This is a genomic window from Bradyrhizobium sp. USDA 4452 (genome assembly GCF_054063575.1).
In genome coordinates this window covers 5,800,344-5,914,458 of record NZ_JBSSGK010000001.1, presented here as the reverse complement: position 1 = coordinate 5,914,458, position 114,115 = coordinate 5,800,344, and the positions used below count along the sequence as shown (strand labels likewise).

Here is a 114,115-nt window from a genome sequence, read left to right as displayed (position 1 = left end):
CCTCGCCGAGCTGGCGCATGGCTGCCGTCATCGAAGTCACCGTTTTGGCGATACGCTGGCCGAACAGGAGTGCGGTGAGCCCCACAAGAACCGTTGAAAGTCCGATCACCCAGATGAGCGTCTGCCGGATCTCTTCAGCACGGCCTTCAGCAACCTGCGAACGCGCCCCGGCAGCGGCCATGATCTTCACCAGCGCCGGACGGACACGGTCGTAGATCTGTCCAAGATCGACCACCTGGTCGTTCAGCGCTTGCTGCGTGACCATGAACGCAACGAAACTTGACTTGTATGCGCGGATCAGTTCGAGGATCTGGGATTTCGCCTCCTCTGGCAGGTTGGCCTGAGCAAGCGCGGTTTCGAATATCGCCTCCTGATCGACCAGTTGATCGCCATATTTGTCCTCGCCGCGCAGGATGAAATCCTTCTCGTGCCGGCGCATCATTAACATCAAGGTGGTCAGGCCCGGCTGGTTCAGCTCCTTCAGCCGCTGCTCGACGTCGTGAACGGCATTGCGCAGCTTGCCCTGAAATCCCTCATTCTCATTGAAGCCGAGATTGCGTTGGGCGGAGACAACGTTATGAAACCGCGTTGCATACAGACCAATCACCGAGCGCAGGGACGTCACCTGCTTGAGCGGGTCGTCATCCGGTAACATCGTCACAAATGTTTCAACGTAACCGAGATCTGCGAGCTGCCGTTCATAACTCTCGGCATGGCTCTTGATCAAGACATCACTTGGTTTGCGGAGGAAGTCGTTTGCGATTTGTCGCGACTCCAGGACGCTTTGTGACAGAGATGCGACATGATCCTTGAATTTGGTGCTGTCGTTTGATTCGCTTTGAACAAGGCGCGCGTAATTCAGAGCGCCGGCGCAGATCATGCCGGTGACAAGAACCCCTGAAATTCCAAGCAGTGCCATTTGGCTGCGCAACCCGATGCGGAAACGCCTCGATGGCCTGCCGTTGCTCGTCACAACTTCGCTCATGTTACCCCTTGAAAGAGTTGGTGCTCCGGTGGCCGCATTGGTGAACACGGCGCCGACACGCGTTGGTCAGTATTGGCTAGACGGGAGTTGTTGACCTGGTTCGTTCGGTCGATGATTGTCCGGCTCAATAGGTCAGATTGATTTCGAAAAGCTGAACTCGCACCGTACGTTCTGATCGACGTGAACGACGAGCTCTCCGGCGACTGCAACATCATGCCCACGATAAGCCAATCATCGACCTTCTTTGCAGAAAAGATGCGAGCGTGACGCGAAGTTCGCCGATAAGCGGCACGACACATCGATAGCGTCATGATTCGGACGCGTACTATTCTGACAACAACAAAACGATCGCCCGCTGGCTCGATGCTTCCGCAGCCAATCACTTCGGAAAATCACCTTCCGCGAGTACCGACGCGCGTCATTGGCATCCCGGCCACGATGCACTCTATTCATTGCTCGGAGACTTACGCGAAGCACTGCACTCCCCGGGGAATCTCAGCCTTGTACTAGCAGCCGGAACAAACGACGGGCCACAGGATTCGTCGTATTCGGAGTCTATTGCAATGCTGATGATCAGTGAACGAAGGCCGATAACACGGACGCTGCGCGGATGGGCGATCCACGTTCTCCAGGAAGTAGGCGCCATCCGCGAGTGTGAGGAGCACGGTTGGATGCAGGACCGCACCGACCCGCATGCGCGAGAGCGGGTCGACCCGCGACCTGGCGCATGCCGACCCCGGAGCAGATGGAAAAGCTGGCCGCCGAGGCAGCCCGCAGGCCAACACCTTCCGCTGCGGCTCCGGATGCACCGCTTCCGGCCGAATACTGGGACTCGGTGCTCAAAGATCCTCGCGCCGGCGCGACCGCAACCGAGATCCGGCAGCGACGTCTTTCCGACGTTCAGCGCCACGTCCTCCGCGTGACCTGCCGCCGCTGCGAGCGAATAGTCGAAATCCAGACGGCCGATGCAGTCCGATTGTATGGCCGCAGCGCGGCCTGGAAGGACGTCGCGCAGCGGCTGCTCGACAACACCTGCCAGCAGCGCACCGGCAGGCATGAAGAAGACGGGTGCTGGCCAGCGTTCGAGACGCCGTAGTCGCTCTGGATTTGCCGATCCGATCTCTTTGCGCCTGGATGTCCGGATGGCCCCAAAGTATCACCCTACGCCCCTGTCGGGCGGCGATCGCAAGGCTCTAGCAAAAGAGCTCGGCAAGGCGCGGGCGATGGCGAGCATCCTGGCCACCCAATCGGCGGAGATGCGGGCCAAAGGCGAGGCAATGATCCAGCAAGCCGACAGGCTGCTTTGCGAAAGCTGGAACGAGCGGATGTGGAGTGACGGCGAACCGATCGATCCGTCGCCGACCATCGACCAGGCCGTGAACGGAGGCTTCCCCTGGCTGGAGATCAGGTGCGCGCGCTGCAAGACGCCGAGCGACGTGGACCTCGCGACGATTAAGCACCCGCCCACCACCTTCGTGCACGATCTCGCCAGCCGACTGCGCTGCCGGAAATGCGCCAAGGTGGGCCGGCGTCCATCCGCGACTCTGCTACAGTTGACGTGGCAGCCGCGCCACTCTCGAACCGAATCCTGACTCATGTGCAATCTTTATTCGATCACGACCAACCAAGCCGCGATCAGCGCGCTGTTCCGCGTCGTGAACCGATACGTTGGCAACCTGGCGCCGATGCCCGGCGTGTTTCCCGACTACAAAGCACCGATCGTGCGCAACGGGGTCGAGGGCCGCGAACTCGCTACGGCGCGATGGGGGATGCCATCGTCATCAAAGGCGCTGATGGACGCCACGAAGAAGCGAGCCGAGAAGCTACAGGCCAAGGGCAAGACGGTCGATTTCAAGGAATTGCTCAGAATGGAGCCGGATGGCGGGACAACCAACATCCGCAATGTAAAGAGCAAACACTGGGCGCGCTGGCTCGGCCCCGAGCATCGCTGCATAGTGCCGTTCAACTCGTTCAGCGAGTTCAACAAGCCTGAGGGCGGCGATATCTGGTTCGCGCTCGACGAGACTCGCCCCCTCGCCTGCTTCGCCGGCATCTGGACCAACTGGACGTCCGTCCGGAAGGTCAAGGAAGGCGAGACGACCAACGATCTCTACGCGTTCCTCACGACGGAGCCGAACGCCGAGGTCAGCGCCATCCACCCCAAGGCGATGCCGGTCATTCTGACAACGCCGGAAGAAGTCGAGACCTGGATGACTGCTCCTCCGGACGAAGTCTTGAACCTGCAGCGGCCGCTTCCGTACGGATCGCTCAGGATCGTCGCCCGCGGCGTTAAGGAAGACCCGGCCGGGCAGACAACGTAACCGACGAGGACGACGACCAGGCAGAGCCCTCGGCGCGCCAACGCAAGATCAACGCTCGCCACCAATAGCGGATCGACGCGCGGTACGTCGAGTAGCGAAGCAATCGATAATCTCGCGGGTTCTAAATTCATCTGCATCCGCGAGCGGTGAATGGGAATAGATCGCCATCTCACTTCCGACTAAAGCGAGAAGCTGCTGAACATCGATCTAATCTCCTCGTCGGAGACGTCTGGTTCTTCTTCGGAGGGATCAAACCCGCCGTATTGCGCGCTGGAGTGTCGTATTCGACCTTCGAAGATGGCCTGTCTTCGGTATTCGATGTCGCGAGCGGCACGATCATCCTTGCACTGGAATTTGATCATGAGTGCATTGAGGTCCTTCTCGAAGTCATCGAGTTCGTCTGGGTTGTCGATATCTCCCAAAGTTTCATCGATATGATCAATAAACTCCTTCAGCGCCATTTGAACGTTTGCTGTCGCGTCGGATGGCGACGTACCAAAATCCCAAAGCGTGCCCGCCGCTGCGTCGAGATCCTCCAGAGTCATGTATCCACCCCAATAGCCCAACAAGCGACCCGTCGCCTGCGATACCGCGTCGCGGACTTCCTGCATCTGCTGCCCAGGCAACGCCGACGACGGCGCCTTCTCAAGCAAAGACCTGCACAAATCCGCATCGTCTTGCTCCAAATCGGCATCACGCAGATCGTCCGCCGCCGCGGACACTTGCGGGAGCAAGGCCGCACCCCGCAACAAATCAAAGGATTCAAGTATTAATGCCAGTCGCTTGAGCGAGTTTCCCGTGTTGCTTTGGACCATGCGCGACATTGCCGCCGCCCACACGGACGGAAAATCAGGAAATGCACGCTCGGGCGCTCGGCGATACAAGCTCCAGCATTGCTTCAGTTCGGTATAATCAGACAGTACGCCTACCGCCGCAGGCAGAAACCGATCTTCTGCAACGGCTCGATCCAGAAAATCTCTCACCCCAGGATTGGAGAATCGAACCTTGCGGTCCTGTATCGCTAGCACCGAACCCTCAAGTTCTTTGAGGGCACCCCGAAAAGCGGCAGGCCGCTCCGCCGCAGGAAGGGTTCCGCCCATCGCGACGTATATCCGCCCAAAAGTCTGCTCCAAATCCGAGAAATTGATCAGAGGTTCGTTGAAGTACAGCGCCAACATCAGCGTGCGAGCTTCTCGCGCAAGCTGTGTCCGGTAAGGCCGCTCCCAGAGCTCCGATGGATTGTCGAGAACGGACTGAATGACGGTTCTGGTCGGCTTCCTCGCGATAGCGAGATAATCGGGCGATGTGAGGAGATCGATGAGGCGTGGATTGAAATTGCGATGGTCGATGATCTTAAGGAAGAAATCCTGACCCAACATCACTTTTAGGTCTGCCTTACTCATTTCTGAGAAATAGAGATGATTGTACAACATCTTTGCTCTGACAGACCTGGTGTAGCGGCCGACGTCAAGAACGAACTCGCTGGAATTGATCGCCGACTCCGCGAGTCGGCCGGAAACGGCCTGAGCTTGCCTCAGGATGTAGTTTCTCGTCGTCAAAACGAAGCGGAGGTTGTCGTGCGACCGCACTTTCTGCAGGAAAGGAGGAAAGCGCTGATCGGTGCTTCGCACAAGGTCGCTCGAGAGCGCCACTTGCCCCAGAAAATCGTCGAAAAATATGAGTCGCTTCGTCTCGTCGAGAGGCAACTCGAACGCCTCCCGAATGTCGTCTATCACGGAGATGTTCCATCCCTGCTCGGCATGGAGCCATACCAACATTCGTGCCAGGGTCGTTTTGCCCACACCGGGCTCGCCGGAAATAATCAGAGACCCTGCTCGCGCCAGGATCGCTTCGGCAGCCGGAACGCTTTCGTTGTGGACGAACTTTTGCGTCATCTTTTTGATGAGCGCCATTTCTGTCTCGGTACGATTATAGACGCCGCTATGCAAAATCCTTTCGAGCACCGCCGAGCTCGCTAGCCATAGCTTGAAATGCCTGTGTTCGATCTGCCGATGGCGGCCCAGCAGGTTGTTGAGATCTCCCGAACCGAGGACATCGGCATCGATTAACGGGGCCGAGGGCATGGCTGCCCTTATCTTTGACTTCTGAGACAAGGACAGCGGCATCGACGTAGCTAAAAGATAGCGACGTGGACGAAGCTTGGCTATTTTGACGTCTTCTGCGATGCAGGCGCGAATAAGGGATGGGAAGGTGCTGCCGACGAAATGCTTGGCCTGAACAATGGCACGACCGTCGCCGCTCGCGAATCTGAAGTCGACGCCCTGATCCTTTCCAGGCTTGAAGCTTTCAAATCTGACACCAAGCTCGGCCTGCAGTAGGTCGCGCACAAGTTCCTCGAAATCCAGCGGTGAGAGGGTCCTAAAGTCGTACACGAACGATCCAATCTGTTGAAAGAAAAGTGTTTCAACGAAGCTGAGCCAATCGGGATAGAGAGCTAGCGAATTAACATCAACGCGAATATATGCTTGCCTCTACTTTTGCGCGATAACCTTGACCTGATGCGAGAGCAGCATCGCAGAGGAGAGCGACCTTGACCAACTCCTCGCTCCAACGCCTCTATCCTTGAGGAATGATGAAAGGTGAGTCTCCCACGTACCGCCCACCGCGGCGCATCATCGAGGCGGTCATGTTTGACCCGCCGATCGGCCCGATGTCGGCGCGCGAACTCCTGTCCTTGTCCGAAGATGCATGGGGCACCCTCCGGGATCGGCTAACGGACGGCGCCCGTGGCCGCCAGGACGGGTTAACGGCTAAATGCCTGCGCTGCGAAAGCCCCGTCTTTATCCAGACGAGAAAGCAGGGCGAGCGCCGGCTTCCCTATTTTGTGCACTACAGGGGCGGCGATCCTAGCTGTCCATGGCACCACGGCACCTCACTTTCGATCGACGAGGCCCGAGCAGCCCAGTACCAGGGCCAGCAGGAATCCCGTACCCATCGGATGCTCTGCGAACAGATCGACGAACTCGCCAAGGCCGATGTCCGTTATGTCCGGAGTACCGTGGCGCAGTACCTACCGCCAACAGAGAATAGCTTTGGCAGGTATCCCGACGTGTATATCGAATGGCTAGGCCTCGGACCGTTTGCGATCGAAATCCAGCTCTCCAATACGTTCCAAACGGAAATCTCCGCCCGCTGCCACCATTATGAGCGCGAAGGGATCAACCTGATCTGGGTGCTTTATGGGGTCGATCCGACGACCGACGATATCCCGCAAAGCTTTCGCGACGTTATCCGCCGGCATCGCGGCAATGCATTTGTCTTGGACCACGAAGCGATCCAGGCATCCCACGATCAAAAGACGATTGTCCTGAAATGCTATTTGAAGGACGGTGAGGGCGCGTACAGGTCTCCGAAACTGGTTCGGATCGACGCGCTGACGTTTCGTGGGAAAGCTCTTCCTTACCTCGAAGACCGGATAACGGCCAATCTTAAACAGGAGATCAGCGCTCAAAGAGCGTCCTGGTTCAAGGCGCTAGAGCCTTGCCGCGACAACTGGGAAAGGACTATCGTCCGTGCACCAGCGGTAAAAGATGCGATCGCGGCCTTAAGCCATCGCTTTGGCGCCATCTCCTCGTATGGTCCCGGCGAAGCAGAAGAGATCGCCGTGGTCCGTCTGATCGCAATCGTCTTTACCGTTATATCGGCCGCTAACGGGCAATTCCGGAACTATGCAACACGGCACGACAATATCCGCGCCATGCTCAACACGCTCTTGAATAGCGTGGAGGAGATACAGCGCTATGCTCTGTTGATCGAATTCCTTCTCAGCCATAGTAATCAACACGGCCTCATGAGCGGCAAGGTTGGCGAACATATCGAGCGTGCAAAGGCGGCGGCGGAAGGTAATCTCTGTCTCGAGGGTGAACCCGAATGGCAGATTTTGGCTCATCTCGTGCCAGAGGTGTTCGATCGCATCACTCGCGAAGAGATGGTTTATTTGGATGAACTACCGACTTGGGCCTCTATCGTGACGTAAAGGCCGTGGCCTGGATCTCGGCTGCGTCTCAAGGTAAGCCGCCTCTCCCGCCTGACCTCGACGGCGTCTCTCGACTCAGCTCTTCTGAGGCCATCGCGAGTCGCTCGGAAATTCGGTTGCCGGGTCTTCCAAGACATAGTCAGGAAGCGCGTCGAACTGCTCTTTGGGCAGTCTCAACATCTGCTCGCGGATTTCTCTCGCGGTCTTGTCCAACTGCGGACCTAGATAGTGCTCGATAATCAGCTCACAATGGCGCGACAATTCCGTCAGCGTTTGAGTGTTGGGAACGTTCCGCCTCGCCAGCATAGCAGCCAGGAGGCCGCTCGGGCGCTTACCGAATGATGCGTCTTCTACGAGATTGATGCCGGCATAAGACCGTTCCAGCCTCAGATCTGCGTGAGCGATATGGCTGTTTCGTAACTCCATGCACCACAGATGAAGTTCTTTCTGCGGCGCAAGCCCGCCCTTGAAAATATCCTGAGACAAGCGTGTTCGCATGTTCGAGTTGAAGCATTTTGCATAGGCAACGATACCAGCCTCAAAGTAGGCCCTCTTGTCGAAGTCCTGTGGGTTGGTCTTGATACTTTCAAACGTAACTGTTCCACCGGCACGCAGACGAGGATGTGCAGCGCTCAGATTCTGCTCGAAGTTCGGAAATAACTCGCCGGTCGCCAGTTCTGCATTTTCAGACAGTTCAGCCGCACGCGCGAATACGTAACAAGAGAACTCGAGATCCGTTTTGATGAGTGCGTACCCACCGAACTGCTTTCCGATCTTGCTCGTCAGTTTTTTCATCGCAGATCCCCTTGCCAGGATCAGCCTAACACAAGATCGCGCGAAGCGGCGCTAGCGGCCCGGGCGTGTTACGCGGTTTCGGCGCGGATGTGATGGAATTTGTCTTGACTGAGTCTGAACCCACGACTGAGAAATCGGAGGAGCCTGGCATCCTGCTTGTCAATGTCCGCTGGCCGATCAAGCGGTCCGGCAAACAATTGGACGGCATTTCGGCGGAAGCAGGCCGAGCCGGCGAGTCTGGACACGCCTTGCGGCATGTAAACTTTAACAAGCGTGGTGTCCGCGCATTCCTCAAGGGCATATTGCAGGCCGAATGAAACATTGACGATACCAAGGAACGCCAGTCCGTTCTTTTGCATGAGACTTCTTGCTCCACCGGCATCGAACCCTGGAGGACGAGTGCTCGGCCCAACGCCAAGTCAGCGGGCTTCCGTACTCCCCGAGGCACGAGGCCCCTTGGTCAGCGTGTCGCCGCCGATTCGGCTCCAGCCGAATAGCTGAACCTCAGACAATGGTTCTGGAAAAATAAACACGTTCCTTGACAACCAGACCTGCTGCTTCTCAGGATTACTACCTTTCCGAGCAAAGATTCGATTCGGCGTTTCGAGACATCTTGCTCGCCCCCCGACCCCGGCCAACAGGTGTTCGTTGGAAGAAGCATATCAACGCAGCCCATCGATAATGCCGAGGCAAATTTTGCCTCGCGCAGAACTTCAGAAATTTGCGAGATGCCCATGACTCCCTCTGCGACTACTATTGCCGAGCAGCCGCCCGGGGGCGATGAGCAGCGGATCCTGCTTTCCCTCGACGCGTTGATCAGATCGATCGGTGTGCGTCGCGGCATGTCCTTGGCCCTATTTCTGGGTGCTGGAGCGTCGACCAGTTCCGGGCTGCCTTCGGCCCAGATGTGTATCTGGGAATGGAAGCGCCAGATCTTTCTGACGAATAACCCCGGTCTAGAAGAGCAGTTTTCGGAGCTATCGCTCGATGGTGTGCGTCGCCGCATCCAGAGTTGGTTCGACAAGCAAGGTGGATATCCAACTGAAAACTCGCCCGAGGAGTACAGCTTCTATATTGACCGTTGCTTCCCTATCGAAGCGGATCGGCGCGCCTATTTTCAAGAGCTAGTGCGCAGTGCGACCCCACATATCGGATATCGTCTACTTTGCCACTTAGCCGAGGCGGATATCGTTCGCTCGGTATGGTCCCCCAATTTTGACGGTTTGTCCGCTCGGGCGGCAGCAAATTTCAAGCTTGCGCCGATTGAGGTCAGCATCGACTCGCAAAACCGCGTCGATCGAATCCCGGCAAAGGGCGAGCTTCTTTGCGTGTCGATGCACGGCGACTACCGGTACGACAAGCTGAAGAACACTTCGAACGAGCTTCAACAACAGGAAGCCGCGCTACGCTCCGCCCTAGTCGCGGAACTTCAAAACACATCTGTCATCGTATCGGGGTACAGCGGGCGTGACCAATCACTGATGGATGCGTTTCGGGACGCTTACGGTCAATCGGGCAACGGTGTCCTTTACTGGTGCGGCTTTGGAGATGCGGAGTGCCCTCCTCACATCGAAAGCTTAATCCAATATGCCCGAGCCCACGGAAGGCAGGCGTACTTCGTCCCTGCCATGGGCTTCGACGACTTACTCACCCGGTTGGGACTTCATTGTCTCAAAGGCGAGTCTCGTCAAATCGCTCTTAACGCGATGGAAGCCGCCGCGGGGCAAGACAGGCTTACCCGTCTGCCGTTTGCACTACCTAAGCATCGGGCTACCACGCTAATCAAAAGCAATGCTTACGCGGTAGAGTGCCCGTCAGAGGTCCTGCGGTTTGACCTTAAAGTTTGGCCCAAGGACCACGTGTGGTCGGCGCTGCGCGAGATCACGGCTGATAAATCTATCATCGCCGTTCCGTTCAAAGGAAAACTCTTTGCGCTCGGGCAAATTGACGAAATCAAGGATGCGTTCGGTCCCAATATTAAAGGACCGATTGAAAGAACCCCTGTAGGCCCCAATGACCTGGCCTACGACGATGGCGCGATGATTTCGCTTATGCGCGAAGCGCTGACGAAATCGATGTCCGAATCGGTAGCGCTGCCCGCGGACGGGCGGCACGAGATCTGGAAAAAAGAACCGCGAACCGATCAGCGTCGGTGCCCCATCGGATATGTTGCTCACGATTCAGTACATCTTTATCTGCGCCGGGTCGCTGGAACGCAATATTTAGTCCTCATGCCGACGATTAAGGTGCTCACAAAGGATGGGCAGTCCGCTGCACGAGAAGTCGCCAATCCAGTCAAACTCGCAATCCTCGGCTATCAGCACAATAAGCAGTTCAATCAAACCGTCATGGAATGGCGAAAGCGGCTTCTTCCGACGGCGCCTGAAACAGTCTATGAGTTCCCACGCAATTGCGGCTCCAGCTTTCGATTCAAGATTCGCCGTTCACCTGTTTTTGGAGAGATCGGACTGCCAAAGGGTGGGAAAATCACGCCAACCCCGGATGCCTTACAGCCGCTCGTCAAGTACACCGGGATCGAAGTGGACGAACCCGAGTTGGTTTTCTCCAATAAGTCAGGAACCGGTCTCATCCGCTCGCCGCATCCGGTGCGCGGCCTAGCTCAGAACCGTCCATTTGATTACTCATTGACGGCTCAAGGTTTCTTTACAGGGCTGCGACTGGGCATCATATGTGCTTCAGCCGAATCAAGAGGCCTCCATTCGTATCTCCAAAATGCAAACCGGGTACTCTCCCCGAGTCAAAACGAAAAAGACTACCTCGTCGATTATCCCGGTTTCCCGACGGCCTACGGTCTGCCTTTACAGATCCCACAGCCGGATGGAAAAGGATGGTTTTTTTGCCCAGAGCCGACTAGCTCTGATCCTGAGACAAGCGCGATCGAGATCGCGTCGCACATCACAAAGGGGATCGAGGCGTTGCAGTCCACTTACGCCCCTCACGTCGTGATGATCTTATATCCCTCGCGTTGGAGCGACTTCCGCGGATATCGCACTGAAGTCGAGCGGTTCGACGTCCATGATTTCGTGAAAGCGTTCTGCGTACAACGAGGCATCGCTTCACAGTTTTTCGATGAGGACACTTTTGCCGACGATTATCAATGTCGGGTCTGGTGGTGGCTCTCGCTTGCGCTCTACGTGAAATCCATGCGGACGCCGTGGGTTTTGAATAGTCTTGCCGATAATACGGCCTTCGTTGGCCTCGGATTTAGCGTCGACCCGACTGCCGAACGAGGCAAGCACGTCGTCTTGGGGTGCAGCCACATCTACAGCGGCAAAGGCGAAGGGCTTCAGTACAGGCTCTCGAAGATCGAAGATCCAATTTTCTATGGCAAGAATCCGTTTATGTCGAAAGAAGATGCCCGGCGTACGGGCGAGACCATTCGGCAACTCTTCTTCGACGCCCGACTGAAGCTTCCAGAGCGAGTCGTCTTACATAAACGAACGAACTTCACGGCCGACGAGCGCGAAGGACTGGCCGAAGGGCTCAGTGGTGTAAAACACCTCGATATGGTCGAGATCCAGATTGATAGCGCCCTGCGGTATGTCGCATCGGTTCCCGACGGCAAAGGCAGCTTCGATGACGACAATTACCCCGTGCGGCGCGGAACTGTCATGAAGGTTGATGACTTCTCGGCTTTGCTCTGGGTACATGGAGCGACGACCGCGTTACATCCACGCTTCAAATACTTTCAAGGTAAGCGGCGCATCCCCGCACCGCTCAGTATTCGCCGCCATGCTGGACAGAGCGAGCTGCGCCAGCTCGCCGAGGAAATTATGGGCCTTTCGAAAATGAATTGGAATACGTTTGACCTTTATACCAAACTGCCTGCGACTCTTCACTCTTCGAATGAGATTGCCCGCATTGGTTCCCTGCTGCAAAGATTCGGCACCGCATCTTATGACTATCGGCTTTTCATTTGAAAACAATCATTCGCGCCTTTCCTGAGGTGGATGCCATCCATGACTATCAGTGGCTTTGTCCGAAGCATCACAAGCGCGTTCATGTTCTTTTGGGTGGCTCGCTGCTCGAAACCCGCGATCTGTCGTTCCTCGACTGCATTCGCGACCAGGATGCCGCGGAGTGGGTTGCGATCGAGGACTCGACCCGCAAGGGAGTCGATCTTTGCTGCGAGGCGCTTGGACGGACGCCTGGCGAAACCGTCCGACGAAGATACGATCCGCCCTATGCGTGGTTCATGCTTCGGCACTACGCCGCGATGTTTCCGGCAGAGGACTGGAGACGATTGGCGGCGTAGACTGCGGACGAATCATGAAACGATGCTTCCTGCACGGCCATGGCGCGTGCCAAGGCAAGATTTCCGGCGAACATTATATTTCGCGCACCGTTCTTGACGCGATCGGCGGCGGCGGCGCCGTTCATGTTGGAGGGCTTACGTGGCAGCCGCCGGATACAGTTCAGACCATCGGGATCAACGCGCTTGTCTCAAAGGTCTTGTGTGAAAAGCACAACGCCGGACTGAGCCAACTGGACAAGGCGGCCGGCAGATTGTTTCGCGCGATCGACGGCATTGACAAGCGTCCGGCAGCTACACGCCCTCTGACGCAGGTCGACGGCAATCTGATCGAACGATGGTTTTTGAAACTCTACTACGGCCTCGCGGCGGCTAAAGGAAACGGCGCGACTATTCCGGACACACTGCTGCGTCTGTTGACTGGCGAGCCGTGGCCCGAAGGATGGGGATTGTACGTTCCCTTTCCGGCCGGGCCTCTCACGCTCGCAACGGAGTTTTACTACGAGGCGCTGAACGCCCCGACAGGTGAAATCAGGGGCATCAAGCTTCGCGTCGCGGGCGTCCACTTTAACCTTTTGCTGGGGCGGCCCGACAATCCGGCCGCGTGGGGATTGCATCGACCCCGCGGATTGGTCTTCAACAACGGCTCCTACGAAAAGCGCATCGAACTCTTATGGCCCGTCGTGAACAACCGGGCTGTCATCTATACGCGGACAGGTCAGAGCAGCGAGCGTCCGCCACAATGGGCCGGCTGGCGCGAAACCAGCCTATAGAAATCTACGATTCAAACGCTCTACCCGTAGAGAACCTTCCTGAGCGACTCGACGAGCGCGACCCGCTTTTCTTTTGAGAGCTTGTCGAGATTTTGCTGTCGCCATCGCACGGCCGGCAATTTTGCTGCTTCCGGCATGCCGAGCAGTTTCCAATCCGGTTCACCGCGCTCAAACGACAGCAGGAACTTGCGATGTTCGTCCGGCATGTTGCCGACGATTTCCTTAACGAGTCCCGCGCGCGCCGCGATCAGTTCCTCGCGCGCGACGGCCTCTTCCGTCATGCCTTCGAAGCCATGAAGAAACTCGTCCGAGATATCCTTTTGCTTCGAGGACAGGACTTCGAACATCGGCCGATCATGGCTGAGCAGATAGACAACGAATGCCTTTCGAAGGGCGTCGTCGATCCCCTCGTTCGCCAGAAGGTCTTTGACATCGAACAGATCGCGGGGATGCTGGCGATCGAGAGCGGCGACGATCTTACCGGCATAGAGGTCGGCGAAGGACACGACAGGCATCTCCGCGAAGCCGAACTCGGCTTCGACGGAATCGGACACGGCGCGTGACTCGGGTTCATAGACGCATCCCCGCAAGACGGGCGTGACTTCTATCTTGGTCTGAACACCGCCTTGCCTGACGAGCAGGCGGACGATGGCGCCTTCCGCCACCGAGGTAATGACCTTGGCGTCCGGCATGGCTTTTTTGATTCGTTCGATGATCCGTTTCATCGCGGCATCGACGGCGGCCAGGGATTCCGCGCGCGGCGCCACCGGAACATAAGTCAGATCGATATCGACCGATAGACGCGGCATGTCGCGAATGAAGAGATTGATCGCGGTGCCGCCCTTCAGGGCAAAACACTTCTCCTCGGCAATGAGCGGCAGAAGCCGAACGAGCAGCGCGACCTGCTTGCGATAGGTTTCAGAGAACGCCATTCAGGTCCTCCGGCACGGTGATCTGATAGGCCTGGTTGAATTTGCCGCCCTTCACCAGGAGGCGCTTCCCGGCCCCGAGATCGAAGTCATCCTTCTTCAAAGCCTTGAGCCATGACGGCGCGTGACGGTCGGCAAAAAAGAAGAACAGCCGTTTGACCTTCACGCTTGTGCAATCCAGCAGCAGCCTTTTCAGCCGGCGCGGACTGAGGCTCGTAAGCCCCTGCATCAGCATATCGACCTGATGAAACGTCTCGTGCACTGGCAACTCGTCCAGCAATTCGAGCAAGGCGCGTTCGGGAGTCGAGAGGACAAGCTTCCAATCCCACTGGCTGAGCGGGAATTCGGTCAGCGTGAGATTGATATCGCTCTTATTGGCTGCCGAGACATTCGCCAGCTTCTTCAGTTCGGACTCGACCAGAAGATCACCGAAGAGACGGCGATCATTGTGGTAATGGAAATGAGAACCTGGGACGACCTTGTTCAACCAGCCCGGAGGGGATTTGGGGCCGTAGAGGTGAACGACCTGCTCTTTTCGGGAAAGGTAGTGGGCATAACCGAGTAGTTCGAGCGCGGTACGCCCCCCTACGACCAAAGGACTCTCTAGATACGTCTGGAGCGACACGACAAGTTGCTGCCAGGTCGGCGAACCGCGAGGCCGGCGATAGACGCCGCGCGCGGGCTGGGTCAGCCAGCCAGCATTCACATAGTGATTGAGCAACTGCCGCGAATAGCCGTGGCGCTTAAGCCATGAGGCATCCACCAGGATTCCTTCCGGAAGCTGCTTCTCCAGGCGGTTTAGCGGTCTGTCCTTTTGTCCAACCATATTTGACAATATACCACTTTTATAAACCGATTTCCAGTTTAAAAAAGTTCATATATGTCAAATGCTAATAGACAAACCCGGCCCGCTGCAAACCGCTAGAGGCTCGGCTGGACGCCATAATCGTTCTTGGCCTAGCCTCGACTGCAAATGACCTCGCCCTTGTCCCCATTGCCCGGCACGGCACTCGCCGGCTCCTGGCGCATGCATAACGCGACGCAGAGTCGGCGGACGGGCGGCTTGCAGCCTTTGCGATTTTGGGCCGACCGTCGGCAAACACCATCGCTCTTATCGGAACAGGTTTCTACTTACAGCCCAAAGGGGGCTTTGCGACGGCAGCGCATGTCGCCATGGAAGCGGAGCGTCTGTTAGCCGAAGCTCCGGATTCTGTCGGCATAGCGCACACGCTGGAGGACGGCCGAAGCGTGTTTCTTCCTATCTGGAAGTTCTTCACCCACAAGACCGCCGACGTCGCGTTTGGCATTCCACATTACGAGATAGTCAACGATTCCGCGGGAACCACCCTTCGCACGAAAGTGCTCTCCTTTACATCTCAAGCACCGAGCATTGGCTCTTCAATAAGCACCTGGGCTTACCCCTTGCATCAGGTGAGCGATGACGGATCGGGTGGCCAAGTCCTCCAGCTTCAGCCGGATTTCTACGATGGAATCCTGCATGAGCTTTACGAGGAGCGCGGCCCATCAGTTAAACTCAAACCGCCCTACTATCGAACAAGCATCAATCTTCACGGCGGCGCGAGCGGCGGTCCGGTATTCAACACGGCTGGAAATGTATTTGGCGTTGCGTCTTGCAGCTATGATGGCGCGACCGATATCGCCTTCGTAACGCCAGCCACAGCACTCTTCGAGATCGACATTCCCGAACATATAACCGATGGCGCCCAAACAGGGCCGACCGTGACCCTTGGAGAGCTGGCGGCACGGGGACAGATCGCAATGATGGAAGGGCTCTCACCGCCCGGATAGAAGCGCACCCGAATAACAGCTTCCGCGAAGATTGGCTTAGTCGCGTGGATTCTTGTCTCGACGGCGCCACGCTTCAAGAAACTCGCGGATCGCTGCGCCGTCATCGTCCGTTCCGTTGCGCGCATCCAGCTCCTCAACGCGGGATCTGAAAGCCACCAGATCAAGAACCTTATCGAGAGAATCGACACCCGCCCGGGTATGACGCTTGGCTACAATGTCACCCAGACCGGACATGCCCATACCTTGGTTCCACGAATAGGTCGTGAACGCCCGCGCGAAGGTGACGATGGCTGCATCATTTTTGAATTGCTCCGCAGTCCACGCTTTGACCTCCGCGCCGTCGTCTTTCGCAAGGTCGCGCCAGTCGAATAGCAGTCGCGCCAATCGCCTGGCCTTCAGCAATTCGCCGGATTGGCTCGCTGCCCGTATGCGGCTGAGTGTCAAAGCTTCAAGGGCAACGGCGTCTGCTTCCGTGGTGAGGCAATTTGATTCAGGTTCGGCCGCCCTGTCGTTGACCGGATAGTAATCGCGATAGGCGGAGCTGGAAAAATCGGCGAGCCAAGCTAGCCCAGCCTTAGAACAAGCCTCAACAAAAATGGGGGAACGCGTTGCTAGATCGAAGCGCTCCAAGGTCACTCGCCGCAGCAGCCAATGAATGCGGAGCACATTGTCGGCGACCGAAAAGGCCTTCGCCCGATCCGCCGGAACATCGACTTCGTCCCCAAGCTCGAAGATGGCAGTCAAAAATGGACCAACATCTTTGTCGGCGACCTCGCCAGCATGGATAGTCATTTCGTCCAGTAAGAGCTGGGCCTTCGTGGTCCCATCTTTGCGCGCGACGGACAGAGCCGATCGAAGGGTAGCTTGCACGAAAGCAGCGTCGGATGCCCTGGCGATAATGGTTTTTATCTCCTCCCGAGGAAGAACGTCGTCTCCCACGGAGAAGCGGAAATAAGAACCGAAATGCTCTTTCGTGCATACGCGGCGCTCGCGCACCCATTCGCTGTCCGAACCCTCACCGTAATGAAGGTTATTCCAGACGCTTTCGAGACGCGGAAAAAGCCGCATCAGCACTCGTCGCAAGCGCGCGCGGTCGATCTCCTTTACCGAACCGAGCAGCAGGGTATCGATCTCACTCGCTCTACCCCGTCCGTCTCCCGTGCCTCGCGGCGCCAAACCGCAGAGTTCGCCCTTGTTTGCGCGAATGGCACGGTAGACTTCGCCCCGAAGAAGCCGCAGCGTTTCGAGCGCGACAAAGTCCGCAAGATCGACCTCGCTGCCGACGGCAGCCCAAGTGACGGCCAGCGCATTCATCAGACGAATGAGATCGCGCGGCGTGCGGATTTCCGGCGCGATGATTTCGTAGAACACATTCATAAAGCGCTTGAGCTGCTCCTCAGGAGGAGAGCCGCATAGGGCGCCGATCTGGCGCAGCAGTTCCTGATTGAGATCGGCGGCTTGCGGTAACGGAAGGTCAAAGCCCGCCTGAATGATCTTTTCGAGATAATGCGGCCCCTCTGAAGGAAACCGCTCCGAAACGATCCCCTCGGCAAGCTCGCGATCGAAGACAAGCAGGTAGATGACGTTCGGCAAACGGCCCACTGACTTCACGAGACGAAAGATCAGAAGAGCCTCGTCCGGCGACAGGCGGTCGATATCGTCGATTACGATGAGGAAGCGCTTCTTCTGGGCCCCAGAGCGGCAGTCAACTCGGCATGAAGTTTTTCAACCGTATCCTCGGTATGAATCAGATCGGCGAGCCACCCGAGGCCCGCTTCGGCGGCCTTGCCGGCTCCCTTGTATCCCGCAAGATCAGCAGCAGCACCGACGAGCGCGCCAGTTCGCAGCAACTGAGCCCCGATCTTTGGCAGAGCTTTCTTGAAGCGATCGCCAAGCGATGGGCCGAGGCCCGCGTAAAATTCGCGAAAGAACGCCAGCGCCAAGGCCTCCTCGCCACGAAACCACCAGCAGGCGAAGTTCACGATGGCGATTTCGTCGGCGGCAACGGCGTCTTTCAAATGATGCAGGATGAGATTTACGGCACTGCTTTTGCCTGATCCCCAAGGACCATTGAGCGCGATCACCGTGCCTTCCGGCGCTTTGATCTTGCGAATGGATACCGCAAGCGCCTGCGCAAAGGGATCGATACCGAATCTGTCTTCAGCGGGCTCTTTGATCGGCGCATCGTTAGGCGATTGGTTGAATTGGGACATATTCACCGCGAGCATGAATAAGCGCCCACCAGGGCGCTCAACGGGCGTTCGGCCGCGATCGGATGAGTACTGCGCGACTCGATACAGGCAGCATTATAGGTCGCCTGGGACGGTCCGTTTCCAGCCCGTTATCAACCATGACAGAGAGCCAATTAGGCGATCGGATAACTGAATTTGTATGGTGGAGTTCGCCAACGTTCGTTGGCGCTTATTCAACGGATATTCGACGACTTTTCGAGACAAGTTGTAAGTCGTTGAAATTTCTGGCGCTCCCTAGGGGAATCGAACCCCTGTTTCAGCCTTGAGAGAGCATTGGCGTCATCAATCTCAAATTGACGAATGCTCCAGGCACGTGAATTTCGGTTGCACTTAAGCGAGCTAACGCTCTTGTGGTAGCTATCTGGTAGCTAAGACAATCCGGCAGCCTTCGATGTTTTCTGTAAAGGCTTGATTTTGCTGGTACAGTTGGGTGGGCTCGAACCACCGACCTCCTGTTCCACAGACAGGCGCTCTAACCAACTGAGCTACAACTGCATCATGACGCACGGCCCCGCAAAAAGGGGGCGGCGATTTCGGGCGGAAACTAGGTGCAACGCCCGCCTTTGGCAAGGCCGTAACGCGCTGATTTCCGCTCTTATCTCGGACCGCTTGACAGCCCTTGTCCAGCAAAAAGGCCCGGACCGCCAAGGCCCGGGCCTTTCGCTAGCTCGTATGGACCGCGATCAGGCGGCCGGCTGCTGGTAGAACTTCGAGGCGCTGGCCTTGATCGGCTCGGCGGTCTCGCTGGCGACCTTCTGGCCGAGCTCGGCCAGTTCCTTGGCCTGCGCGGTGTAGGTCTCGAATTGCTTGCGGGCGTGCGAGGTCCACAGCTCGACCGCTTCGGTCGGCGACTTCACACTGAACAGCTCCTGGGCAAAGTCGAGCGAGGAGGAGGTGTTGGCCTTGAAGAACTCGATCAGCTTGGCCGAATACGCGGTAGCGCCCTTGTTCATCGAGCTGAACACGGCCTCGACCGTCGAGTTGTGGGTCTCGGCAGCGTCCTTGAACTTGGCGTAGCTGTCGCGGGCCTGCAGCACGCCCTTTTCGGCGAACGCGCGCACCTGTTCGGGAACCTCGAACGGGATGATCGAGGCGGAAAACGGATCGGACGGGTTGGTCATACGTGTAATCCTTCGCAACGGGTGAGTAGATGTGACCATTGCGAACGTCCCGGAGCCCATCAGGCCGGGAGCGCTGAAATGGATCACGCTGCCTTGATTCACGGGAGTGCCCTTCGTCGGGCGCGCCTAACAAACACCCATATCATGTCAATTTTGTGCAACGCAACGTACGATCGCGTGCAACGCCACATTTTTTATGGGGCGGAATATGGGGTTACCGCGCCCGACCGGGGTTGGGCTGCCACACTTCGTCAGTTCGTCATCAGCCTCTCAGCTGTTGGCAGCTCTCAGCTCTTGGGCTTGACCGCATCCATTGCGGCGCGGCTGACGGCCTGGCCCATTTCGCTGGCCTGCTCGGCGAGCGAGCGCATCTGGCCCTGCACATAGTCGCTGTGCAGCCGCATGACCTCGGTGAGGTCCTTGGCCTTGAGCAGCGACTGGGCGTAGTCCAGCGACGACTGGACGTTCTTCTCGGCGTAGCCGAGCGCCTTGGCGGACAGCTCCTTGGCACCGGCGCGCATCGTGGCGTTGCGCTCCTCGATCTTGCCGGCGGTGTCCCGCGCGTTGGTCACGAATTGCTCGAAAGCCTTGCGCGCCTGATCGAAGCTCGCTTCCGCCATCGAGCGCATGTCCTTCGGGATTTCGAACTTGGGGATCTCGAAATGGTCACGCCCGTTGTCGCTCATGGTCGCTCTCCCTCGCTTGGTGATCGCCCCCGCCGGTTGGCCCTGCGGGCGCGCGGCAGGATATATCTCGGCACTGCAAATGCAGGTGTGACGCGGTGCCCTCCAGTTCCGCATCACACTGCCGCAGTGTTCTCTGCCCGACAACGCTAATCGGCTGTGGATCGTTCGGCCAAGTTAACGTTATCCCGGCTTTGCCCGATACAGGCTGGCCGCGGACATGGACCTACGGTACCCCAGTTGCGATACTAACCTTCTGTTAAGGCTGTCGTCCTGCGGCTGCCGTCGCCCCGGCAGCTTAAGGAAGAAGCCAAACCATGCGGTCAAATCTTGCGTGATGAGTGACGCGGAATTCCAGATCCAGGCGCTCGGCGATGTGAGGCTGGCGGACCATGCGACAAGCGGCCTGCCGGCATGGCTGTGGGCGGCCGACGGTGCACGGATTCTGTGGGCCAATCCGGTCGGCGCGCAGGTATTCGGTGCCGCCAATGGCGCCGACCTGGCGAAGCGCGTCTTCGGCCCGGCCGATCCGCATCGCCGCCAGGTCGCGCGGCTCGGCTACCGTCTCGACGCAGGCGGCGCGGTGCGGCTGGAGCGGCTGCGCGGGTTTGGCGCGGCGCCCGGCATGCTCGCGACCTGCGGCTGCAGGCGCATCGACTTGCCCGACGGCAGCCACGGCATCCTGATGACCGCGCTCAATGCCTCGGGCCGAAACATGCCGCTTGCCGAGCGCTTGCTGCGGCTGGTGCAATGCTTGCCGCGTCCGGCAGCCGCCTTCACCGGCGACGGACTGCTGGTGGCAACCAACGAGGCGGCGCGTGTGCTGCCCGGCCTGCACGATCTCACCGAAGCCGGCCTCGATGCTGCGCGCAACGAGGCGCTGGCGCGGGGCCGCGCTGCGGCCGATGTCGCGATCGGCCGCGTCGTGCTGCAGCGGATCGGCCGTGGCGCCGATCGCGCGCTGATTGCGCTGATCAAGCCGGCGGCGCATCTCGCCGCCAAGCCGGCCGCGCCGATCGTGCCGGGGCCGGCTCAGCCGAAGACAGCTGCACCGGAAGTGCCGGCACACGCAGTTGCGTCGCAAGAGGCCGCGGCCGTGGAGCCAGCACCCGCCGCCGTCGAACCGCCGACGGCGCATGAAGAAGTTCCCGCGCCGGCCAGCGAAGCGCAAGCCACCTTCACGCTGTTCGATGCGCTGGACCCGCAGTTGGAAGAGCGCGGCGCGATCGAGCCGATCGTCGGCACGGCCGAATCCGAGCCTGTGCACGCCGCTCCGTCTCCCGGGCCGGAAGAGACGCAGGCGGCGACCGCGCCCGTCGAGAGCTTGGCATTCGACACCACGCCTGACGAAAGCCCCGCCGTCGAGGAGCCACTATCGGAAGCGCTGATCGACATGCCTGCTGAAGTGCAGGTCGACGCGCCTGCGCACCTTGCTCCACCGCTCGCGTCGGCAGAGCTGACGCTTTTCGAGCCAGCACCGGTCGAGACCACGCCTCCCGACACCACGCCCGACGAAGCTGCCGCGGTCGAGGAACCGCTTTCGGAAGCCATGATCGAGGCGCCCGCTGAGGCGCTGGTCGAAACGCCCGCAGCGGAGCCCGCGCCCGATCTTGAAGAGACCGCACACGCGCCCGTTTCGGAGACACCGGCGCCGCCGGCCGATCCCGTGCCGTCGCCCTATGCGATCGCGGATGCACCGGCTCCGCCGCCTGCCGCCGAGCAGGAGCCCGCGACACTGGCGCCGGTGCCGCCGCCATCCTGGCTCGACGAACCGTGGCCGGTGCGGCGGCACCCGCTGCGCTTCATGTGGCAGATGGACCATGAGGGCCGCTTCTCGCTCGGCTCCGACGAGTTCACCCGCCTGATCGGCCTGCAGACCGCGGCAGGCTTCGGCCGGCTCTGGAGCGACATCGCCGACAGCTTCGGCCTCGATCCCGAGGGCCGCGTGCTCAAGGCATTCGCGAGCCACGACACCTGGAGCGGCATCACGCTGCACTGGCCGGTCGACGGCGGCGGCCGGCTGCCGGTCGAACTGTCCGGCCTGCCGGTGTTCGATCGTTCCAGGAATTTCGCCGGCTACCGCGGTTTTGGTGTGTGTCGTGATCTCGATGGCCTTGCGCGACTCGCCGCATTGCGCCGCTATGAGTTCTTCAGCGGCGCAATCGCGCCGAAATCGCTGTCGGCCGATGCCGCGCCTGTGCCGCGCACCGCTGCGCCGCCCGGGCCCGCCGCGCCGCCACAAGACAATCCTCCGCCGCACGCGGAGCCGCCGCCCGACATGACTGCAGCACCACCCGAGGAATTGACCGAGCCGAGCGCAGCAGAGACTTCACACCAAGCCGATCCGGATCACGCCGTGGAAACGCACGAGGAAGCGCAGGAGGCGCGTCACGACACACCGCAGAATGTGGTGCCGTTCCGACTTGCCGGCGACAACCGGCCGCCATCGCTGACGCCGGTCGAGAACAACGCCTTCAACGAACTCGCGCGCCAATTGTCGGCGCGGCTCGAGAACGAGGCCGGCCTCACCGCGACGACGAACGGGAGCGCTACCACGGAGGCGGTCGCCGCAGCGCTGCCCGTGGGCGAGCCGCCGCAGCAGGCGGAGGCGCCGCCGCACCGAGAGACCGCAGCCCAACTCGAGACGCCGGCCGACGCACCGAAGGCCGGCTGGCTCGCCGCGACGGAACCCGCACCGCGCGGAGAATCCCGCCGCGACCGCGCGCTGCTCGATCTGGTGCCGGTCGGCATCCTGATCTACCGGCTCGACCGCCTGCTCTATGCCAACCACGCCTTCCTCGCCCGCATGGGCTATGACAGCCTGCACGCGCTGGAAGCCGCCGGCGGGCTCGATGCGCTCTATGTCGAGCCCGGCGTCTCGCAGGCAAGCAGCAGTTCCGGCACCGGCACGCCGGTGACGATCTCCGCGAACCAGAACCCGGACAACGGCGCGCAGTCGGTGTCCGCGGAGGCGCGGCTGCACACCATCACCTGGGACGACGATTCCGCGCTGGCGCTGATCTTCTCGCGCACGCTCGACGAGGACGCCGCGGTCGCGGCCGCCCTCTCCGATCGCGATCCCGAGCCGCTAGCTGCCGCGGAGCCGGTGCAGGCGCCGCCACCGCAGGCCGGCCAGGCCGATGCCGAGGAGTTAGGTGCGATCCTCGACACCGCGGCCGAGGGCATCATCATGTTCGATGCCGAGGGCAACATCCACTCCTGCAACCGCAGCGCGGAAGCACTGTTCGGCTATGACGGCGACGAGTTCATCACGCATAATCTCGCCGACCTGTTCGCGCCGGAAAGCCAGCGCGGCATCTTCGACTATCTTGCGAGCGTGAAATCGGCCGGCGTCGCCAGCCTGCTCGATCACGGCCGCGAAACGCTCGGCCGCGTCCGCCAGGGCGGCGTCATCCCGCTCTCGGTGACGATGGGCCGCACCCGCGCCGACGGCCCGAATTTCTTTGCCGTGTTCCGCGATCTGTCGCAGACCAAAAAGAGCGAGGGCGAATTGCGCGAGGCGCGGCGGCTCGCCGAACGCGCAGCAAACGCCAAGACCGACATGCTGGCGCGGATCAGCCACGAGCTGCGCACGCCGCTCAACGCCATCATCGGCTTTGCCGAGGTGATGATCGGCGAACGCTTCGGCGCCCTCGGCAACGAGCGCTATGCCGAATACATGAAGGACATCCGCGCCTCCGGCGAGCGGGTGATCGCCATCGTCAACGACCTGCTCGACCTGTCGCGGATCGAGACCGGCAAGCTCGACCTCGCCTTCACCAGCCAGAACCTCAACGAGATGGTGGAGAGCTGCGTCGCGGTGATGCAGCCGCAGGCCAACCGCGAGCGCATCATCATCCGCACCTCGCTCGCGCACACCCTGCCGCCGGTGGTCGCCGACGCCCGCGCGTTGCGCCAGATCACGCTGAACCTGATCGGCAACTCGATCCATCTCGCCAATGCCGGCGGCCAGGTGATCGTCTCGACCGCGCTGTCGGATTTCGGCGAGGTGATGCTGCGGGTGCGCGACACCGGCCAGAGCCTCAACGACAACGAGGTCGCCGCCGCACTGGAGCCCTTCCGCGCGCCGACGCCATCCGATCAGGCCGGCTCCGGCGGCGTCAGCCTGTCGCTGACCAAGGCGCTGGTCGAGGCCAACCGCGCCAAATTCCAGATCCGCACCGGCGGCCGCACCGGCACCCTGATCGAGATCGTGTTCTCGCATGCTGCGGCGAGGGCGTAAGCGGCGAAAACACAACGTCTTAGCGCACGTGCGGCGACTCTTCCTCATCGATGCTGGTGAGGACGCACAGGCGGAAGGGTTCCCTCCTCCCTTGCGGGGGAGGGTTAGGGAGAAGGGTCCTACACGGCACGCACTTTCCATTTCCAGAACGACGGGATCGAATTGCGAGAACGAGGCTTTCCTCGATCATCCTTCCCGGGGCTACCCCTCTCCCCACCCTCTGCCGCAAGGGGAGAGGGAGCCTGACTAACGTGCTCACCTTACGTTGTTCTAAAGCGCGATGAGATTGAGTTGAATCGTCATCGCGCTTTAGCTCCTTGTTTAAGCATGATCTTTTCGGAAAACCGTTTCACACTTTTCCGGATCATGCTCTAGCGGCGCATATCTACGCACTGCGAAAATCCGTCGCGCTTGCCTCGCGAGGCACGGCATAAATCTTGCTGCAATTTCGATTGTTTGAAATTCATTATCTTGCGAACCCAGCCCGCTTTCCCGGGCATCTGGATCTGGCGGATGCGCTGTCTCGTCGTCGCCGACTTGCACTATTCATTGCCGCAGTTCGACTGGCTGCTGGCGGCCGCTCCGCAATTCGATCTGGTGATCTTCGCCGGCGATGCACTCAACCTCGGCTCGGCGGTCGATTACCGCGCCCAGATCGTCGTCGTGACGAAATACCTCGCGCGGCTCGCCGGCCTCACGCGCGTGATCTTCTGCTCGGGCAATCATGACCTCGACGAGCGCAACGCGGAGGGCGAGAAGGTCGCGCGATGGGTGGCCGCGGTCAGGGAGTTCGGCATCGCCTGCGACGGTGACAATCTGACCATCGGCGACACGCTGTTCACGGTGTGCCCGTGGTGGGACGGCCCGATGGTCAAGGCGCGGATCGACGACCAGCTGCGCGAGGCGGCCGCCATCCCGCACCGCCGCTGGGTCTGGGTGCATCATGCCCCGCCGGCGGATTCGCCGATCAGTTGGGGCGGCAAGCGCTTCTTCGGCGACGTCGAGCTGTTGCACTGGATCGAGCGTCACCATCCGGCGATGGTGATCTCGGGCCATGTGCATCAATCGCCGTTCATCCCGAACGGCTCGTGGTTCGACCGGATCGGCACCACCTGGGTGTTCAATACCGGGCTGCAGCCCGGCCGGCCGCCGGTCTACATCGTGCTCGATCTCACCCAGGAGAAGGCGTTCTGGCTAGGCGCCGGCGACGCCCAGATCGTCGATCTCAACGCCCCCCTGCACCGGCCGGCAACGCCGCTCAGCGAGGCGCCGGACTGGCTCACATCCTTGGATCGGATTGCCGATCCGAGCCTGGCGCGACCTGCGTCGGCGGCAGGTTGATCATGTTTTGCAGCACTTCGCTGACCATCGCCAGATGGGTGCCGTGATCGGCATATTGATGCATCAGGTCGGCAAGATAGGTCGTGGCGACATGCAGCCGCTGCGCCAGCAATTGCGCGATCAGCAGCGCCACCGCGGGCTGCTCCCGCAGGAACGACGCCGCATCGTCGAACTCGTACAGCACGCAGTCGGACGCCGCGCGCACCTTCGCGCTGTGCGGCTTGTCGAGCAGAACGCTCATCTCGCCGAACACCGCGCCGGGCTCGTCGATCACGGCGACCAGATTGTCGCCCTTCACGACTTCCACCTTGCCCTCGAGCAGCACGAACAGGTGACCCGTCTTGCCGCCCTCCGCGATGAACTCCGTGCCGGCCGGCAGACTGCGCCTGCTGCCGCCGGTGCAGTGCTCAAGGATCGCTCGCATGCTGTTTCATCTCCGTCTGCAGCCAGACTAGGCGGAGATGCGGCGGAGGTGAACGGGATTGGCCGGGCGGTGTGCCCAAATTGTCGGCAGCGCGGCGAGGGATGAGCGTGCTGCGAGCCTCAACTCACGTCGCACTCTCTCCTCCACCTCCAGTTAGGGACGCTCCGGCGGATGGGTTCCCTCCCCCCTTTGCGGGGCAGGGTTAGGGAGAGGGTGCCACACGGCAAACTCTCTCCATTTGCAGCGCGATACGAGCGCGATTGCGAGCGCAGCGCTCTCGTCAATCATCTCGCCCGGGGCTCACCCCTCTCCCCACCCTCCCCCGCAAGGGGGAAGGGAGCCTGAGAGTGTGCTCACCTCACAGGAAAGCGCGAGCCAGTGCACGCTCGCACTCCATGACGTGCCGCCCTACTGCTTGATCTCCACCGTCTGGCGCTTGCCGGCGGCGATCGAGAACGGCTTTTCCGCCTTCTGGCCGTCGGCATAGATGGCGACCGCGACGTAGTCGCCGGCGCTGAGCGCAACGTTGGCGGCCGCGTCATAGCTCACCGAGACGCGCTTGCGCTCGTCGTTGATGTCGCGCTCGGCACCCAGGATGTCGATCTCCTGGGCACCGTCGGCCTTGATCCCGACCACGCCGGCGTTGAGGTTGACGGTGATCCGGGTCGGCGCGCCGGACTTCACCTCCGCGCGCGCCGTACCCTTGGCCTCGCCGACCGTCACCATCACCTCGTAGCTGCCGCCGGGCAGATCGAACTTGGATTCGGCGTCGTATTCCTGCGCGACCTTCTCGCCCTCGTCACCATCGGCTTTCGCCGGCTGATGCACGGCAACCACGAGGTCCTTCTCGACCTTCGGGCCGCCTTCGGCATAGGTGGTGGTGACGATCAGCTTGCCGACATCGAGGGTGAGCTGGACGTTGCTGGAGTCACCGGCGGCGACCGAAAACGGCTTGCTGGTCTTCGACTGCCCCTTGGTCAGGGTCAGCGTATAATTGCCGGCGGCGAGCACGAAACGCGGCACCGCGTCGTATTCCTGCGCGACCAGCCTGCCGCCCTTGTCGGAGACCTGCCAGACCACGTCGTCGACCTTGGCCGCGCCGCCGGCGACCGCGCCTTCGCTGGTGACGTAGCCAGCATCGAGGATGACATCCAGTATCGCGAGCTTTCCCGTCTCGACCTTGAGCGGAAACTCGCGCTTGACCTGCCGGTAGCTCACTTCCACGATGTAGTCGCCGGGCGCGATGTTGTCGGCGAACGGCGCGCCGTAGAAGGTGTTGACATGCCCACCCTTCTCGTCACCGGCGCGCTTGTAGATGCCCCAGTTGACGTCCTCGTCGCTGATCGGATCGAGCCCTTCGGCGAGCCGCGCCACACCGCGGAGATTCTTGCCGAGATACGGATCGGCGGCCACGGGCTTCGGCGGCGCCTCGCTGGCGACTTTGGTGCCTTGCGTCGCCGCCACCGCCTTGGTCAGCGCGCCGGTCAGGCTCGCGGCGTTGCCGGCATCGAGATAGACGCCGCCGGTCGCGCGCGCGATGCATTGCAGCTGGCTCTTCGCCGCGGGATCGGCGACGTCGAGGCCGATGACATGGGCGGTGAAGCCGATGCCGGCCTTCTTCAGCTCGGCCGCGGCCGCGCACGGGTCCGGCGCGCAGGTCTCGATCCCGTCGGAGACCAGGATCACGTTGGCCTTGTTCTCGGTCGAGTGCAGCGCCTCGGCAGCGGCACGCAGCGAATCCGAGATCGGCGTCTTGCCCTTCGGATTGATGCCGTCGATCGCGGCCTTGATCCGTGCGGAATCGAACTTGCTGAGCGGCACCATCAGCTCGATGTCCTTGCAGTCACCCTTCGAGCGATGGCCATAGACCATCACACCGAGACGATCGGCGGGATTCCATTTCGACAGGATCGCATCGACCGCCTGCCTTGCAGCGGAGATCTTGCTCTGCCCGTCGACCAGGCCCCACATCGAGCCGGACGCATCGAGCACGAGAATGGTGTCGGTCCCCTGCGCCTGCGCGCCTTGAGGTGACAGCAACGCCAGGCCAAGCGACAGCAGGCCGGCAACGAACGAACGGCGAAGAAACCTAGTCACGGATCGATCCTCGATGATGGAAACAATCGGAGGGCAAAGACGACTACGACGACGCGGCGTCCTGACACTTGGACTATTGCGACAAGTGTTTGGACTGACGCGACACGCAGATGACAATTGGATTGTCTTCACATCTGCGATCATGACGGTTTGACGCGTTTTCTTCACGCGAATCGGTGCCCGCTTCGCTTGACGGCGTCCTAATCGACGCCGCGGCGCGCCGCATCGAGCGCACCACCCAGCAGCTCGAGCGCCTTGACGCGCCGTCGCCGTGCAAGGCGCTCCTCGCCGACCTCGCGTTCATGCTCGCCGGCGATGAAGGCCTGGATGTCCGGCAATGGACGAATGACACCGCGGCTGCCCCACTGGCCATCCGGTATCTCGGTCGGAAACACCCAGACCTGCGGCGCAACGTCCTCGAACGAACCGCCGTCGGCGCGCACCACGGCATCGGTCACGTCCTTTACCAACGCCGCGCGCGAGGCCTCGGTGTACTGCCCCTCGGGCACCGTTGGCACGATGCGATAGCGCGGCGACGGCGACGGTGCGCCCGCCACGTAAACCGCGGCCGGCCGATGCAGGAACACGACGGTGACGCCTTTCGCCACCTTGTTGGCCGGGTCGAAGCCCTCGTGGCCGATCAGGATATCGCCGAGCTCCTTGATCAGCCGCGCCTCCGCGTCCGGCTCCAGGGCTCCTTCGGGAATGGTGACGTCGATCATCGGCATTGAGGGCCTCCTGTTGTTGCAACACGAGGTCTATCGGCAAGACACTCCCCGCAGCAGTGGCAGTATCGCCATTCTCGAGGCAAATTCGGACACGGCTCGTCAGCTCGCAGGCGCCGTGCGCGCGGCACGCGCAAACCGGCGCTGGTAGTCACGGGGCGAAAGCCCGGTCTCGCGCTTGAACAGGCGGCGAAAGGTCGACAGGTCGTTGTAGCCGACCCGCGCGCTGACGGCGTCGAGCTTCAGCCGCCTGGATTCGATCAGGCGCTTGGCTACGTCGACGCGCAGCGCCTGCAAATATTGCAGCGGCGCCTCGCCGACCGCGAGCTTGAAGCGGCGGTTCAAGGTACGCTCGCTGACCGACAGGTCGCGGGCCAGCCTCGCGAGGCTGAAGCCCCGCTGCAGCGACTTCTCCATCAGGCTCTGCGCCCGCGCCACCAGCGCATCGGAATGCTGCGTGTCGTGCGTGCGGCTGGCATAGGACGCCTGCGAGACGCGATTGCGGTCGATCAGCATCAGCTTGCCGGTCTCGGCAGCCAGATCGGCGCTGGCGAATTTCTCGACCAGCCGAAGCGCAAGATTGAGCGAAGTGGTCACCGCGCCCGAGCAGACGATCCGGTTCTGCTCGGTGAGGATCTCGGCGACGCGCAAATCCACCGCCGGATAGCGCATCGCGAAGGTCCGCCCCTTCGCCCAATGGGTGGTCGCGACCCTGCCGTCGAGCAGCCCTGCTTCGGCGAGGATGAAGCTGCCGGTGCAATAAGATGCGAGCAGGGTGCCGCGCTCATGCTGCCGCCGCAGCGCGGCGAGCAACGGCTCGACCGTATCGAGCCGCGCGAAGAAGCGCTCGATATCGCCGACGAACGGCCCGGGGATCACCACCGCATCCGCCGCAGACCGCGCGCTGATCGCTCCTTCGACGCCGATGATCTGGCCGGACGCGGTTTGCACCGGCCGGCCACTCAGCGACTCGATGCGCCAGCGCAGCTGTGACGGCTTGCCGTTACGGCCCGGCGGCCGCTGCGCCGCCACCGAATTGGCGGCCGTGAAGACATCGACGATCCCCGCAACGCCCGAAGCGAGGATGCCGTCATAGACCCAAATCCGGATGAGTGACATGGCCGTGTCCGATCTTGCACAAAGTGGGGCAATTCTGCCATTGGCGGGCGGAACACGGCAAGCAGCCGGCAGCGAGCTGCCGAAAGTGCCAGGCGATGACACCGCATGGTGTGACAACTTGAATCGAGAACCATTCTCATCGTCGTCCTCGCGAAAGCCAGGAGGACGACGGTGGTTGTGGCCGCTTACCGCCGCCTCACATCTCCCGCGCAAATCGGCGAAAGCCCGGCGCGCCGGTCAGCGCTTCGAATGCGGCGTCGCGCTTCTCCTCGGCGAAGGCAAAGCCCGGCCTTGGCGTAGCAGCGCTCGGCCGGATCGTTGCCGATCAGGAACGAGATCGAGGCCCGCGAATAGCCGGCAGCCTTGCCGTCGGCGAGCGCACGGCCGATCAGCGCCTGCACCAGACCGCCGCCGCGATAGGATCCGAGGTTTGCGACGTGCTCGATCAGCCAGTCGCCCTCGCCGCCTTGAACCCAGCAATTGCGGGCATAGCCGCCGCGCGCGACGATGCCATCGGCATCCACGCCGGTCTCGGCGGCGACCTCCTCGATCGCTGCGCGTGCGGCGACGACCGTCCCGGATGCGGGCATCGCGCATAGGCCGGCAGCCGGCACGCCGTCGACCTCAGCGATCAGGAAATGGGCGACATGGTACCAGGAGCGCACCCGCGCCACGGCGAGCCGCGCCATGAACGCGAGGCATTCATCCTCCGGCCGGTCGAGCGCGATGTCGAACCAGCCGCGCGGCAACGGGCCGCGCTGCGCCGCCAGCACGACGCGGGCAATGAAGCCGGCGTCGTCGGATCGTGCGGGACGGATCGAGGATCGTCCCGCATCACCCATCTCAGGTGTTCTTCAGCGCGACGCGGAATTCCGCCTCGGTCTTGGCCTTGACCTCGTCGAGCGTGACGCCGTCGGCGAGTTCGATCAGCGCCATGCCGTCCTTGCCGTGCTTGTCGATGGTGAATACCGCCAGATCCGTGACGACCATGTCGACCACGCGCTCGCCGGTCAGCGGCAGGTTGCACTGCTTGAGCAGCTTCGGCCCGTCCTTGGCGGAATGCTCCATCACGACGACGACGCGCTTGACGCCGGCGACGAGGTCCATGGCGCCGCCCATGCCCTTCACCATCTTGCCGGGAATCATCCAGTTGGCGAGGTCGCCGTTCTGCGCCACCTGCATGGCGCCGAGGATCGACAGGTCGATATGGCCGCCGCGCACCATGCCGAAGGAATCGGCCGAGGAGAAATAGCTGGTCGAAGGCAGCTCGCTCACGGTCTGCTTGCCGGCGTTGATGAGATCGGCGTCGACCTCGTCCTCGTAGGGGAACGGGCCCATGCCGAGCATGCCGTTCTCGCTCTGCAGGCTGACGTCGATACCCTCGGGGATGTAGTTCGAAACCAGCGTCGGGATGCCGATGCCGAGATTGACGTAATAGCCGTCGCGCAACTCCTTGGCGGCGCGGGCAGCCATCTGTTCACGGGTCCAGGCCATGAGGCTCTCCTGAAAAGGTGTGATTTAAGCAGCGGGCCGCGGACGGGTGTTGCGGAACTCGATCCGCTTCTTGCCGGTCCCGACCTCGATGATGCGTTTGACGAAGATGCCGGGTGTGTGGATGTGGTCCGGGTCGATCTCGCCGGCCGGCACCAGGTGCTCGACCTCGGCGACGGTGACCTTCGCGGCGGTCGCCATCATCGGGTTAAAGTTGCGCGCGGTCTTGCGGTAGACCAGGTTGCCGGCGGTGTCGCCCTTCCAGGCGTGCACGATGGCGAGGTCGGCAAACAGGCCGCGTTCCATGATGTACTTCTCGCCGTCGAACTCCTTCACTTCCTTGCCTTCGGCGATCAGCGTGCCGACGCCCGTTTTTGTGTAGAAGGCCGGGATTCCGGCGCCGCCGGCGCGGATGCGCTCGGCCAGCGTGCCCTGCGGGTTGAACTCGAGCTCGAGTTCGCCGGCGAGGTATTGCTGGGCGAACAGCTTGTTCTCGCCGACATAGGACGAGATCATCTTCTTGATCTGGCGCGTCTCCAGGAGCCGGCTGAGGCCGATGCCGTCGACGCCGGCGTTGTTGGAGACGACGGTGAGGCCCTTGACGCCGGAATCGCGGATCGCGTCCGACAGGGTCTCGGCGATGCCGCAGAGGCCGAAGCCGCCCGACATGATCATGATGTTGTCCTTGAGGAGACCATCGAGTGCCGATTTGGCGTCGGGATAAACCTTGTTCATGCAGCGAATACCTGATGGAGGGCGCGAAACGGCTGTGTCAAAGCGGATTATTAGGCGAAATCTTCGCAATGCGTCAATCGCGGCCCGGTGCGGCGACGGGCGGCGGCCTGCAACATCAACATGGCCTTGAAAGCGTCAAGAAAACCCTTCAAGTTGCGTGGGTTGGCAGGGCCTCCGGCGAGAGCCCGCTGTGCTCGACAACGACCCGACAAACCTCAACCGACCCGGATATGTCATTGACGATGGCCCAAGGAATTAAGCGCCTCGGGATGCCGATCGCGGCGCTTTTCGGCCTGGCGGTGGTCGGGCTGGTCGGAACGTCGTGGTTCCTCAACCGGGACGCGCTGCGGAGCGCGGTGGAGGCGCAGATCCGCGCGGTGACCGGGCTCGAGCTCGTCGTCAATGGCCCGATCGACGTTTCGGTGTTTCCGGGCAGCTATGTCTCCTTTCATGATGTCGGGCTGAAGGGCGCCGACACCACGGACCCGGCCTTGCAGGTCGACGTGCTGACCGCGAACCTGCGCCTGCTGCCGCTGTTGCTGCGGCGGTTCGAGATTGCCGACGTCATGATGCTCCGCCCGCATATCCATGTGGTTCGCGACAGCGCCGGCGAGAGCAACTGGACGCCGTTCGTCGAGACCATCGCCAAGGCGATGACGCCCGGCGCCGAGAACCAGGTGTCGTTCTCGGAGATCAGGATCCAGGACGGCGAGCTGAATTATGAGGACGGCACCAACCACATTTCCGAACAACTCGGCGATATCGACCTGTCGCTGGCCTGGCCCTCGATCTCGCGCTCGTTTGCCGCAACCGGCCAGTTCGACTGGCGCGGCGAACGCGTCGACGGCTCGATCAGCGCCAGCGATTTCGTCGCGCTGCTGTCGGGCGATCGCTCCGGCCTCAAGGCGCGGCTGGCCAGCGCGCCGCTGAAGGTTGCGTTCGACGGAACCGTCGCCAACCGCACCAGCCTGATGATGGAAGGCACCGCCACCATGGACTCGCCGTCGCTGCGCAACGCGCTGCGTTGGATGGGACAGGCGCCGCCCGGCGGCGGCGGCGGCTTCGGCCGCTTCGCACTGAAGGCCCGCGCCAATGTGGTCGGCGGCTCGGTGGCGCTCACCAATGTCAATGTCGAGCTCGACGGCAATGTCGCCGAAGGCGTGATGACTTACGCCAATAACGGCCGGCAGACGCTGCAAGCGACGCTGGCCGCCGGCAATCTCGATTTCACGCCTTACATCTCGACGTTCCGCCTCCTGGCCAGCGGCCAGCGCGACTGGAACAGGCAGCTGTTCGACCTCTCCTCGCTGTCGTCGACCGATCTCGACATGCGCCTGTCGGCCGCCAAGGTGACGGTCGGCCCGTCCAAGCTCGGCCGCACCGCGTTCGGCGCCAATCTGCGGGGCGGCGCGCTCGCGCTCAGCGTCGGCGAGGCGCAGATGTATGGCGGCATCGCCAAGGGTTCGTTCGCGATCGCGCGCTCGGATGCGGTCGCCGACGTCAGGGCGCAATTCCAGTTCACCGATGTCGATCTGCAGGCCTGCGCCAGCGAACTGTTCGGCATCAACAAGTTGTCCGGCCGCGGCAACCTCAACGTCTCGCTGACGGCCTCCGGCTCGAGCCCGTTCGGGCTCGCGTCGTCGCTCGACGGCACCGCGACGCTGAACGGACACGACGGCGCGATCGCCGGCTTCAATGTCGAACAATTGCTGCGGCGGCTGGAGAAGCGGCCGCTGTCCGGCGGCGGCAATTTCCGCTCCGGCTCGACACCCTACGACAATCTCAGCGTCTCGGTGAAATTCGCCGATGGCGTCGCGACCGCCGACGACATCCATGTCGAGAGCCCCGCGGCGAAGATCACGCTGACCGGCACCGCCTCGGTGCCGTCGCGCGAATACGATCTCAAGGGCGTCGCCAGCCTGAACTCGGCGGCCGGCGGCGGCAATGGTTTCGATCTGCCCTTCGTGATTCAGGGCCCGTGGGACGATCCGCTGATCTTCCCCGATCCGGAAAGCCTGATCCGCCGCTCGCCGGCATCTGCGCCGCTGCTCGACGCGGTGAAGGATCGCAAGACCCGCGACGCGGTGCGCTCGGTAATCGAGCGCTTCACCGGCGGCACCGCACGGCCCGCGACCGCGCCCGATGCCGCAGCCGGCACACCCGGCAGCGCACCGGCGACAGCGGCCGAGAATGCCAAATCGAACTGACCCAAAGTCGAACCGATCGCTGTCGAACCGACCGATCCATTCACTTTCCGCATCAATGCAGCGGGACTGATCCACGCTTTCCAGCGAGCCCCCGACAGAAGTCGTCGACGCGGCACCTTTATCGGGTCACGGGCATGCGCTAGTGTTTTCTCCAACCGGTTAAAAAAACCGGCCTCATGAGGGGAGAACAACGTGAGATCCAAGGTTATCGGTGCGCTATCAATTGCGGTCGCTGCGGTCGGCTTGTTCGCCGCAACTGCACCCGCTCTGGCCCAGGGCAAGACGATCACCGTCTGGTGGGGCAAGGGATTTTACAAGTCCGAAGACGACGCGCTGCTCGATACGATCAAGAAATTCGAAGCCAAGACCGGCATCAAGGTCGAACTGTCGCAATACGCGATCCAGGACATGATTCCGAAGACGGTGGCCGCGCTGGATTCCGGCACCGTGCCCGATGTCGCTTATTCCGACACCTACGATGTGCAGGCCCAGGGCAAGTGGGCCTTCGAGGGCAAGCTCGAGGACCTGTCCGACATCATGCTGCCGATGAAGGACGCCTTCGCGCCGAACACGCTGGAAGCCGCCCTGCTCTACAACGACGTCACCAAGAAGAAGTCCTATTACGGTTTCCCGCTGAAGCAGCAGAGCATGCACGTCCAGATCTGGGGCGACATGCTGGAGAAGGCCGGCTTCAAGGCCGCCGACATCCCGACCAAGTGGGAGGATTACTGGACGTTCTGGTGCGACAAGGTGCAGCCGGCGATCCGCAAGGCGACCGGCCAGCGCATCTACGGCGTCGGCCAGCCGATGGGCGTGGAATCCACCGACTCGTTCCAGTCGTTCTACACCTTCATGGACGCCTACCACGTCAAGCTGGTCGACGACGACGGCAAGCTGCTGGTCGACGATCCCAAGGTGCGCGACGGCCTGATCCACGCGCTGAAGGACTACACCGACACCTACATCAAGGGCTGCACGCCGCCGTCCTCGACGACCTGGAAGGATCCGGACAACAACGTCGCGTTCCACAACAAGACGATCGTGATGACGCACAATTTCACGATCTCCATCGCGGCGAAGTGGTTCGAGGATTCCACCAACCCGGCGCTGACCGACGCGCAGCGCGCCGCGGGCAAGCAGGCCTACGAGCAGGACATCATCACGGCGTCGTTCCCCAAGGCGCCGGACGGCTCGACCATCAAGTACCGCTCCGACGTCAAGACCGGGCTGATCTTCGCCAACGCCAAGAACAAGGCGGAGGGCAAGCAGTTCATCGCGTTCCTGATGCAGGAAGACAACGTGCGGCCCTATGTCGAGGGCGCGCTCGGCCGCTGGTTCCCGGTGACCAAGGCCAGCCAGGCGAGCCCGTTCTGGCAGGCCGACCGGCATCGCAAGGCGGTGTGGAATCAGTTCACCGGCGGCACCGCGCCGTTCGACTTCACCAAGAACTGGAAGTTCACCATCCTGAACAACGAGAACGTCTGGGCCAAGGCCATGAACCGCGTCGTCAGCGAGAAGGTGCCGGTGGACAAGGCCGTCGATGAACTGATCGCCCGCATCAAGCAGGTCGCGGGGTGATCGTGACTCCCCCTCTCCCCGCTCTTCGCGGGGAGAGGGTCGGGGTGAGGGGCTCCATCCACGAGCAGTGTTCGTGGAAAGTCCCGTACCCCCTCACCCGGATCACATCTACGATGTGATCCGACCTCTCCCCGCAAGCGGGGCGAGGTAGGAAAGGCCAGGGGACGAAACCAACTATGGCGATCACGCTCTCCGCATCCGATGCCCCCTCCCCGCCGCTGTCGGCGCGGCTGTCGCCGCCGCAAGTCTGGGGCATCGCGCTGCTCGCGCCCTATCTGCTGGTCTTCCTTGCCTTCGTGGTCTATCCGGTCGGCTACGGCCTGTGGCTGGCGCGTCATCCATCGAGCTATGTCGCGCTGTACAACGACCCGATCTTCGCACGCGCGGCCGTCAACACGCTGATCTTCCTGGTCATCGGCATCAACATCAAGATGCTGATCGCGCTGTTCCTGTCCGGCTTCTTCGCCCAGCAGCGGCCCTGGATCAGGTGGCTGTCGGTCATCTTCATCCTGCCCTGGGCGGTGCCGTCGATCCCGACCATCCTGTCGGTGCGATTCATGCTCAATCCGGAGTGGGGCGTGGTCAACCAGCTGATCTTCAAGTTCACCGGCGACGACGGCCCGAACTGGCTGAACGATCCGGCGGTCGCGCTGGCGATGGCGATCGGTGTGCACATCTGGAAGTCGCTGCCGTTCTGGACGCTGATCCTTTTGACCGGACGGCTCGCGATCCCGCACGATCTGTACGAGGCGTCCGACGTCGACGGCGCCAACTGGTGGCAGAAATTCCGCTACATCACCTGGCCGTCGATGCAGACGCTCTACATCACCTGCACGCTGCTCTCGATGATCTGGACGCTGGGCGACTTCAACAGCGTCTACCTGCTCACCGGCGGCGGCCCCGCCGACCTCACCCACGTGCTGTCGACGCTGGGCATCCGCTATCTCAGGCTCGACCAGCTGTCGCTGGCGATGGCCTCGATCATCTGCGCGATGCCGTTCGTGCTGCCGCTGGTCTATTACATGATGAAACGGTTGTCGCGATGAAGCTGCCCACTCTCCGCGACGTCGGCACCGATGCCAAGCTGCTCTTGATCGGCATCCCGGTCTTCATCTGGACCATGATCCCGATCTACCACATGTTCGTGTTCGCGATCTCGCCGAAGGAGGACGCGTTCACCGGCAAGCTGTGGCCGACGCATCCGACGCTGCATAATTTCTCGATCGTGTTCCACCAGCAGCATTACTTCCTGCGCGACTTCTGGATCCAGTTCTGGAATTCGACCGTGATCGCGCTGGCGGTCGGCGCGCTGACGCTGTTCGTCGCCACCGCCGCCGCATTCTCGATCTCGCGGCTGCGCGTGCCGGGCGGCCGCGCCGTCATGAACATGGCGCTGTTCACCTACTTCATCCCGGCGGCGTTCCTCGCCGTGCCGATGTACCGAACCATGGGCACCTACGGCCTGCTCAACAATCACTGGTCGCTGATCCTGGCGATGGTCACGATCGCAGCGCCCTATGCGATCTGGGTGCTGAAGCAGGCTTCCGACAAACTGCCGGTCGAGCTGGATGAAGCCGCGACGATGGACGGCGCCACCACGCTGCAGCTGTTCCGCCTGGTCTATGTACCGCTGATGATGCCCTCGCTGGTCGCGGTCGGGACCTACGCGATTCTGCTTGCCTGGAACGAATATCTCTACGCGTTCCTGCTGCTCTCGAAAGATACCGACATCACCCTGCCGGTCGCGCTCGGCAATTTCCTCGCCGCCGACGATTCGCCGTGGGAGCTGTTGATGACCACCGGCTTCATCTACGCGCTGCCGCCCGCTGCGGTCTATTACGCCTTCAAGCGCTACATGGTCGGCGGGCTGACCGCCGGCGCCGTCAAGTCGTGATCTCCATCGTTGCCCCGTCATTGCGAGCGAAGCGAAGCAATCCATATCGCCGCGAGCGGAGAAATGGATTGCTTCGTCGCTATCGCTCCTCGCAATGACGGCCGAGGCAAAATTATGACGCAGCAAGACTAAAGCGGCGCGGCGCTCTCGCCGCGCGCGCTCGACAGTTTCGAGGCGAACGAGGCGACCACGATGATCACGGCGATTAGCGCGATCACCAGCGTGCAGATCGCGTTGATCTCCGGCTTCACGCCGAGCCGCACTTCCGAATAGATACGGATCGGCAATGTCGCCGAGCCGGGCCCGGTGGTGAAGCTCGCGATCACGACGTCGTCGAGCGACAGCGTGAAGGCCAGCATCCACCCCGCCACGATCGCCGGCACGATCAGCGGCAGCGTCACCAGCAGGAACGCGCGCACCGGATCGCAGCCGAGATCCATCGCGGCTTCCTCCAGGCTGCGGTCGAGCGTGGCGAGGCGCGACTGCACCACCACGGTGACGAAGCACATCGTCAGCGTGGTGTGCGCGATCGTCACCGTCCAGAAGCCGCGCTCGGCATTCAGCGCCACGAACAGCAGGAGCAGCGACAGGCCGGAGATCACCTCCGGCATGACCAGCGGCGAATACAGCATGCCGGAGAACAGCGCCCGTCCCCGGAATCGCTCGCCGCGTGCCAGCCCCACCGCGGCCAGCGTGCCGAGCAAGGTCGCCAGCGTCGCCGACACCGCGGCAACCGACAGGCTCATCCACGCCGCATCCAGCATGGCGCGATCGCTGAAGAACTCGTGGTACCAGCGCAGCGACCAGCCGCCCCACACCGTCACCAGCCGCGAGGCGTTGAACGAGTAGATCACGAGGATCACGATCGGCAGATAGAGGAATGCCAGCCCGAGGGCCAGCGACGTCATGTTGAAGCGCGTGAGGCGGGTCGCGGCGTGCGCCATCAGCGGCCACCCTCAAGCTGGCGACGTTGCAGGCGGTCGTAGAGCACGAGCGGCGGCACCAGCAGCAGCAGCAATGCGACCGCCGCGGCTGACGCCACCGGCCAGTCCTTGTTGGTGAAGAACTCGAGCCACAGCGTCTGCCCGATCATCAGCGAATTGGAGCCGGCGAGCAGATCGGGGATCACGAATTCGCCGACGATCGGGATGAAGCAGAGCAGCGCGCCGGCGCCGACGCCCGGCAGCGACAGCGGAAACGTCACCAGCCAGAATGCCTGTCGCGGCGAGGAGCCGAGATCGCCGGCGGCCTCCAGGAGCGAGGCATCCATCTTCGAGAGCGTCGCATAGAGCGGCAGGATCATGAACGGCAGGTAGGAGTAGACGATGCCGAGATACATCGCGCTGTCGGTCGACAGCCAGACCACCGGCGTCGAGACGATGTGCAGCGCCAGCAGGATCCGGTTGAGCAGGCCGTCATGCTGCAGGATGTTGATCCAGGCATAGATCCGGATCAGGAACGAGGTCCAGAACGGCACGATCACCAGCATCATCGCCACGCCTTGCCAACGCTGCGGCAGCCGCGCCATGCCATAGGCGATGGGGTAGCCGATCAGGAGCAGGATCACGGTCGAAGTCACCGCGACGACGAGGCTGCGCAGATAGGACAGGATGTACAGATTGTCCTGCAGCAGCAGGCGGAAATTGTCGAACGACAATTGCGAAAACGCCAACGCCAGCGCCGCGCGTCCTTCGGCGAAATCGAACACCGGCGTATAGGGCGGCTGCGCGATCGCGGTCTGCGACAGGCTGATCTTCAGCACGAAGCCGAACGGCACCAGGAAGAACAGCACCATCCAGAGATAGGGCGCGATCGCGGCGAGCCGCGCCGGCCGGGCGAAGATGCGGCGCGCGCTCATTGCTCCAGTACCAGGCAGTCGTCGGCGGTGAACCATGCGACGACGCGCTGGCCGGCGAGATAGGCGTCGACATCGAGCCGCGCGGTGTTGGCCATCGACGAGCGCACCATCGCGCCGGTCTCCAGCTTGACCCGGTAGCTGGTGACGCCGCCGAGATAGTTGACGTCGGTGACGACACCCTCCAGCCGGTTGATGGTCTGCGATGCGCCCGCATCCGAGGCCGGCGCACGGCGCGACAGCTTCACCTTCTCGGGCCGGATCGCGACGCTGACCACCTCCTTGGTCACCGGCGGCCACAGCTCGCTGACCGCGAGCGTGCCGGCTTCAGCGGTCGAGACTTTCAAACGTCCATTCTCGCGGGCGGCAACCTGGCCGTTGAACAGGTTGATGTCGCCGACGAACTCGGCGATCCAACGCGAGGCCGGCGCCTCATAGAGATTGCGCGGGGTCGCGACCTGGACCAGACGGCCGGCATCCATCACCCCGATCCGGCCGGCCATCGTCATCGCCTCCTCCTGATCGTGGGTGACGATGATGAAGGTCATGCCGAGCCGGCGCTGCAGCTCCATCAGCTCTGCTTGCGTGCTCTCGCGCAACTTCTTGTCCAGCGCGGCCAGCGGCTCGTCGAGCAGCAGCACCTGCGGCCGGCGCGCCAGCGAGCGCGCCAGCGCGACGCGCTGCCGCTGGCCGCCGGAGAGCTGGTCCGGCTTGCGCTTCTCCAGCCCCTCGAGCTTGACCAGGGCCAGCATCTCCGCAACCCGGGTCGCGATATCCTTGCGCGCCATGCCGGCGCGCCTGAGGCCGAAGGCGATGTTGTCGCGCACCGACAGATGCGGGAACAGCGCGTAGTTCTGGAACATCATGTTGACGGGCCGCTCATGCGGCAGCACCTGGGCGATGTCGCTGCCGCCAAGCAGGATTCGGCCCTCGTCCGGGGTCTCGAAGCCGGCGAGCATACGCAGCAGCGTGGTCTTGCCGCAGCCGCTCGGGCCGAGCAGCGCGAAGAACTCGCCGGCGCGGATGTCGAGCGAGAGCTGGTCGACCGCGCGGAAATTGCCGAACGACTTGGCGACGCCCTCGATCCGCAGCAGCGGCATGTCCGAGACGGCCGGTTCAGGCAACGGCTTTGTCGCCTCCGCACTCGCTTCGCCCGATGTCACGTCAAGAAGCCCCGATTCCCCGCAAGGTCTGATGATGGCGGCAAACTAGCCGCGGATCGCCACCGGCTCAACCGCCTCACGAACATCTCCCGCAATATTGTCGGCCTCCGCGCCTCTGCTAGACTTCGCAGCCGAATTCGGGAGGACAACCGATGATTCAGGACCGCTATGGACTGCCGCTGACAACCGATTCGGACCGCGCCGCCGCGTATTATGTCGACGGCGTCGATCGGATGCTGGCGGCGTTGCACGGTGCGGATGCGGCGTTCGAGGCGGCGATCGCCGCGGACCCCGATTTCGCGTTGGCTCATCTCGGCCGCGCCCGCGTGCACCAGCTCAACATGGAAGGCGCCGCAGCTCGCGCCAAGGCGGTCGATGCCCGGCGGCTGGCCGCGACGGCAAGCCCGCGCGAGCGCCAGCACATCGAGATCATCGCATCCGTGATCGAGGGCCAGGGCAAGAAGGCGATGACGGCGGCCGAACAGCATCTTGCCGAATATCCGCGCGATGCGCAGATCCTCTCGCTGCTGCTCGGCGCCTTCGGCCTCTATGCGTTCTCCGGACGCTCCGACCACGATGCGGCACGGCTTGCGATCTGCGAACGCCACATCAACGACTATGGCAACGACTGGTGGTTCCTCACCTATCTCGGCTGGTCCAAGACCGAGGCCGGCGAAGTCGTCGCGGGGCGTGCCCTCACCGAACGCGGCTATGCGCTGAAGCCGGAGAACGCCGGCGCCGCGCACGCCGTGGCGCATGCGCTGTTCGAGCAGGGCGATGGGGCCGAAGGCCGCAGCTTCCTCTCAGCGTGGCTGCCCGCGAATGACCGGACGAGCTTCCTGCAGGGCCATCTCGCCTGGCACCTCGCCCTGATCGCGATCGAGGAAGGCGACGCCGACGCCGCGCTCGACATCTATGAGCAGCACATCAAGCCGGCGGGCCGGCCCTATCCGCCGCTCAACATCTATACCGACACGGCCTCGCTGCTGTGGCGGCTCACGGTTGCCGGCAAGACCGGTTTGGAGTCGCATTGGAAGGACGTTGCCGCCTATGGCGACGGTTTTTTCCCGAGGGCCGGTGCGCATTTCGCCGACGTGCACCACGCACTGGTCGCGGCCACGACGAACAACGATGCGCTGGAGACGCGGCTCGCCGAAATGACGGCGCGCGACGCCGACGGCAAGCTGGCGCCCGGCCCTGCCGCGATCGGGCTCGGCCGGGGAATCGCGGCCTTCGCGGCCGGCGACCACGAGCGCGCCGTGCGCATCCTGGCGCCGCTGATGCCCGAGCTGGTACGGATCGGCGGCAGCCACGCGCAACGCGAATTGTGGGAGGACACTTTCATCGTCGCGTGCCTGCGCGCCGGCCAGGGCCGGCAGGCAACGAGCCTGATCTCGGAGCGGCTGCATCGCCGGCCGTCGAAGCGCGACCTCGCCTGGTCGCAGGAGGCGGCGCGGCAATAAAAGCTGTTGCGGCTGCTGACTGTCTCCCGGATTTCGCTGCGCTGCATCCGGGCTACGTTGTTGTGCCGCCCCGAGGGCTCTTCTCCTTCCCCCTGAAAGGGGAAGGTCGGGATGGGGGTCAGCCGCAGGCGACGCTCTATGCGGAGAGAGCAGATCCCCACCCGCCTTGCTCTGCCGAGCAAAGCGACCTCCCCTTTTCAAGGGGAGGTTTGAAAGCCGAAGCTCAATCCGGCTTCGCCATGAATGCGGCGAGCGCATCGCGATCGGCTTGCGGCATGGTCAGCCCGAGCTTGGAGCGGCGCCACAGCACGTCGTCGGGAAAGCGCGCCCATTCCTTGCGCATGAGGTAGCGCACCTCGGCGCCGGTCAGTTCCGGGCCGAAGGCCGGACCGAGATCAGCCTTCTGCTTCGCATCGCCCAGGATGTCTTTCACGTTCAGCCCATAGGCGGCGACCAGCCGCCGCGCCGCGGCCTCGCCGAGAAAGCGCCAGCGGTCGCGCGCGATGTCGACCTCGGTCTCGAAGCGCTGCCAGGCGAATTCGCCGCCCGGCAGCGGCGCGGTCGCGGTCCAGCGCGGCGTCATCGGATAGAACCGCGTGAATTCCGACACCGCCCGCTCGGCGCGGTGGCGGGACGTGGTGACATCGCCGCCGAAGATCGTGAGCAGCGGCGCCTTGCCGCGCCGATAATCGAGCAGTGCTGCGCCATCGCGCATGTGCCGGCGTGCGGGCGCAATGACGGAATTGGCGCCGGAGATCGTTCGCAGCACATCGGCGGGCGTGATCTGCTCGCGAAAATAGCGATTGGCTGCGTCGCAGAGATAGGCCACCTCGCGCACACTCATCGCGACAATCGCGGGATCGCCCTTGAAAGCATGACCGACGCTGCCGATCAGGGTGCAGTTTTGCGCGTAGGGACTGGCAAAGATCAGTTGTCCGTCGGCGTGCTGAAACGCATAGACATAGTCGCAGTCGAACAGGCGGCGCACCACGATCTGGCTGATCTGAACGGTCGCAAGCCGCGGCGCCGGCACGCGCAGCACGGTCTCGGCGACAGAGCCGGTCCATGCACCCGTCGCGTTGACCAGCGACCGCGCCGTGATCACCCGGCGATAGCCGCGGTCGATCGCAACCAGCCGCCAGGTCTCGCCGCGCTCGGCCCGGGTCACGCGCGCGCCGGTGCGGATCTCGGCGCCGCGCGCCGCGGCATCGACGGCGTTGAGCACGACGAGCCGGGAATCGTCGACGATGCAGTCGGAATACTCGAACGCGGTTCCAAACGGCCGCTTCAGCGCATCGCCGACCGGATGGTGGGTGACATCCAGCGTCGCCGAGCGCGGCAGGCCGCTGCGCGAGGCCAACCGCTCGTAGAGCAGCAGCAACGACCGCAATTGCCAGGGCGGCCGCTCCTCGGCATGAACAGGGATCGCAAACCGCGCCGGCCGCACCAGATGCGGCGCGATGCGCAGCAACACATCGCGTTCCCTGAGCGCCTTGCGGACGCGGAAGAACTCGCGCCGTTCCAGCCCGGCCAGATCGCCGTGGACCAGCCGCGGCGAGGCCTGTGACGCGCCGCAACCGAGATCGCCCTGCTCCAGCAGGATCACGCGCAGGACGCGGCCGGCCGCATCACGCGCAATGCTCGTGCCGTTTAGGCCGCCGCCGATGATCGCGAGATCGTAATCCGCCATGCGCAACGCCTATCGCACTTCAATGCGAACGAAATACGTGTTCGCACGAAAAATGCGTCAAGGCGTGTCGCTTGACGACACGATGCCCGGGTGAAGCGGTCTCACGGCATCCCCGCCTCTCCCGCTTGCGGCGACGAGCGTACGCTTGCACGATTTCGGAATATTAGAATAATGCGCCTGAGTTGCCCGACGTGTCAAGTCGCTTGCTGCAACGCCGACCGCCACCGGCTACTGTGCATGGGGTTGTTTTCGATATTTTGCCGGCGCTAGCCCGCACCGGCCGCGGCGAAGAAGCCTTCGGGGCCATCGACCTCGATCAGCTTCTTGCCCTCGATCACCCAGAACCGGTTGGCGACCGCGCGCACGAACTGGCGGTCGTGCGATACCAGGAGGCAGCTGGCCTGCTGCTCCATCAGTTCCTCCTCCAGCGTTTCCTGGCCCTCGATGTCGAGATGGTTGGTCGGCTCGTCGAGCAGATAGAAGTTCGGCTGGGTGAGCCGCAGCACCAGCATGCCGAGGCGGGCCCTCTGCCCGCCCGACAGCCGCCCGATCGGACGGCCCTGCATTTCGATCGAGAGGCCCGTGCCGGCGAGCAGGCCGCGCGCACGCTGGTCGCCGACCGCAAAGCGCCGCGTCAGCATCCGCATCGGCGTGTCGCTGTCGGTGAGATCGGCCAGCGCCTGGTCGCAATAGCCAAGCACCAATGACTCGGTGGCCCGGATCTCGGCTGCTGCGGCTTCGGTGCTCTCGATCGCCAGCTGCAGCGCCGCGACGAACCGGGTCTTGCCGGCGCCGTTCGGCCCGAGCAGCGCAATCCGGTCGCCCTTGCAGATGAACTGCTGGCCGGTCCTGAACAACGGCCTGCCGTCCGGCGTGGCGATCGCGGCGTTGTTCAGCCTGATCAGGACCTTGGCATGGGTGTCGCGGTTGGCGAGCCGGATCGTGCCGGCCGAGTGCTCGACATGCGCCGGCTTCGCGGTCGCCTCGAGCTTCTCGGCGCGCTGCTTGAGCTGCCTGGTCTTCGACAGCAGAAGGTCGCTGCCTGAATTGATACCGAGGTTGTTGAGCTTGGCGGCCTGCTGCCGCAGCTGGCGAACCGCCTTCATGTCGCGCTGATAGCGCCGCTCGTCCGAGGCATCGAACTCGTCGAGCGCCGCGCGCGCCGCGGTGTAGGGCAACGCGAACAGCTGCGAGCGTTCCGGGCGCAAGAACAGCGTCCGGTTGGTGGTCGCATCGAGGAAGGCGCGGTCGTGGCTTGCGATCACCACCGGCATCTCGCGCGGCAGCGCGTTCAGCCAGCCCTCGAGCCGGCCGATCTTGGCGAGGTCGAGATGGTTGGTCGGCTCGTCGAGCAGCAGTACGTCGGGTTCGGTTACCAGCACACGGGCGAGCAGCGCAAGCCGCAGCCAGCCGCCGCTCAATTGCTTGAGCGGTCGCGCCCACAGCTCGTCGGGCACGTCGAGCGATTGCAGGGCGACGTCGACCCGCCAGCTCTCGCCGGCGCGTTGCTCGGCCGGAAGCGCGGCGAGCACGGCGGCATGGAACGGCGTATCCATGAGGCCCTGCGGCGCATCCTGCTCGACATGGCCGACGGTCAGGCCGCGCGCGCGGGTGATGTCGCCTTCGTTGGGCTCCATGCTGCCTGCGATACAGCGCAGCAGCGTGGACTTGCCGCGGCCGTTGGCGGCCACGAGGCCGATCCGGTCGCCGGCATTGACGACAAAGTTCAGGTCGGAAAACAGCGGCGCGTTCAGCGTCACGCCGAGATTGCGGACATTGATGAGGGTCACGATCGATTCTCTGGTCTTGCCGGCGAACACGACGACATCGAGAGGCGTCCAGCCATCATCGGATGTGCGTGTCGAAGCGCGGCGAGGGCTTTGAGTGCAGGCGCGAACGTTCAAACGCTCGGCGCCGCACGGCCACGAAGGGCAGACCAGGAAGAGATCTTATCCGAGTTTCCGGTCAGCCCTGCAAACGCATCTGCAGGGCGTTGACGGGGCCACGCTTGAGGTGGGGATCGTTGAATCTCGCCACGACGCAGCCCTCCTTTCTCGGCACGAAATGATGTGGTGGCTCGACGGTAACCGGACATACCGCGGATGGCAAGCAGCGCCGGCCGGACCAGTCCGGCGGTTCAGGCCGATTTAACCGGCCCTGCGCACGGTTTCGGCAAGCAGGTCGCCGCCGACCAGCGCGGCAAATTGACCGATCGGGGCCGGGCGGCCGATCAGATAGCCCTGCACCGCGTCGCAGCCCTCTTCCGAGAGGAAACCGAGCTGCGCCTCGGTCTCGACGCCTTCGGCGACGATCGACATCTCGAGGCCGTGGCCGAGATCGATGACCGCGCGGACGATCGCGGCCGATTGCGGATTGCGGCCGAGATTGATGACGAAGGCGCGGTCGATCTTGATCTTGTCGAACGGAAACGCCTGCAGGTAGCTCAGCGAGGAATAGCCGCTGCCGAAATCGTCCATCGAGATGCGGACCCCGAGCGCCTTCAGCCGCCGCAGCAGCGACAGGCCGCGGTCGAAATCCTCGATCAGCACGCCTTCGGTGATTTCGAGCTCGAGCCGGTCGGGCGTCAGCCCGGTCTCGAGCAGGATCGAATGCACGAGCCCGACGAGGTCGCCATGGGTGAACTGCGCCGGCGACAGGTTCACCGCGACCTGCATCGGCACCGCCCAGGAGGCCGCCTCCCGGCAGGCTTCGCGCAGGATCCATTCGCCCATCTCGACGATCAGGCCGCTTTCTTCCGCGAGCGGAATGAAGTCACTGGGCGGCACGAAGCCGCGCACCGGATGGTGCCAGCGCGCCAGCGCCTCGAAACCGATGATCCGGCTGGCCGCAACGCTCGCGCCGGTGGCCGCCTGCGGCTGATAGTAGAGCGACAATTCGCCGTTCTTGATCGCGACCGACAGCTCCTGATGCAGCACGCGGCGATCGCGGATCTGCTGGTCCATCTCCGGCTCGAAGATCGAGATGGTGCCGCGCGACTTCGCCTTGGCGCGGAACAGCGCCGCGCCGGAGTTGGCCAGCAGCGAGGCCGCGTCGGATCCGTTGTGCGGGAACACCGCGATCCCGGCGGTCAGGCCGGTGCGTACCGATTTGCCGTCGATCAGGAAGTCCTGCCCGAGCGCCTCGGCGGCCTGCTCGGCCAGCGCAATGCCGGCAGCCGGCTGCTGGCCGTCGATGATGAGGCCGAATTCGTCGCCGGACAGCCGCGCGACCACGCCGCCGCGCGCCACGGTCTGTAAGCGCTGCGCGACTTCGATCAGCACCTTGTCGCCCATCGCATGGCCGTAGACGTCATTGATCTCCTTCAGCCCGTCGAGGTCGACGCAGAGCACCGCGAACTCCTCGTCGGTGCCGTCGCAGGCCTCGATCATCTGGGTCAGCGCCTGCAGGAACGCGGCGCGGTTCGGCAGGTCGGTCAGGCCGTCATGATAGGCCATGTGCGCCATGCGCGACTCGGTCTGGCGCCGGTCGGTGACGTCCTCATGGGTCTTGATCAGATATTGCGGCTCGCCATGATCGTCGGGCACGGTCATGCGGCGGGTCAGGAACAGCCGCAGGCCGTCCTTGGTCGAGATCGGGTGCTCCTCGGCGATCATGCTGCGCTTGCGGATCGCAGCCTCGTCGCGAGCGACGATCAGCTTGGCTTCCCGCTCGTTGAAGATGTCGGACGCGGTGAGACCGGCGGCGTCCTCGCGGCGGCGGTTGAGGATCGTCTCGGCGCTGCGGTTGGCCAGCAGATAGCGGCCGTCGCTGACGCGCTGCACGATCAGCGAGACCGGGATGTTGTCGACCACGAGCTCGAGGAATTTCTTGTTGTTCTCGAGTTCACGCGACAGCGAACGGCGGTCGGTGACGTCCTCGAACAGCGCGATCAGGAATTCCGGATCGCCGGCCTCGTTGCGGGCGATCACGCGGTTCGATGCCAGGATGCGCCTCTCCGAACCCCGTTCGACGAAGAATTCGCTGCGGTGATAGCCTTCGGGCGCGTCCAGCGCCGCGCGGTCGGCGGTGTCGATGCTGACCGCGGTCTCGGGACGGAAGATCTCGTCGGCGCGCTTGCCCACGATGTGATCGCGCGAGAAGCGCGAGAAGCGCTCGAACGCGCGGTTGGCGAAGATGTAGCGGCCGTCCTCGATGTTCTTGGCGGCGACGCAGACCGGGACATTGTCGAGCACGGATTCGAGGAATTGCGTGGTCGAGGCGAGCTTGCGCGACAGCTTGCGCTGGTCGGTGCAATCGAGATGGGTCGCGACCGAGCCGCCGTTCGGCAATGGAAAATATTTCACCAGCACCGACCGGCCGCCGGGCAGTTCGGTGACCAGCCCATCGGGCGCGGCAGCCCTGGCGAAGAAATCCTCGGCGCTGATGTCGAGCACGCCGCGGTCGCGGCGCAGCTCCAGCAGCTCGGTGCCGGTCATGTTGCGCCTGATGTCGGCGCGCGACAGGCCGTAGATGTCGAGATAGCGGTCGTTGCAGAACACAATGCGCTCGCGCGCATCGGTCATCACCACGCCCTGGTTCAGATGGTTGAGGGCGGACGACACGAAGGCGTTGCGGCGCAGTTGCGCGCGCTTGGCCTTGCGCAGCGCCGAAAGGATCCACAGCCCGACCGCGCCGAAAAAGGACGCGACCACCACGCTGCCGATCAGGAGCTCCCAGACCACGCCGGGATCGAGGCTGCCGAGATAGGTCGACGGCGCGAACGCGCCGGTGCCGGCCTGGGCTGCGCCGTAGGGCGCGACGGCAGCGATCAGGCAAAGCGCGGCGCTTGCCGGAATCGAATTCTTCCTGCCCGCCTGCCACTTCCTGCCAGCCATTGATCACCCGCGGATTTCTCGGGCGAGTGTCCGGCTCGGGCGGTTTGGATCGGGTAAACGCGTACGGATGCAACCGGGAAACGTGACTTAATTTATGGCAATTGCCCTGACATGATTAATGCTGCACTAACAGGGCATGGCCCCCCAACTATTCGAGATGGCCCAAACACTTGCCCAATAAGCACTTGCCCAAGGCGATCGGATCGGCTGAACGATGTTGGCGTGGCCGCGCGGAAATTTTCGGACCTGAAGGACGAGATGGACAGGGTTGATTGCGTGATCGTCGGCGCGGGGGTGATCGGCCTCGCCGTGGCGCGCCGGCTGGCACAGGCCGGCCGCGAAGTGATTGTGCTCGAGGAGGCCGAAGGAATCGGCACCGTGACCTCGTCGCGCAACAGCGAGGTGATCCATGCCGGGATCTACTACCGGGCCGGCAGCCTGATGGCGCGGATGTGCGTCAGCGGCAAGCGGGCGCTCTACAGTTACTGCGCCGAGCACGGCATCCCGCACAAGAATTGCGGCAAGCTGATCGTCGCCACCACGCCTGCCGAGACGGAAAAACTGCAGTCGATCCGGGCACATGCCGAGGCCAACGGCGTCGACGACATGCAGCTCCTGTCGGCCGAGGCGGCGCGCGCGCTGGAGCCGGCCCTGAACTGCGACGCGGCGCTGCTGTCGCCCTCCACCGGGATCATCGACAGCCATGCCTACATGCTGGCGCTGCGCGGCGACGCCGAGGAAGCCGGAGCGGCATTCGCCTTCCATACGCCGCTGCTCCACGCCAGGGCCACCGCCAACGGCTTCGAGGTCGAGGTCGGCGGCGCGGCGCCGATGACGCTGGCCTGCGATCTGCTGGTCAATGCCGCGGGCCTTGGCGCCACGGCGGTCGCGCGCAGCGTCGAGGGCATGCCGATCGCGTTGATTCCAACGGCCTATCTGGCCAAGGGCAATTACTTCAGCTGCAGCGCCAAGGCGCCGTTCTCGCACCTGATCTATCCGGTGCCGGAGCCCGGCGGCCTTGGCGTGCACCTGACGCTCGACATGGCCGGACAGGCGAGGTTCGGCCCCGACGTCGAATGGATCGATCACATCGATTACGCCGTCGACCCGGCGAGGGCCGAACGGTTCTATCCGGCGATCCGCAAATACTGGCCGACCCTGCCGGACGGAGCGCTGATGCCGAGCTATTCGGGAATCCGGCCCAAGATCGTGCCGCCGGCGGTCGCCACCCAGGATTTCCTGATCCAGGGGCCGGCCGATCACGGCGTCGCCGGCCTGATCAACCTGTTTGGGATCGAGTCGCCCGGACTGACGTCGTCGCTCGCGGTCGCTGACTGCGTCGGCGAGCTGGCGAAGCTCTGAGCAAATGCAGCATGACCGCCCGAGGGATGCGCGCGGCGGCGTTCATCCCTCGGTGAAAGGCCAGGTTATTCGCGAATTTACAGGGGGACCAGTTTAGTGGACCGTGTCGTCGGCGGAAAGTCTCAACCGCTCGATTTGATCCTTGACCATCAGCTTGCGGCGCTTCAGCTCGCAAATGTGGAGATCGTCTACAGAAGGGTGAACGAGCGCTTCATGCAGTTCGTTCTCGAGTATTTTGTGTTTGCGCTCCAGCTCAACGAGATGGGCCTGTATTGCCATTGCGAACTCTCCTCGGTGCGTTAAACCTCAGGTTCGATCCGGACCAACAAGTGTACACGAGTGGACGGTGCTGTCGATAGGGGACGCGAAATGCCGCACGCACGCGTTTCCGTTTATCTGTAACCAATCGTGACTATGGAACCGGTTCGGCTTGCGCCGCGCGCGCGCAGGGAGGATATTCCGGCGAGCGGCCGCTTCGGTCGCAACAATCTCATCGTGCTTACCAGTCAATACACAACCATGAACGATCAGGATGAGCGCGAACTCCTCGCCGAGCTTGCGCGTCTGCAACAAGAGCACCGCGACCTCGATGCCGCGATCGACGCGCTGCATCAGTCGCCGGCGCCGGATCTCCTGATGCTGCAACGCTTGAAGAAGCGGAAGCTGCAATTGCGCGACCGCATCGCCTTCATCGAAGATCAGATCACGCCCGACATCATCGCCTGAGGCGCGGTCGCTGCGGTTCGGCGGTCGGCGGGTTCGGAGCGCCGACGGCGGTTTTCCCCGTCATCCACAGCGCCTCACGGCTTCACGTTCGCGGCAACGGCGCGGGCGCGCTTTTCGGCGCTTGACTCAATGAGAACAAAATAAGAACATGCCAATCCAGCCGCCAGCCATCAGAGGGAGTTTCGCCATGTCCGCACCGCCTTCCTTGCCCGACAACAGCCGTTACGAGAAGGCTTGCGACCAGGCGATCGCGATGTGCGACGGCAACCTGCGCAGCACCATCAAGGCGCTGATCATGGCCAACGAGTATCTGGAAGCCGAGCTCGAAGAATTGCAGGCCGCGATCGCGGCAGGCTGCGTGCCGGCGCGAACCCATGCGGCGAGTGACGCCGCCTGATCCTTGACCTGATCTTTGCGGAGCACAGCAATGGCTGACGTGACCTACTACGTGGCGCTGCCCTTCATGCAGGACGACGATGGTACGCCTGTCGCCGGCAGTGCCGAAGAATGCCAGAGCTCGTCGATCGCGCTGCGCCGGGCGGAAAGGATGTCGCGGATGCCCGGCAGCATCGGCGCCGTCGCGTTCAGCCGCACCGGCGATCCCGCAATCGGCGAATTCGGCGATGCCAAGCTGCTGCGCGCCTACGGCAACGTGCCGGAGGATCTGAGCGCGCTATAGGCCTTGCTAGCGGCTGGATTCATGCCGCCGCTGCGCCTTGCGCACATACATCGCACGGTCGGCCTCATCGAGAACGCGATCGGCATCCGAATGCGCGGTGAGGATCGCAACGCCCGCGGAGGCGCCCGCGGTGACCCGGCTACCACGGAACACGAAGGTCAGGCGATCGATCACCTCTTCCAGCGCAACCGCCTTGGCGCGGGCATCGGTCTCGCTGAGATTCCACAGCAGCACCGCGAACTCGTCGCCACCGAGACGGCCGATCACGTCGGACGCGCGCACCTGGTCCGATATCGCGGCGACGATGGTCTTCAGCACCTCGTCACCTGCCGCGTGCCCGAAGGCATCGTTGATCGGCTTGAGGCGATCGACGTCGAGCACGATCAGCGCGCCGGAGGCCTGATAGCGCTTGATGAAGGAGAGCGAACGGACGAGCTCGCGCTCGAAGCCGCGCCGGTTCAGGATGTCGAGCAGGAAGTCGGTCTCGGCGGAGGCCTGCAGCTCCTCGATCCGGGCCTGGGCCCGCGCCAGTTGCGCCCGCAACCTGCGGATCGTGGATTTGTCGCCGGAAGCGACCGCGCCTCGCGTGGAGGCTTTGGTTCCAGCCCCTTTGGTTCCAGTCCCCTTTGTTGCCGTCCTGCCGGATGCGGATTTGCGCGCGGCAGGCGCGCCTTTTCGTCGTTTTGCCGCCCCGGAGGCAGCCGCCGTCGTCTTCTTCTTCATGCGCATCCTTGTTGAGGCCTGCTTATGAAGGCTTGCCGGGATTCACCAAGACAGGATAGTCCATTCTAACTCCCTTGCCACCGCCTTGGATGAGAACCGGGCCGCCCCTATAATCGGCCTATGCATTTGGATTCCTGCACAGAATTGAAGAGATGACCGCTCCGATCGCCATCATCATGGGAAGCCAGTCCGACTGGGAGACCATGCGCCATGCCGCCGAGACCCTGGCCGCGCTGGGCGTTGCCTGCGAAACGCGCATCGTTTCGGCGCACCGCACCCCCGATCGGCTCTATGCCTTTGCCAAGGGCGCCAGGGCGGCCGGCCACAAGGTAATCATTGCCGGCGCCGGCGGCGCCGCGCATCTGCCGGGCATGACGGCCGCGCTGACCGAGCTTCCGGTGTTCGGGGTTCCCGTCGAGTCGAAGGCGCTGTCCGGCGTCGATTCGCTGTACTCGATCGTGCAGATGCCGGCCGGCATCCCGGTCGGGACGCTGGCGATCGGCAAGGCCGGCGCGATCAATGCCGCGTTGCTCGCGGCGAGCGTGCTCGCGCTCAACGATCCTGCCTTGTCGGCCCGCCTTGCGGCCTGGCGCAAGCAGCAGACCGATGCGGTCAAGGACCATCCGGAGGGCGCGGCGTGACGGCTTCGAACCTCGTGAAGCTGAAGCCGGGCGACACCATCGGAATCCTCGGCGGCGGACAATTGGGCCGGATGCTGGCGATGTCCGCGGCGCGCCTCGGGCTGCGCTGCCAGGTGTTTTCACCGGATCCGGACTCGCCGGCATTCGACGTGGTGCAGAACGCGACCTGCGCGGAATATGCCGACGTCGAGGCGCTCGAACTGTTCGCCAACGACGTCGACGTCGTCACCTATGAATTCGAGAATGTCCCGGCCGCGACCGCAATGGTGCTCGCCGCGCGCCGCCCGGTGCTGCCCGCCTACAAGATCCTCGAGACCACGCAGGACCGGCTGATCGAGAAGGATTTCGTCAGCAAGCTCGGAATCGGCACCGCCGATTATGCCGACGTCTCCTCGGTCGCCACGCTGCGCACGGCAATCGAGCGGATCGGGCTGCCCGCCGTGATCAAGACCCGCCGCTTCGGCTATGACGGCAAGGGACAGGCCATCATCCGCGCCGGCGACGACCTCGAGCAGGTCTGGCAGGACCTCGGCACCAAGTCGGCCATCCTCGAGGCCTTCGTGCCGTTCGAGCGCGAGATCTCGGTGATCGCGGCGCGCTCCGCGTCCGGCGAGGTCGAGTGCTTCGACGTCACCGAGAACGAGCACCGCGACCATATTCTGAAAACTTCGCGCGCGCCGGCAGCGATCCCCGACGAGCTTGCGGCGCAGGCGCGAGCGATCGCCGAAAAAATTGCTGCGGCGCTCGACTATGTCGGCGTGCTCGCGGTGGAGATGTTCGTGGTGCCCGGTAACGGCGCAGCGACGGTGCTGGTCAACGAGATCGCGCCGCGCGTTCATAACTCCGGCCACTGGACGCTCGACGGCGCCTCGATCTCGCAATTCGAGCAGCACATCCGTGCGATCGCCGGCTGGCCGCTGGGCAAGCCGGTGCGTCACGGCGAGGTCACCATGACCAACCTGATCGGCGACGACATCCTGAGCTACGAGCAGTGGCTCACCGTTCCCGGCGCCACCGTGCACCTGTACGGCAAGGGCACGCCGCGCCCCGGCCGCAAGATGGGGCACGTCACCGAAGTGACGCCGGCCCGCAAGCCGTAATTCCAGATCGGCGGCCGCTGCCGCCATCGCATCATCGAGGGAAATGGGATCGTGGCAACCACGATCCCATTAACGCTCTAATCTAGCCGATCACGCAGTCTTGACGCCGGCGACGATGCCGGCCGGCTCGTCGCTGAGCCAGCGATAGATCACGCCGCCGAGCGCACCGCCGATCAGAGGCGCGACCCAGAACATCCAGAGCTGCCCCAGCGCCCAGCCGCCGACGAACAGCGCCGGTCCGGTGCTGCGCGCCGGATTCACCGAGGTGTTGGTGACGGGAATGCTGACGAGATGGATCATGACAAGCGCAAGGCCGATCGCGAGCGGCGCGAAGCCGGCGGGCGCCTTGCCATGGGTGGATCCCATGATGATGAACAGGAACATCATGGTCATCACCACCTCGGTGATGAAGCATACCACCGTGCTGTAGTGACCCGGTGAGTGCGCGTCGTAGCCGTTGGAGGCGAAGCCCTTGGTGACATCGAAGCCGGGCGCGCCGCTGGCGATCACATAGAGCAGCCAGGCCGCGATGATCGCACCGGCGACCTGCGCGATGATGTAGGGCAGCACCTGGCCGCCGGGGAAACGCCCGCCGGCGGCGAGGCCGACTGTCACGGCCGGGTTGAGGTGGCAACCCGAGATATGGCCGATCGCATAGGCCATGGTCACGACGCTGAGCCCAAACGCCAATGACACCCCGACGAGGCCGATCCCGACCTGCGGAAAGCCGGCCGCGATGACCGCGCTGCCGCAGCCCGCGAATGTGAGCCAGAACGTACCGATCAGTTCGGCCGCGTATTTCTTCATGTCCATGTGGCATCTCCCCTATTTCCAATGTCCGGGTTATCGAAAACTCCGGGAGCGGCCCCGATACCGGCGCCAAATCACCCAAATCAGGGCCGCACAAAGGCATTTTTGCCCCATTTCGTGGCTTTACTAGGCCCGAAAGTCACTCGACCGGTGGACATCTGCGCGTTTGTCTGATACATGCGCGCGCCTAGGGTTAAGAGGCAGGCCTTTTGCCGCCCCTTTAACCCCGCCAGAATTCCGAACCGATCAATTCAAAAGAGGATGCCGCGTGCAGGTTCTCGTCCGCGATAACAATGTCGACCAAGCCCTGAAGGCGCTGAAGAAGAAGATGCAGCGCGAGGGCATTTTCCGCGAGATGAAGCTCCGCGGTCACTACGAAAAGCCCTCTGAGAAGAAGGCCCGCGAAAAGGCCGAGGCCGTGCGCCGTGCGCGCAAGCTGGCGCGCAAGAAGCTGCAGCGTGAAGGCCTGCTGCCGATGAAGCCGAAGCCGGTGTTCGGCGCTGGTCCCGGTGGCGACCGCGGCGGCCGTCCGGGTGGTGCCGGCGCGGGTCGCGGACCGCGCTGAGCCGTTTTGCCTATCTGGAAGTCTAACAGCGCGGGCCATGGGCCCGCGTTGTTGTTTTGAAGCCAGCCGTGTTCCGGGGTACCCATGTAAAACGACCGGCAAGAGCATTTTGCATGATGGCCGTTCCGGCGCCCCACTCCCCGTTTCCAGAAGCTGCGCACCGCCGTCGTGCGGCGCACCTCGTCACCATGGCCATGATCCTCAGCCTGCCGCTCGGGGGGTGCTCCTTCGACTTGGGATCATGGGGCTCGAACGACAAGCCGAAACAGGCTGCCGCTGCCGACAAGCCCGCTACCGACACCATCACCCCACAGGACATCAACAGCGCCAAGGATCACGCCACCCGCGGCCAGGTGCTGGCGCATTCCGGCAAGCTGGATGAGGCGCAGGCGGAGTTCGAGCAAGCGCTGACCACCGACCCCTACAACATCCAGGCGCTGTACGGCCGTGGCCTGATCTATCAGGGCCGCGGACAGCATCAGCAGGCGATCGACGATTTCACCGCGGCGAGTGGGCTGTCGCCGCAGAAGGCCGAGCCGCTGATCGGCCGCGCCACCAGCTACCTCGCGCTCGACAAGGCCAAGCAGGCCGCGACCGACCTCGACGAGGCCGTGCAGGCCGATCCCAGCAATGTTGCGGCGTGGAGCGCGCGCGGCCAGGCCTATGAGCGGCTTGGCGACAAAGCCAAGGCAGCGGCGTCCTACAATCGCGCGCTCGCGCTGCGGCCGAATGACGGAAGCGCGCGCAGCGGGCTGGCGCGCACCGGCGGCTAAAGCGGGATGAAGTCAGGTTGAATCGGTTTGGCCTCGGGTCCAGTTCACCTCTCCCCATCGGGGAGAGGTCGATTTGCGTAGCAAATCGGGTGAGGGGCCGCAGCTCCAACGAGGGACCGTAACCCCTCACCCAGCGCTACGCGCCGACCTCTCCCAAGGGAGAGGTGGACTTCCGACGTCGTGCCAATTCAACCTAACCTCACCATGCTTTGAGCGCGGCGATGCCTCGGGTTACTTCGGCAGGACGGCGTGGAACATCGACTTCATGCCGGAGAACATGTCGTCGGTCACCGAGGTGTGCTCGTTCTTCGGAGCCGGCATGGCGGCATCGGCGCGCAGGTCGAGCGGGGCCTGCAACACCGGGACCGGGATGTCGGCCGGCGGCGTCAGCCGATTCGCATCCTGGGCATTGGCAGCGTAGGGCGCACGCGGCTGCGAGGCTTGATCGGCACTGTCGGTGGACGGATTCGACACCATGATCGGCGGCGGCAACGGCCGGATCGCCGGGGCTGCCGCCGGACGCTGCTGGTCAGGCAGGCGGGCGAGATCGGTGCTGCGAGCGTCCTGCGGCCGTTCCTTGCGCAACCGTTCGATCGCGGCGCGCGCAAGATCGTTGGCGTCGTGGGCTTCCTCCGGCGTGACGGCGGACTCGACCGGCGCGGCGGCGGGCGCAGCCTTGGCGACCGCCTTCGCCGGATGATGGCGCGCGTCAGTCGGGATGCTGGCCGTATCGGCCGGCGCATCAGCCTTGCTGTCGGAAGATTTGGTGTCAGCAGACTTGGTGTCAGCGGATTTGGGATCGGCGGGCTTCTCGGTGACGGTGGCCTTCTCCGATGCCGACCGCTCGATCAGCGTGCGCTCGGACATGCCCTTGGCCTTCACGCCGGCTTCCGGGAGGCTGCTGACCACGGTGGACTTTTCGGCGGGCTTGGCGGGGGCTTTCGCATCTGGCTTGGGATCGACCGCAGCGGTCACGGCTGCCGTGACCGGCGCTTGCGGCTTGGCCACGATGTAGTGATTGACGATGTACGCCCCGATGATGGTCGCTGCCACCGAGGGTAAGATGTCCATCACGAATTTCTTCAGGTAACTCAGCATGACCTGCCACTCCCCACCCCGTTATCTCATGCTGGAACTTTGAGGCACATTCAGGGATCAACTGCGACGGATCGGTGGCAAACCCCCGTCCCGACGTCACCTTTGGTGTCACTTTGGTTTCAGCGGAGGCGCCCCCTGCGTAGGCCGCATCCGCCTTCTAGATCATCGTGCAGCCGTTAACGGGTTATGAATTTCCACGGCCGCGAGCACTCGGACCTGCCATTCGGCACGCGCAGGGTTACTTGTGGGGGTCCATGCGGGATTGTTGCGCCGCGTCAGGGCTTGAGTTCGACCTCGAGGAACACGATCTCGCTGGCCGTCTCGTTGAGCACGTCGTGTTGGACCCCGGCCTTGCGGAAATAGGACTTTCCGGCGCCGAGCTGGGCCTTGGAGCGCTCGCCGTTCGGCGCCACGATGGTCATCTCGCCGGCCGTGATCGGAACGATGACGTAGTCCATCTCATGGGTGTGGTGGCCGGTGGCGCTGCCCGGCGCGAGCCGCCATTCGGTCACGCGAACCTCCGCCGTATCCACCTGCACGTCCGATTTGGCGCTGAGCATCGTCACTTTCTCCAGGCTTCTTGTTTGAGCGGATCATGCCCTACGGCACGAAAACCATGAACACGAACACTGCGAACACCACCATGTGAACGAGCCCGAACAGGATGTTGGTGCGGCCGGTTCCGAAGGTGAGCATGCTGACCATGAAGGTGAGCAGCAGGATCAGCATATGCTGGTTGCTGAGCCCGAGCACCAGCTGCTTGTCGAGCACCGAGGCGGCAACGGCGACCGCGGGAACCGTGAGCCCGATGGTCGCGATCGACGAGCCGAGCGCGAGGTTGATGCTCTTCTGCAGGTCGTTCTTGCGCGCCGCCGACACCGCGGCAACGCTCTCCGGCAACAGGATCAGCGCCGCCACCACCAGGCCGGCAAAGGCCGGCGGCGCGCCGATCTTGACGGTGACGACATCGACCACCAGCGAGAATTTCTTGGCCAGCAGCACCACCGCCAGCAGCGACACCAGCAGCAGGACGACGCTGATCGCCGTCTCGCGGTCCGACATCACCTCGCCATGCGCCGCCGCCTCATTGGCGCCGCTGACGAAGTAGTCGCGGTGGCGGATGGTCTGGGTGTAGAGGAACACCGCGTAGAGCAGCAGGGTCACGATGCTGATCACGGCGAGTTGGGCCGTGGAATAGATCGGGCCCGGCGCGGTCAGCGTGAAATTCGGCATGTCCAGCGTGATGGTCGCCAGCACGAACAGCACGCTGAGATAGAGGTTGGCGCCGGTGATCTGGAAATCTTGCTCGCGGTAGCGGATGCCGCCGATGAAGATGCAGAGCCCGACCAGGCCGTTGCAGACGATCATCACGACTGCGAACACGGTGTCGCGCGCCAGGGTCGGCGCCGGGGTGTCGCCCAGCATGATGGTCGAGATCAGCGCCACCTCGATGATGGTCACCGCGAGCGTCAGCAGCAGCGTGCCGAACGGCTCGCCGATCCGCTCGGCGATCATCTCGGCATGGTGGACGGCCGCGAACACGGTACCGAACAGAATCACGAGCAGCACGGCCGCGAACACCCAGCCCCCGGTCGATGGTGCGAAGCTGTAGCCGCTGACCGAGACTGCGGCAAACAACAGCACCGCCAGAACGGGATACAGCCAGGCCGACCGTGGCATCGGTCCGTGTGCGCTCATTGTGGGGGTCCCCTCACGTCATTGGCCCCGATTATGCGACAGACAATCGCCGCCGTCAGCCTCTTGCGGCGTCGATAAACCGCCTTGCGGTATCCATCGCACCGAAATCGTCGAGATCGTCGTGCCCGCCACCGGGCAGGCGCACGAACTGCTTGGGCGCGCGGGCGAGGTCGAACAGCCGCTCGCCGAATCCGATCGGAATCATCGGATCGTTGCTGCCGTGGATGATCAGGAGCGGCACCGTAACGCCGGCGATTCGCCGGTCGGAGTGGAATTGATCCCGCATCAGCAGGCTGACCGGCACATACCAGAAGTGCGCACCGGCAACATCGGCCGTCGAGGTATAGGGCGCCTCCAGGATCAGCCTGCCGACCGGATGTTCGGCGGCGAGCGCGACCGCAACGCCGGTGCCGAGGGAAAATCCCCAGGCCACGATCTGCTCGGCGCGGTAGCGCGCGGTGGTGAATGCGTAAGCGGCCTCGGCGTCCTGCAGCAGCCCCCGCTCGCTCGGAGACCCGCTCGAGCCGGCGTAGCCCCGGTAGGACAATGCGACCAGCCCGGTATCCTCGGCCGTGATGGCCTTGAAGCGCGCCACGCGGCCGGCCAGGAAATCGCCATTGCCGGGAAAGAACAACACCACCGGCCGGCCCGGCTTCGCCGGCACATGCCAGACGATGACCTTCTCGCCATCGGCCGTGGTCAGGACATGCTCCTCCGCTTCGGGAAGACCGGCCGCTGCAGGCGCCGTCCGCCCGACCTGCGGGATCGGAAACAGCAATTCGCGCTGCTTGACGTAGAGCACCGCGAGGCCGCCGAGATAGATGACGACCGCGGCGATCGCGAGCCATTTCAGGATTGCCAGTGCCAGCGCCATCCGCGATGCCGCAGTTATGTCTTGCCGCGGAGCTTCCGCCGCTTCTCGACCTCAGCCTTGATGCTGTCGGGGACCGGCCGGCAGGCGCACGCCGCCGCATGCGCGACGTGCCACCCGATGCGCTGCTCGCGCGTGGCTCGGGGCGGCATGCGATGGTGTCGATGCCACTCCCGGTTCAGGACCATCCGCGTCAGGCCATCGCCTTGACGATGTTCTCGGTGACCTTCTTGGCGTCGCCGAGCAACATCATGGTGTTGTCGCGGTAGAACAGCGGGTTGTCGATGCCGGCATAGCCCGAGGCCAGCGAGCGCTTGATGAACATCACGGTGCCGGCCTTCCAGACCTGCAGCACCGGCATGCCGTAGATCGGCGAGGTCTTGTCCTCTTCCGCCGCCGGGTTGGTGACGTCGTTGGCGCCGATCACGAAGGCGATGTCGGCCTGGGCGAACTCCGAGTTGATGTCCTCGAGCTCGAACACCTCGTCATAGGGCACGTTGGCTTCGGCCAGCAGCACGTTCATGTGGCCGGGCATGCGGCCCGCCACCGGGTGAATGGCGTACTTCACCTCGACGCCTTCCTTCTTCAAGAGATCAGCCATCTCGCGCAGCGCGTGCTGGGCCTGCGCCACCGCCATGCCGTAGCCGGGCACGATGATGACCTTCGACGCGTTCTTCATGATGAAGGCGGCATCATCCGCCGAGCCGAGCTTGGCGGGCTTCTGCTCGCCCGAGCCGCCGCCGGCCGCCGCGGTCTCGCCGCCGAAGCCGCCTAATATCACCGAGATGAACGAGCGGTTCATCGCGTGGCACATGATGTAGGACAGGATCGCGCCGCTGGAGCCGACCAGCGCGCCGGTGATGATCAGCGCCGAGTTGCCGAGCGTGAAGCCGATGCCGGCTGCGGCCCAGCCCGAGTAGGAGTTCAGCATCGAGATCACGACCGGCATGTCGGCGCCGCCGATCGGGATGATCATCAGGACGCCGAGCGCCAGCGCCAGGATCGTGATCATCCAAAAGTCGAACGCGCTGCCCGACAGCACGAGGCCGACGATGAAGAACACCAGCGCCAGCGCCAGCACGATGTTGATGACATGGCGGAACGGCAGGATGATCGGCGCCCCACTCATCCGTGCCGACAGCTTCAGGAACGCGATCACCGAGCCGGTGAAGGTCAAGGCGCCGATCGCAACGCCGAGCGACATCTCGACCAGGCTCTGCGGATGGATGTTGCCGGGCGTGCCGATGTCGAAGGCTTCCGGCGCGTAGAACGCGCCGGCGGCGACCAGCACCGCGGCCATGCCGACCAACGAGTGGAACGCGGCGACGAGCTCGGGCATCGAGGTCATCGGCACCCGGCGCGCGATCACCGCACCGATGCCGCCGCCGATCGCGACCGCGAGGATGACGAGCAGCCAGGCGACGCCGTCAGCCGGCGGATGGCTCGCCAGCGTGGTGCCGACCGCGATCGCCATGCCGATCATGCCGAACATGTTGCCCTGGCGCGACGACGCCGGGCTCGACAGGCCGCGCAGCGACAGGATGAACAGCACCCCCGCCACGAGGTACAACAGTGCAGAGAGATTGGCGCTCATCTCAGGTCCCCCAAATTCTTGACTCACCCCGAGGTGGTTGCCGTTACTTGGCTTTCTTCTTGTACATCGCCAGCATGCGCTGGGTGACCAGGAAGCCGCCGAAGATGTTCACGCAGGCGAAGATCAGCGCGATGAAGCCGAAGCCGCGGGCCCAACCCGAGCCGCTCGACACCATGCCGACGCCGACCGCGAGCAGCGCGCCGACCACGATCACCGAGGAGATCGCGTTGGTCACGCTCATCAGCGGCGTGTGTAGGGCCGGCGTCACCGACCACACCACGAAGTAGCCGACGAACACGGCAAGAACGAAGATCGACAGCCGGAACACGAACGGATCGACGGCCTGCGCGAGATGCTCCATGGCTTCTCTCCTTACTTCGGCTGGAAGTTGGGATGGATGACGGCGCCGTCTTTGGTCAGCGCGGTGGCCTTCACCAGCTCGTCGTCCCAATTGACCGCGAGCGCCTTATTGGCCTTGTCGACCATCGTCTCGATGAACGAGAACAGATTGCGCGCGTAGAGGCTCGAGGCCGAGGCGGCGACACGGCCGGCGACATTGGTGTAGCCGACGATCTTGACGCCGTCGGTCTCGACCACCTCTCCCGCCTTAGCGCCCTCGACATTGCCGCCGCGCTCGACCGCGAGATCGACCAGTACCGAGCCGGGCTTCATCGACTTCACCATCTCGCCCGAGACGAGTTTTGGCGCCGGACGGCCCGGGATCAGCGCGGTGGTGATCACGATATCCTGCTTCTTGATGTGCTCGGCGGTCAGCGCGGCCTGCTTGGCCTGATACTCTTTCGACATCTCCTTGGCGTAGCCGCCAGCGGTCTGCGCGTTCTTGAACTCCTCGTCCTCGACCGCGAGGAACTTGGCGCCGAGCGATTCGACCTGCTCCTTGGTGGCGGGCCGTACGTCGGTCGCGGTAACGACCGCGCCGAGGCGGCGGGCGGTCGCGATCGCCTGCAGGCCGGCGACGCCGACGCCCATCACGAACACTTTTGCGGCCGGCACGGTGCCGGCGGCGGTCATCATCATCGGAAAGGCGCGGCCGAACGCTTCGGCGCCCTCGATCACCGCGCGATAGCCGGCGAGATTAGCCTGCGAGGACAACACGTCCATCACCTGGGCGCGGGTGATGCGCGGCATCAGCTCCATCGCGAACGCCGACACGCCGGCATCGGCCATCGCCTTCAGCGCGGCCTCGTTGCCGTAGGGGTCCATGATCGCGATCACCAGCGCACCGCGCTTGTATTTCGAAAGCTCGGAGGCTTCGGGCCGCTTCACCTTGATGATGATGTCGGCATCCTTGAGCGCGTCGGCGCTGACGGTGGCGCCCGCCGCGGTCAGCTCCGAATCGGGCAGGCCCGACTTGATGCCCGCGCCCGGCTCGACCGCGACCTCGGCGCCGAGCGCCTTGAACTTCTTGATGGTATCGGGCGAAACCGCAACCCGCGGCTCGGACGCATCGATTTCCTTGGCAACGGCGATCTTCATGGGCCCTCCGGCGGCGCAAGCGGCGCACGCGTCTTCAAACTAGCGTTATTTTCGCCAGATTTGATACCCGGTTTTTACATCCGGGTTCGACAGGAATTCCGGCATCGCCGCGGGACGGCGACGCCGCTAGCTGATCTCGAGGATCAGACCAGGAAATAGGCCATCAAGGCGAGGAGGATGGCGACGCTGATGGTGCCCCATTTGACCAGCATGAGAAACCCTTCATAGGTCTGCTCGTGCGCCACGTAATCGTTGCCGTCGGCGGTCGTATAGGCCACTTCGCTATGGTCTGCCATTGCTGTCCCCAGTCAGAAATTCGCGTTCTGCGAGCCATTACCGCAAACGGGTTGGCAGAGCAACGGCGTGGTCCCGATCGGGCGATTTGAAGCACAAATCGTCCTCGATCCAGACCCGAGCGGCGGCCACGGACGGAATAGTGCTCCCAAACGCGGGCTTCACAGAACGATCATACCGCCAGGCGCAAAAACGCCCCTGGCGCGGAAATCCGATGGGCCTCAGCCCATCGTCTCTAGCTCATCGATCATGCCGGCGATGACGGACAGGCCGCCGTCCCAGAATTTCGGGTCCTTGGCGTCGAGCCCGAACGGCCGCAGCAGCTCGGAATAATGCTTGGTGCCGCCGGCAGCGAGCATGTCGAGATAGCGCTCGGCGAAACCCTCGGATGCGTGCTCGTAGACCGCGTAGAGCGAATTCACCAGGCAGTCACCGAATGCATAGGCGTAGACGTAGAACGGCGAATGGATGAAGTGCGGGATGTACATCCAGAACGTCTCGTAGCCCGGCTTGATCTCGATCGCTGGCCCGAGGCTCTCGCCCTGCACGCTGAGCCAGAGCTGGCCGATCCGCTCGGCGGTCAACTCGCCATTCTTGCGCTCGGTATGAACCGCCCGCTCGAATGAATAGAACGCGATCTGCCGCACCACGGTGTTGATCATGTCCTCGACCTTGCCCGCGAGCAGCGCCTGGCGCTGCTTGGCGTTCTTGGTCTGGGACAATAGCCGCTTGAAGGTCAGCATCTCGCCGAACACGCTCGCGGTTTCCGCCAGCGTCAGCGGCGTCGGCGCCATCAGCGCGCCGTTCTTCGCTGCCAGCACCTGATGCACGCCATGGCCGAGCTCGTGCGCCAGCGTCATCACGTCGCGCGGCTTGCCCTGATAGTTCATCAGCACATAGGGATGCGCCGACGGCGTGGTCGGATGCGAGAACGCGCCGGGCGCCTTGCCGGGACGGACCGGCGCGTCGATCCAGCGATCATCGAAGAAGCGCTCCGCGATCTCGGCCATCTTCGGCGAGAAGCCGTTATAGGCCGACAGCACCATGTTGCGCGCCTCCGGCCAGGCGATGGTACCGGTCGCCGCGAACGGCAGCGGCGCGTTGCGGTCCCAGTGCGGCAGCTTCTTCTTTTTGAACCAGCCGGCCTTCAGCGCATAGTAGCGGTGCGACAGCTTCGGATAGGCCGCGCGCACCGAGGCGACCAGCGCATCGACCACCTCGCGCTCGACACGGTTGTTGAGATGGCGGGAATCCGCGATATCCTGGAAGCCGCGCCAGCGGTCGGAGATTTCCTTGTCCTTGGCGAGCGTATTGGTGATCAGCGCGAAGGTGCGTTCATTGTCCTTGAAGGTCTTGGCGAGCGCCTGCGCCGCCGACTTGCGCTTGTCGCCGGCCTTGTCCTGCAACAGGTTCAGCGTCGGCTCGATCGCAAGCTCCTTGCCCATGACCTTGAAGCGCAGGCTGGAGATGGTCTGGTCGAACAGCCGGTTCCAAGCGGAGTAGCCGCTCTGCGCCTTTTCATGGAACAGCTGCTCGACACGATCCTCGAGCTGGTACGGCTTGTCCTTGCGCAGATCCTCGATCCACGGCCGGTAATGGCCGAGCGCGGGTTCGGCCATCGCGCGCTCGATCACGTCATCGTCAACCCGGTTGAGCTCGAGCGAGAAGAACAGCAGATGCACCGAGGCGGCCGTCAGCCGTTCGGAGATGTCGCCGTAGAATTTCGAGATCGCCGGATCGATGCTGTCGCCGGCATGGACCAGGCCGGCAAAGGAGCCGAGACGGCCGGCTAGATCGTCGATCGCCTCATAGCGCCTGATCGCCTCGGCCAGCCACTTTCCGCCGCCTTCCTTGCCGGTATTTTCGGCAAGCTTGCCCTTGTAGTCGGTCTCAAACGCGACGCAATCTGCATCCATTTTCTGCAAATCGCGCGCAACTTCCGGCGCGTCGATACCGGAGTAGAGATCTGCCAGATTCCATTCCGGAAGCTTGCCGGTCTTGCCGGCTGCCGGTTTCACCGCCGGGCTGGCTGCGGCCGGCTTGCGTTGCGCGGCCGTCTTGCGCAGCGCGGCTTCCTTGCGGAGAGCGGACTTGCCGAGAGCGGACTTGCCGGGAGCGGACTTGCTGAGAGCGGACTTGCCGAGAGCGGACTTGCCGGGAGCGGACTTGCTGAGAGCGGACTTGGGGGACGCAGTTTTAGAGCGCGAGGTCATCTTGTTCGTAACCTTAACTTCAGTCGGAAAGATGTCGGCGGCGGCGGAATGAAAGCGGGTTTGCAAGGTTTAAGAGTGCGTTAATCGGCATCGGCGACATTGCCCCGATTCGAGACAGATAAACGTAGCGTGCGGGGAAAACCATGGCTGCCACCATTTTGATCGCCGATGATGACGCCGTACAGCGTCGTTTGGTTGAAAACATGGTGCAGAAGTGCGGCTATGAGCCCCTCGTCGTGGACAGCGGCGACGCGGCGATAGCAGCCCTGACCGCATCCGAGACGCAGGCGATCGATGCCGTCGTGCTCGACCTCGTGATGCCGGGCCTCGACGGTCTCGGAGTCCTCGCAAAAATTCGTGAAGCTGGTTTGAACGTCCCGGTCATCGTGCAGACCGCGCATGGCGGCATCGACAATGTGGTGTCGGCGATGCGCGCCGGCGCCCAGGATTTCGTCGTCAAGCCGGTCGGCTTCGAGCGGCTGCAGGTGTCGCTGCGCAACGCCCTCAACGCGTCGGCGCTGAAGGGCGAATTGCAGCGCATCCGCCACAGCCGCGAGGGCCGGCTGACCTTCTCCGACATCATCACCCGCAGCGAGGCGATGGCCGGCGTGCTGCGCACGGCGCAGAAAGCCGCATCCTCGACCATCCCGGTGCTGATCGAGGGCGAATCCGGCGTCGGCAAGGAACTGTTCGCGCGCGCCATCCACGGCAGCAGCGAGCGCAAGGCCAAGCCGTTCGTCGCGGTGAACTGCGGCGCGATCCCGGACAATCTGGTCGAATCGATCCTGTTCGGCCATGAGAAGGGCGCCTTCACCGGCGCCACCGAGCGTCACCAGGGCAAGTTCGTCGAGGCCCATGGCGGCACGCTGTTCCTCGACGAGGTCGGCGAATTGCCGCTGGCTACGCAAGTAAAACTGCTGCGGGCGCTGCAGGAAGGCACCGTCGAGGCCGTCGGCGGCCGCAAGCCGGTCAAGGTCGATGTCCGGATCATCTCGGCGACCAACCGCAAGCTGCTCGATCTGGTGAAGGCCGGCCAGTTTCGCGAGGACCTGTTCTATCGCCTGCACGTGCTGCCGCTTACCATTCCGGCGCTGCGGCAACGGCGCGAAGATATCCCGCATCTGCTGCGGCATTTCCTGGCGCGATTCTGCGCCGAGGAGAACCGCAACATCACCGGCATCAGCGGCGATGCGATGGCGCATCTGGCGCAGCTCGATTGGCCGGGCAACATCCGCCAGCTCGAGAATACGGTCTATCGCGCCGTTGTCATGAGCGACGGCGACCAGCTCGGGCTCGCCGACTTCCCGCATGGAACGACGCAGCCGGTGTCGGAGGGCAAATCGTTGCAGGGCGAGCCGCTGGTGGTGTCGCCGTCCACAGCCCCCGCCATGATCTCAGGTAATGAAATACCTTCAGCCCCTGCCTTGCCGACTGCGGGTGGACTCTCGATGCTCACGGCAGCAGGCGAGGTGCGCCCGCTAGAAGATCTCGAGAACGAGATCATCCGGTTCGCGATTTCGCATTACCGCGGCCAGATGTCCGAGGTCGCGCGTCGTCTCAAGATCGGCCGCTCGACGCTCTACCGCAAGCTCGACGAAGCTGCGGCGGGCACCCGGACAAGCGAGGCTACCTAGCCCTGAGGCCGACAGGGCCATACCAGGGAACCTTTTGAACCGTGTCGTGGCGGTGACAGACAAAGGCTGTGCCGCGTGGCAAAAACGCACGGCCCGAGCGAAATCAGCCGCTTCGAGGTCAGTTTGTCGTGAGTTGCCCCGCATGGCGCTGGCTGCATAAGAGGGGCAAATGTATCGTCTGCGTCAATTGCGTGCAGGCGTACGAGTCGCTTGAGAGGCCGGCGCTTCCGCGCAAGCTATGAAACCGAATACCGATTTGAACTGTTCCGGAATCTTAAGGGGCAGTTCCACCCAGGGGGTGCGAAAATGCGTGACTGTTCGAACAACCGTCGAGGATTTGACCGCGTCCTGATGGCCGTCGCGGCGACCTTCCTCACGGTGTCCGCGAGCTCGGCCTTCGCGCAGGACACGCCCCGCTCCAATGCCTCGGAACTCGCGATCGATGCCGCGATCCCGCGCCCCGAACCGGCCAACGTGCCGCCGCCGACCGCAAGCGATTTCAAGGCCGACACCACCGCCGCGGTCCCCGATGCAGCCAAGCCGGCGGACGTGAAGCCCGCCGAGGTGCAGGCCACCGAAGCCAAGCCTGTGGATGCGAAGCCTGTCGATGCAAAGCCGGCCGATGTCGTCACCGCGCCGGCGACCAAGCCCGCAGATGCGCCGAAGACCGATACCACGGTCGCGCCGGCCGCGGCCACACCCGCCCCTGCAACCGCAACGGCGCCCGCCGCAACTCTGGCTCCCGCAACGGCGGCGGCTCCGGCTGCTGAGCCCGCGAAGGCTGCCAGCAACGTTGCCGCCGAGGATCAGCCGGTCGCCGACAAGCTGCGCGAGCAGCTCGCCAGCAAGTCTCTTCGCACCTTCGATCGCAAGAATGAGCGCGCTGCGGCCGAGAAGTTCTACTCGGCCCGCGACTACGCACCGGTCTTCACCAAGGCCGGCAAGCTGACCGACACCGGCAAGGGCGTCATCGCCCGCCTGAAGGATGCGGCCGCCGACGGCCTCGATGCGTCAGACTATCCGGTGCCGGATTTCACTGCTGCGACGACGCCCGATGCGCTGGCCGACGCCGAGCTGAAGCTCGCCGCCAGCGTGCTGGACTATGCTCGCCAGGCGCAGAGCGGCCGCATGCACTGGTCGCAGGTGTCGGCGGACATCCTCTATCCGGAGCACCCGATCGATCCGGCGGAAGTGTTCGCCAACGTGACCTCGGCCAAGGACGCCTCGGCCGCGCTCGACGGCTACAACCCGCCGCAGAAGCTTTACAAGGAGCTGAAGAAAAAGCTCGCCGAACTGCGCGGCCAGGGCGAGGGCCCGGTGATCACGATCGCCGACGGTCCCACGCTGAGATACGTCCCTGCACGGAAGAAGCAGGCCGCGGTCGAGATGGACGATCCGCGCGTGCCGGACCTGCGCAACAAGCTCGGCATCACCGAGGATACCGACAGCACCAAGTATGACGCGACGGTCGCGCGCGCAGTTGAGAAATTCCAGAGCAGCGTCGATCTAAAGCCGACCGGCGTGCTCGACGAACGCACGGTGAAGGCGCTGAACAACCCGAAGCGCGACCGCCAGATCGACACCGTGATCGTCAACATGGAGCGCTGGCGCTGGCTGCCGCGCCAGCTCGGCGCCGCCAGTGTCGGCAATGCCTATGTGATCCTCAACATTCCCGACTACACGCTGAAGGTGATGCAGAACGGCGCGCAGGTCTGGACCACGCGCGTCGTCACTGGCAAGCCCGGCCAGCACGCCACACCGCTTCTGACCGAGACGATGAAGTACATCACCGTCAATCCGACCTGGAACGTGCCGCCGTCGATCATCTACAACGAGTATCTGCCGGCCCTGCAGCAGGATCCGACGGTGCTGCAGCGCATGGGCCTGAAGCTCGAGCGCAACCGTGACGGCTCGATCCACGTCTCGCAGCCGCCCGGCGAAGCCAACGCGCTCGGCCGCATCCGCTTCAATTTCCCGAACAAGTTCCTGGTCTATCAGCACGACACGCCGGACAAGTACCTGTTCGCCAAGGATGAGCGCGCCTTCAGCCACGGCTGCATGCGCGTGCAGAATCCGGATCAGTACGCGTCCGTGCTGCTCAACATCACCGAGCCGAACCAGCACTACACGCCGGAGCGGATCCGCAGCATGTACGGCTCGAGCGAAGTCGATCTGAAATTCCCGACGCCGATCCCGGTCAACATCACCTACCAGACCGCGTTCGTGGACGATGCCGGCAAATTGCAAATCCGCAGGGACATCTACGGCCGCGACGCCACCATGCTGTCGCTGCTCAGGAACGGCCGCGGCAAGGATCTTGAAACCGTGGTGGCGCACGCCCAGCCGAGCTACGCGCGGCCGTCGAGCAGCAGCCTGCCCCCGGGCGTCAACGTTGCCGGTGACAACAGGGGCTTTGGCTCCTCCGGACCGAACTTCTTCGAGCGCCTGTTCGGTGGATTCGGCCAGCCGGAGCCGCAGCCGGTCCGCCGCGGCCAGGCCCAGCAGCAGCGCCGGGTCATCACTCGCTAGACTGCCTCTCCGCCCGATTGCGATAAATATTGAAGTAAAATCAACGATCTCGCTCAAAAAGCGAGATCGTTTACGTTAACCATTTGCCATGGCGTCGGAGGAACAGGGCTATCTTTTGCCACACTCCCCCAGTTAGTTAAGCCCAACTTGGGGGCGGGTCGGTAAACCTCGGTTAACCCTCCCGCTTTAAGAAAGCGTTCACCGTCTTCCGCAGGGGGTCTGCGAGGATGCCGACCGAACGCTCGTCGACTGGGTGGGCTCATAGTGCTGGCTGTTTTCGCACGCCGCTACAAACCGCTGTCGCTGCCTAAGGCCGGATATCAAGTCGGCCTGACCGCGCTATTGCTGTTGGCGGGCGCCGGCTCGGTGCACGACGCGACTGCGCTGAACCAGACCCGCACCCTCTCCTTCCACCACACCCACTCCGGCGAAGACCTCACCGTCACCTTCAAGCGCGATGGCCGCTACGATGAAGCCGCGCTGAAGCAGCTCAATCACTTCCTGCGCGACTGGCGTTCCCAGGACGAGACGGTGATGGACCGTCATTTGTTCGACATCCTCTGGGAAGTCTACAGCGACGTCGGCGGCAAGCAGCCGATCCAGATCATCTCCGCCTATCGCGCCCCTGCCACCAACGCCATGCTCCGCCGCCGCTCCTCAGGCGTTGCGCGCCACAGCCAGCACATGCTGGGACATGCGATGGACTTCTTCATTCCGGGCGTGCCGCTCGAGCAGATCCGCTTCGCCGGTCTGCGGCTGCAGCGCGGCGGCGTCGGCTTCTATCCGACCTCGGGCTCGCCGTTCGTGCATCTCGACACCGGCAGCATCCGGCACTGGCCGCGGATGACCCGCGAGCAGCTGGTCCGGGTGTTCCCGGATGGCCGCACCGTCCATGTCCCGACCGACGGCACGCCGCTGAAGGGCTATGAACTCGCCAAGGCCGACATCGAACGCCGCGGCAATGGCGACGATGCTGCGACCATCAGCAAGCCGACCCTCTTCGCCAAGCTGTTCGGGGCCGGCAAGTCGGGTGACGATGAGGACGAAGGCGCGGCCGCCGTGAACGACAGGCCCGCCGCCCCGACCGTGGTTGCGGCAGCAGCGCCCGCCAAATCCGCCGAGCCCGTTCCGCTGCCGCGCGCCAAGCCGCAGCAGTTCGCCGCCGCGATCCAGCTCGCGGCCGCCGACGCGCAGCTCGTCCCGATGCCGAAGGCGAAACCGGCCGTGCAGGTGGTGCAGACCGCCGAGAACACCGAGCCGCAATCGCCCGCCGACATCATCAATGCCCGCGGCTTCTGGGGTGACGAGTCGGCAGCGCCGAAGCAGGCGTCGGCCGCGCAGATCGCCGCGCTGAAGGCGCGTGAGGCGGTCGGCGGCGCCGATCCGCAGACCACTGCCAGCACGACTGACAACTTCAACAAGGCGCTCGCCTATGCGCCGGCTGCGTCCTCACCGGTCGATCGCGCCAATATCGTCGCTGCCACCGCACCGATCCCGCGCAATGTGCGCCCGACGCGCAATGCGGCAGCGCCGGCCACCGAAATCAACACCGTGATCGCGAAGGGCACGCCTGGCCAGGGCGTGATCACGACGTCGGCGCGGATCTCTGCCGCCAAGGGCAACGACATCTGGATGCGCGTCGTGATGCTGGCGCCGAGCGCGAGCAGCGGCATGCTGACCACGGTGCTTGGCGACACCGACATGAATATGATGCGGCAGCATTTCGTGAAGCCGCAGGCCGCCGTCGCCATGACCTTCTCGGAAGATCCGATGATGGGCATGACCTGCGATCGCTTCTCGGGCTCGGCGACCGCGCTGCTGACCACCCAGTCCTTCGTGCTGCGCACCGCCTCGCTGCGCTGAACCTCCTCGACAACATCACTTCAGCAGCCATTTAAGCCGGCAGCCCTGCCTTGAGCAGGCCGGCCTCGTAGCGCGCCCGGTCGGGCTCGCGCCTGTAGTGCTGGGTTGCCAGATGCGCTGCGACCGAGAAGCTCGGCTCGCGCTTCAGCACCTCGGTCGCATGGGCCGAGGCCGCCACCGAATTGCCCATCTGCGCCAGGGTCGCGGCGAGGAAGGCGTGATGGCTGTGGTCGGGCCGCGTGATCCGCGAGAACGCCTCGGCCGCATCGGCATATTTCTCGGCGCAATAGCAGGCGCGGCCGAGATGGCTCCAGAACCGCTCCGGATGGAACGGATTGAGGCGCATCGCCCGCTTGATCCAGTCGATGCCCTCCTCCGGCCGCCCGAGCCAGGTCAGGAGCTCGCCCTGCTGCACGACGACCAGGTCGTAGTTCGGATTGAGCGCAAGCGCGCGCTCCTGATGGAAGGCCGCCTTGTCGTGGTCGCCGCGGTTGAGGTTCAGCGCAGCGAGGATCCGGTGCACGTCGCTGTCGTTGTCGTCGAGCCTGAGCGCGATCTCAAGCTCGGCGGCGACCTGCGCGAAGGTCGCGTCGCGGTCGTCGCACCAATTGTAGACCCAGGTCTGGCCGAGCACGCAGGCCCGCCAGGCGTGCGCATGGGCGTAGTTGGGATCGAGCACGATGGCCCGCTCGAGCAGGCGCTGCGCTTCCGCATTGTCGTCGCGCGCCGAGCGGTGATGCAGCACCTTGGCGGCGAGCACGCACTCGTAGGCCGCCATGTTGTCGGTCGGCTTGCGCTTGACGCGGTCATGGGCGGCGGCCTCGACACGGCCCGGCAAGGTCGCCACGATCGCACGGGTCATCTCGTCCTGGATGGCGAAGATGTCGGCAAGCTCGCGGTCGTAGCGCTCGGCCCAGACGTGCCGGTCCGCCTCGGCATCGATCAGTTGCACCGTGACGCGGATCCGGCCGCCCGCCTTGCGCACGCTGCCCTCCAGCACATAGTCGACGGCGAATTCCTTCGCCACGTCCTGCACCTTCACCGCCTTGCCCTTGTACACGAAGGTCGAGTTGCGCGAGATCACCAGCAGATCGTGGAAGCGCGACAGTTCGGTGATGATGTCCTCGGTGAGACCGTCGGCGAAGAATTCCTGCTCGGGATCGCCGCTCATATTGACCAGCGGCAACACGGCGATCGAGGGCTTCTTGGCGACGACAGGGACGGCGGCCACGCTCGGATGGTCGGTTGCGGAACTGGCGCACGATTCGAGATGGATGCGGAAAACCCGGATCGGGCGCGCGATGTTCTTGACGATCTGGTCGCCGAGATCCTCGAAGCTCAGATCCTCGAGGCGATCGCCGACTTGATCACGGACCGCACCGGAAATGCAGATGCCGCCGGGTTCGGCCAGCGTCTCCAGACGCGACGCGACATTGACGCCGTCGCCGAAGATATCGGCACCGTCCACAATCACGTCGCCGAGATTGATGCCGATACGAAACTGCATCCAGCGCGCCGGCGCGACGTCGGCATTGCGCCTGGCCATCCTGCTCTGGACCTCGGCCGCGCACAGCACAGCCTCGACCACGCTGTGGAATTCGACCAGCAGGCCGTCGCCGGTGGTCTTGATGATGCGGCCGCGATTTTTGCTGATGGCCGGATCGATCAGCTCGATCCGATGGGTCTTGAGGCGCGCAAGGGTGCCCGTCTCGTCAGCCTCCATCAGGCGGCTAAAGCCGACCATGTCGGCGGCGAGGACCGCAGCGAGCCGACGCTCTGGTCCTGGCACGTCCATCTGAACGATCTGCCCGGTTACCTCACCGGCAGACTAGCAAATCCGGGGATGTCACCCAAGCCTCGCCGGAGGCCTGGGCGAGTTACCCCGGGCGGGCCCTTGACGAGCCAGAGCGGCCCGCCGCCTCAGAGCATCCCCAGCGCCTGCATATAGGTCTCCAGGATGGTTTCCTGCTCCTGGCGCTCGTTGGCATCCTGCTTGCGCAGGCGCACGATGGTGCGCAGCGCCTTGACGTCGAAGCCGTTGCCCTTGGCTTCGGCATAGACGTCGCGGATATCGTCCGAGATGGTCTTCTTTTCCTCTTCCAGCCGCTCGATGCGCTCGATGATGGACTTGAGCTGGTCCTTGGCAAATCGCGTTGCGGGTTCATCCTGAACGGCGGCAGACGTGGTGGCCATCGCGTACTCCTGAAATGGCAATGAAATGTCGCGCGAATACGCGCCACGCGCACCGCTTGTTGCGGGCGACCCTCAATTTTGGAGCACGTCCCGTCAAGGAAACATCGCGCTCATCCACAGCGCGCCCACAGGAGATGCGGACGACCACGGAACTGGCGTCACATTAGATCGGGAATTAATGCCCGGTTTGGGCCTTCTTCATCGCCGCAAGTTGATCCGGCGTCGCGCTGCCCTGATACTTCGCCTTCCACTCCTCATAGGGCATGCCGTAGACGGCCTCGCGGCTCTCGTCCTTGCTCACCGCAAGGCCCTTGGCGTCGGCCTCTTCCTTCAACCAGTTGGACAGGCAATTGCGGCAGAAGCCGGCAAGATTCATCAGGTCGATGTTCTGCACATCGGTCCGGTTGCGGAGATGATCGACGAGGCGCCGGAACACCGCGGCCTCAAGTTCTGTTCTGGTTTTGGCGTCAATGCTCATGATCGTGATCCCGGTGTGATGCGCTCACCATATTGATATCAGGTAGGAATTGTCACAGATTTTGCCATATCGACGCGCAATACGGACCAGTCCGGCCACACTGGCCACGGTCCCGCAGCGTGTGGGGACGGGCGCCCGCCCGTTGACAGTGCCGGCCGGGCACGCGAAATCGACAATGATTTGATATAGCTTCGCCGCATGAGCCCAACAGATTCTCTCGCCCCTGCTCCCCGCACCATCCGCCTGATCCTGGCCGGCATCCTGCCGGTGCTGGCGCTGGTCGCGGTGTGCCTGTGGACGAGCCCGGCGGCCGCCGATTTCCGGCTCTGCAACAACACCTCGAGCAGGGTCGGGATCGCGCTCGGCTACAAGGATGCCGAGGGCTGGACCACGGAGGGCTGGTGGAATGTGTCCTCGCGGACCTGCGAGACCCTGCTGCGCGGCAATCTTGTGGCGCGCTACTACTACATCTACGCTCTCGACTACGATCGCGGCGGCGAATGGTCCGGCCAGGCCTTCATGTGCTCGCGCGACAAGGAATTCACCATCAAGGGCACCGAGAATTGCCTGGCGCGGGGCTTTGACCGCACCGGCTTCTTCGAAGTCGACACCGGCGAGCAGCGTGCATGGACCGTCCAGCTGACCGAAGCCAACGAACAACAGCCGCAGAAAGTCCCGGGAATGCCGGGCGGCGTGGCCCCGGGAAGCCCCGGGGCGATGCCGGGCCTGCCCAACCCGCCGCCGGGCGCAGCGCCTCCGGGCGCGTCTGGTCTGCCGCCAGCCGCACCACCCGGAAACAAACAATGAGACGCCTGCGCCGAATCAAGATCCTCGCAACACTCGGCCCGGCCTCCTCAGACAGCGCCATGATCCGCAAGCTGTTCGAGGCGGGCGCCGACGTATTCCGCATCAACATGAGCCATACCCCGCATGACAAGATGCGGGAGCTGGTCAAGACCATCCGCAATGTCGAATCGAGCTACGGCCGGCCGATCGGCATCCTGGTCGACCTGCAAGGGCCGAAGCTGCGGCTGGGTTCATTCGCGGAAGGCTCGACCCAGCTCAAGAACGGCCAGAGCTTCACGCTGGATTCCGACAAGACGCCGGGCGACAACAGCCGCGTCCAGCTTCCGCATCCGGAAATCCTCGCTGCGCTGCGGCCCGGCCATGCGCTGTTGCTCGACGACGGCAAGGTGCGGCTGATTGCCGAGGAAACCTCGCCCGACCGCGCAGTCACGCGCGTCGTGATCGGCGGCAAGATGTCGGACCGCAAGGGCGTCAGCCTGCCCGACACCGACCTGCCGGTCTCCGCGATGACCCCTAAGGACCGCGCCGATCTCGAAGCCGCGCTGCCGGAGGGTATAGACTGGGTGGCGCTGTCCTTCGTGCAGCGCGCCGAGGACGTGATCGAGGCCAAGAAGATGATCCGCGGCCGCGCCGCCGTGATGGCCAAGATCGAGAAGCCGCAGGCGATCGATCGCCTCGCCGACATCATCGAGGCGGCGGACGCGCTGATGGTGGCGCGCGGCGATCTCGGCGTCGAGTTGCCGCTGGAGCGGGTGCCGAGCCTGCAGAAGCAGATGATCCGGATGGCGCGCCGCGCCGGCAGGCCGGTGGTGGTCGCAACCCAGATGCTGGAATCAATGATCCAGGCGCCGGTGCCGACGCGCGCCGAAGTCTCCGACGTCGCCACCGCCGTCTACGAGGGCGCCGACGCGATCATGCTGTCGGCGGAATCCGCCGCCGGCAAATTCCCGGTGGAAGCGGTCTCGACCATGAACCGGATCGGCGAGGAAGTGGAGCGCGACCCGACCTATCGCAGTGTGATCAACGCCCAGCGTGTCGATCCCGAGGCGACGGTGGGCGACGCCATCGCCGACGCAGCGCGGCAAATCGCCGAGACGCTCGATCTGTCGGCGATCATCTGCTGGACCTCGTCGGGCTCGACCGCGATCCGCGTGGCGCGCGAGCGGCCGAAGGTGCCGGTGGTCGCGATCACGCCGAACCTCGTCACCGGGCGCAAGCTGTCGGTGGTGTGGGGCGTTCATTGCGTGGTCGCCGAGGACGCCCACGATCTCGACGACATGGTCGACCGCGCCGGATCGATTGGATTCCGCGACGGCTTTGCCAAGGCCGGCCAGCGCGTCATCATCGTTGCCGGCGTGCCGCTCCGCGCGCCCGGCACCACCAATATGCTGCGCATCGCGTCGGTCGGACCGAACGGCGACGCGCAGCTGTAATTCGCCACGCCGGGCCACGCTGTGCTGCAGACCGTCAGCCCTGCAGCGACGCGTCGAGCGTGATCCTGGAGTTGAGCAGCTTCGACACCGGGCATCCGGCCTTGGCCTTGCCCGCCAATTCCTGGAATGTCGCGTTATCCGCGCCCGGAATCTTCGCCGACAGCGTCAGATGCACGGCGGTGATGGCGAAGCCGTCGGCGACCTTCTCCAGGGTCACGTCGGCCTTGGTCTCCATGTGCTCGGCCGTGAGCTTGGCTTCGCCCAGGATCAACGACAGCGCCATCGTGAAGCAGGCGGCATGCGCTGCGCCGATCAGCTCTTCGGGGTTCGAGCCGGGCTTGCCCTCGAAGCGGCTGGCGAAGCCATAAGGGTAATCCGAGAGCGCGCCGCTCTTGGTCGAGATCGCGCCCTTGCCGTCCTTGATGCCGCCCTGCCATTTGGCCGAGCCATGGGTCGTCGTCATGCGTTGCTCCATGAGGTTGGTTGAACCCAGCCCGCAAAGCTACAACGCCAATGCGACAGAAGTGTTCGACCTCAGGCGCCGACCAGTGCCTTCGCCGGGGTCGTCGCCTGCACCACGAGACCACGGGCACGCGCATCCATCACGCCGACCGCGCGCAGCGCGAGCAATGTCACGGTCTGCACCGCGTCGCGCAGCTTGATCGGATCGTCGAGATTGGACGGCGCCAGCGGGCCGACCAGCGCTTCATGCAGCGCGCCCAGCAAGGCGGTGGCGGCCAGCGCCGTATCCTGCGCCGGCAGATGTCCGGCGCGCACGGCGGCGTCGATGCGCATGGCAAGCTCGCCGGAAATATCGCGGCGGCTGGCGAGGCGCGAGGCGGTGACGTCGACATCGACCGGCTCGGCCAGGATGCCCCAGGCGAGCTTGCGCTGCGACAATACATGGACCGCGATCGTCGTCACCGCGGCGGCGAGCGCGGATGACGGGCCGGGCGCGGCATCTGCCGCACGCCGGATCGCCGACAGTTCGTCGCGCGAGACCTCGGTGATCAATTCCGAGATCAGCTCGGCCTTCGACGGGAAATAGCGATACACAGTGCCTGCCGCGACATTGGCCCGCACCGCGACGGGTGCTATCTGGACCGCGGCCATGCCGCCCGCCGCCGCCGCGTCCCGCGCAGCCGACAGGATGGCGCTGCGCCGGGCAGCGAGCCGTTTCACGACCTGATGAGTTCGCCGGTAGACCATGGCATTCCGTCCCCCACCGTGTGCCCTGGCCGGCGCCCACCGGCAGAACACACGCGTCTTCAATGTTTTGAACGATTGATCCCGCAATCGTCTGAAGAAGTGAACAACTATTCAGACTGAATGACAAGCTGGAATTGTAAGGATTTTGCGACATCCGCATGCCGCCTCCGATTGGACTGGCCGCCGGTCCGCCCCGCGGATGCTCTGGGCCGCCCGGATTCAGCGACAGATCGGCAGCTGCTAACGGCGCTCGGGTTCGGGTGAGGTTTGCGATGGTAAATCGCAAGCTAAGATGATCGCTCGAAATCGAGAATCCCGTCTCGCGTTGACCCGCGACATCGCGGTCGCATTTACCCGAATTTATCGGAAGCCGTGGTCGAGTGCCCGACGTCACGCGTGGCGTTGCCTAGATGTCACCGGCCGAACCAAGAAAGCTCATGTCACTCTCCATCACCAGCAGCGTGAGTAGCCGTAGCGCGGTGCGAGGGCTGCTGCCGCTGTGCGCCGCCGTGGGCGCCTATCTGTTCTATCTCTCCGCCGGTGAGATCCTGCTGCGCGATTCCGACACCGAGTGGCAGATCAAGGTCGGACAGTGGATCCTCGAACACGGCGCGATGCCGACATCAGACCTGCTCTCGTTCACCCGTTTCGGCGAGCCCTGGATTTCGAGTTCGTGGCTGTCGCAGGTGGCGTACGCCCTGGTGTACGGCGGCGATTGGGCCGGGCCGGTGATCCTGACCTCGATCGCGATCGGCGCGACGGTCGCGATCTTCCTGCATCTGTTGAGCCCGTATTTCGATCCGGCGCGTACACTCCTGATCGCGGCGCTGGCGATGCTGCTGTCGACGATCCACTTCCTCGCGCGGCCGCATGTGCTGGCGCTGCCGGTGCTGCTGGCGTTCATCGGCGGCCTGATGGCAGCCGCAGATCGCCGCGCCTCACCGTCTTGGTGGCTGCTGCCGCTGATGGTGCTGTGGGCCAACCTGCATGGCGGCTTCGTGCTCGGCCTGGCGCTGATCGGACCGATTGGCCTTGAGGCGGTGTGGAGCGCAGAACCCGGCCGCCGCCGGGGGCTCATCGTGCGATGGGGACTATTCGGCGTTGCTGCGCTGGCCGCGAGCTGCGTGACGCCCTATGGCTGGAACAGCCTGCTGGGTGCGACCAAGATCCTCAGCCTCGGCAAGCTGCTGACGCTGATTGGCGAATGGCTGCCCGCGGATTTCAGCAAGCCCAGCTTCTTCGAGGCCACGCTGCTCGGCCTGATCGGCATCATTTGTTACCGCGGGCTGACCCTGTCGGTGCCGCGGATCCTGCTGCTGCTCGGGCTGATCTGGATGGCGCTGAGCCATGTCCGCAACATCGAGGTGTTCGCGTTCATCGCACCGCTGGTGCTCGCCAAACCGATCGCCGAACAATGGGGAATGGCAGGCGCCCCCGCCGCCCGCTTCGAGGAAGGACGCTCAGTACCCGTCGTCACGACCGTTGCTGCTATCGCAATGGTGATCGGAGCCTGGGTGACGACGACGACGTTCGTCGCGCAGCACGAGTTCAAATTTCTGCCGGCGGTCTCGCCCGTTGCCGCGGTCGACGTCCTCCAGCAACACAGGGCGCAGCGTGTGTTCAGCACCGCACCGTTCGGCGGCTACATGGTGCTGCGCGACATGAAGGTGTTCATCGACGGTCGTGCCGAGCTCTATGGCGAGCAATTCGTGCTCGACTATTACGCCGCGCTCGATGCCCGCGACGTCGGCCAGCTGCTGAACCTGCTCGACAAATACCGGATCGACGCCACGCTGCTAAGCTCGGACTCGCCCGCCGGCAACGCGCTGGACCACCTCAAGGGCTGGAAGCGGCTCTACAAGGACGACATCGCCGTCATCCATGTGCGATCGGACGAGACGGCCAACGCGGTGCCGGCGGCAGAGAGCACGCAGTAGCCCGCGCTACTGCACGCCCCGAATCGCAGCGCCGCCTATCCCCGTCATCATGAGGCGCGAGCGCAACGGCCACCGACCGGGCCGCGCATCCTTCGAGACGCGTTACGCGCTCCCTCGGGATGACGGGGATAACGCAAGGTACTGGCTCAGGTGCGCTCACCCAGCCTAGTTTCCCGTCTGGAGCTCGCCGAAGCGATCCCAGCTCTTGCCGTTGAAGCGCATCAGCTGCATCTGGTCGACCGGCACATGGTCGGCCGGCGAGGTGTTGACCTTGATGCCCGGCAGCAGCATCGGCAATTCCAGCTCCTTGATCGCGAACGCCTGCCGCAGGATGTTCTCGGTCGAGAGATCGTCGCCGCAAGCCCTCAGCACGGCTTCCAGCGCCATCGCGCTGTTGTAGGCGTTGACGTAGTTGGTGTCGTGCTGATCGCCTTCGGGCAGGTATCGGGTCATGAAGTCGCGCCAGCCCTTCATGCCCGGATCGTCCTTCCACGCCGGATCGTCCGGATCCTTCACATACGCCGTCGAGATGATGCCGGTGCCGGCCTCGACGCCGGCCGGCTGCATCACGGTCGAAATCCACACCGCGGTGTTGGAGAGGAACGTCATCGGCCGCCAGCCGATCTCATAGGCCTTGCGGATCGACTGCGCCGCGAATTTCGGCGTCGCCGCGATCACGAAGACGTCGGCATTGGTCGCTTTCAGCTTGACGATCTGCGAGTCGATGGTCGGGTCCGTGATCTCGTAGGTCGCAACGGTGACGACGGAGTCATATTTCTCGCCGAGCACGTCCTTCAGGCCCGCGAGATAGTCGCGGCCGTAGTCGTCGTTCTGCGAGATGACCGCGAACCGCGCGTTCGGATTCTTCGCCAGCGCATAGCGCGCGTAGAGCCGCGCCTCGTAGCGGAACGGCGCCTGCACGCCCATCGTCGCCTGCGGGAATTGCGCGATGTCGCCGAACTTCGAGGCGCCGGAGGCGAGGAACAGCTGCGGAATGTTCTTGCTCTGGAGGTACTTTGCGATCGCCGTGTTGTGCGCGGTGCCGATCGAGGAGAAGATCAGCGCAACCTCGTCGCTCTCGACGAGGCGGCGCGTCTGCTCCACCGTCTTCGGCGGCGCATAGGAATCGTCCAGCGAGATGAAGTTGATCCTGCGGCCGTTGATGCCGCCGCGCTCGTTCAGCATCCTGAAATAGCCGGCCTCGCCCTTGCCGAGCGCGCCGAACGCCGACACCGGCCCGCTGTAGGGCATGGTCTGGCCGATCCTGATTTCGGTTGACGTGACGCCGCGCATCTCGGCGGTGATTGAAGCGTTGGGCAGCAGCAGGAATGAAATGGCGCCAAGCGCGCCGAATGCCTTGCGCATCGGCCTTCCCTCCTCTCGTTCTTGCCGCGTCTCGGACAGCGCGACCGTGCCGTTTGTCGGCTTGCCTCCAGGATGCCACGGCGCCCGAACGGAGGCCAAGCCTATTCGCCGCGGCGATCTCAGCGCTTGCCGCGCTGCTTGACCGGGATCACGAACTTTAGTCCCGACCACACCGCATCGACGGCGCAGACCTTGACGTCGACCAGGCCGGCCGCGTGCCCGGCCGCGCGCACGACCCTGTCGTCAAGATCGGTCGCGACGCCCGAGCTCTTCTTCTTCGGCCACGACACCCAGATCATGCCGTCGGGCGCGATCGCCTCCCGGTAACGCTCAAGCTTGCCGGCGAGCCCCCTGGCCTCGGCGGCGAACAGATGCACGGCATCGAGCGGCGCCCGCGCTGTCTTTTCGATCCGCAGGTCGGCCGGCAGTTCGCCGACGATGTCGTGATAGGGGGCAGACAACCCGTCGACAAAAATACAAAAGCCCGGCTTGAGGCCGAGCTTTTGCACAACTGACTTGCCGGGGCTGCCGGCCATCGCGGCGAGGCTTACGCCTGCGGCTGCGGCTCGAGGCCAGTGTCCGGATCGGGACGCGGGCGCGACTTGCCGGCCGGCGGCACCGCGGAGGCGCGCGGCGTCGACGGTTCCAGCACCGACTCGCGGTTGGGCTTCTTGCCCTTGAGCAGGTCGATGATCTCGTCGCCGGTCAGCGTCTCGAACTCGAGCAGGCCCTTGGCCAGGGCTTCGAGGTCGGCGTGCTTCTCGGTCAGGATGCGTGTCGCTTCCTTGTAACCTTCCTCGACCAGACGCTTGATCTCGGAGTCGATCTTCTGGACCGTCGCCTCGGACGCATTCTGGGTGCGCGAGACCGACATGCCCAGGAACACCTCGTCCTGGTTTTCGCCATAGGACACGGTACCGAGCTCTTCCGACAGGCCCCAACGCGTCACCATCATGCGGGCCAGGCGGGTCGCCTGCTCGATGTCGGAGGCGGCGCCCGAGGTCACCTTCTCGCGGCCGAAGATCAGCTCCTCCGCGACACGTCCACCCATCATGATGGCGAGGCGCGAGGTCATCTGCTCGAGCGACATCGACAGCTTGTCGCGTTCCGGCAACTGCATCACCATGCCCAGCGCCCGGCCGCGCGGAATGATGGTCGCCTTGTGGATCGGATCGGTCGCGACGACGTTGAGGCCGACGATGGCGTGGCCGCCCTCGTGATAGGCCGTCAGCAACTTCTCTTCCTCGGTCATGACGAGCGACTTGCGCTCGGCGCCCATCATCACCTTGTCCTTGGCCTCTTCGAACTCGGCCTGTGTCACCATCCGCTTGTTACGGCGGGCGGCGGTCAGCGCGGCCTCGTTGACGAGGTTCATCAGGTCGGCGCCGGAGAAGCCCGGGGTGCCGCGCGCGATGGTCTTGAGGTTGATATCCGGCGCCAGCGGCACCTTGCGGACGTGAACCTTGAGGATCTGCTCGCGGCCGACGACGTCCGGATTGGGCACCACGACCTGACGGTCGAAGCGGCCCGGACGCAGCAGCGCGGGATCGAGCACGTCGGGACGGTTGGTCGCCGCGATCAGGATCACGCCCTCATTGGCTTCGAAGCCGTCCATCTCGACCAGCAGTTGGTTCAGCGTCTGCTCGCGCTCGTCATTGCCGCCGCCGAGGCCGGCGCCGCGATGACGGCCGACCGCGTCGATTTCGTCGATGAAGATGATGCAGGGCGCGTTTTTCTTGGCCTGCTCGAACATGTCGCGGACGCGGCTCGCGCCGACGCCGACGAACATTTCGACGAAGTCAGAACCGGAGATGGTGAAGAACGGCACGTTGGCTTCGCCCGCCACCGCGCGCGCGATCAGCGTCTTGCCGGTACCAGGAGGGCCGACCAGCAGCACGCCGCGCGGAATGCGTCCGCCGAGCCGCTGGAACTTGCCGGGGTCGCGGAGGAATTCGACGATCTCCTGCAGATCCTGCTTGGCCTCGTCGACACCCGCGACGTCCTCGAAGGTGACGCGGCCGTGCGCCTCGGTCAGCATCTTGGCGCGCGACTTGCCAAAGCCCATCGCCTTGCCGGCGCCGCCCTGCATCTGCCGCGACAGGAAGATCCAGACGCCGATCAGCGCGATGAACGGCAGCCACGAGACGAGCAGCGAGACGAACCACGGCACGTTGTCGCCCGGCGCCTTCGCGGTGATCTGCACCTTGGCGTCATAGAGGCGCTTCACGAGCGTCGGATCGCTCGGCGCGTAGGTCTGGAAGCTGGTGCCGTTGTTGAAGGTGCCGTGAATCTCGGGCCCCTGAATGACGACGTCGCGGACATGGCCCTGATCGACCTCGGTGAGAAGCTGCGAGAACGAGATGTCCGAGGACGACGAGCGTTGACCAGGATTCTGGAAAAGCGTGAACAACGCCAGCAACAGCAGGACAATGATGACCCAGAGGGCGAAATTCCGCAGATTGGCGTTCATGGTCTTCCTTCGTGGTCGCGCGGATCGCGGCCTCTCTCTAATCCTTGGGCAGGCTCTGTGGGAATCCCCAGGGAATCCATCCCGTCGATGCCCTACAATCTAGGTGCCGCTGGGGTCGATGCCAAGGGAACCACGCACGACTATTTACCGCATCCTAGCCCGATTCCCGGTCAAAAAATGACGCAGAATCCGGTGTTTTTCCGGGGTGGTTAAGCCTCCTTGCCGGATTATGACAACGCTTGAAACAATCGAACCGGGCTCACCGGGAACGAGCCCGGCGAGGCGGCGCCGGACTGATCCTGATGCGGCCGGAAGCGACGCTGATGACCGCTCCGGCAAGCGTCTGTTTCAGCTTGGATTCGCGCTTTCCCAAGGACTGATTGACGGCCTCATCGACCGCGGCGAGCAGGGTTTCGACCTTGCCGAGTTCGGCCGGCCCCTCATGTCCGGTGCGATCGATGGCGCGCTTGAGCAGACGGAGGCGGATCTCGTCCGGCATCACCGCGAACTGCGCCGCGTCGAAGCCCGCATCGAGGTTATCCTCGCTTTTCAACGCAAGGTAGCGCTCGGCGCCGTCGACCAGCACCTCCAGTGCGGCGTTTGCGCGCGCGATCCGCGCGGCAAGCCGTGCCAGGTTCCGCGCGTCGCCGCCCTCCTCCGCCAGCATCGGCATCAGCGCGCGCAGCCGCGGCCGCGTGAAGGAGGGATCGCGGTTGGTCGGATCATCGGCAAAGCCGATGCGCGCCTTCTTCAGCGTCGCGATCAACTGCGCCTTCGAGATATCGAGCAACGGTCGCGTCAGCATGACGCCGTCGCGCTCGGTCTCGCGCGCCATCGCCGAGAGGCCCGCGATGCCGCTGCCCCGCAGCATCCGCATCAACAGCGTCTCGGCCTGGTCGTCACGGGTATGCGCGGTCAGGATATGCGTCGCGCCGTACTTGCGCGCGGCTTGCGTGAGCAGGCGATAGCGCGCCTCACGCGCGGCTGCCGGCACGCCAGTACTCGGCTTGGGCCCGCTCCAGCGCAACGTGTGATGCGGCAGGTCGAGGCTTCGCGCCAGCCGCTTGACGTCGCGCGCCTCGCGCGCTGCTTCAGCACGCAGGCCGTGATCAACGGTGACCGCCACCAGCCGCGGTCCCCGCGCGAGCGCGCGGCGCCAGCGCGCGGCCAGCCACATCAGCGCGACTGAATCGGGACCGCCCGACACCGCGAGCACGATCGCCGGCGCACGCGCCAGGCCTGCGAACAGGCGCTGGGCGTGGCTTGCCGGGATGGCGGATTGGTCGTCGGGCATCACAGAACCAGCAGGTCGCGGAAGGGCCGGAAGCGGCCTCCCCTTGCTGGTTTAGCACTTCACGCGCTTCTGCTCGCGGTCAACCGCAGCTTTGACCCCGCCGGACGCGCGCGGGTACTTCCGCGTGACCTCGCCGAAGGCGGCGCAAGCGGCTTCCTTTTCCTTCAGCGCCGCCAGCGACTGGCCGAGCCGCAGCAGCGCGTCGGGCGCTTTCGCGGACTTGTCGAACTTGGTGGTCACACCGAGGAAGGTTTCCGCAGCGTCGCGGTATTGCTGGCGCTGGAAATAGCTTTCGCCGAGCCAGTATTGCGAATCCGCCACCAAAGGATCGCTCGGATATTTGGTGGCAAAGTTCTTCATCGTCTCTTCGGCGAGCGCATAGTCCTTGCGCTGCATGTAGCCGATGCCGAGGTCGAACTCGTCCTTCGGCGTCGCCGACGGCGGCAATGTGGTCAGGGCCGCGCTCGCGCCGGGCGGCCGCTGCGGACTGGTGTTGCCGAGTTCGAGCGGCTCGCCCGCCCCGCGTCCGCCCGGAGCGCCGACCTGCGCATCACTTGGCATCGGCATCTGACCGCCGCCGAGTGCGCGCGGCACGCCCGGAGCGTTCGGGTTCTGGTTCGGATCGAAGGCATCGCCGCGACCGCGGCGGCCGGGCGCTGCAGCCGGCGCCGGCTCCTGCACGATCGGAGCGGGCGTCGCGATCTGCTGCTGGTCATAGCCGCCTTGCGGCTGCCGGCCGTAACCTTGCTGCGGCTGGCCGTAGCCTGGCTGTGCCTGTGGGTAGGCCTGCGGCTGCTGCGCCGGTGGCACCGCCGCGACATTGGGCTGACCGGCCGGAGCCTGTCCGGGAGCGCCGGGCGGCTGGCCGCCGAGCTGGCGCAGCCGCTCCTCGAGCTGGCGGTTGCGGTACTGCAGTTCCTCGTTTTGGCCGGTCAGTTGCCGCAGCTGGTTCTCCAGCCGCTCGATCCGCATCTCGGCATCGGAATCGTCGGATTGGGCAAACGCTGGTGCGGAAACGGCGAACAGCGCCGCGATCGCCGCGGCGGAGGAAAGAAAATGAAGCCTGGATGACATTTTGCCCTGACGACGAGATCGGCGTGAAAAGCGAGCGACATTGAAGGACGGAGTACGCCGGAATTGTGACTTGCCGTTCAAATCCGGGACAGCGTCGCGGATACCGGTTTAGTACGGACCGTGGAACAAGCAAGCGGCCAATTGTATGCGGCTTCGTTCATCCTGATGAAGCCGGGTCGGGCATTCATGCGGCCAAAACAAAACCGGCGCCCGAAGGCGCCGGCTTGGAAAACCCGTCCAGGATCGCGTCAGGAGCTGGCGTTCAGCACGGTGACGGCGCGGCGGTTCTGCGACCAGCAGGAAATGTCGTTACAGACCGCGACCGGACGCTCCTTGCCGTAGGAGATGGTGCGCATGCGGCTTGGGTCGATGCCGCGCGAAGCGAGATACGAGCGGACCGACTGGGCACGGCGTGCACCGAGCGCGATGTTGTATTCGCGCGTGCCGCGCTCGTCGGCATGACCTTCGATCGTGAAGGAATAGCGGTTGTAGGTCTGCAGCCACTGCGCCTGCTTGTCGAGGGTCGCGGTCGCCTGCGGGCTGAGATCGGTCTGATCGCTCTCAAAGAACACGCGGTCGCCGACATTGACCACGAAATCCTGCTGACTGCCCGGGGTCGCGGCGCCCCCGATCGCGCCGTTGGCGTCCAACGGGTTCTTGTTGGCGCAGGCGCCCATCGACAGCGCCACGGCCAGAACCGCAACCAGCTTCATACCCTGGAGATAATTCATTCCCGGAGCCTCCACGCTCACGCTCTTCGTACTACCCAATCGGTCTACAGGGCGATGGTTAAGCGAACGTTCCGTCAACCTTGACGAGACCTTGCTGGAGCCCATCAAATGCCAGGCAATGCCGGAAAGCGCCCCCGATGGTTAATGGGTGGCAAATGTGGCGCGATGGTGAAGGAAAGCCAAGGTTCGCTGGAACCAAATCGCAATAGGCAATTTTGTCACCGTCCGCGACCGGCGACAGAAAGTTGCACGCTTGGAACGCGGTACCCGGTGGCCCTAGTGAACGGCAGCCGGCGGATTCCCGGTCAGGAATGCGGCACGATCGAATGGCGCTCGAATCGATCGATCGTCGGCTGCTGGTGCACGTGGTTTTCGCGCTCGAACAGCATGCGGCGCTCGAACGCCGATGAGCGCATCATCGGGTAGCGATTGAACACCTTGTCGCGCATGGTCGGGAAATCCGCCGCCATCAGGCCGACCGGCTTGAGCAGGCCTGGGAACAGGCGCGGCTCGGCGATGGTCTCGTGGAAGAAGACGCGGCGGTAGAATGCCTGGTGCTCGGGGCGGACGATCGCCAGCCCCAGATCGGCGCCGAAATACTCGCAAGCCATGTAGGCGAGGCGGACAGTAACATAGGGCAGCTCAGGCGCGCGCCGGGCCCGATCGGGATCCGCAACGAATCGCGCGGGATCAATGATGATCTCGTTACGATCGAGCTTGGGATGCAGGATTTCGCCGAACGCCTCCGCGGAACAAGACTCGCGCCACTCGTTCGTCAGCACGCTGATGCGAACCGAACTGCTGAGCTCGCCGTCGATATAGACGCCGAAGGTCCAGGAGTTCTCCAGATCATCATATTGATCCGTGACCCGCTGCTCGGCCGATTCCTTCACGGCACCTTCGCGCAGATAGGCGCGATAACGCAGATTGTAGATCTCTTCCTTTTCGGCGGGCGTTTTGGCGAGGCGGTAATCAACCTGGTCGAGCAGCTCGGGGCCCCGCGAAAAAGCGCGGGGCGCAACGACGGGGGACCTCATGAACTACTCCGGACTTTCACGACAACTTTTGCGAGCTGGCTAAAACCTTAACAGCTTCTTAATTTTCGTCAAAGCAATCGAGACAATACAGTTAACCTTTGACCGCGAGCGGAACTCAGGATAGTGCCGCCACAGGCTTTCACAACCATCGATTGAAGTAATTGAGCTAGATCAAGCAATCGAGCGCGAGGGAACCACGTGCAGCTGCTCGTCGGCGCGCCTGCCGTGCGAGGCGTTGAGCAGCTGGCGGATGCGCACCGCGGGAACCGGCCGGCTGAACAGGTATCCCTGTGCTTCGGTCACCGCGCCGTCGGCGCTGATCAGTTCGAGCTGCTCGTTGGTCTCGATCCCCTCGACCACCACAGACATGCCTAGGTCCGCCGACAGCCGCGCCACGCCGCGCAACAGGGTCAGCGGGCGATCGCTGTCGATGCCTTCGAGGAAGGAGCGGTCGATCTTGACCTTCTGCAGCGGGAAATTGTGCAGATAGCTGAGCGACGAATAGCCGGTGCCGAAATCATCCAGCGAGATCCGCACGCCCAGCGAGCGCAATTGCGACAGCACGTCGTGGGTCAGCTCGGTGTTGTGCAGCAGGGAGGATTCGGTGATCTCGATCTCGAGGCGGTGCGCCGGCAGACCGGAGACCTCGAGCGCATAGCGGACCTCGCTCAGCACGTCGCGTTGATGGAACTGCTGCGGCGAGAAATTGACCGCGACGCTGACCGCCTCCGGCCACTTCATGCATTCCATGCAGGCCTTGCGCAGGATCCAGCGGCCGAGATCGACGATCAGGCCCATATCCTCGGCCACCGGAATGATGTCGACGGGTGAGACCGTGCCGCGCGCCGGATGGTTCCAGCGCAACAGCGCCTCGCACGTCGAGACCTTGCCGGACTTCAGGTTGATCAGCGGCTGGTAGAACAGCTCGAATTCCTCGTTGGCGAGCGCCTTGCGCAGATCGAGCTCGAGGATCCGCCGGGCCTCGACAGTCTGGGCCATCTCGTCGCGGAAGAAGCAGAAGGTGCCGCGGCCGTCGGCCTTGGCACGGTAGAGGGCCATATCGGCGTTCTTCAGCAGCGTGTCGGCGCCGACGCCGGGCGCGGTCATCGCGATGCCGACGCTGGCGCCGATCTCGACAAGGTGGTTGTCGATCTTGTAGCGCTCGCTGAGGCGGTCGACGATGCGCCGCGCCAGGGCGGCGGCGTCCTCATGCGAGTGGATGTTCTGCTGGAACACGACGAACTCGTCGCCGCCGAACCGGGCCACGAAATCCTCCGGACGCAGCATCTCGCGCAGCCGTTCGGCGACCGCGCAAAGCAGCTGGTCGCCGCAGGGATGGCCGAGCGTATCGTTGACCTGCTTGAACTGGTCGAGATCGACGAACAGCAATGCGGAGCGATGGTCGCGGTGCTGCATGGCGAGCAACCGGCCGATCTCGTCGCGGAAATTGACGCGGTTGGGCAGCGCGGTCAGTTCGTCGTAGCGCGCGAGATGGCTGATCCTGGCCTCAGCGTCCTTGCGCTCGGTGATATCCTCGACCAGCATGACCGTGCCGCCGCCTGGCATCGGCTGGAACGTCCAGTCCAGCGAACGGTTCTGGGCCGGATCGGGGTCGCTGGTGACGATGTCGCCGCGCTGGGAGCTCTCGATCTCGCAGAGAATTTGTTGCGCCGCCGCGGTCGAGATCGCGCCGGACAGAACGCAGGCATTGCAGATGTCGGTGGCGCTGGCGCCGCGCTGCACGAAATCGTCCGATAGCTGCATCATCTCGATGAAGCGGTGGTTCATCACCGCGAGGCGTCCGTCGTCGCGGAACATGCACAAGCCGTGCGGCATGTTGTTGAGCGCGGTATCGAACTGATGCGCCAGCGCCGCCTCGCGGAAGCTGGCGGTCAGCGCCTTGACGAAGATCGCATGCAGGCTGAGGTTGATGCCCTTCAGGCCGAGGAAGAACAGCACCAGCAGGATCGAAAGGCCGATGTAGTAGAAGTCGCCATGCAGCGCCAGGGCGAGCGACATCGGCCCGCAGGCGACCAGCACGTGGAGCTGCAGGAGCCGCGGCCGTCCGTAGTTGCGGGCCGCGCCGCCCGCCGTGTAGCCGACCGTCACCGCGACGCAGAGCATGTGCGCGATCGCATCGTCGCTGCCGAGTATGGTGACAAAGCACCAGGCGCCCAGCACCATGGCGTACACGATCGCACCGATCGAATAGCGCGGCGCCCAGACCCTGGCTTCCTCGTAGGTCAGCCCGCCACCCTGCCCCTCATCGTATTTGCGCATCCAGACCGCACGGGCGGTTCCGATGGCAATGATCAGGAAGGCGAACGGCCACAGCAGCACATTGCCGGTCTTGAGCGCGGTCATCACGGCGGCGGCGGCCGTGGCGACGCTGCCGAGGAACATCGCCCAGAAATTCTGGCGCATCGAATCCACGAGTGCAGCGTAGAGCACTGGCTCCAGCTCGTCCTGGCTGCCTCGTCGTTTCTGATCCACCAACTGCATCTGCAGACGTACGCGTCCCTTTCCGGCTGCGTAGTTCTAACCGTCGCAGGTGAAGTCTTTCTGAGGGAACATCGTTAGCGAGTCGTTGCCGCGGCTAATTGATAGCCGAAATTCGGCATAAGTTTCAGTGCGCTAGGTAAGAAGTGCCGACCCCCTACGGGGTTCCCCGGAGGAGCTCTGCGCGAGCCTCACGACAACAGCGGCGACCAAGCGGGATCCGAGGCAAAACCCGGGGTCGGCACCCGCAGCTCGTTGCGCCCGGAGACGTCGATGGTGAACAGCGACGGGCCGCTGTTGCCGCCGGGATCGCGGAAGAACATCACGACACGCCCGTTCGGCGCAAAGGTCGGGCCTTCATTGTGGAAGCCCGAGGTCAATATGCGCTCGCCGGAGCCGTCCGGCTTCATGATGCCGATCGCAAACTGCCCGCCGCCCTGCTTGGTGAAGGCGATGTAGTCGCCGCGCGGCGACCAGACCGGCGTCGAATAGGTGCCGTCGCCGAACGAGATGCGCTGGGCCGCGCCGCCGGTTGCCGGCATCACGTAGATCTGCGGCTTGCCGCCGCGGTCGGATTCGAAGCACAGCCGCGTGCCGTCGGGCGCATAGGACGGCGAGGTATCGATCGCCGGCGTGTCGGTCAGCCGGGTCATCGACTTCGAGCGCAGGTCCATCACGAACAGGTTGGAGTTGCCGCCCTGCTGCAGGCTCATGATGACGCGCTGGCCGTCGGGCGAGAAGCGCGGCGAGAACGACATGCCCGGGAAATTGCCGACGATCTCGCGCTGGCCGGTCTCGATGTTGAGCAGATAGACGCGCGGGTCGCCCTGCCCGAATTCCATATAGGTGATTTCCTGGGTCGACGGCGAGAAGCGCGGCGTCAGCACGAGATCCGAGCCGCGGGTCAGATAGCGCACATTGGCGCCGTCCTGGTCCATCAGCGCGAGGCGCTTGACGCGGCGATCCGCCGAGCCGCTCTCGTCGACGAACACGACGCGGGTGTCGAAATAGCCCTTCTCGCCGGTCAGCCGCTCGTAGATCTGGTCGGAGATGATGTGCGCGATGCGCCGCCAGTATTCGGCGGAGGTGTCGTACTGCTGGCCGGCGAGCTGCTGGCCGGTGTTGACGTCCCAGAGCCGGAACTCCGCCTTCACGCGGCCGTTGCCCTGGCGCGTCATCCGGCCGGTCACCAGCGCCTGCGCATTGATGCTCTTCCAGTTGTTGAAGTTCGGCGCCGCGTCGATGTTGATCTGCTTCTCGAGATAGGCGGCCTGATCGATCGGCGCGAACAATCCGCTGCGCTTGAGATTGTTGGTGATCACCTGCGTGACGCCGACGCCGACCTCGGTGTCGCCGGGCGTGCCGGCGGCAAAATTCGGGATCGCGATCGGCAGCGGCGCGAAGTCGCCTTCGGGAACGATGATGCGTTTCTGGGCGAAGGCGCTGCGGCTTCCGGCGAGCGCGCCAAGCGCGGCCATGCCGGAGATCATCTGTCGGCGATTGAGGCGAAAGGTCATTGCATGCAAATCATTCTGGTCGGTCATTGTCGGTAAACTTTGTTTGCTATTGGCCAAGCGATGCGGCCGTCCTCAGGTCTTTCGCTCTGTGAACACCGGTGCAAAATACTTCCATTCGTCGAAGAAAGCCGCCGGCAAATTGTACGGCTGGCATTCGATGATCGCGCGCAGCGCGCTCTCTTGATACACCCGCAGATACGGCGTCGACGGCGTGCCTTCCGGCACCGGCATGCCCTCGAGCGAGCCGTCGCGCTTCAGCTTGATCGAGAACACGGCCTCGGTCTGCTGCGCCTCGATGCCGCCATAGGGTTTCTTCCAGCAGCGCTCGACCTGCTGCTTGAACATCGCCCCCCAGGTCGCGGAGTTGTCGGCGGCCTTGCCCTTGGCCGTGCCGAGCGCGGCGTTGGCGTTGAGCGCATCGCCGGTCGCCGCAGCGCGAGTCGGATCACGCTTGTCGAGCAGCGCTGCGATCTTGCTCTGGTCGAACACGCGATCCTTCGGCTTCTGCTCGGGCGGCGGCTTGGCGGCCTGTGCGACAGGCTTCGGGGGCGGCTTCTTCTCTTCCTTCTTGATCGCTTCGGCGATCGGATCGGGCTTCACCGGATCGGGCTTCTTCTCGACCGGCTTCGGCTCTTCCTTCGGCTTGTTCTCGACCTTCTTCGGCGGATCCGGCTTCTTGTCCTCCGGCTTCTCCACCTTCGGCGCCGGCTGCGGCGCGGTGTCGGTCACGACAGGCGGCTTCTTCTCCTCAACCTTGCCGACGGTGTCGTCGACCGGCTTGGCTTCGGCGACCTTGTCGACCAGCGGCTTGGGATTTTCCTTCTTGCCGTCCTTCTGACCGGCCATGACATGGGAGAGCTGGTCGGGCGAGATCACATCGACGGCGACCGACTCCTCTTCGGGCATCACGTAAGCCCTGGTCGAAAACGAGACGAGGCCCCACCCGATCACGAGGACGTGCAGGACAATCGATGCCGCCAGAGTCTTGTCGACCTTGACCTTCAAATCAGGCTTCCCCGTGCCTTGGCATGGTGGCTATCCGCCTTCCGGGATGATGACGATATTCGCCTTGAATCCCGCGGCCCGGACCTCCCCGAGCAATTTCATCATATCCGTGTAACAAACGTCCTTGTCGCCACGCAGATAGACCACCTTTTCGGCATCCGACCGGGCATCTCCGATCGCCTTGATCTTGGCCGGAAAATCGGCGGCCGTGACCGGCGCGTCGCCGAGATAGAGCTCGACATTCGAGTTGCAGCCGCCGCCGGTGCGCTTGACCGACAGCGTCAGCGGCGGCTGGTTCGACGAGATCGACTTGCCGCCGCTCGCAACCGGCAGGTCGATGTCGATGTTCGACGTCATCAACGGCGCCGCGACCATGAAGATGATCAGGAGCACCAGCATCACGTCGACCATCGGCGTGACGTTGATCTCGGCCATGACCGGCTTACGCCCGCCGCGGCGGCGTCTGCCACCACCGGACCCTGCCATGCTCATCGCCATGATCGTGCGCTCACAAGGGTGACCACCATAAATCTCAGCCCCGCTCGTCGATCTGACGCGACAGGATGGCGGAGAACTCGTCGGCGAACCCCTCCAGGCGCGCGGCCTGCCGGTTCACCTCCGAGGTGAACTTATTGTAGAAAATAGTCGCCGGAATTGCGGCAATCAGGCCGATTGCGGTCGCAAACAGCGCTTCCGCGATACCGGGCGCCACCACCGCCAAAGAGGTGTTTTTCGAGGCCGCGATCGACTGGAAGCTCGACATGATGCCCCAGACGGTGCCGAACAGGCCGACAAAGGGGCCGGCCGAGCCGACGGTCGCCAGCACCAGCAGCCGGCGTTCCAGCCGCTCCACCTCCCGGGCGATCGAGACGTTCATGACCTTCTCGATTCGAGCCTGCAGGCCGGCAAACGACCGCGACTGGCTCTCGAAGGAGCGCTTCCACTCCCGCATCGCGGCCACGAAACAGGCCGCCATCGACTGGGTCGGCTTGGCCGAAAGCGCCCGGTAGAGCTCCTCGATCGACTGGCCGGACCAGAACGCCTGCTCGAATTTGTCCATCGCCCGTTTGGTGCGGGCGTAGAGCAGGATCTTGTCGATCGCGATCGCCCAGACCCACACCGAGCAGGACAGAAGTCCCAGCATCACGCATTTGACGACCCAATGGGCCTGCCAAAACAACGCGATGAGCGACACGTCGCTCGATGCCAGTGGCAGAGTTGACTGCGCCACGTCGGCGGGATTCATCGGCAATATCCTCTCAACGCAAGTGTCCCAATCAGGCGGGCCGCCAATCGGCGCCGGTTCGACGGCCGCGCGCCCGGCGCGGCAAAAAACTGCGCGAGAGCCTCTTACATCTGTCGCATGGGGGGCCCGTCCGAAGCCGGGCCCTGCTTCCCCTGCCAACATGTCAAAACGAGGGCTTTTCACGCGGCATTCCGACCCTAACCAAACGCTAATCATGGTTAAGGCGAGGTTACCAAAGGGAAATTTGGAGGCGGGAAGCGCCGCCGGCGGAGCCGGTTGGCGGGTTCCCGAAATGAACGGATTACAGCGTTGCGGGCTTTGCGTCGTCGGGCAACTCGCGCGTGAGGGACACATCGGCGGCAGGGCTCCCCTCCCCTCTTGCGGGGGAGGGCTGGGGAGAGGGGTGCCACACGATGCGGCCCCTCCGCATAGGTTAGACGACAAGCAAACAAAGTTGCGAGAGCGGTGCACTCTTCGATCAACCCGCCCGGGGCCCCCTCTCCCCGCCCTCTCCCGCAAGGGGAGAGGGAGCCTGAGAGGCGTGCTCACCTCACGGTCACTCCTGGCGCATTACCCTGCTCGACCGGAATGACGACGAAGAGCACGTCAGGTCAGATGCCTGACGATCGCAAGCCCGGCGAACAGACCCGCGATCGACAGTGCCACCGAGCCGGCGACATACAACGCGGCAAGCCCAAGCTCGCCGCGCTCATAGAGCAGCGCGCGGTGTCGAGCGAGAAGGCGGAGAAAGTGGTGTAGCCGCCGAGGATGCCGGTCATCAGGAACAGCCGCCAGGGCTGCGAGGCCTCGCCCTTGAAGGCGAGATAGCCGGCGATCAGGCCCATCACGGTCGAGCCCGTGATGTTGATGATGAAGGTGCCGTAAGGAAACGCGGTGCCGATGCAGCGCGCGCAGGTGACGTTGATCAGATGGCGCAGCGTCGCTCCGAGACCGCCGCCGAAGAAGACGATGAGATAGCTTGCGAGTTGCCCCATTCGGAACGTTGTGCCGCAACGTTACGGTCGTCGCAAGGAAACAAAAAGGGCAGCAGCCGTGGCTGCCGCCCTCGAAAACTCTCTCAACGTCATTCCGGGGCAGCCCGCAGGGCTGAGCCCGGAATCCATTTATCCACCGAACGTGCGGCTCGATAGATTCCGGGCTCGACGCTGCGCGTCGCCCCGGAATGACAGCGCTTACGCCTAGCCGGCCTTGCCGAACAGCTCGTCGACGTAATCCCAGTTGACGAGGCTGTCGACGAACGCCTTCAGATAGTCCGGACGGCGGTTGCGGTAGTCGATGTAGTAGGAGTGCTCCCAGACGTCGACGCCGAGGATCGGCACCGCGCCGTGGACCAGCGGGTTCTCGCCGTTCGGGGTCTTGGCGATCTCGAGCTTGCCGCCCTTGACCTGCAGCCAGGCCCAGCCGGAGCCGAACTGGCCGACGCCGGCGGCGGCGAAGTCGGTCTTGAACTTCTCGAAGCCGCCGAGATCCTCGTTGATCTTCTTCTCCAGCCGGCCGGGCAGCTTGCTGCCACCGCCATTCGGCTTCATCCACTTCCAGAAGTGGATGTGGTTGTAGTGCTGACCGGCATTGTTGAAGACGGCCGCGTTCTTGCCGAACGAGGTCTTCACGATCTCCTCGAGGGACTTGCCTTCGAATTCGGTCCCCTTGATCGCGTTGTTGCCGTTCGTGACGTAGGCCTGGTGATGCTTGTTGTGGTGAAACTCCAGCGTTTCCTTGGACATGTAGGGCGCAAGGGCGTCGTGGGCATAGGGCAGATCGGGTAGCGTGAAGGTCATGGGGTAATGTCCAACAGAGGGTGGGAGACTACACTTAACGGGTCCCCCTTATAGAAGGTTCCACGGCGGAGAAACACCGCATTTTCGGATCGTGTATGACAGATCGGCGCAGCCGAAGACCAGACCAGGACCCAGCGCGATGACCATCGAAATCGACATTCTCAACGGAGATGCGTCGTGGCGACGCGCCGAGCCGCTGCTCCGAGCGGTCTGGAGCCCGGATGTCATGGAAAAGAAGGCATGGTCGGACATCAAATGGGCTCACGCCGATTTGCGCGTGCTGCTCGACGCGCCCGACGACAGCGGGCTCGCCTGCCACGTCGGTATCTTTTTCCGGACGATCATCTGGAATGGCCACAAGGTGCACGTCGGCGGCATCGGCGGGGTCTCGACGCGCGCGGACTGCCGGCGGCGCGGCTATGCGTCGCTCGCGTTAGATGCCGCCGTGCACACCATTCGTGCCAATGACGCGGTGAAATTTGCAATCCTATTCTGCGAACCGCACAATTTCGCATTCTACCAGGCGCGCGGCTGGCATCCCTTCACCGGCGAAGTGCATTGCGAACAGCCTTCCGGACAGATCCGCTTCGAGGCGATGGCGCCGCTCGTCAACGACATCGTCCGCGCGCCGCGCCAGGGCAAGATCGACCTATGCGGCCTGCCGTGGTGACCCCTGCGCGGGCGCGGGTGGCGAGGACCGGCTGGGACTCGTAACATGTCAATCATCATTTATTGATCCCGGGCCGATTATTTTGGCATCGATGTCCAGCCGCATCGGCAGTGCGCCCCCTCTCCCGCTTGCAAGCGGGAGGGGCGAAGCGGACTCGCGGATAAACTGACCAACCGTAAACGCATTTGAGCCGCTGACGCATGACCATCGATGCCTCGATCGACGACATCAGCCCCGCCGCGGCCACGCCTGCGGTCCCGGTCGATCATCTGTTGACGGCGCCGATTCTGCCGACGCTGCTGCGGCTGGCGGTCCCCAACACCATCGCGATGTTCGGCTCGACCTTGGTCGCAGTCGCCGAGACCTCCTACATCGGCCGGCTCGGCACCGAGCCGCTGGCCGGCATCGCGCTGGTGTTTCCGTTCGCGATGCTGACGCAGATGATGTCGGCCGGTGCGATGGGCGGCGGCGTCTCGTCGGCGATCAGCCGCGCACTCGGCGCCGGCGATCGCGACCGGGCTGCCGACCTCGCGCTGCATGCGGCGATCATCGGAGGGTGCGCCGGGTTGTTCTTCACAGTGATGATGCTGGGCTTCGGCCGCAGCTTCTATGCGCTGCTCGGCGGACGCGGCGGCGTGCTCGAGCAGTCGATGCATTACTCGCAGGTGCTGTTCTCCGGCGCGATCTCGATCTGGCTGGTCAACACGCTCGCCTCCGTCGTGCGCGGCACTGGCGACATGCGCATTCCCTCGATGACGCTGATCAGCGTCTCGTTGACGCAGATCGCGGTCGGCGGCGTACTGGGACTTGGGCTGTTCGGCGTGCCGAGCCTCGGCATGCGCGGCGTTGCCGCTGGCCAGCTCACGGCGTTCACGTGCGGTGCGATCTTCCTCGCCTGGTATCTTGCCTCTGGTCGCAGCCGATTGAAGCTCGACTTCGCCGCATTCAGTTTCCAGCGCGCGATGTTCCTCGACATCCTCAAGGTGGGGGCGATCTCATGCCTGTCGCCGCTGCAGAGCGTGCTGACGATCCTGATCTTCACCAAGATCCTGGCCGGCTTCGGCACCGAGACGCTGGCCGGATACGGCATGGGCTCGCGGCTGGAATTTTTGCTGATCCCGATCGCCTTTGCGGTCGGCGTCGCCTCGGTGCCGATGGTCGGCATGGCAATCGGCGCCGGCCTCGTCGCGCGCGCCCGCAAGGTGGCGTGGACGGCCGGCACGGTGGCCGGGCTTGTCGTCGGGCTGGTCGGACTTGTGGTCGCACTGAAACCGACGCTGTGGATTGCGCTGTTCACCACCGATCCCGGCGTGACCGCCGCAGCCTCGTCCTATTTCGCGCTGGCCGGCCCGGGATTCGGCTTCTTCGGCGTCGGCGTCTGCCTGTATTTTTCCTCGCAGGGCGCAGCCAAGGTCGGCGGGCCGGTGCTGGCCGGGACCATCCGCCTGTTGCTGGTCGGCATCGGCGGCTGGTGGCTTGCGACCATGAGCGCCCCGGCGTGGACACTATTTGCCCTGGTCGGCGGCGCCATGGTGGCGTTCGGCCTCGCCACGATCATATCGATTCGGCTGACCCGCTGGGGATGACTACCGTGCGTGCCACGGCGCGTTGCCTGAGCATGACCAGCCAGGGAAGAAAGCAGCAAATTTTCCGGGTATCGCGCGCCTGATCGCGCGAATATGGCATTGCGGAAATCTTTCGACTTGTTATGCAGGCCAACCTCTGGGGAACAGCCATGGCCTGCAAATTCGGATTCGTGATTGCAATCATTGCGACGGCACTTGCCGTGCCTGCTGCGCATGCACAGAGTGCGCCTGAGCCTTTCGGCGTCTGGCAGACCCAGGCCGGCGATGCCCGCGTCAAGATCAGCAAATGCGGTGGCGGCATCTGCGGCGTAGTGGTGAGCCTGCGCGACCCGATCGATCCGATGACCGGCAAGCCGCAGGTCGACAACAAGAATCGCAATCCGTCGCTGGCCAACCGGCCGATCGTCGGGCTGCCGCTGTTCTCCGGCATGCAGCTGGTTGCCGCGGGCAAATGGTCGGGCCAGATCTACAATGCCGACGATGGCGGTACCTATGCGAGCAGCATCTCGGTCACCGGCGAGAGCACGCTGCGGGTCGAAGGCTGCGTCGGCGCGCTCTGCGGCGGCGAGACCTGGACGCGCATCGGGCGGTAAGCGCGAGGCGGGATTTTTCCTTCACCTCCCCCGCAAGCGGGAGAGAAGCAGAGTCCCGATGTTGCAACAAGTCACACCGCGCGCGTCTTCAGCACGTTGGCGGCGGAGGCGTAGCCGCCGCGGGCGCCGTCGATGAAGTGGACGTGGTCGGCGCGCATGACCGACGGCGTGAAACAGGTCATCATCGCGGCATCCTGCTCGTGCAAGCCATAGCGCACGATACCTTGCGCGGCTGCGGCGACCAGGCGCTGCTCGAGCTCGGCGGCGAGCTCCGGCGTGCAATCCAGGATCATGCGCAGGCCGTCGTCGAACTTGCGGAAGTCGGAATTCTCGACCAGCTGCCGCACATAGTTTTTCGGCACGAACTTGCCGACCGGAATATTGAACCGCATCAGCGTGTAGGCCCACAGCGTGAACGCGAGCACCGTGGCACGGCGTAGCGCGAGCGAGCCGCCGCGTCGCGCGCGCGCTTCGTACTCCATCCCCTGCGGCGGCCAACGCAGCGGCGGACCGTTTGCAGGCACCGGCCGTCCAGCCTCCGGGCTCTGCTCGACCAGGACGACAATATCCTCGATCACCTTGCGGAAGGCCAAGGGATCGGCGTTCTTCGCCGGCAACACGAGCACCGAGAGAATCACGCCGCGCGCCGATGGCATCACCTCGAAGCGGCAGGACAGGCCGGACAGATCGGGCTGCGTGCCCTCAGGCGCCGGATCGACCGCGAACTCGCCGCGCTTCATCGCCGCATCGGCGTAAGCCAGGCCGCCACCGGAGAACATCGCATAGGACAGATTGGGCGACGGGCCGAAGCGCGCGACGCGGACGTCGGCACCCGCGGCGCGGATCGCCGCGATCGGCACCAGCGCCACCCGGAGCACGAGGTCGAGGTCGTCGCGCACCCAGCGCGCGGTCGCCGCCAGCGCCTCGCGCGCGCGGTCGAGATCGGCAGGCGCGACCGCGAAGCTCGCGCCGTCGCCGCCGAACACGAAGGGGAATTCGCGGCCATCCAACGCATTTGTGACGGAGGCGACCACCGCGGCGCCGGCCATGTTGACCGCCTTGTAGCGCTGCGCCGCGATCGCCTTGGTGGACTCGACGATATCGGCGACGCCGACCGTCCAGTCGTCAGGCAGCGGCGCATACAGCGCCGGTTCCATCAGGCGCGCGAAGCCGCGAAACACCGGAATGCCGCCGTAGAAGATCTCGCTGCCGCCAGCCATCGCAACGCCGTGTTGTTTCTGCCTGTGCAAGACTCTCTAGCAGATGCGGCGCGCGTTGGGACGGGGTTTTGAAACTCTTGCCCGAATGGCGCCCGTCATCCTGAAGAGCCGCGAAGTGGCGTCTCAGGGTGACGGACATAGAGGGCTCACGCCGCCTCGCCCGCTCGTCGCCACGGCGGAAACGGATCGCGCAGTTTTGCCCAGGCCTGCGGGTCCATGCCCGGTCGGCCGGTGATCAGGCAGGCATCGAGACGGCGGCGGATGTCGTCCTGGTTCATGCCGGAGCCGATGAACACCAGCTCCTGCCGACGATCGCCGTAGAGATCGTTCCAGCTCCGCTGCATCATCAGTCGCCAATCCGGATGATCCGGCCAGCGCTCGCGCGGGATTGCGGCCCACCACGAGCCAAGGCCTTCGGTCCGCACGATCGCACCGGCCTGGCTCATCTCCGCGCACCAGTCCGGGCGCGTCGCGATCCAGAAATGGCCCTTGGCGCGGATCACGCCTTGCCAGCTCTCGCGCAGGAAGCCGTGAAACCGTACCGGATCGAACGGACGGCGCGCGCGATAGACGAAGCTCGTGATGCCGTGTTCCTCAGTCTCCGGCACATGCTCGGCAAAGCCGTAGAGCTCCTTGTGCCAGAGCGGATGCTGCTGCGCGCGTTCATGGACGAAGCGGCCGGTGTCGAGCACGCGGTCGAACGGGATCTTGGCAAAATTCGCCTCGACGAGGTCGGCGTCGGGATTGAGTGCGCGCACGATGGTCGTCGCGGCCGCGCGCTCGGCCGGGGTCGCAGCATCGACCTTGTTGAGCACGACGACGTCGGCGAATTCGATCTGCTCGACCAGCAGATCGACCAAGGTGCGCTTGTCGCCGTCGAGCGCCTCGCCGCGCTGGCTGAGAAAATCGGTGGAGGCATAATCCTTCAGCAGATTGGCGGCGTCGACGACCGTGACCATAGTGTCGAGGCGTGCGACATCGGAGAGGCTGTTGCCGTCCTCGTCGCGAAACTCGAAGGTCGCGGCAACCGGCAACGGCTCGGAAATGCCGGTGGATTCGATCAGCAGATAATCGAACCGGCCGCTCTCGGCGAGCGCGCGCACCTCCTTCAGCAGATCGTCGCGCAGGGTGCAGCAGATGCAGCCATTGCTCATCTCGACCAGCTTTTCGTCAGTCCGGGACAGGTTCGCACCGCCATCGCGGACGAGGTCGGCGTCGATGTTCACCTCGCTCATGTCGTTCACAATCACCGCCACCTTCAGGCCACCGCGGTTGTTCAGGACATGGTTCAGCAAAGTGGTCTTTCCAGCCCCGAGGAAGCCGGACAAGATGGTGACGGGGAGTTTTTGCATCGAGATCAAACAGTTGCTGGAGGGATAGACGGCGGCGGGACATGGGCTTGTAAATTGATGTTATGTTATAACATAACATGACTTGGCCGCTAGCTGTCAAGCGTCCAGTTGACGCCCGGTCAGCTTTGCCATTGTAGAATGCATGCCCGGATGGAGCGTAGCGCAATCCGGAGCCGCACTATCCAAGGATGGAGCCGCCCCGGATTGCGCTGCGCTTCATCCGGGCTACGAGGGCCTACTTCCCCAATCCCCGCAGCACGAGCTGGTTCAGGCGGCTCGCGAATGCGGCGGGGTCGTCGGGCATCTCGCCGTCGAGGATCTGCGCCTGCTCGAACAGCAACAGCGACAGGTCCTTCGCCTGCGCGGTGTCGGTCGCGAGCGCGGCGACCAGCGGGTGGCGCAGGTTGATCTCGAGGATCGGCTTGGTGATCTCGCCGCGATTCTGCTGGGCGAGCAAACGCTCCAGCGCGCGATCACGCGCATCGCCGCCGGCGACAAGGCACGATGCGCTCGCGGTCAGCCGCTGCGAGGCGCGGACATCGGAAACGCGCTCGCCGAGCGCATTCTTGATGACAGCGATCGTGGTCGCGGCATCGGCGGCGGGCTCGTCCTTCTTGTCGTCCTTGTCGTCGTCGAGCGGGATCAGGCCGAAATCGACATCGCCCTGGCTCAGCGACTTCAGCGGCTTGCCGCCGAATTCGAGCGGCGTCGAGGTCCAGAACGCATCGACGGGATCGGTGAGCAGCAGCACCTCGATGCCGCGGGCGCGCGCCGATTCCAGCTTCGGGTTCGACTTTAGCCGCTCGACGCTGTCGCCGACCAGGTAATAGATCTCGGTCTGGTTCGGCTTGAAGTCGTCGACAATTTGCTTCAGCGAGCGCTTCTCGCCCGATGTCGTAGTGAAGCGCGCAAGCGCCAGAAGCTTCTCGCGGCGCTCGAAATCTTCCCACAGGCCTTCCTTGATGACCGGGCCGAACGCGTCCCAGATTTTGGTGAAGGCCCCCGGCTCCTTGTCGCCGAGTTGCTCCAGCTCACCAATTACCCGGCTGGTGACCGCCTTGCGGATCTGCGCGAGCTGCGGATTGTTCTGCAGCATCTCGCGCGAGATGTTGAGCGGCAGGTCCTCGCTGTCGATCACGCCGCGAATGAAGCGCAGGTACGCGGGCAGCAGCTCGGCGTCGTCGGCGATGAAGACGCGGCGGACATAGAGCTTCACCTTGCCCTTGCGCTCGACCTGGAACAGGTCGAACGGCTTCTGCGACGGCGCGAACAGCAGCACGGCATAGGATTGCCGGCCCTCGGCGCGGTAATGCAGCGTCATCGCCGGCTCGTCGAACGCGCCCGCGATCTGCTTGTAGGCCTGCGCATAGTCTTCCGGCTTGAGCTCGGATTTCGCGCGCTGCCACAACGCGCTCGCCGAGTTGATCTGGCGTGGCTCGCCCTCCTCCGGCACCAAGAGGATCGGAAACTGGATGTTGTCGGAATACTCGCGAACGATGCGCTCGATCTCGTAAGCCTCGAGATACTTGGCGGCATCCTTCTTCAGGTGCAGCACGATCTCGGTGCCGCGCGCGACCCGCTTGGCGGCCTCCTCGCTGGCCGGGGCGATCTCGAAGCCGCTGCCGCCTTCCGACGACCATACCCAGACCTCGTCCGAGCCGGCACGGCGGCTGGTAACGACGATCTTATCGGCTACCATGAACGCGGCATAGAAGCCGACGCCGAACTGGCCGATCAGATTGGCGCCGTCCTTGGCCTCGGTCAGCTTCGACAGGAACGATTTGGTGCCGGAACGCGCGATGGTGCCGAGATTGTCGATCAGCTCCTGACGCTCCATGCCGATGCCGGTGTCAACCACGGACAGCGTGTCGGCCGCCTTGTTCGGGACGATCCTGATCTCCGGCGGCGCGCCGTCGGTGATCAGGCCAGGATTGGCGATCGCTTCATAGCGCAACTTGTCGCAAGCATCGGATGCGTTCGAGATCAGTTCGCGCAGGAAGATGTCGGTCTCGGAATAGACCGAATGCACCATCAGGTGCAGCAATTCGGCAACCTCGGCCTGGAACGGCTGGGATTCGGCGGCGGCAGTTGTGGTCATGCAGAAACTCGGACAACAGGAAAGTGGCGGGAAAGCCCTGATATAGCGCGATAGCGCCGCCTGGCAAGACGAGCGGGGGCGGAACCGTCAGTCCGAGATCGCCGCGAGATAGCGCTCGACCGAGCGGTCGAACGCCGCCTTGGCATCGGAAGCAATGTTCTTGCCCCACCAGGCGCCGTAGATCCGGTCAAAGGCCAGCGGCGCGACCGCGCGCGCGATGCGGCGAACTGCGGAAGCGTTGAGCGGGATGTAATTCGGGTAGGAGTACATGAAGCTGACCGAGCGGCGATCCATCGCGACCATCGCGATGTCGCCGGTCAGGAGCGCGCCGCGCCCGTCGGCGCCCCGGCGCCAATGCAACATGGTGGCGCCGGCGAAATGGCCGCCGCCGCGCAGCAAGAGTATGTCTTCGGAGATGCGGTGGCTGTCGCCTTGCCACGGCACGATCGACCGATAGGGCCGCGTCACCCATTGCGCGTCGTCGCCGTGCAGATAGACCGGCGCATCGTCGAACGCCAAGCTCCAGTCGGCAACCGCGCCATAATAATGCGGATGCGAGATCGCGATCGCCTTTAGCCCGCCGAGCGACCTGACATGCGCGATCGCCTCTGGCGTGGCGAGCGGCACGCAGTCCCACATCACGCAGCCGCCGCGGTCCGGCACCAGCAGCGCACGCTGGCCGATCGCGAAGGACGGCTCGAGCGCCAGCCCAACGAGGCCGAGATCGTCGCGCCAGACGAGCCGATGCCGTTCGGCGAGTTTCTCGCGCGTCAGCCATTCCTGGCCTTTCCAGTTCACGTATTGGCGCTCGTCCTCGCAGATCCGGCAGGACGATGGCGGCGCCGCCGTTTCAGGAAATTGCGCGCCGCATTGTTCGCAAGTCCAGAGGGGCATTGAGACCACACGCGTTGGGATGAAGCTGGTCCCCTGATCTACGTCAGTAGCGCAACGCGTTCAATGCCGGCGGCCCAGTTCCATCTGCAGCTCCGCCGGCGCTGCACCGAACTTGCGGCGAAAGGCGTGGTGGAAATAGGACAGGTCGTTGAAGCCGGCCGTATAGGCGATGTCGCTGACGTTGCGGCCCGCGCCCTGCGTGTGCAGCAGCAATCGGCGCCAGCAGCAGGCGCTGATCCGAACCGAGGTGGACGCAGACAACCCGCGCAAGACTGCGATCTGCGCGCACCGCGCCGGTTCGACGACCTTCGCGGCACTACCATCAGGCGCTGGCTGCTCGCGATCCTCAAAACCGTCTGCCAGGAAAAACTCGGCGACCGCATAGCGGCGGACGATGCCGGCATCAAGGACAAGTCCGGGCGGCGCGCCACGCCGGCAACTCGTCGGTGAGCTGGCCGCGCCGCCCGGCGAGGCCATCGCGCTACGCGAAATGATCGATCTCTCCTGCGGGGAGATCGCCGAGATCATTGGCGTTCCCGTCACCACGGTGATGTCGCCGATCGCGGAGCCCCACGGCCTGCTGCTCGCGGCGCGGCGAACAGCGCAAGCGGCGGCGGAGCCACCGGCGACAAGGCTCACGGGCGGTGCGTCAAAGCCAACGGTTTACCGCCCCTAGCGGCGATCGCATGAATGGTCTTGACCGCCGAAGTGCCGAGATCGTTCCCGAGATACATGGCGCTTATTATCGCTCGATCACGGCTGCGCGAACGCCTGTTGAACCGCCGCAGACTCAGTGACGCCGTTGGCGATCAGGAGCGCAAGCAACACGCGCGCCTTCTGCGGGTTGAGATCGAGCGAGACCGCAAAGCCGAGCTTGTCGTCCTCGACCTCGACGTTCCGGTTGACGTAGCCCGAGCCGACGCGGGTCGAGCGCACCACCACAACGCCCTGCTTCGCCGCGGCCGCCAGCGCATCGATCGCGCCCTTCGATGAGTTGCCGTCACCGACGCCGGCCAGCACGATACCCTTGGCGCCGCGCTTGACTGCATCCTCGACCTCCGCGGCATCCATGTTGGCGTGCGAGTAGATGATGTCGACCCGCGGCAAGGGCGGCGCATCCGGCAACTTCAGCTTGGCCCCCTTGACGGCTGCGGCCGGCTGCAGGAAACGCAGCGCGCCGGTGTCGACATAGCCGACCGGGCCGGCATCGGGCGAACGGAAGGTCTCGACGCTGGTGGTATTGGTCTTCTGCACCCAGCGTGCAGCATGGATGGTGTCGTTGAGCACCACGAGCACGCCACGGCCGCGAGATTCCGGCGCGGACGCAACCCGCATCGCTTCGTAGAGATTGGCCGGACCATCGGCGCCGATTGCGGTCGAAGGCCGCATCGATCCGACCAGCACGACCGGCATGTCGGTGTCGAGCACGTTTTGCAGGAAGAACGCGGTCTCCTCCATCGTGTCGGTGCCATGCGTGATAACGATGCCGTCGACCTCCTTGTTGTCAACAGCGGTACGGATGCGCTTGACGAGGTCGAACCAGACCTTGTCGTTCATGTCCTGCGAGCCGATCGACGAGATCTGCTCAGCCGAGATCTGGGCGAGTCCGTCGATGCCCGGGATGGCCGCGATCAGGTTGGCCGCGCTGACCTTGCCCGAGTCATAGGCATTGCCGGCGCGCGCATTGGCCTGGCCCGCGATGGTGCCGCCGGTGCCGAGCACGAGCACGCGGGCCAGCGAGGTCCCGGCCGGCGACTGTTGTGCAACGGCCGGCGACGCAAGCCCGATCACAAGGGCTGTGGCAAGGCCGACGATGGTGCGTGCGGAACGGGCCGATCGAAGCGAGTGCAACGTCATTTCTATCCCCAGCGATAGATTCTGTGGTACAACTCGTGGTTTTGTCGCGCAAGAAATGGACAAACTTGCGGCGACGCGCGGCCCGAACGATTTGATCCAAATTCAGCGCTGTTTGACCTGCTGTTGAGACGATCGTTTCCCAGAAAACCAATACACAACCGTCGAAATCCTGTTCTAGTATGACGCGGTGGACGCCCCGCGACCTGAGACGCGGGCATAGGGGATGGGGACCGAACCGATGGACGTCAAGGCTGTTCTGCCGCCGCGTGGTCGCGACTATCGCCTCGACCTGCTGCGCGGCTTCGCCAACTGGGCGATCTATCTCGATCACATCCCGAACAACGCGGTGAACTGGATCACGCAGAAGAATTTCGGCTTCAGCGACGCGGCCGATCTGTTCGTCTTCATCTCCGGCTACACTGCCTCCTTTGTCTATGCGCGGATGATGCTCGAACGCGGCACCGTGATCGGCGCCACCCGCTTGATCAAGCGGGCCTGGCAGATCTACGTCGCGCATGTCCTGCTGTTCGTGATATACATCGCCGAGATCGGCTATCTCGCGCAGCGCTATCACGACCCCAATCTCGAGAACGAATTCAACGTCGCGGGCTTCATGCAGAACCCGGCGGAGACGCTCTATCAGGGCCTGATCCTGGCGTTCAAGCCGGTCAACATGGACGTGCTGCCGCTCTACATCGCGCTGATGCTGGTCTATCCGGTGGTGCTGTGGGCGATGCTGCGGAAGCTCAATCTGACGCTCGCCGCCTCGTTCCTGCTCTATCTCGCCGCACGCCACTTCGGCTGGAATCTGCCGGCCTATCCGTCCGGCTCATGGTACTTCAACCCGTTCTGCTGGCAGTTCCTGTTCGTGTTCGGCGGCTGGTTCGCGCTCGGCGGCGCCAGTGAATCGATCGCCTTCATCCGCTCGCGCGCCTTCCTCTGGCTCGGCGGCGCCTATCTGTTGTTTGCACTGGTCATGACGCTGGCGGGCCGCGTCCCCGAACTCGGTCAGGCGATGCCGGCCTGGCTCTATGATGCCTTCAATCCCAACGACAAGACCAACCTCGCGCCGTATCGCGTGCTGCACTTCGTGGTCCTCGCCTTCTTCGTCACGCGCTTCCTGCCGCGCGAATGGCCCGGATATGAATGGCCGCTGTTCCAGCCGATTATCAAATGCGGCCAGCAGTCGCTCGAGGTGTTCTGCTCGGGTGTCTTCCTTGCCGTGATCGCGCATGTCGTGCTGGTTGAGGTCTCCGGCAGCCTCTGGATGCAGATCGTGGTCAGCGTGATCGGCATCGTGCTGATGACCGTGCTCGCCTACTACCGATCGTGGTCGAAGAAGGTCGACAAGGCGCCGAAGCCACTCGTGGCTGCGCAGGCGCCAGCGGCCGCGAAGCCGGCGGCGTAGGCGCGTCATCGATGTCGCGAGCCTTCTATCACGATCATCCCGAAATCCTGCAGTTCGAAGCCGAGGTGCGCGACGCCAGGCCAGGCGCCGTCCTTGTCGAGCGCTCGCCGTTCTTTCCCGGAGGAGGCGGGCAGCTTCCGGACCGGGGTGTCCTGAGATGGTCCGGCGGCGTGCTGCCCATCAGCGGACTTGAGCGCGACGAGCGCGGCCTGTGGCATCTGTTTGCCGGCGAAGCCTTGCCCTCCGGCAACGTGACGCTCGAGGTCGAGCCGGCATTTCGCGCCCTGATGTGCGAGCTGCACACGCTCGCCCATGTCGTCAATGCACTCGTCTACACGCAGTTCGGCGGCGCTCTTCTCACCGGCGCCCAGCTCAACGCCGACGCCACGTTCCGCGTCGATTTCGATCTGCCGGGAGCCGACAATGACGCGCTGCGGGCGCTCGAGGCGCCGCTGAACGAGGTCATTCGGCGGGATCTTCCGGTGAGCAGCATCTTCATGCCACACGACGAAGCGCAGGCTGTGCCCGGCCTGTTCCGCAGCAAGGCCGTCGCGCCGCCGGCCGGGGACGATGGACTCGTTCGCATCGTCGAAATCCTCGACCTTGATCGCCAGGCTTGCGGCGGGACGCATCTGGCGTCGACAGGGCGCACCCGACCCGCACGCATCGTCAAGATCGACAACAAGGGCCGCCAGAACCGCCGGATCAAGGTTGCGATCTGACCGGCTCTCGCTTGCCGCCTGCGCTTGCTATTTCGCGAGCGGCTTGCCGGCCGTCTCCGGCGCGAGGGCGATCAACGGCAGACCGATTACATAGATTAGCGACAGCATCGAAATCGCCAGCGGGAAACTTCCGGTGCGGGCAGCGAGCGCGCCGATCAAGGTCGGGCCGGCGGCGCCGAGCACGCGGCCCATGCTGAAGGCGAAACCGGAGCCCGAGCCACGTAGCGCGGATGGAAACATCTCCGGCAGCCAGATCGTGAACAGGCCGAACACGCCATTGGTGAAGAAGCCCAGCACCGGCAGCAAAGCCATGAACAGCACCAGACTGTCGAGCCATTCGATGGCTACCTCATAGCAAACCACGACGGAAATCAGGCCGCCGATGAAGAACAGCACCGCGGTACGGCGCCGGCTACCGAGCCAGCCGGTGATCCATGGCACAAGAAGGCAGCCGATCAGCGTGCCGACATTGGTGATCAAGCCTGCGACCGCCCCCACCTCCTGCGCATGCGCCGGCGTTGCGCCGGCTGCGGCCAGCTTGGTTGAAATCACGGTGGGCGCCCAGAAGTTCGACGACCACAGGCCGAAGATGATACAGGCCATCATCAGCGCAGCGGCCCAGGTGGTGCGCGCCTGATCCCCCGCAAACAAGGCCGCGACCGACGGCTGCTTGCGCGACGCGCTGTGCTCGGGTTCGGGGATGTTGCTGCGCAGATACGCAATCAGCAGCGCCGGCAGGATGCCGAGCAGGAACATGCCGCGCCAGCCGAGCGTACTGCCGATCGCGAGCGTGGCGGCGGCGGCGAGGAACAGTCCGGTCGGCGTGGCCGTGTGCAGCCATCCAGCGAGCCGCACCCGGGTGTTCTCGGGCACGGATTCCTGCAGCAGCGGCGTGCCCGCCGCCCACTCGCCGCCGATGCCGAAGCCGGCGACGAAGCGAAACAATGCGAACATCACGATACCCGTCGCGAGCCCGCACAGCGCCGTGAACAGCGAGTAGACCAGCACCGTCCAGCACATGATCCTGACGCGCCCGTAACGATCCGCGGCCCAGCCCCAGACCATCGAGCAGGCCCAGCCCAGCATGAAGATCGAGAACAAGAGGCCGCCGTAGATGCCGATATTGGCCTTGCTCGGCTCGATGCCGCTGGCGGGCAACAGCTCGCTCAGCGCGCTGACCAGGATATAACCGTACATCGAGGAATCGAAGCCATCGAGCATCCAGCCGAACCAGGTCGCCCAAAACACTTTTCGCGGCGACACCGCTCCAGGCGCCGCGACCGACGGGGCAACGGCATCAACGATGCTCTCAGTCATGTTTCCTCACACGTTTCTTTTGTGCTGGGGACTATGACGAGGTTTGCGCGAGGAGAGACCACCGGCAAACGGGACGGAGGTATCCGGCATGAGAATGGCGGCGCGGTTCACATCGGCTCGGATCGCCCGCATCCCGGCCGTGCCTGGGGATCATGCCGCGGTTCGCTCGACGGGGCGCGATCGGCTTGTTAAGCCGCGTCCGCAAGGATGATTTGAGTCGGGACATGACTGTAGCGATCGAGATGGGACAGACGACGGCCGGCGCTTCGGCGGCCATCGACCTCGAGGAGCTGCTGGCCACGCGCCTCCTGGTGCAGGGCAATTCGGGTTCCGGCAAATCGCACCTGCTGCGCCGGCTGCTGGAACAGAGCGCGCCATGGGTGCAGCAGACCATCATCGATCCCGAGGGTGACTTCGTGACCCTGGCCGAGCGATTCGGCCACCTCGTCATCGACGCCGAGGACCATACCGAGCGCAGCCTGCAGGTCGCCGGCGAGCGCGTGCGCATCCACCGCGTTTCCACCGTGCTCAATCTCGAAGGGCTCGACGCTGAGAACCAGATGCGGCGCGCGGCGGCGTTCCTCGGCGGCATGTTCGAGGTCCCGCGCGACCATTGGTATCCGATGCTGGTGGTGGTGGACGAGGCGCAACTGTTCGCGCCTGCGATCGCGGGCGAAGTCTCCGACGAGGCACGCAAGCTCTCGCTCGGCGCGATGACCAATTTAATGTGCCGCGGCCGCAAGCGCGGGCTTGCCGGGATCATTGCGACCCAGCGGCTGGCGAAACTTGCCAAAAATGTCGCGGCCGAAGCGTCCAATTTCCTGATGGGCCGGACCTTCCTCGACATCGACATGGCGCGCGCCGCCGACCTGCTCGGCATGGAGCGGCGGCAGGCGGAAGCGTTCCGCGACCTGGAGCGCGGACAATTCATGGCGCTGGGGCCCGCACTCTCCCGCCGTCCGCTAGGCCTCCGCATCGGTCCGACCGACACCCAACCGCGCAACGCGGCGCCGCGACTGATGCCGCTGCCTGAAGCGGCGCTCGAAGACGCGCGCGCCATCATCCTCGCAGCCCCGCCGCCTGAAACCACGGCCAGGCCGCAGCGCCGGCCGCCGTCACCGGATCTGCTCAGCCAGCTGATGGCTGCCAAGCAGCCGGCACCGGAGGCCGATCCCGAGGCTGCGGAACCGCCACTCAGCGCCGAGCAGCTGGCCGAGCGGCGTGAGCGGCTGGATCGCATCCTGCGCGCCATCCTCGCCGAGCCCGACGCCGGCTTCCGCGCCATCGGCGTGCTCTATCAGGAGTTCGTGGTCCGCTGCCGCATCGAAGGTCTTGGCGCCGTCGTGCCGGAGCTAAGCGATTTCCGCCGCATGCTGACGCGGGCCCGCGCTGGCCTCGGCACCGAGATGGCGGAGGACGACGCGTGGCAGGACGTCTCGCTGCGCGCGGCTATCCTGCCCGAGGACATGCAGGGCGTCTTCATGATGATCGCTCGCGCGGCGAAGGAAGGCTGGCCCTGCCCCAGCGACGCCGCGATCGCCCGCGCCTACGGCACGCACTCGCTGCGCCGCGCCCGGCATCTTCTGACCTACATCGAGGAGCAGGGCCTGATCGTCTGCCAGCTTGACGGGGCCGGCCGGCGGAGCGTGACGCTCGTCGAACTCGCCTGGGCCACCGCCGCGGCCGACCCGAATGCGGATGATGCGCCCGCGGAAGCAGCCAACAGCTCGGCGCCGTAATCGGCGTCGGCGATGAAGCGCTCTGTCTTGCGTGGTATCCAGCAAACGTTGCACGACACGAAGAGGCTCGCCGAGAGGCGGGCCTCTTGTGTCTGCCGTTGAGGGATCGGGCTGCGGTGGGCCCGTGGCAGGCCCACGCAGTCCCTCGTCTTCAAGCCTCACGCATGCTGCGGCTGCGCGAGCTGGCTGACCTGGGTCGCCGGCGGATCGACAACCAGGGTACCGCCATGGCCGTCGCTCGAGGTCGTGAAGGTCGAGGCCATGTAGTTGCCGAGCAGCGCAATGCTCGCCGTGACGGTGCCGTCCGTCACCGTGAGCGTTCCGCTCGAGTTGGTGCCGCTGAAGCTCGGGGTGTGAACGTTTGCGAAACTGATGTCCGCAAAATCGATCGCATCGGTGTGCGAATTGTTCATCCCGGCGACAGTTCCGGTAAAGCTCGCGGAATTGTCGAGCTTCAGCGTTCCGGTCGTACTCGAGAATGTCACGGTGGCGCTTGAAGCCCCCGTCAATTCCAGCGTGGCGCCGGCCGCAATGGTGGCATTGCTGGAACTCTCGCCCGTCGCGTTGAAGGACTGCCAGGCGCCCCACGCCGTGCCGTCATTGGCCCGGATCCAGAGCTGGTCGGTGCCCGAGCCGGCCTGATAGGTCGCCTGGGACAATTGCGCCGCGGTGACGTCGATCTCGGTATTCGCGGCCTGCGCCACGCCGTTGATGCTCCAATGCCCGTTGGTGTTGGAATCCCACAGCGCATATTTGGTGATGGCATCGCCATCGGCATCGGTCGCCGTGACGAGGTTCGCGACGGCAAAGACCTGCCCCGCGACCGTCGTCACGTTTGAGACCGAGACCACCGGCGGCTGGTTGGTTGCGGTGGCGGTGAAGCCCTTCCAGGCACTCCACTCACTGCCGTCATTGGCCCGCACGTAGAGCATATCCGACGGCGAACCGCCGGGGCCGAACACGTAGCTGACCTGCGACAGATTCGCCGCCGACACGTCGATCTCGGTGTTGGCGGCCTGAACGACGCCGTTGACGACGAAGTGGCCGTTGCCGCCGGTGTCCCAGAACGCGTACTGGGTGATGGTATCGCCTGGATCGGGATCCGAGACCGAGAACAGGGTCGAGGCCGCCACCGAATGATCGTGGATTCCAGTCGTGTTCGACGCCGTCACCACCGGAGGCTGATCGGGTCCGGGTGTCGCGGAGAATCCCTTCCACGCACCCCACATGCTGCCGTCATTGGCCCGCACATAGAGCGTATCTGCCGTCGAGCCGCCGGGGCCGAACACATAGCTGACCTGCGACAGGTTCGCCGCCGCAACGTCGATCTCGGTGTTGGCCGCCTGAGCGACGCCATTCACCACCCAGTGGCCGTTGCCGCCGGTGTCCCAGAACGCGTACTGGGTGATCGTATCGCCTGGATCGGGATCCGAGACCGAGAACAGGCTCGACGCGAGCGCCGACGTCTGGCCATGAATCGCAGTCACGTTCGACGCCGTCACGATCGGAGCCTGATCGGGTCCCGGTGTCGCCGTGAAGCCGGTCCAGGTGCTCCACTTCAATCCGTCATTGGCGCGCACGTAAAGCGTATCCGGCGTCGAGCCGCCGGGGCCAAACACGTAGCTGACCTGCGACAGGTTCGCTGCTGCCACATCGATCTCGGTACCGGCTGGCTGAGCGACGCCGTTGATGGCCCAGTGGCCGTTGCCGCCGGTGTCCCAGAACGCGTACTGGGTGATCGTATCGCCTGGATCGGGATCCGAGACCGAGAACAGGCTCGACGCGAGCGCCGACGTCTGGCCATGGATCGCAGTCACGTTCGACGCCGTCACGATCGGAGCCTGATCGGGTCCCGGTGTCGCCGTGAACCCGGTCCAGGTGCTCCACTTCGATCCGTCATTGGCGCGCACGTAGAGCGTATCTGCCGTCGAGCCGCCGGGGCCGAACACGTAGCTGACCTGCGACAGGTTCGCCGCCGCAACGTCGATCTCGGTGTTGGCCGCTTGGGCGACGCCATTCACCACCCAGTGGCCGCTACCGCCGGTGTCCCAGAACGCATACATCGAGATCGTGTCGCCTGGATCGGGATCCGACGCCGAGAACAGGCTCGACGCGAGCGCCGACGTCTGGCCATGGATCGCAGTCACGTTCGACGCCGTCACGATCGGAGCCTGATCGGGTCCCGGTGTCGCCGTGAACCCGGTCCAGGTGCTCCACTTCGATCCGTCATTGGCGCGCACGTAGAGCGTATCCGGCGTCGAGCCGCCGGGGCCGAACACGTAGCTGACCTGCGACAGGTTCGCAGCCGCAACGTCGATCTCGGCGTTGGCCGCTTGGGCGACGCCATTCACCACCCAGTGGCCGCTACCGCCGGTGTCCCAGAACGCATACATCGAGATCGTGTCGCCTGGATCGGGATCCGACGCCGAGAACAGGTTCGACGCGAGCGCCGACGTCTGGCCATGGATCGCAGTCACGTTCGACGCCGTCACGATCGGAGCCTGATCGGATCCCGGTCCCGCAGTGAACCCGGTCCAGGCTCCCCACGCCAATCCGTCATTGGCCCGCACGTAAAGCGTATCGGGCGTCGAGCCGCCGGGGCCGAACACGTAGCTGACCTGCGAGAGGTTTGCTGCCGACACGTCGATCTCGGTGTTGGCCGCCTGGGCAACGCCATTCACCACCCAGTGGCCATTGCCGCCGGTGTCCCAGAACGCGTACTGGGTGATCGTATCGCCGATATCGGAATCCGACACCGAGAACAGGCTCGAGGCGAGAGCTGACGTTTGGCCATGGGCTGCGGTCACGTTCGCTGCCGTCACAACCGGCAACGCGTCGGGCCCTGGGCTTGCGGTGAACCCTGCCCAGGCTCCCCACAACATTCCGTCGTTCGCCCGGATGTACAACTGGTCCGGGGGAGATCCAGGAGGTCCGAACACGTAGCTCACCTGCGACAGGTTCGCCGCAGGAACATCGATCTCGGTGTTGGCGGCCTGCACCACACCGTTCACCACCCAGTGGCCACTCGTGCCCGAGTCCCAAAGCGCGTATTGCGTCACCGTCGCGCCGGCATCCGGGTCGCTCACCGTGAACAGGC

Annotated in this window: 97 protein-coding genes, 1 tRNA gene and 1 pseudogene (2 of these 99 only partly in view); 36 read left to right on the top strand and 63 right to left on the bottom strand. The window is 64.0% G+C overall.

The genetic code is table 11. From position 1 onward, the window contains the following. Positions 1-985: the start of a methyl-accepting chemotaxis protein gene (locus ACVISU_RS28105; protein WP_456709021.1), read on the bottom strand. The gene continues 1,001 nt to the left of window position 1, outside the view; the window shows 985 of its 1,986 coding nt (coding positions 1-985); its start codon is at positions 983-985; the stop codon falls past the left edge of the window. Positions 986-1,712: 727 nt separating this feature from the next. On the opposite strand from ACVISU_RS28105, the gene ACVISU_RS28100 reads away from it, so the two are divergent. The 3 genes from ACVISU_RS28100 to ACVISU_RS28090 are packed head-to-tail and all read left to right on the top strand — an operon-like array spanning position 1,713 to position 3,306. Further along, positions 1,713-2,081: a hypothetical protein gene (locus tag ACVISU_RS28100; RefSeq protein ID WP_456709020.1), complete on the top strand. Its 369-nt coding sequence runs from the start codon at positions 1,713-1,715 to the stop codon at positions 2,079-2,081. Between the two features lie 46 nt (positions 2,082-2,127). Then, positions 2,128-2,577, top strand: coding sequence for a hypothetical protein (locus ACVISU_RS28095; RefSeq protein ID WP_456709019.1), 450 nt, complete (start codon positions 2,128-2,130; stop codon positions 2,575-2,577). Positions 2,578-2,580: 3 nt separating this feature from the next. Next, positions 2,581-3,306 (top strand): SOS response-associated peptidase, encoded by a 726-nt coding sequence (locus ACVISU_RS28090; protein ID WP_456709018.1) that lies wholly within the window; start codon positions 2,581-2,583, stop codon positions 3,304-3,306. 179 nt (positions 3,307-3,485) lie between these two features. On the opposite strand, the gene ACVISU_RS28085 is transcribed toward ACVISU_RS28090, so the two are convergent. Further along, positions 3,486-5,699, bottom strand: coding sequence for an nSTAND3 domain-containing NTPase (locus tag ACVISU_RS28085; protein ID WP_456709017.1), 2,214 nt, complete (start codon positions 5,697-5,699; stop codon positions 3,486-3,488). A 254-nt stretch (positions 5,700-5,953) separates the two neighbouring features. Between ACVISU_RS28085 and ACVISU_RS28080 the strand changes: the two genes are divergently transcribed. Next, a complete protein-coding gene (locus ACVISU_RS28080) occupies positions 5,954-7,303 on the top strand; it encodes a competence protein CoiA family protein (protein ID WP_456709016.1) in 1,350 nt (449 codons plus the stop codon). A gap of 75 nt (positions 7,304-7,378) precedes the next feature. Here ACVISU_RS28080 and ACVISU_RS28075 read toward each other — a convergent pair whose 3' ends face one another. Further along, a complete protein-coding gene (locus tag ACVISU_RS28075) occupies positions 7,379-8,098 on the bottom strand; it encodes a hypothetical protein (protein WP_456709015.1) in 720 nt (239 codons plus the stop codon). A 68-nt stretch (positions 8,099-8,166) separates the two neighbouring features. Beyond that, on the bottom strand, positions 8,167-8,457 hold the full coding sequence (locus ACVISU_RS28070; RefSeq protein WP_456709014.1) for a hypothetical protein: 291 nt from the start codon (positions 8,455-8,457) through the stop codon (positions 8,167-8,169). Between the two features lie 375 nt (positions 8,458-8,832). Between ACVISU_RS28070 and ACVISU_RS28065 the strand changes: the two genes are divergently transcribed. From ACVISU_RS28065 to ACVISU_RS28055, 3 genes are read left to right on the top strand one after another with little or no spacing between them, the layout of a single operon-like run. Next, the gene (locus tag ACVISU_RS28065) at positions 8,833-12,039 is read left to right on the top strand and encodes an SIR2 family protein (RefSeq protein WP_456709013.1); all 3,207 of its coding nucleotides are present in this window, start codon (positions 8,833-8,835) and stop codon (positions 12,037-12,039) included. Beyond that, positions 12,036-12,374, top strand: a complete 339-nt coding sequence (locus ACVISU_RS28060; protein WP_456709012.1) for a hypothetical protein — start codon at positions 12,036-12,038, stop codon at positions 12,372-12,374. The genes ACVISU_RS28065 and ACVISU_RS28060 overlap by 4 nt, the downstream gene beginning before the upstream one ends. Before the next feature lie 14 nt (positions 12,375-12,388). Continuing rightward, positions 12,389-13,144 (top strand): hypothetical protein, encoded by a 756-nt coding sequence (locus ACVISU_RS28055; protein ID WP_456709011.1) that lies wholly within the window; start codon positions 12,389-12,391, stop codon positions 13,142-13,144. Positions 13,145-13,164: 20 nt separating this feature from the next. On the opposite strand, the gene ACVISU_RS28050 is transcribed toward ACVISU_RS28055, so the two are convergent. Further along, positions 13,165-14,076, bottom strand: coding sequence for a nucleotidyl transferase AbiEii/AbiGii toxin family protein (locus tag ACVISU_RS28050; protein ID WP_456709010.1), 912 nt, complete (start codon positions 14,074-14,076; stop codon positions 13,165-13,167). Then, a complete protein-coding gene (locus ACVISU_RS28045; protein WP_456710914.1) occupies positions 14,063-14,899 on the bottom strand; it encodes a type IV toxin-antitoxin system AbiEi family antitoxin domain-containing protein in 837 nt (278 codons plus the stop codon). The genes ACVISU_RS28050 and ACVISU_RS28045 overlap by 14 nt, the downstream gene beginning before the upstream one ends. A 254-nt stretch (positions 14,900-15,153) precedes the next feature. On the opposite strand from ACVISU_RS28045, the gene ACVISU_RS28040 reads away from it, so the two are divergent. Further along, complete coding sequence (locus ACVISU_RS28040) at positions 15,154-15,882, top strand: S1 family peptidase (protein ID WP_456709009.1); 729 nt, start codon at positions 15,154-15,156, stop codon at positions 15,880-15,882. A gap of 36 nt (positions 15,883-15,918) precedes the next feature. Here the strand turns inward: ACVISU_RS28040 and ACVISU_RS28035 are convergent, their stop codons facing one another. The 5 genes from ACVISU_RS28035 to ACVISU_RS28015 all read right to left on the bottom strand — a co-directional run bounded on the left by ACVISU_RS28035 (position 15,919) and on the right by ACVISU_RS28015 (position 19,941). Next, positions 15,919-17,529, bottom strand: a complete 1,611-nt coding sequence (locus ACVISU_RS28035; RefSeq protein ID WP_456710913.1) for a P-loop NTPase fold protein — start codon at positions 17,527-17,529, stop codon at positions 15,919-15,921. 17 nt (positions 17,530-17,546) lie between these two features. Beyond that, complete coding sequence (locus tag ACVISU_RS28030) at positions 17,547-18,110, bottom strand: P-loop NTPase fold protein (RefSeq protein WP_456709008.1); 564 nt, start codon at positions 18,108-18,110, stop codon at positions 17,547-17,549. A gap of 442 nt (positions 18,111-18,552) precedes the next feature. Beyond that, positions 18,553-18,629, bottom strand: a tRNA-His gene (locus ACVISU_RS28025). Between the two features lie 188 nt (positions 18,630-18,817). Further along, entirely contained in the window at positions 18,818-19,255 is a 438-nt protein-coding gene (locus tag ACVISU_RS28020) for a phasin (protein WP_050404365.1), read from the bottom strand. A gap of 287 nt (positions 19,256-19,542) precedes the next feature. After that, complete coding sequence (locus ACVISU_RS28015; RefSeq protein ID WP_050404364.1) at positions 19,543-19,941, bottom strand: phasin family protein; 399 nt, start codon at positions 19,939-19,941, stop codon at positions 19,543-19,545. 334 nt (positions 19,942-20,275) lie between these two features. Here ACVISU_RS28015 and ACVISU_RS28010 point away from each other — a divergent pair, with 334 nt between their 5' ends. Further along, the gene (locus tag ACVISU_RS28010; RefSeq protein WP_456709007.1) at positions 20,276-24,181 is read left to right on the top strand and encodes a PAS domain-containing protein; all 3,906 of its coding nucleotides are present in this window, start codon (positions 20,276-20,278) and stop codon (positions 24,179-24,181) included. Positions 24,182-24,694: 513 nt separating this feature from the next. Further along, positions 24,695-25,522, top strand: a complete 828-nt coding sequence (locus tag ACVISU_RS28005) for a metallophosphoesterase family protein (RefSeq protein WP_456709006.1) — start codon at positions 24,695-24,697, stop codon at positions 25,520-25,522. On the opposite strand, the gene ACVISU_RS28000 is transcribed toward ACVISU_RS28005, so the two are convergent. The 7 genes from ACVISU_RS28000 to ACVISU_RS27970 form a co-directional block, all read right to left on the bottom strand. Continuing rightward, positions 25,461-25,946: a Crp/Fnr family transcriptional regulator gene (locus tag ACVISU_RS28000; RefSeq protein ID WP_456709005.1), complete on the bottom strand. Its 486-nt coding sequence runs from the start codon at positions 25,944-25,946 to the stop codon at positions 25,461-25,463. The genes ACVISU_RS28005 and ACVISU_RS28000 overlap by 62 nt on opposite strands. Positions 25,947-26,354: 408 nt before the next feature. Further along, the gene (locus tag ACVISU_RS27995) at positions 26,355-28,043 is read right to left on the bottom strand and encodes a vWA domain-containing protein (RefSeq protein ID WP_456709004.1); all 1,689 of its coding nucleotides are present in this window, start codon (positions 28,041-28,043) and stop codon (positions 26,355-26,357) included. A 200-nt stretch (positions 28,044-28,243) separates the two neighbouring features. Continuing rightward, positions 28,244-28,771: a tautomerase family protein gene (locus tag ACVISU_RS27990; RefSeq protein WP_456709003.1), complete on the bottom strand. Its 528-nt coding sequence runs from the start codon at positions 28,769-28,771 to the stop codon at positions 28,244-28,246. A 99-nt stretch (positions 28,772-28,870) separates the two neighbouring features. Continuing rightward, complete coding sequence (locus ACVISU_RS27985; protein ID WP_456709002.1) at positions 28,871-29,887, bottom strand: GlxA family transcriptional regulator; 1,017 nt, start codon at positions 29,885-29,887, stop codon at positions 28,871-28,873. Between the two features lie 185 nt (positions 29,888-30,072). Continuing rightward, positions 30,073-30,729, bottom strand: coding sequence for a GNAT family N-acetyltransferase (locus ACVISU_RS27980; protein ID WP_456709001.1), 657 nt, complete (start codon positions 30,727-30,729; stop codon positions 30,073-30,075). Position 30,730: 1 nt separating this feature from the next. Continuing rightward, the gene (locus ACVISU_RS27975; protein WP_050404358.1) at positions 30,731-31,381 is read right to left on the bottom strand and encodes a 3-oxoacid CoA-transferase subunit B; all 651 of its coding nucleotides are present in this window, start codon (positions 31,379-31,381) and stop codon (positions 30,731-30,733) included. Between the two features lie 24 nt (positions 31,382-31,405). Next, positions 31,406-32,113: a CoA transferase subunit A gene (locus tag ACVISU_RS27970; protein ID WP_050404357.1), complete on the bottom strand. Its 708-nt coding sequence runs from the start codon at positions 32,111-32,113 to the stop codon at positions 31,406-31,408. Between the two features lie 242 nt (positions 32,114-32,355). Between ACVISU_RS27970 and ACVISU_RS27965 the strand changes: the two genes are divergently transcribed. From ACVISU_RS27965 to ACVISU_RS27950, 4 genes are all read left to right on the top strand, one after another. Next, positions 32,356-34,320 (top strand): AsmA family protein, encoded by a 1,965-nt coding sequence (locus ACVISU_RS27965; protein WP_456709000.1) that lies wholly within the window; start codon positions 32,356-32,358, stop codon positions 34,318-34,320. A 192-nt stretch (positions 34,321-34,512) separates the two neighbouring features. Then, complete coding sequence (locus ACVISU_RS27960) at positions 34,513-35,898, top strand: ABC transporter substrate-binding protein (protein ID WP_050404356.1); 1,386 nt, start codon at positions 34,513-34,515, stop codon at positions 35,896-35,898. 176 nt (positions 35,899-36,074) lie between these two features. Then, positions 36,075-36,944: a carbohydrate ABC transporter permease gene (locus ACVISU_RS27955; protein WP_456708999.1), complete on the top strand. Its 870-nt coding sequence runs from the start codon at positions 36,075-36,077 to the stop codon at positions 36,942-36,944. Then, positions 36,941-37,792: a carbohydrate ABC transporter permease gene (locus tag ACVISU_RS27950; RefSeq protein ID WP_063695534.1), complete on the top strand. Its 852-nt coding sequence runs from the start codon at positions 36,941-36,943 to the stop codon at positions 37,790-37,792. The genes ACVISU_RS27955 and ACVISU_RS27950 overlap by 4 nt, the downstream gene beginning before the upstream one ends. Positions 37,793-37,920: 128 nt before the next feature. Here the strand turns inward: ACVISU_RS27950 and ACVISU_RS27945 are convergent, their stop codons facing one another. Genes ACVISU_RS27945 through ACVISU_RS27935 form a run of 3 tightly spaced genes read right to left on the bottom strand, consistent with a single transcriptional unit; the run spans position 37,921 to position 40,747 of the window. After that, the gene (locus tag ACVISU_RS27945; protein ID WP_050400841.1) at positions 37,921-38,736 is read right to left on the bottom strand and encodes an ABC transporter permease; all 816 of its coding nucleotides are present in this window, start codon (positions 38,734-38,736) and stop codon (positions 37,921-37,923) included. Beyond that, entirely contained in the window at positions 38,736-39,650 is a 915-nt protein-coding gene (locus ACVISU_RS27940) for an ABC transporter permease (RefSeq protein ID WP_050400842.1), read from the bottom strand. Before ACVISU_RS27940 ends, ACVISU_RS27945 begins: the two co-directional genes overlap by 1 nt. Continuing rightward, entirely contained in the window at positions 39,647-40,747 is a 1,101-nt protein-coding gene (locus ACVISU_RS27935) for an ABC transporter ATP-binding protein (protein ID WP_456710912.1), read from the bottom strand. Before ACVISU_RS27935 ends, ACVISU_RS27940 begins: the two co-directional genes overlap by 4 nt. A 296-nt stretch (positions 40,748-41,043) precedes the next feature. On the opposite strand from ACVISU_RS27935, the gene ACVISU_RS27930 reads away from it, so the two are divergent. After that, positions 41,044-42,273 carry a tetratricopeptide repeat protein gene (locus ACVISU_RS27930; protein WP_456710911.1) on the top strand — a complete coding sequence of 410 codons (1,230 nt, stop codon included), beginning with the start codon at positions 41,044-41,046 and terminating at the stop codon, positions 42,271-42,273. 223 nt (positions 42,274-42,496) lie between these two features. Here the strand turns inward: ACVISU_RS27930 and ACVISU_RS27925 are convergent, their stop codons facing one another. From ACVISU_RS27925 to ACVISU_RS27915, 3 genes are all read right to left on the bottom strand, one after another. Continuing rightward, positions 42,497-43,963: a glycerol-3-phosphate dehydrogenase gene (locus tag ACVISU_RS27925; protein WP_456708998.1), complete on the bottom strand. Its 1,467-nt coding sequence runs from the start codon at positions 43,961-43,963 to the stop codon at positions 42,497-42,499. Positions 43,964-44,229: 266 nt separating this feature from the next. Continuing rightward, the gene (locus tag ACVISU_RS27920) at positions 44,230-45,753 is read right to left on the bottom strand and encodes an ABC-F family ATP-binding cassette domain-containing protein (RefSeq protein WP_456708997.1); all 1,524 of its coding nucleotides are present in this window, start codon (positions 45,751-45,753) and stop codon (positions 44,230-44,232) included. Between the two features lie 357 nt (positions 45,754-46,110). Then, positions 46,111-48,798 carry a sensor domain-containing protein gene (locus ACVISU_RS27915; RefSeq protein ID WP_456708996.1) on the bottom strand — a complete coding sequence of 896 codons (2,688 nt, stop codon included), beginning with the start codon at positions 48,796-48,798 and terminating at the stop codon, positions 46,111-46,113. Between the two features lie 258 nt (positions 48,799-49,056). On the opposite strand from ACVISU_RS27915, the gene ACVISU_RS27910 reads away from it, so the two are divergent. After that, positions 49,057-50,160 (top strand): NAD(P)/FAD-dependent oxidoreductase, encoded by a 1,104-nt coding sequence (locus ACVISU_RS27910; RefSeq protein WP_456708995.1) that lies wholly within the window; start codon positions 49,057-49,059, stop codon positions 50,158-50,160. 93 nt (positions 50,161-50,253) lie between these two features. Here the strand turns inward: ACVISU_RS27910 and ACVISU_RS27905 are convergent, their stop codons facing one another. After that, on the bottom strand, positions 50,254-50,439 hold the full coding sequence (locus ACVISU_RS27905) for a YdcH family protein (RefSeq protein ID WP_050422666.1): 186 nt from the start codon (positions 50,437-50,439) through the stop codon (positions 50,254-50,256). A 240-nt stretch (positions 50,440-50,679) separates the two neighbouring features. On the opposite strand from ACVISU_RS27905, the gene ACVISU_RS27900 reads away from it, so the two are divergent. The 3 genes from ACVISU_RS27900 to ACVISU_RS27890 all read left to right on the top strand — a co-directional run bounded on the left by ACVISU_RS27900 (position 50,680) and on the right by ACVISU_RS27890 (position 51,565). Beyond that, entirely contained in the window at positions 50,680-50,886 is a 207-nt protein-coding gene (locus ACVISU_RS27900) for a YdcH family protein (RefSeq protein ID WP_024583705.1), read from the top strand. A gap of 187 nt (positions 50,887-51,073) precedes the next feature. Then, a complete protein-coding gene (locus tag ACVISU_RS27895) occupies positions 51,074-51,283 on the top strand; it encodes a hypothetical protein (RefSeq protein WP_050401735.1) in 210 nt (69 codons plus the stop codon). Positions 51,284-51,313: 30 nt separating this feature from the next. Next, complete coding sequence (locus ACVISU_RS27890) at positions 51,314-51,565, top strand: hypothetical protein (protein ID WP_456708994.1); 252 nt, start codon at positions 51,314-51,316, stop codon at positions 51,563-51,565. 6 nt (positions 51,566-51,571) lie between these two features. Here the strand turns inward: ACVISU_RS27890 and ACVISU_RS27885 are convergent, their stop codons facing one another. After that, positions 51,572-52,294: a GGDEF domain-containing protein gene (locus ACVISU_RS27885; protein ID WP_456708993.1), complete on the bottom strand. Its 723-nt coding sequence runs from the start codon at positions 52,292-52,294 to the stop codon at positions 51,572-51,574. A 146-nt stretch (positions 52,295-52,440) separates the two neighbouring features. Between ACVISU_RS27885 and purE the strand changes: the two genes are divergently transcribed. Beyond that, entirely contained in the window at positions 52,441-52,929 is a 489-nt protein-coding gene (gene purE, locus ACVISU_RS27880; RefSeq protein ID WP_050401738.1) for a 5-(carboxyamino)imidazole ribonucleotide mutase, read from the top strand. Beyond that, entirely contained in the window at positions 52,926-54,029 is a 1,104-nt protein-coding gene (locus ACVISU_RS27875) for a 5-(carboxyamino)imidazole ribonucleotide synthase (protein WP_050401739.1), read from the top strand. Before purE ends, ACVISU_RS27875 begins: the two co-directional genes overlap by 4 nt. A 90-nt stretch (positions 54,030-54,119) precedes the next feature. Here ACVISU_RS27875 and aqpZ read toward each other — a convergent pair whose 3' ends face one another. After that, positions 54,120-54,842 carry an aquaporin Z gene (gene aqpZ / locus ACVISU_RS27870; RefSeq protein ID WP_050401740.1) on the bottom strand — a complete coding sequence of 241 codons (723 nt, stop codon included), beginning with the start codon at positions 54,840-54,842 and terminating at the stop codon, positions 54,120-54,122. Between the two features lie 265 nt (positions 54,843-55,107). Between aqpZ and rpsU the strand changes: the two genes are divergently transcribed. Both rpsU and ACVISU_RS27860 read left to right on the top strand, forming a co-directional pair. Then, on the top strand, positions 55,108-55,404 hold the full coding sequence (rpsU, locus tag ACVISU_RS27865; RefSeq protein ID WP_021078544.1) for a 30S ribosomal protein S21: 297 nt from the start codon (positions 55,108-55,110) through the stop codon (positions 55,402-55,404). A 113-nt stretch (positions 55,405-55,517) separates the two neighbouring features. After that, positions 55,518-56,177, top strand: a complete 660-nt coding sequence (locus ACVISU_RS27860) for a tetratricopeptide repeat protein (protein ID WP_456708992.1) — start codon at positions 55,518-55,520, stop codon at positions 56,175-56,177. 231 nt (positions 56,178-56,408) lie between these two features. On the opposite strand, the gene ACVISU_RS27855 is transcribed toward ACVISU_RS27860, so the two are convergent. The 9 genes from ACVISU_RS27855 to ACVISU_RS27815 all read right to left on the bottom strand — a co-directional run bounded on the left by ACVISU_RS27855 (position 56,409) and on the right by ACVISU_RS27815 (position 65,295). After that, positions 56,409-57,275: a hypothetical protein gene (locus tag ACVISU_RS27855; RefSeq protein ID WP_456708991.1), complete on the bottom strand. Its 867-nt coding sequence runs from the start codon at positions 57,273-57,275 to the stop codon at positions 56,409-56,411. A gap of 275 nt (positions 57,276-57,550) precedes the next feature. Next, positions 57,551-57,835 carry a cupin domain-containing protein gene (locus ACVISU_RS27850; protein WP_028340624.1) on the bottom strand — a complete coding sequence of 95 codons (285 nt, stop codon included), beginning with the start codon at positions 57,833-57,835 and terminating at the stop codon, positions 57,551-57,553. Positions 57,836-57,875: 40 nt separating this feature from the next. Next, positions 57,876-58,973, bottom strand: a complete 1,098-nt coding sequence (locus ACVISU_RS27845; protein WP_456708990.1) for a calcium:proton antiporter — start codon at positions 58,971-58,973, stop codon at positions 57,876-57,878. A 55-nt stretch (positions 58,974-59,028) separates the two neighbouring features. Continuing rightward, on the bottom strand, positions 59,029-59,847 hold the full coding sequence (locus ACVISU_RS27840; RefSeq protein ID WP_456708989.1) for an alpha/beta hydrolase: 819 nt from the start codon (positions 59,845-59,847) through the stop codon (positions 59,029-59,031). A gap of 190 nt (positions 59,848-60,037) precedes the next feature. Further along, the gene (locus tag ACVISU_RS27835) at positions 60,038-61,438 is read right to left on the bottom strand and encodes an NAD(P)(+) transhydrogenase (Re/Si-specific) subunit beta (protein WP_456708988.1); all 1,401 of its coding nucleotides are present in this window, start codon (positions 61,436-61,438) and stop codon (positions 60,038-60,040) included. A gap of 43 nt (positions 61,439-61,481) precedes the next feature. Further along, positions 61,482-61,799: a proton-translocating transhydrogenase family protein gene (locus ACVISU_RS27830; RefSeq protein WP_050403072.1), complete on the bottom strand. Its 318-nt coding sequence runs from the start codon at positions 61,797-61,799 to the stop codon at positions 61,482-61,484. 11 nt (positions 61,800-61,810) lie between these two features. After that, positions 61,811-62,935, bottom strand: coding sequence for a Re/Si-specific NAD(P)(+) transhydrogenase subunit alpha (locus ACVISU_RS27825; protein ID WP_456708987.1), 1,125 nt, complete (start codon positions 62,933-62,935; stop codon positions 61,811-61,813). A 143-nt stretch (positions 62,936-63,078) separates the two neighbouring features. Then, positions 63,079-63,231, bottom strand: a complete 153-nt coding sequence (locus ACVISU_RS27820) for an aa3-type cytochrome c oxidase subunit IV (protein WP_021078552.1) — start codon at positions 63,229-63,231, stop codon at positions 63,079-63,081. A 219-nt stretch (positions 63,232-63,450) separates the two neighbouring features. Beyond that, positions 63,451-65,295, bottom strand: coding sequence for a M3 family oligoendopeptidase (locus ACVISU_RS27815; RefSeq protein ID WP_456710910.1), 1,845 nt, complete (start codon positions 65,293-65,295; stop codon positions 63,451-63,453). Between ACVISU_RS27815 and ACVISU_RS27810 the strand changes: the two genes are divergently transcribed. The 4 genes from ACVISU_RS27810 (at position 65,219) to ACVISU_RS27795 (ending at position 71,468) form a co-directional block, all read left to right on the top strand. Beyond that, on the top strand, positions 65,219-65,494 hold the full coding sequence (locus tag ACVISU_RS27810) for a pentapeptide repeat-containing protein (protein WP_456710909.1): 276 nt from the start codon (positions 65,219-65,221) through the stop codon (positions 65,492-65,494). The two genes, ACVISU_RS27815 and ACVISU_RS27810, sit on opposite strands and share 77 nt — an antisense overlap. Before the next feature lie 91 nt (positions 65,495-65,585). After that, positions 65,586-67,076, top strand: a complete 1,491-nt coding sequence (locus tag ACVISU_RS27805) for a sigma-54-dependent transcriptional regulator (RefSeq protein ID WP_456708986.1) — start codon at positions 65,586-65,588, stop codon at positions 67,074-67,076. Positions 67,077-67,382: 306 nt separating this feature from the next. Continuing rightward, positions 67,383-69,605, top strand: a complete 2,223-nt coding sequence (locus ACVISU_RS27800) for a L,D-transpeptidase scaffold domain-containing protein (RefSeq protein ID WP_456708985.1) — start codon at positions 67,383-67,385, stop codon at positions 69,603-69,605. 264 nt (positions 69,606-69,869) lie between these two features. Next, the gene (locus ACVISU_RS27795; RefSeq protein ID WP_063695538.1) at positions 69,870-71,468 is read left to right on the top strand and encodes a DUF882 domain-containing protein; all 1,599 of its coding nucleotides are present in this window, start codon (positions 69,870-69,872) and stop codon (positions 71,466-71,468) included. A gap of 31 nt (positions 71,469-71,499) precedes the next feature. Here the strand turns inward: ACVISU_RS27795 and ACVISU_RS27790 are convergent, their stop codons facing one another. From ACVISU_RS27790 to ACVISU_RS27780, 3 genes are all read right to left on the bottom strand, one after another. Then, positions 71,500-73,263 (bottom strand): adenylate/guanylate cyclase domain-containing protein, encoded by a 1,764-nt coding sequence (locus ACVISU_RS27790; protein ID WP_456708984.1) that lies wholly within the window; start codon positions 73,261-73,263, stop codon positions 71,500-71,502. A 125-nt stretch (positions 73,264-73,388) separates the two neighbouring features. Then, positions 73,389-73,661: a DUF2312 domain-containing protein gene (locus tag ACVISU_RS27785; protein WP_029085502.1), complete on the bottom strand. Its 273-nt coding sequence runs from the start codon at positions 73,659-73,661 to the stop codon at positions 73,389-73,391. A 175-nt stretch (positions 73,662-73,836) separates the two neighbouring features. Further along, positions 73,837-74,139, bottom strand: coding sequence for a DUF1244 domain-containing protein (locus ACVISU_RS27780; RefSeq protein ID WP_050404479.1), 303 nt, complete (start codon positions 74,137-74,139; stop codon positions 73,837-73,839). Between the two features lie 198 nt (positions 74,140-74,337). Here ACVISU_RS27780 and ACVISU_RS27775 point away from each other — a divergent pair, with 198 nt between their 5' ends. Beyond that, positions 74,338-74,946, top strand: a complete 609-nt coding sequence (locus ACVISU_RS27775) for a DUF1036 domain-containing protein (RefSeq protein ID WP_050404478.1) — start codon at positions 74,338-74,340, stop codon at positions 74,944-74,946. After that, positions 74,943-76,379 carry a pyruvate kinase gene (pyk, locus tag ACVISU_RS27770; protein ID WP_050404477.1) on the top strand — a complete coding sequence of 479 codons (1,437 nt, stop codon included), beginning with the start codon at positions 74,943-74,945 and terminating at the stop codon, positions 76,377-76,379. The genes ACVISU_RS27775 and pyk overlap by 4 nt, the downstream gene beginning before the upstream one ends. 34 nt (positions 76,380-76,413) lie before the next feature. Here pyk and ACVISU_RS27765 read toward each other — a convergent pair whose 3' ends face one another. Together ACVISU_RS27765 and ACVISU_RS27760 are read right to left on the bottom strand one after the other, a co-directional pair. Further along, positions 76,414-76,842 (bottom strand): OsmC family protein, encoded by a 429-nt coding sequence (locus ACVISU_RS27765; RefSeq protein ID WP_456708983.1) that lies wholly within the window; start codon positions 76,840-76,842, stop codon positions 76,414-76,416. Positions 76,843-76,913: 71 nt separating this feature from the next. Further along, positions 76,914-77,588 (bottom strand): TetR/AcrR family transcriptional regulator, encoded by a 675-nt coding sequence (locus ACVISU_RS27760; RefSeq protein ID WP_021078615.1) that lies wholly within the window; start codon positions 77,586-77,588, stop codon positions 76,914-76,916. Positions 77,589-78,025: 437 nt separating this feature from the next. Between ACVISU_RS27760 and ACVISU_RS27755 the strand changes: the two genes are divergently transcribed. After that, positions 78,026-79,525, top strand: coding sequence for a hypothetical protein (locus ACVISU_RS27755; RefSeq protein WP_456708982.1), 1,500 nt, complete (start codon positions 78,026-78,028; stop codon positions 79,523-79,525). A 165-nt stretch (positions 79,526-79,690) separates the two neighbouring features. Here the strand turns inward: ACVISU_RS27755 and ACVISU_RS27750 are convergent, their stop codons facing one another. The 14 genes and pseudogenes from ACVISU_RS27750 to ACVISU_RS27685 all read right to left on the bottom strand — a co-directional run bounded on the left by ACVISU_RS27750 (position 79,691) and on the right by ACVISU_RS27685 (position 95,562). After that, complete coding sequence (locus tag ACVISU_RS27750) at positions 79,691-80,890, bottom strand: ABC transporter substrate-binding protein (RefSeq protein WP_050404475.1); 1,200 nt, start codon at positions 80,888-80,890, stop codon at positions 79,691-79,693. A 119-nt stretch (positions 80,891-81,009) separates the two neighbouring features. After that, positions 81,010-81,426: a DUF3052 domain-containing protein gene (locus tag ACVISU_RS27745; RefSeq protein WP_456708981.1), complete on the bottom strand. Its 417-nt coding sequence runs from the start codon at positions 81,424-81,426 to the stop codon at positions 81,010-81,012. Positions 81,427-81,437: 11 nt separating this feature from the next. Next, a complete protein-coding gene (ftsH, locus tag ACVISU_RS27740; RefSeq protein WP_050404474.1) occupies positions 81,438-83,360 on the bottom strand; it encodes an ATP-dependent zinc metalloprotease FtsH in 1,923 nt (640 codons plus the stop codon). A gap of 259 nt (positions 83,361-83,619) precedes the next feature. Beyond that, complete coding sequence (gene tilS / locus ACVISU_RS27735) at positions 83,620-84,654, bottom strand: tRNA lysidine(34) synthetase TilS (protein WP_456708980.1); 1,035 nt, start codon at positions 84,652-84,654, stop codon at positions 83,620-83,622. Positions 84,655-84,705: 51 nt separating this feature from the next. Beyond that, positions 84,706-85,728: a tol-pal system protein YbgF gene (gene ybgF, locus ACVISU_RS27730; RefSeq protein ID WP_050404472.1), complete on the bottom strand. Its 1,023-nt coding sequence runs from the start codon at positions 85,726-85,728 to the stop codon at positions 84,706-84,708. A gap of 248 nt (positions 85,729-85,976) precedes the next feature. Continuing rightward, on the bottom strand, positions 85,977-86,459 hold the full coding sequence (gene pal / locus ACVISU_RS27725; RefSeq protein WP_050404471.1) for a peptidoglycan-associated lipoprotein Pal: 483 nt from the start codon (positions 86,457-86,459) through the stop codon (positions 85,977-85,979). A gap of 305 nt (positions 86,460-86,764) precedes the next feature. Then, the gene (locus ACVISU_RS27720) at positions 86,765-87,496 is read right to left on the bottom strand and encodes an N-acyl amino acid synthase FeeM domain-containing protein (protein ID WP_050404470.1); all 732 of its coding nucleotides are present in this window, start codon (positions 87,494-87,496) and stop codon (positions 86,765-86,767) included. A 171-nt stretch (positions 87,497-87,667) separates the two neighbouring features. Next, positions 87,668-89,998 (bottom strand): putative bifunctional diguanylate cyclase/phosphodiesterase, encoded by a 2,331-nt coding sequence (locus ACVISU_RS27715; protein WP_050404469.1) that lies wholly within the window; start codon positions 89,996-89,998, stop codon positions 87,668-87,670. 188 nt (positions 89,999-90,186) lie between these two features. Next, positions 90,187-91,512 carry a Tol-Pal system beta propeller repeat protein TolB gene (gene tolB / locus ACVISU_RS27710; protein ID WP_050404484.1) on the bottom strand — a complete coding sequence of 442 codons (1,326 nt, stop codon included), beginning with the start codon at positions 91,510-91,512 and terminating at the stop codon, positions 90,187-90,189. Between the two features lie 72 nt (positions 91,513-91,584). After that, positions 91,585-92,517 carry a cell envelope integrity protein TolA gene (locus ACVISU_RS27705; RefSeq protein ID WP_456708979.1) on the bottom strand — a complete coding sequence of 311 codons (933 nt, stop codon included), beginning with the start codon at positions 92,515-92,517 and terminating at the stop codon, positions 91,585-91,587. Between the two features lie 30 nt (positions 92,518-92,547). Further along, entirely contained in the window at positions 92,548-93,015 is a 468-nt protein-coding gene (locus ACVISU_RS27700; RefSeq protein ID WP_016846953.1) for a biopolymer transporter ExbD, read from the bottom strand. 34 nt (positions 93,016-93,049) lie between these two features. Next, a complete protein-coding gene (gene tolQ / locus ACVISU_RS27695; protein ID WP_016846954.1) occupies positions 93,050-93,763 on the bottom strand; it encodes a protein TolQ in 714 nt (237 codons plus the stop codon). 606 nt (positions 93,764-94,369) lie between these two features. Further along, positions 94,370-94,758: pseudogene (gene crcB / locus ACVISU_RS27690) on the bottom strand (fluoride efflux transporter CrcB). 204 nt (positions 94,759-94,962) lie between these two features. Beyond that, positions 94,963-95,562, bottom strand: coding sequence for a superoxide dismutase (locus ACVISU_RS27685; RefSeq protein ID WP_456708978.1), 600 nt, complete (start codon positions 95,560-95,562; stop codon positions 94,963-94,965). A gap of 139 nt (positions 95,563-95,701) precedes the next feature. Here ACVISU_RS27685 and ACVISU_RS27680 point away from each other — a divergent pair, with 139 nt between their 5' ends. From ACVISU_RS27680 to ACVISU_RS27670, 3 genes are all read left to right on the top strand, one after another. Then, positions 95,702-96,232 (top strand): GNAT family N-acetyltransferase, encoded by a 531-nt coding sequence (locus tag ACVISU_RS27680; protein WP_456708977.1) that lies wholly within the window; start codon positions 95,702-95,704, stop codon positions 96,230-96,232. Between the two features lie 200 nt (positions 96,233-96,432). Further along, positions 96,433-97,818, top strand: coding sequence for an MATE family efflux transporter (locus tag ACVISU_RS27675; protein WP_456708976.1), 1,386 nt, complete (start codon positions 96,433-96,435; stop codon positions 97,816-97,818). A gap of 149 nt (positions 97,819-97,967) precedes the next feature. Beyond that, positions 97,968-98,411 (top strand): DUF2147 domain-containing protein, encoded by a 444-nt coding sequence (locus ACVISU_RS27670; RefSeq protein ID WP_456708975.1) that lies wholly within the window; start codon positions 97,968-97,970, stop codon positions 98,409-98,411. A 71-nt stretch (positions 98,412-98,482) separates the two neighbouring features. On the opposite strand, the gene ACVISU_RS27665 is transcribed toward ACVISU_RS27670, so the two are convergent. The 6 genes from ACVISU_RS27665 to ACVISU_RS27640 form a co-directional block, all read right to left on the bottom strand. After that, positions 98,483-99,631: a DUF3095 domain-containing protein gene (locus tag ACVISU_RS27665; protein WP_050404463.1), complete on the bottom strand. Its 1,149-nt coding sequence runs from the start codon at positions 99,629-99,631 to the stop codon at positions 98,483-98,485. Between the two features lie 146 nt (positions 99,632-99,777). After that, positions 99,778-100,983, bottom strand: coding sequence for a zinc metallochaperone GTPase ZigA (zigA, locus tag ACVISU_RS27660; RefSeq protein WP_456708974.1), 1,206 nt, complete (start codon positions 100,981-100,983; stop codon positions 99,778-99,780). Between the two features lie 235 nt (positions 100,984-101,218). Further along, positions 101,219-103,081 carry a molecular chaperone HtpG gene (htpG, locus tag ACVISU_RS27655; protein WP_456708973.1) on the bottom strand — a complete coding sequence of 621 codons (1,863 nt, stop codon included), beginning with the start codon at positions 103,079-103,081 and terminating at the stop codon, positions 101,219-101,221. Positions 103,082-103,168: 87 nt separating this feature from the next. Next, complete coding sequence (locus ACVISU_RS27650) at positions 103,169-103,975, bottom strand: MBL fold metallo-hydrolase (RefSeq protein WP_456708972.1); 807 nt, start codon at positions 103,973-103,975, stop codon at positions 103,169-103,171. Positions 103,976-104,035: 60 nt separating this feature from the next. Beyond that, positions 104,036-104,503 carry a helix-turn-helix domain-containing protein gene (locus ACVISU_RS27645; RefSeq protein ID WP_456708971.1) on the bottom strand — a complete coding sequence of 156 codons (468 nt, stop codon included), beginning with the start codon at positions 104,501-104,503 and terminating at the stop codon, positions 104,036-104,038. Between the two features lie 225 nt (positions 104,504-104,728). Beyond that, positions 104,729-105,832, bottom strand: coding sequence for an asparaginase (locus ACVISU_RS27640; RefSeq protein ID WP_456708970.1), 1,104 nt, complete (start codon positions 105,830-105,832; stop codon positions 104,729-104,731). A gap of 238 nt (positions 105,833-106,070) precedes the next feature. On the opposite strand from ACVISU_RS27640, the gene ACVISU_RS27635 reads away from it, so the two are divergent. Together ACVISU_RS27635 and ACVISU_RS27630 are read left to right on the top strand one after the other, a co-directional pair. Beyond that, on the top strand, positions 106,071-107,240 hold the full coding sequence (locus ACVISU_RS27635; protein WP_456708969.1) for an OpgC domain-containing protein: 1,170 nt from the start codon (positions 106,071-106,073) through the stop codon (positions 107,238-107,240). A gap of 11 nt (positions 107,241-107,251) precedes the next feature. Continuing rightward, complete coding sequence (locus ACVISU_RS27630) at positions 107,252-107,962, top strand: alanyl-tRNA editing protein (RefSeq protein ID WP_456708968.1); 711 nt, start codon at positions 107,252-107,254, stop codon at positions 107,960-107,962. Positions 107,963-107,989: 27 nt separating this feature from the next. On the opposite strand, the gene ACVISU_RS27625 is transcribed toward ACVISU_RS27630, so the two are convergent. Then, on the bottom strand, positions 107,990-109,279 hold the full coding sequence (locus ACVISU_RS27625) for an MFS transporter (RefSeq protein WP_050404456.1): 1,290 nt from the start codon (positions 109,277-109,279) through the stop codon (positions 107,990-107,992). A 224-nt stretch (positions 109,280-109,503) separates the two neighbouring features. Between ACVISU_RS27625 and ACVISU_RS27620 the strand changes: the two genes are divergently transcribed. After that, entirely contained in the window at positions 109,504-111,018 is a 1,515-nt protein-coding gene (locus ACVISU_RS27620; RefSeq protein WP_456708967.1) for a helicase HerA domain-containing protein, read from the top strand. Between the two features lie 158 nt (positions 111,019-111,176). On the opposite strand, the gene ACVISU_RS27615 is transcribed toward ACVISU_RS27620, so the two are convergent. Beyond that, positions 111,177-114,115: the end of a hypothetical protein gene (locus ACVISU_RS27615; RefSeq protein ID WP_456708966.1), read on the bottom strand. Its footprint extends 3,610 nt past the window's final position; only the last 2,939 of its 6,549 coding nucleotides appear in the window; its start codon lies off the right edge, out of view; its stop codon occupies positions 111,177-111,179.

What these genes read in the sequence shown, in the direction of transcription:
- ACVISU_RS28100 (WP_456709020.1), top strand. Translation starts at nt 1,713, where the DNA reads ATGCCGACCCCGGAGCAGATGGAAAAGCTGGCCGCCGAGGCAGCCCGC.
- ACVISU_RS28095 (WP_456709019.1), top strand. Translation starts at nt 2,128, where the DNA reads ATGGCCCCAAAGTATCACCCTACGCCCCTGTCGGGCGGCGATCGCAAG.
- ACVISU_RS28090 (WP_456709018.1), top strand. Translation starts at nt 2,581, where the DNA reads ATGTGCAATCTTTATTCGATCACGACCAACCAAGCCGCGATCAGCGCG.
- ACVISU_RS28080 (WP_456709016.1), top strand. Translation starts at nt 5,954, where the DNA reads ATGTTTGACCCGCCGATCGGCCCGATGTCGGCGCGCGAACTCCTGTCC.
- ACVISU_RS28075 (WP_456709015.1), bottom strand. Translation starts at nt 8,098, where the DNA reads ATGAAAAAACTGACGAGCAAGATCGGAAAGCAGTTCGGTGGGTACGCA.
- ACVISU_RS28070 (WP_456709014.1), bottom strand. Translation starts at nt 8,457, where the DNA reads ATGCAAAAGAACGGACTGGCGTTCCTTGGTATCGTCAATGTTTCATTC.
- ACVISU_RS28065 (WP_456709013.1), top strand. Translation starts at nt 8,833, where the DNA reads ATGACTCCCTCTGCGACTACTATTGCCGAGCAGCCGCCCGGGGGCGAT.
- ACVISU_RS28055 (WP_456709011.1), top strand. Translation starts at nt 12,389, where the DNA reads ATGAAACGATGCTTCCTGCACGGCCATGGCGCGTGCCAAGGCAAGATT.
- ACVISU_RS28050 (WP_456709010.1), bottom strand. Translation starts at nt 14,076, where the DNA reads ATGGCGTTCTCTGAAACCTATCGCAAGCAGGTCGCGCTGCTCGTTCGG.
- ACVISU_RS28045 (WP_456710914.1), bottom strand. Translation starts at nt 14,899, where the DNA reads ATGGTTGGACAAAAGGACAGACCGCTAAACCGCCTGGAGAAGCAGCTT.
- ACVISU_RS28030 (WP_456709008.1), bottom strand. Translation starts at nt 18,110, where the DNA reads ATGCTCGCGGTGAATATGTCCCAATTCAACCAATCGCCTAACGATGCG.
- ACVISU_RS28020 (WP_050404365.1), bottom strand. Translation starts at nt 19,255, where the DNA reads ATGACCAACCCGTCCGATCCGTTTTCCGCCTCGATCATCCCGTTCGAG.
- ACVISU_RS28015 (WP_050404364.1), bottom strand. Translation starts at nt 19,941, where the DNA reads ATGAGCGACAACGGGCGTGACCATTTCGAGATCCCCAAGTTCGAAATC.
- ACVISU_RS28010 (WP_456709007.1), top strand. Translation starts at nt 20,276, where the DNA reads ATGAGTGACGCGGAATTCCAGATCCAGGCGCTCGGCGATGTGAGGCTG.
- ACVISU_RS28005 (WP_456709006.1), top strand. Translation starts at nt 24,695, where the DNA reads ATGCGCTGTCTCGTCGTCGCCGACTTGCACTATTCATTGCCGCAGTTC.
- ACVISU_RS28000 (WP_456709005.1), bottom strand. Translation starts at nt 25,946, where the DNA reads ATGCGAGCGATCCTTGAGCACTGCACCGGCGGCAGCAGGCGCAGTCTG.
- ACVISU_RS27990 (WP_456709003.1), bottom strand. Translation starts at nt 28,771, where the DNA reads ATGCCGATGATCGACGTCACCATTCCCGAAGGAGCCCTGGAGCCGGAC.
- ACVISU_RS27985 (WP_456709002.1), bottom strand. Translation starts at nt 29,887, where the DNA reads ATGTCACTCATCCGGATTTGGGTCTATGACGGCATCCTCGCTTCGGGC.
- ACVISU_RS27980 (WP_456709001.1), bottom strand. Translation starts at nt 30,729, where the DNA reads ATGGGTGATGCGGGACGATCCTCGATCCGTCCCGCACGATCCGACGAC.
- ACVISU_RS27975 (WP_050404358.1), bottom strand. Translation starts at nt 31,381, where the DNA reads ATGGCCTGGACCCGTGAACAGATGGCTGCCCGCGCCGCCAAGGAGTTG.
- ACVISU_RS27970 (WP_050404357.1), bottom strand. Translation starts at nt 32,113, where the DNA reads ATGAACAAGGTTTATCCCGACGCCAAATCGGCACTCGATGGTCTCCTC.
- ACVISU_RS27965 (WP_456709000.1), top strand. Translation starts at nt 32,356, where the DNA reads ATGGCCCAAGGAATTAAGCGCCTCGGGATGCCGATCGCGGCGCTTTTC.
- ACVISU_RS27955 (WP_456708999.1), top strand. Translation starts at nt 36,075, where the DNA reads ATGGCGATCACGCTCTCCGCATCCGATGCCCCCTCCCCGCCGCTGTCG.
- ACVISU_RS27950 (WP_063695534.1), top strand. Translation starts at nt 36,941, where the DNA reads ATGAAGCTGCCCACTCTCCGCGACGTCGGCACCGATGCCAAGCTGCTC.
- ACVISU_RS27945 (WP_050400841.1), bottom strand. Translation starts at nt 38,736, where the DNA reads ATGGCGCACGCCGCGACCCGCCTCACGCGCTTCAACATGACGTCGCTG.
- ACVISU_RS27940 (WP_050400842.1), bottom strand. Translation starts at nt 39,650, where the DNA reads ATGAGCGCGCGCCGCATCTTCGCCCGGCCGGCGCGGCTCGCCGCGATC.
- ACVISU_RS27935 (WP_456710912.1), bottom strand. Translation starts at nt 40,747, where the DNA reads ATGCCGCTGCTGCGGATCGAGGGCGTCGCCAAGTCGTTCGGCAATTTC.
- ACVISU_RS27930 (WP_456710911.1), top strand. Translation starts at nt 41,044, where the DNA reads ATGCTGGCGGCGTTGCACGGTGCGGATGCGGCGTTCGAGGCGGCGATC.
- ACVISU_RS27925 (WP_456708998.1), bottom strand. Translation starts at nt 43,963, where the DNA reads ATGGCGGATTACGATCTCGCGATCATCGGCGGCGGCCTAAACGGCACG.
- ACVISU_RS27915 (WP_456708996.1), bottom strand. Translation starts at nt 48,798, where the DNA reads ATGGCTGGCAGGAAGTGGCAGGCGGGCAGGAAGAATTCGATTCCGGCA.
- ACVISU_RS27910 (WP_456708995.1), top strand. Translation starts at nt 49,057, where the DNA reads ATGGACAGGGTTGATTGCGTGATCGTCGGCGCGGGGGTGATCGGCCTC.
- ACVISU_RS27905 (WP_050422666.1), bottom strand. Translation starts at nt 50,439, where the DNA reads ATGGCAATACAGGCCCATCTCGTTGAGCTGGAGCGCAAACACAAAATA.
- ACVISU_RS27900 (WP_024583705.1), top strand. Translation starts at nt 50,680, where the DNA reads ATGAACGATCAGGATGAGCGCGAACTCCTCGCCGAGCTTGCGCGTCTG.
- ACVISU_RS27895 (WP_050401735.1), top strand. Translation starts at nt 51,074, where the DNA reads ATGTCCGCACCGCCTTCCTTGCCCGACAACAGCCGTTACGAGAAGGCT.
- ACVISU_RS27890 (WP_456708994.1), top strand. Translation starts at nt 51,314, where the DNA reads ATGGCTGACGTGACCTACTACGTGGCGCTGCCCTTCATGCAGGACGAC.
- ACVISU_RS27885 (WP_456708993.1), bottom strand. Translation starts at nt 52,294, where the DNA reads ATGCGCATGAAGAAGAAGACGACGGCGGCTGCCTCCGGGGCGGCAAAA.
- purE (WP_050401738.1), top strand. Translation starts at nt 52,441, where the DNA reads ATGACCGCTCCGATCGCCATCATCATGGGAAGCCAGTCCGACTGGGAG.
- aqpZ (WP_050401740.1), bottom strand. Translation starts at nt 54,842, where the DNA reads ATGGACATGAAGAAATACGCGGCCGAACTGATCGGTACGTTCTGGCTC.
- ACVISU_RS27860 (WP_456708992.1), top strand. Translation starts at nt 55,518, where the DNA reads ATGATGGCCGTTCCGGCGCCCCACTCCCCGTTTCCAGAAGCTGCGCAC.
- ACVISU_RS27855 (WP_456708991.1), bottom strand. Translation starts at nt 57,275, where the DNA reads ATGCTGAGTTACCTGAAGAAATTCGTGATGGACATCTTACCCTCGGTG.
- ACVISU_RS27850 (WP_028340624.1), bottom strand. Translation starts at nt 57,835, where the DNA reads ATGCTCAGCGCCAAATCGGACGTGCAGGTGGATACGGCGGAGGTTCGC.
- ACVISU_RS27845 (WP_456708990.1), bottom strand. Translation starts at nt 58,973, where the DNA reads ATGAGCGCACACGGACCGATGCCACGGTCGGCCTGGCTGTATCCCGTT.
- ACVISU_RS27840 (WP_456708989.1), bottom strand. Translation starts at nt 59,847, where the DNA reads ATGGCGCTGGCACTGGCAATCCTGAAATGGCTCGCGATCGCCGCGGTC.
- ACVISU_RS27835 (WP_456708988.1), bottom strand. Translation starts at nt 61,438, where the DNA reads ATGAGCGCCAATCTCTCTGCACTGTTGTACCTCGTGGCGGGGGTGCTG.
- ACVISU_RS27830 (WP_050403072.1), bottom strand. Translation starts at nt 61,799, where the DNA reads ATGGAGCATCTCGCGCAGGCCGTCGATCCGTTCGTGTTCCGGCTGTCG.
- ACVISU_RS27825 (WP_456708987.1), bottom strand. Translation starts at nt 62,935, where the DNA reads ATGAAGATCGCCGTTGCCAAGGAAATCGATGCGTCCGAGCCGCGGGTT.
- ACVISU_RS27820 (WP_021078552.1), bottom strand. Translation starts at nt 63,231, where the DNA reads ATGGCAGACCATAGCGAAGTGGCCTATACGACCGCCGACGGCAACGAT.
- ACVISU_RS27805 (WP_456708986.1), top strand. Translation starts at nt 65,586, where the DNA reads ATGGCTGCCACCATTTTGATCGCCGATGATGACGCCGTACAGCGTCGT.
- ACVISU_RS27800 (WP_456708985.1), top strand. Translation starts at nt 67,383, where the DNA reads ATGCGTGACTGTTCGAACAACCGTCGAGGATTTGACCGCGTCCTGATG.
- ACVISU_RS27790 (WP_456708984.1), bottom strand. Translation starts at nt 73,263, where the DNA reads ATGGACGTGCCAGGACCAGAGCGTCGGCTCGCTGCGGTCCTCGCCGCC.
- ACVISU_RS27785 (WP_029085502.1), bottom strand. Translation starts at nt 73,661, where the DNA reads ATGGCCACCACGTCTGCCGCCGTTCAGGATGAACCCGCAACGCGATTT.
- ACVISU_RS27780 (WP_050404479.1), bottom strand. Translation starts at nt 74,139, where the DNA reads ATGAGCATTGACGCCAAAACCAGAACAGAACTTGAGGCCGCGGTGTTC.
- ACVISU_RS27775 (WP_050404478.1), top strand. Translation starts at nt 74,338, where the DNA reads ATGAGCCCAACAGATTCTCTCGCCCCTGCTCCCCGCACCATCCGCCTG.
- pyk (WP_050404477.1), top strand. Translation starts at nt 74,943, where the DNA reads ATGAGACGCCTGCGCCGAATCAAGATCCTCGCAACACTCGGCCCGGCC.
- ACVISU_RS27765 (WP_456708983.1), bottom strand. Translation starts at nt 76,842, where the DNA reads ATGACGACGACCCATGGCTCGGCCAAATGGCAGGGCGGCATCAAGGAC.
- ACVISU_RS27760 (WP_021078615.1), bottom strand. Translation starts at nt 77,588, where the DNA reads ATGGTCTACCGGCGAACTCATCAGGTCGTGAAACGGCTCGCTGCCCGG.
- ACVISU_RS27755 (WP_456708982.1), top strand. Translation starts at nt 78,026, where the DNA reads ATGTCACTCTCCATCACCAGCAGCGTGAGTAGCCGTAGCGCGGTGCGA.
- ACVISU_RS27750 (WP_050404475.1), bottom strand. Translation starts at nt 80,890, where the DNA reads ATGCGCAAGGCATTCGGCGCGCTTGGCGCCATTTCATTCCTGCTGCTG.
- ACVISU_RS27745 (WP_456708981.1), bottom strand. Translation starts at nt 81,426, where the DNA reads ATGGCCGGCAGCCCCGGCAAGTCAGTTGTGCAAAAGCTCGGCCTCAAG.
- ftsH (WP_050404474.1), bottom strand. Translation starts at nt 83,360, where the DNA reads ATGAACGCCAATCTGCGGAATTTCGCCCTCTGGGTCATCATTGTCCTG.
- tilS (WP_456708980.1), bottom strand. Translation starts at nt 84,654, where the DNA reads ATGCCCGACGACCAATCCGCCATCCCGGCAAGCCACGCCCAGCGCCTG.
- ybgF (WP_050404472.1), bottom strand. Translation starts at nt 85,728, where the DNA reads ATGTCATCCAGGCTTCATTTTCTTTCCTCCGCCGCGGCGATCGCGGCG.
- pal (WP_050404471.1), bottom strand. Translation starts at nt 86,459, where the DNA reads ATGAATTATCTCCAGGGTATGAAGCTGGTTGCGGTTCTGGCCGTGGCG.
- ACVISU_RS27720 (WP_050404470.1), bottom strand. Translation starts at nt 87,496, where the DNA reads ATGAGGTCCCCCGTCGTTGCGCCCCGCGCTTTTTCGCGGGGCCCCGAG.
- ACVISU_RS27715 (WP_050404469.1), bottom strand. Translation starts at nt 89,998, where the DNA reads ATGCAGTTGGTGGATCAGAAACGACGAGGCAGCCAGGACGAGCTGGAG.
- tolB (WP_050404484.1), bottom strand. Translation starts at nt 91,512, where the DNA reads ATGACCTTTCGCCTCAATCGCCGACAGATGATCTCCGGCATGGCCGCG.
- ACVISU_RS27700 (WP_016846953.1), bottom strand. Translation starts at nt 93,015, where the DNA reads ATGGCGATGAGCATGGCAGGGTCCGGTGGTGGCAGACGCCGCCGCGGC.
- tolQ (WP_016846954.1), bottom strand. Translation starts at nt 93,763, where the DNA reads ATGAATCCCGCCGACGTGGCGCAGTCAACTCTGCCACTGGCATCGAGC.
- ACVISU_RS27685 (WP_456708978.1), bottom strand. Translation starts at nt 95,562, where the DNA reads ATGACCTTCACGCTACCCGATCTGCCCTATGCCCACGACGCCCTTGCG.
- ACVISU_RS27680 (WP_456708977.1), top strand. Translation starts at nt 95,702, where the DNA reads ATGACCATCGAAATCGACATTCTCAACGGAGATGCGTCGTGGCGACGC.
- ACVISU_RS27675 (WP_456708976.1), top strand. Translation starts at nt 96,433, where the DNA reads ATGACCATCGATGCCTCGATCGACGACATCAGCCCCGCCGCGGCCACG.
- ACVISU_RS27670 (WP_456708975.1), top strand. Translation starts at nt 97,968, where the DNA reads ATGGCCTGCAAATTCGGATTCGTGATTGCAATCATTGCGACGGCACTT.
- ACVISU_RS27665 (WP_050404463.1), bottom strand. Translation starts at nt 99,631, where the DNA reads ATGGCTGGCGGCAGCGAGATCTTCTACGGCGGCATTCCGGTGTTTCGC.
- zigA (WP_456708974.1), bottom strand. Translation starts at nt 100,983, where the DNA reads ATGCAAAAACTCCCCGTCACCATCTTGTCCGGCTTCCTCGGGGCTGGA.
- htpG (WP_456708973.1), bottom strand. Translation starts at nt 103,081, where the DNA reads ATGACCACAACTGCCGCCGCCGAATCCCAGCCGTTCCAGGCCGAGGTT.
- ACVISU_RS27650 (WP_456708972.1), bottom strand. Translation starts at nt 103,975, where the DNA reads ATGCCCCTCTGGACTTGCGAACAATGCGGCGCGCAATTTCCTGAAACG.
- ACVISU_RS27645 (WP_456708971.1), bottom strand. Translation starts at nt 104,503, where the DNA reads ATGATCTCGGCGATCTCCCCGCAGGAGAGATCGATCATTTCGCGTAGC.
- ACVISU_RS27640 (WP_456708970.1), bottom strand. Translation starts at nt 105,832, where the DNA reads ATGACGTTGCACTCGCTTCGATCGGCCCGTTCCGCACGCACCATCGTC.
- ACVISU_RS27635 (WP_456708969.1), top strand. Translation starts at nt 106,071, where the DNA reads ATGGACGTCAAGGCTGTTCTGCCGCCGCGTGGTCGCGACTATCGCCTC.
- ACVISU_RS27630 (WP_456708968.1), top strand. Translation starts at nt 107,252, where the DNA reads ATGTCGCGAGCCTTCTATCACGATCATCCCGAAATCCTGCAGTTCGAA.
- ACVISU_RS27625 (WP_050404456.1), bottom strand. Translation starts at nt 109,279, where the DNA reads ATGACTGAGAGCATCGTTGATGCCGTTGCCCCGTCGGTCGCGGCGCCT.
- ACVISU_RS27620 (WP_456708967.1), top strand. Translation starts at nt 109,504, where the DNA reads ATGACTGTAGCGATCGAGATGGGACAGACGACGGCCGGCGCTTCGGCG.